The 115,343-nt window shown below is 58.0% G+C and carries 100 protein-coding genes and 5 tRNA genes (2 of these 105 running past the window's edge); 47 read left to right on the forward strand and 58 right to left on the reverse strand.

Features of this window, described 5'->3' with window-relative positions:
* The 3 genes from D1223_RS12395 to D1223_RS12405 all read right to left on the reverse strand — a co-directional run.
* Positions 1 to 956 carry the 5' portion of an MBL fold metallo-hydrolase RNA specificity domain-containing protein gene (locus D1223_RS12395; protein ID WP_119376737.1) on the reverse strand. The gene continues 409 nt to the left of window position 1, outside the view, so 956 of the gene's 1,365 nt are visible here — the first part of the coding sequence; its start codon is at positions 954 to 956; its stop codon lies off the left edge, out of view.
* A gap of 93 nt (positions 957 to 1,049) precedes the next feature.
* Positions 1,050 to 1,421, reverse strand: a complete 372-nt coding sequence (locus tag D1223_RS12400; RefSeq protein ID WP_119376738.1) for a c-type cytochrome — start codon at positions 1,419 to 1,421, stop codon at positions 1,050 to 1,052.
* 126 nt (positions 1,422 to 1,547) lie between these two features.
* Positions 1,548 to 1,637 (reverse strand) — tRNA-Ser (locus D1223_RS12405).
* A 233-nt stretch (positions 1,638 to 1,870) separates the two neighbouring features.
* Between D1223_RS12405 and D1223_RS19225 the strand changes: the two genes are divergently transcribed.
* From D1223_RS19225 to mazG, 7 genes are all read left to right on the forward strand, one after another.
* Positions 1,871 to 3,253 carry a septal ring lytic transglycosylase RlpA family protein gene (locus D1223_RS19225; protein WP_119376739.1) on the forward strand — a complete coding sequence of 461 codons (1,383 nt, stop codon included), beginning with the start codon at positions 1,871 to 1,873 and terminating at the stop codon, positions 3,251 to 3,253.
* A gap of 94 nt (positions 3,254 to 3,347) precedes the next feature.
* Positions 3,348 to 4,508 (forward strand): D-alanyl-D-alanine carboxypeptidase family protein, encoded by a 1,161-nt coding sequence (locus D1223_RS12415; RefSeq protein ID WP_233353149.1) that lies wholly within the window; start codon positions 3,348 to 3,350, stop codon positions 4,506 to 4,508.
* Positions 4,505 to 5,140 (forward strand): dTMP kinase, encoded by a 636-nt coding sequence (gene tmk / locus D1223_RS12420; protein WP_119376740.1) that lies wholly within the window; start codon positions 4,505 to 4,507, stop codon positions 5,138 to 5,140. The genes D1223_RS12415 and tmk overlap by 4 nt, the downstream gene beginning before the upstream one ends.
* Positions 5,137 to 6,084 (forward strand): DNA polymerase III subunit delta', encoded by a 948-nt coding sequence (locus D1223_RS12425; RefSeq protein ID WP_158588467.1) that lies wholly within the window; start codon positions 5,137 to 5,139, stop codon positions 6,082 to 6,084. Before tmk ends, D1223_RS12425 begins: the two co-directional genes overlap by 4 nt.
* An 11-nt stretch (positions 6,085 to 6,095) precedes the next feature.
* Complete coding sequence (locus tag D1223_RS12430; RefSeq protein WP_119376742.1) at positions 6,096 to 6,872, forward strand: TatD family hydrolase; 777 nt, start codon at positions 6,096 to 6,098, stop codon at positions 6,870 to 6,872.
* Positions 6,869 to 7,681, forward strand: coding sequence for an MBL fold metallo-hydrolase (locus tag D1223_RS12435; RefSeq protein ID WP_119376743.1), 813 nt, complete (start codon positions 6,869 to 6,871; stop codon positions 7,679 to 7,681). The genes D1223_RS12430 and D1223_RS12435 overlap by 4 nt, the downstream gene beginning before the upstream one ends.
* A 184-nt stretch (positions 7,682 to 7,865) precedes the next feature.
* Positions 7,866 to 8,669: a nucleoside triphosphate pyrophosphohydrolase gene (gene mazG / locus D1223_RS12440; protein WP_119376744.1), complete on the forward strand. Its 804-nt coding sequence runs from the start codon at positions 7,866 to 7,868 to the stop codon at positions 8,667 to 8,669.
* Between the two features lie 15 nt (positions 8,670 to 8,684).
* Here mazG and D1223_RS12445 read toward each other — a convergent pair whose 3' ends face one another.
* Positions 8,685 to 12,110, reverse strand: a complete 3,426-nt coding sequence (locus D1223_RS12445) for a YhdP family protein (protein WP_119376745.1) — start codon at positions 12,108 to 12,110, stop codon at positions 8,685 to 8,687.
* Between the two features lie 76 nt (positions 12,111 to 12,186).
* Between D1223_RS12445 and D1223_RS12450 the strand changes: the two genes are divergently transcribed.
* The 3 genes from D1223_RS12450 (at position 12,187) to D1223_RS12460 (ending at position 14,603) form a co-directional block, all read left to right on the forward strand.
* Positions 12,187 to 12,654, forward strand: coding sequence for a peroxiredoxin (locus D1223_RS12450; protein WP_119376746.1), 468 nt, complete (start codon positions 12,187 to 12,189; stop codon positions 12,652 to 12,654).
* Positions 12,655 to 12,844: 190 nt separating this feature from the next.
* Complete coding sequence (locus D1223_RS12455; RefSeq protein ID WP_119376747.1) at positions 12,845 to 14,068, forward strand: M23 family metallopeptidase; 1,224 nt, start codon at positions 12,845 to 12,847, stop codon at positions 14,066 to 14,068.
* The gene (locus D1223_RS12460) at positions 14,043 to 14,603 is read left to right on the forward strand and encodes a bactofilin family protein (RefSeq protein WP_119376748.1); all 561 of its coding nucleotides are present in this window, start codon (positions 14,043 to 14,045) and stop codon (positions 14,601 to 14,603) included. The genes D1223_RS12455 and D1223_RS12460 overlap by 26 nt, the downstream gene beginning before the upstream one ends.
* A 94-nt stretch (positions 14,604 to 14,697) precedes the next feature.
* Here the strand turns inward: D1223_RS12460 and prfB are convergent.
* The 3 genes from prfB to D1223_RS12475 all read right to left on the reverse strand — a co-directional run bounded on the left by prfB (position 14,698) and on the right by D1223_RS12475 (position 19,727).
* A protein-coding gene (gene prfB / locus D1223_RS12465; protein WP_119376749.1) for a peptide chain release factor 2 occupies positions 14,698 to 15,811 on the reverse strand; the annotation gives its coding sequence in 2 pieces (ribosomal slippage) (positions 14,698 to 15,741 and positions 15,743 to 15,811; 1,113 coding nt in all).
* A gap of 61 nt (positions 15,812 to 15,872) precedes the next feature.
* Positions 15,873 to 18,344, reverse strand: a complete 2,472-nt coding sequence (locus D1223_RS12470; protein ID WP_233353151.1) for a penicillin-binding protein 1A — start codon at positions 18,342 to 18,344, stop codon at positions 15,873 to 15,875.
* 198 nt (positions 18,345 to 18,542) lie between these two features.
* Positions 18,543 to 19,727, reverse strand: coding sequence for an N-acetylmuramoyl-L-alanine amidase family protein (locus D1223_RS12475; RefSeq protein ID WP_158588468.1), 1,185 nt, complete (start codon positions 19,725 to 19,727; stop codon positions 18,543 to 18,545).
* A gap of 404 nt (positions 19,728 to 20,131) precedes the next feature.
* Here D1223_RS12475 and D1223_RS12480 point away from each other — a divergent pair, with 404 nt between their 5' ends.
* Positions 20,132 to 22,684 carry an Rne/Rng family ribonuclease gene (locus D1223_RS12480; RefSeq protein WP_119376752.1) on the forward strand — a complete coding sequence of 851 codons (2,553 nt, stop codon included), beginning with the start codon at positions 20,132 to 20,134 and terminating at the stop codon, positions 22,682 to 22,684.
* 22 nt (positions 22,685 to 22,706) lie between these two features.
* Here D1223_RS12480 and D1223_RS12485 read toward each other — a convergent pair whose 3' ends face one another.
* The 3 genes from D1223_RS12485 to D1223_RS12495 all read right to left on the reverse strand — a co-directional run bounded on the left by D1223_RS12485 (position 22,707) and on the right by D1223_RS12495 (position 25,325).
* On the reverse strand, positions 22,707 to 23,753 hold the full coding sequence (locus D1223_RS12485) for a Glu/Leu/Phe/Val family dehydrogenase (protein WP_119376753.1): 1,047 nt from the start codon (positions 23,751 to 23,753) through the stop codon (positions 22,707 to 22,709).
* A 64-nt stretch (positions 23,754 to 23,817) separates the two neighbouring features.
* Positions 23,818 to 24,801, reverse strand: a complete 984-nt coding sequence (locus D1223_RS12490) for an alpha/beta hydrolase (protein ID WP_119376754.1) — start codon at positions 24,799 to 24,801, stop codon at positions 23,818 to 23,820.
* Positions 24,798 to 25,325, reverse strand: a complete 528-nt coding sequence (locus tag D1223_RS12495; RefSeq protein WP_233353152.1) for a uracil-DNA glycosylase family protein — start codon at positions 25,323 to 25,325, stop codon at positions 24,798 to 24,800. Before D1223_RS12495 ends, D1223_RS12490 begins: the two co-directional genes overlap by 4 nt.
* A 116-nt stretch (positions 25,326 to 25,441) precedes the next feature.
* Between D1223_RS12495 and D1223_RS12500 the strand changes: the two genes are divergently transcribed.
* The 3 genes from D1223_RS12500 to rlmJ all read left to right on the forward strand — a co-directional run bounded on the left by D1223_RS12500 (position 25,442) and on the right by rlmJ (position 29,029).
* Positions 25,442 to 26,344, forward strand: a complete 903-nt coding sequence (locus tag D1223_RS12500; protein ID WP_119376755.1) for a pirin family protein — start codon at positions 25,442 to 25,444, stop codon at positions 26,342 to 26,344.
* 97 nt (positions 26,345 to 26,441) lie between these two features.
* Positions 26,442 to 28,232, forward strand: a complete 1,791-nt coding sequence (locus tag D1223_RS12505) for a M28 family metallopeptidase (RefSeq protein WP_119376756.1) — start codon at positions 26,442 to 26,444, stop codon at positions 28,230 to 28,232.
* A gap of 11 nt (positions 28,233 to 28,243) precedes the next feature.
* The gene (gene rlmJ, locus D1223_RS12510) at positions 28,244 to 29,029 is read left to right on the forward strand and encodes a 23S rRNA (adenine(2030)-N(6))-methyltransferase RlmJ (RefSeq protein ID WP_158588469.1); all 786 of its coding nucleotides are present in this window, start codon (positions 28,244 to 28,246) and stop codon (positions 29,027 to 29,029) included.
* Here the strand turns inward: rlmJ and D1223_RS12515 are convergent, their stop codons facing one another.
* Positions 29,030 to 30,703 carry a sensor histidine kinase gene (locus D1223_RS12515; RefSeq protein WP_158586713.1) on the reverse strand — a complete coding sequence of 558 codons (1,674 nt, stop codon included), beginning with the start codon at positions 30,701 to 30,703 and terminating at the stop codon, positions 29,030 to 29,032. It lies immediately after the preceding gene.
* 208 nt (positions 30,704 to 30,911) lie between these two features.
* On the opposite strand from D1223_RS12515, the gene D1223_RS12520 reads away from it, so the two are divergent.
* Positions 30,912 to 32,165: an FAD-dependent oxidoreductase gene (locus D1223_RS12520; RefSeq protein ID WP_119376759.1), complete on the forward strand. Its 1,254-nt coding sequence runs from the start codon at positions 30,912 to 30,914 to the stop codon at positions 32,163 to 32,165.
* 25 nt (positions 32,166 to 32,190) lie between these two features.
* Positions 32,191 to 32,742, forward strand: a complete 552-nt coding sequence (locus D1223_RS12525; protein WP_119376760.1) for a thioesterase family protein — start codon at positions 32,191 to 32,193, stop codon at positions 32,740 to 32,742.
* A 52-nt stretch (positions 32,743 to 32,794) separates the two neighbouring features.
* Here the strand turns inward: D1223_RS12525 and D1223_RS12530 are convergent.
* The 6 genes from D1223_RS12530 to D1223_RS12555 all read right to left on the reverse strand — a co-directional run bounded on the left by D1223_RS12530 (position 32,795) and on the right by D1223_RS12555 (position 39,515).
* Positions 32,795 to 32,870, reverse strand: a tRNA-Val gene (locus D1223_RS12530).
* 97 nt (positions 32,871 to 32,967) lie between these two features.
* Positions 32,968 to 35,376, reverse strand: a complete 2,409-nt coding sequence (gene lon, locus D1223_RS12535) for an endopeptidase La (RefSeq protein WP_119376761.1) — start codon at positions 35,374 to 35,376, stop codon at positions 32,968 to 32,970.
* A gap of 141 nt (positions 35,377 to 35,517) precedes the next feature.
* The gene (clpX, locus tag D1223_RS12540) at positions 35,518 to 36,783 is read right to left on the reverse strand and encodes an ATP-dependent Clp protease ATP-binding subunit ClpX (RefSeq protein ID WP_119376762.1); all 1,266 of its coding nucleotides are present in this window, start codon (positions 36,781 to 36,783) and stop codon (positions 35,518 to 35,520) included.
* Between the two features lie 120 nt (positions 36,784 to 36,903).
* Entirely contained in the window at positions 36,904 to 37,527 is a 624-nt protein-coding gene (locus tag D1223_RS12545; RefSeq protein WP_119376763.1) for an ATP-dependent Clp protease proteolytic subunit, read from the reverse strand.
* Between the two features lie 183 nt (positions 37,528 to 37,710).
* On the reverse strand, positions 37,711 to 39,114 hold the full coding sequence (gene glnA / locus D1223_RS12550; RefSeq protein ID WP_119376764.1) for a type I glutamate--ammonia ligase: 1,404 nt from the start codon (positions 39,112 to 39,114) through the stop codon (positions 37,711 to 37,713).
* 62 nt (positions 39,115 to 39,176) lie between these two features.
* Positions 39,177 to 39,515, reverse strand: coding sequence for a P-II family nitrogen regulator (locus D1223_RS12555; protein ID WP_119376765.1), 339 nt, complete (start codon positions 39,513 to 39,515; stop codon positions 39,177 to 39,179).
* Between the two features lie 312 nt (positions 39,516 to 39,827).
* Between D1223_RS12555 and D1223_RS12560 the strand changes: the two genes are divergently transcribed.
* The 5 genes from D1223_RS12560 (at position 39,828) to tig (ending at position 43,682) form a co-directional block, all read left to right on the forward strand.
* Complete coding sequence (locus tag D1223_RS12560) at positions 39,828 to 40,526, forward strand: Coq4 family protein (protein ID WP_119377136.1); 699 nt, start codon at positions 39,828 to 39,830, stop codon at positions 40,524 to 40,526.
* Positions 40,523 to 41,062, forward strand: a complete 540-nt coding sequence (locus tag D1223_RS12565) for a histidine phosphatase family protein (RefSeq protein WP_119376766.1) — start codon at positions 40,523 to 40,525, stop codon at positions 41,060 to 41,062. The genes D1223_RS12560 and D1223_RS12565 overlap by 4 nt, the downstream gene beginning before the upstream one ends.
* Positions 41,063 to 41,293: 231 nt before the next feature.
* Complete coding sequence (locus tag D1223_RS12570; RefSeq protein ID WP_233353188.1) at positions 41,294 to 42,097, forward strand: NAD(P)H-hydrate dehydratase; 804 nt, start codon at positions 41,294 to 41,296, stop codon at positions 42,095 to 42,097.
* 42 nt (positions 42,098 to 42,139) lie between these two features.
* Positions 42,140 to 42,224, forward strand: a tRNA-Leu gene (locus D1223_RS12575).
* 123 nt (positions 42,225 to 42,347) lie between these two features.
* Positions 42,348 to 43,682 carry a trigger factor gene (gene tig / locus D1223_RS12580; protein ID WP_119376768.1) on the forward strand — a complete coding sequence of 445 codons (1,335 nt, stop codon included), beginning with the start codon at positions 42,348 to 42,350 and terminating at the stop codon, positions 43,680 to 43,682.
* Between the two features lie 16 nt (positions 43,683 to 43,698).
* Here tig and D1223_RS12585 read toward each other — a convergent pair whose 3' ends face one another.
* On the reverse strand, positions 43,699 to 45,180 hold the full coding sequence (locus D1223_RS12585; protein ID WP_147372806.1) for a carboxypeptidase-like regulatory domain-containing protein: 1,482 nt from the start codon (positions 45,178 to 45,180) through the stop codon (positions 43,699 to 43,701).
* A 35-nt stretch (positions 45,181 to 45,215) separates the two neighbouring features.
* Between D1223_RS12585 and D1223_RS12590 the strand changes: the two genes are divergently transcribed.
* Positions 45,216 to 45,893, forward strand: coding sequence for a c-type cytochrome (locus D1223_RS12590; protein ID WP_233353153.1), 678 nt, complete (start codon positions 45,216 to 45,218; stop codon positions 45,891 to 45,893).
* Here D1223_RS12590 and D1223_RS12595 read toward each other — a convergent pair.
* Complete coding sequence (locus D1223_RS12595) at positions 45,890 to 46,618, reverse strand: hypothetical protein (protein ID WP_147372808.1); 729 nt, start codon at positions 46,616 to 46,618, stop codon at positions 45,890 to 45,892. The two genes, D1223_RS12590 and D1223_RS12595, sit on opposite strands and share 4 nt — an antisense overlap.
* A 21-nt stretch (positions 46,619 to 46,639) precedes the next feature.
* A complete protein-coding gene (locus D1223_RS12600) occupies positions 46,640 to 47,134 on the reverse strand; it encodes a MarR family winged helix-turn-helix transcriptional regulator (protein ID WP_233349855.1) in 495 nt (164 codons plus the stop codon).
* Positions 47,135 to 47,466: 332 nt separating this feature from the next.
* Here D1223_RS12600 and D1223_RS12605 point away from each other — a divergent pair, with 332 nt between their 5' ends.
* Genes D1223_RS12605 through dacB form a run of 4 tightly spaced genes read left to right on the forward strand, consistent with a single transcriptional unit; the run spans position 47,467 to position 50,837 of the window.
* On the forward strand, positions 47,467 to 47,742 hold the full coding sequence (locus tag D1223_RS12605; protein WP_158588470.1) for a PilZ domain-containing protein: 276 nt from the start codon (positions 47,467 to 47,469) through the stop codon (positions 47,740 to 47,742).
* Positions 47,743 to 47,797: 55 nt separating this feature from the next.
* Complete coding sequence (locus tag D1223_RS12610) at positions 47,798 to 48,382, forward strand: GNAT family N-acetyltransferase (RefSeq protein WP_119376773.1); 585 nt, start codon at positions 47,798 to 47,800, stop codon at positions 48,380 to 48,382.
* Positions 48,379 to 49,383, forward strand: a complete 1,005-nt coding sequence (hemB, locus tag D1223_RS12615; protein WP_119376774.1) for a porphobilinogen synthase — start codon at positions 48,379 to 48,381, stop codon at positions 49,381 to 49,383. Before D1223_RS12610 ends, hemB begins: the two co-directional genes overlap by 4 nt.
* The gene (dacB, locus tag D1223_RS12620) at positions 49,383 to 50,837 is read left to right on the forward strand and encodes a D-alanyl-D-alanine carboxypeptidase/D-alanyl-D-alanine endopeptidase (RefSeq protein ID WP_119376775.1); all 1,455 of its coding nucleotides are present in this window, start codon (positions 49,383 to 49,385) and stop codon (positions 50,835 to 50,837) included. Before hemB ends, dacB begins: the two co-directional genes overlap by 1 nt.
* Positions 50,838 to 50,848: 11 nt before the next feature.
* On the opposite strand, the gene D1223_RS12625 is transcribed toward dacB, so the two are convergent.
* Entirely contained in the window at positions 50,849 to 51,283 is a 435-nt protein-coding gene (locus D1223_RS12625) for a DUF1801 domain-containing protein (RefSeq protein ID WP_119376776.1), read from the reverse strand.
* An 83-nt stretch (positions 51,284 to 51,366) separates the two neighbouring features.
* Here D1223_RS12625 and D1223_RS19075 point away from each other — a divergent pair, with 83 nt between their 5' ends.
* On the forward strand, positions 51,367 to 52,008 hold the full coding sequence (locus D1223_RS19075) for a phage tail protein (protein WP_233353154.1): 642 nt from the start codon (positions 51,367 to 51,369) through the stop codon (positions 52,006 to 52,008).
* Between the two features lie 15 nt (positions 52,009 to 52,023).
* Here D1223_RS19075 and D1223_RS12635 read toward each other — a convergent pair whose 3' ends face one another.
* Together D1223_RS12635 and D1223_RS12640 are read right to left on the reverse strand one after the other, a co-directional pair.
* Positions 52,024 to 53,001 (reverse strand): TIGR00341 family protein, encoded by a 978-nt coding sequence (locus tag D1223_RS12635; RefSeq protein ID WP_233353155.1) that lies wholly within the window; start codon positions 52,999 to 53,001, stop codon positions 52,024 to 52,026.
* Positions 53,002 to 53,023: 22 nt separating this feature from the next.
* Positions 53,024 to 53,893, reverse strand: coding sequence for an NAD(P)-dependent oxidoreductase (locus D1223_RS12640; protein WP_119376778.1), 870 nt, complete (start codon positions 53,891 to 53,893; stop codon positions 53,024 to 53,026).
* A gap of 194 nt (positions 53,894 to 54,087) precedes the next feature.
* Between D1223_RS12640 and D1223_RS12645 the strand changes: the two genes are divergently transcribed.
* The 7 genes from D1223_RS12645 to D1223_RS12675 are packed head-to-tail and all read left to right on the forward strand — an operon-like array spanning position 54,088 to position 62,001.
* Positions 54,088 to 54,774 carry an OmpA family protein gene (locus tag D1223_RS12645; protein WP_119376779.1) on the forward strand — a complete coding sequence of 229 codons (687 nt, stop codon included), beginning with the start codon at positions 54,088 to 54,090 and terminating at the stop codon, positions 54,772 to 54,774.
* Between the two features lie 32 nt (positions 54,775 to 54,806).
* Positions 54,807 to 56,645: an SLC13 family permease gene (locus tag D1223_RS12650; RefSeq protein ID WP_119376780.1), complete on the forward strand. Its 1,839-nt coding sequence runs from the start codon at positions 54,807 to 54,809 to the stop codon at positions 56,643 to 56,645.
* An 18-nt stretch (positions 56,646 to 56,663) separates the two neighbouring features.
* Entirely contained in the window at positions 56,664 to 57,422 is a 759-nt protein-coding gene (locus D1223_RS12655; RefSeq protein WP_119376781.1) for an arginyltransferase, read from the forward strand.
* A 56-nt stretch (positions 57,423 to 57,478) separates the two neighbouring features.
* On the forward strand, positions 57,479 to 58,591 hold the full coding sequence (locus D1223_RS12660) for a TRAP transporter substrate-binding protein (RefSeq protein WP_119376782.1): 1,113 nt from the start codon (positions 57,479 to 57,481) through the stop codon (positions 58,589 to 58,591).
* Between the two features lie 8 nt (positions 58,592 to 58,599).
* Positions 58,600 to 59,271 carry a TRAP transporter small permease subunit gene (locus tag D1223_RS12665; RefSeq protein WP_119376783.1) on the forward strand — a complete coding sequence of 224 codons (672 nt, stop codon included), beginning with the start codon at positions 58,600 to 58,602 and terminating at the stop codon, positions 59,269 to 59,271.
* Positions 59,261 to 60,841: a TRAP transporter large permease gene (locus D1223_RS12670; protein ID WP_119376784.1), complete on the forward strand. Its 1,581-nt coding sequence runs from the start codon at positions 59,261 to 59,263 to the stop codon at positions 60,839 to 60,841. The genes D1223_RS12665 and D1223_RS12670 overlap by 11 nt, the downstream gene beginning before the upstream one ends.
* A 23-nt stretch (positions 60,842 to 60,864) precedes the next feature.
* A complete protein-coding gene (locus D1223_RS12675; protein WP_119376785.1) occupies positions 60,865 to 62,001 on the forward strand; it encodes a pyridoxal phosphate-dependent aminotransferase in 1,137 nt (378 codons plus the stop codon).
* Here the strand turns inward: D1223_RS12675 and D1223_RS12680 are convergent.
* Both D1223_RS12680 and parC read right to left on the reverse strand, forming a co-directional pair.
* Positions 61,991 to 62,551 carry a LemA family protein gene (locus tag D1223_RS12680; protein ID WP_119376786.1) on the reverse strand — a complete coding sequence of 187 codons (561 nt, stop codon included), beginning with the start codon at positions 62,549 to 62,551 and terminating at the stop codon, positions 61,991 to 61,993. The genes D1223_RS12675 and D1223_RS12680 overlap by 11 nt on opposite strands.
* A 67-nt stretch (positions 62,552 to 62,618) precedes the next feature.
* Positions 62,619 to 64,853: a DNA topoisomerase IV subunit A gene (parC, locus tag D1223_RS12685; protein WP_119376787.1), complete on the reverse strand. Its 2,235-nt coding sequence runs from the start codon at positions 64,851 to 64,853 to the stop codon at positions 62,619 to 62,621.
* An 85-nt stretch (positions 64,854 to 64,938) separates the two neighbouring features.
* On the opposite strand from parC, the gene D1223_RS12690 reads away from it, so the two are divergent.
* The gene (locus D1223_RS12690) at positions 64,939 to 65,637 is read left to right on the forward strand and encodes an extensin-like domain-containing protein (protein WP_119376788.1); all 699 of its coding nucleotides are present in this window, start codon (positions 64,939 to 64,941) and stop codon (positions 65,635 to 65,637) included.
* Here the strand turns inward: D1223_RS12690 and recO are convergent.
* Genes recO through rpoZ form a run of 7 tightly spaced genes read right to left on the reverse strand, consistent with a single transcriptional unit; the run spans position 65,634 to position 71,691 of the window.
* Complete coding sequence (recO, locus tag D1223_RS12695; protein ID WP_119376789.1) at positions 65,634 to 66,362, reverse strand: DNA repair protein RecO; 729 nt, start codon at positions 66,360 to 66,362, stop codon at positions 65,634 to 65,636. The genes D1223_RS12690 and recO overlap by 4 nt on opposite strands.
* Positions 66,362 to 67,315, reverse strand: coding sequence for a GTPase Era (gene era, locus D1223_RS12700; RefSeq protein ID WP_119376790.1), 954 nt, complete (start codon positions 67,313 to 67,315; stop codon positions 66,362 to 66,364). Before era ends, recO begins: the two co-directional genes overlap by 1 nt.
* Positions 67,308 to 68,075 (reverse strand): ribonuclease III, encoded by a 768-nt coding sequence (gene rnc, locus D1223_RS12705; RefSeq protein WP_119376791.1) that lies wholly within the window; start codon positions 68,073 to 68,075, stop codon positions 67,308 to 67,310. The genes era and rnc overlap by 8 nt, the downstream gene beginning before the upstream one ends.
* Positions 68,072 to 68,485: a holo-ACP synthase gene (acpS, locus tag D1223_RS12710; RefSeq protein ID WP_119376792.1), complete on the reverse strand. Its 414-nt coding sequence runs from the start codon at positions 68,483 to 68,485 to the stop codon at positions 68,072 to 68,074. Before acpS ends, rnc begins: the two co-directional genes overlap by 4 nt.
* Positions 68,486 to 68,511: 26 nt before the next feature.
* The gene (pyrE, locus tag D1223_RS12715) at positions 68,512 to 69,093 is read right to left on the reverse strand and encodes an orotate phosphoribosyltransferase (RefSeq protein WP_119376793.1); all 582 of its coding nucleotides are present in this window, start codon (positions 69,091 to 69,093) and stop codon (positions 68,512 to 68,514) included.
* Positions 69,090 to 71,333, reverse strand: a complete 2,244-nt coding sequence (locus D1223_RS12720; protein ID WP_233353156.1) for a RelA/SpoT family protein — start codon at positions 71,331 to 71,333, stop codon at positions 69,090 to 69,092. The genes pyrE and D1223_RS12720 overlap by 4 nt, the downstream gene beginning before the upstream one ends.
* A gap of 7 nt (positions 71,334 to 71,340) precedes the next feature.
* Entirely contained in the window at positions 71,341 to 71,691 is a 351-nt protein-coding gene (gene rpoZ, locus D1223_RS12725) for a DNA-directed RNA polymerase subunit omega (protein ID WP_119376795.1), read from the reverse strand.
* 136 nt (positions 71,692 to 71,827) lie between these two features.
* Here rpoZ and D1223_RS12730 point away from each other — a divergent pair, with 136 nt between their 5' ends.
* From D1223_RS12730 to D1223_RS12760, 7 genes are all read left to right on the forward strand, one after another.
* The gene (locus tag D1223_RS12730; protein WP_119376796.1) at positions 71,828 to 72,406 is read left to right on the forward strand and encodes a LabA-like NYN domain-containing protein; all 579 of its coding nucleotides are present in this window, start codon (positions 71,828 to 71,830) and stop codon (positions 72,404 to 72,406) included.
* Positions 72,399 to 73,049, forward strand: a complete 651-nt coding sequence (locus D1223_RS12735) for a uracil-DNA glycosylase (RefSeq protein WP_119376797.1) — start codon at positions 72,399 to 72,401, stop codon at positions 73,047 to 73,049. Before D1223_RS12730 ends, D1223_RS12735 begins: the two co-directional genes overlap by 8 nt.
* A 109-nt stretch (positions 73,050 to 73,158) precedes the next feature.
* The gene (gene parE / locus D1223_RS12740; RefSeq protein ID WP_119376798.1) at positions 73,159 to 75,159 is read left to right on the forward strand and encodes a DNA topoisomerase IV subunit B; all 2,001 of its coding nucleotides are present in this window, start codon (positions 73,159 to 73,161) and stop codon (positions 75,157 to 75,159) included.
* 116 nt (positions 75,160 to 75,275) lie between these two features.
* Complete coding sequence (locus D1223_RS12745; protein ID WP_119376799.1) at positions 75,276 to 76,202, forward strand: hypothetical protein; 927 nt, start codon at positions 75,276 to 75,278, stop codon at positions 76,200 to 76,202.
* Positions 76,199 to 77,368, forward strand: a complete 1,170-nt coding sequence (locus D1223_RS12750) for a GNAT family N-acetyltransferase (protein WP_158588471.1) — start codon at positions 76,199 to 76,201, stop codon at positions 77,366 to 77,368. The genes D1223_RS12745 and D1223_RS12750 overlap by 4 nt, the downstream gene beginning before the upstream one ends.
* Positions 77,369 to 77,459: 91 nt before the next feature.
* Positions 77,460 to 78,875 (forward strand): amidohydrolase, encoded by a 1,416-nt coding sequence (locus D1223_RS12755; RefSeq protein ID WP_119376801.1) that lies wholly within the window; start codon positions 77,460 to 77,462, stop codon positions 78,873 to 78,875.
* Positions 78,872 to 80,137 (forward strand): amidohydrolase family protein, encoded by a 1,266-nt coding sequence (locus D1223_RS12760; RefSeq protein WP_119376802.1) that lies wholly within the window; start codon positions 78,872 to 78,874, stop codon positions 80,135 to 80,137. Before D1223_RS12755 ends, D1223_RS12760 begins: the two co-directional genes overlap by 4 nt.
* Before the next feature lie 11 nt (positions 80,138 to 80,148).
* Here the strand turns inward: D1223_RS12760 and D1223_RS12765 are convergent, their stop codons facing one another.
* Positions 80,149 to 80,961: an NUDIX hydrolase gene (locus D1223_RS12765; RefSeq protein WP_119376803.1), complete on the reverse strand. Its 813-nt coding sequence runs from the start codon at positions 80,959 to 80,961 to the stop codon at positions 80,149 to 80,151.
* Between the two features lie 133 nt (positions 80,962 to 81,094).
* On the opposite strand from D1223_RS12765, the gene D1223_RS12770 reads away from it, so the two are divergent.
* Positions 81,095 to 81,766 (forward strand): EAL domain-containing protein, encoded by a 672-nt coding sequence (locus D1223_RS12770; protein WP_267896315.1) that lies wholly within the window; start codon positions 81,095 to 81,097, stop codon positions 81,764 to 81,766.
* Here D1223_RS12770 and D1223_RS12775 read toward each other — a convergent pair.
* Positions 81,763 to 82,938, reverse strand: coding sequence for a DUF2336 domain-containing protein (locus D1223_RS12775; RefSeq protein WP_119376805.1), 1,176 nt, complete (start codon positions 82,936 to 82,938; stop codon positions 81,763 to 81,765). The two genes, D1223_RS12770 and D1223_RS12775, sit on opposite strands and share 4 nt — an antisense overlap.
* A 119-nt stretch (positions 82,939 to 83,057) precedes the next feature.
* Between D1223_RS12775 and D1223_RS12780 the strand changes: the two genes are divergently transcribed.
* Complete coding sequence (locus D1223_RS12780) at positions 83,058 to 84,275, forward strand: CaiB/BaiF CoA transferase family protein (protein WP_119376806.1); 1,218 nt, start codon at positions 83,058 to 83,060, stop codon at positions 84,273 to 84,275.
* Here D1223_RS12780 and D1223_RS12785 read toward each other — a convergent pair.
* Complete coding sequence (locus D1223_RS12785; RefSeq protein WP_119376807.1) at positions 84,227 to 87,001, reverse strand: M1 family metallopeptidase; 2,775 nt, start codon at positions 86,999 to 87,001, stop codon at positions 84,227 to 84,229. The genes D1223_RS12780 and D1223_RS12785 overlap by 49 nt on opposite strands.
* Positions 87,002 to 87,145: 144 nt before the next feature.
* On the opposite strand from D1223_RS12785, the gene xth reads away from it, so the two are divergent.
* Entirely contained in the window at positions 87,146 to 87,925 is a 780-nt protein-coding gene (xth, locus tag D1223_RS12790; protein ID WP_119377138.1) for an exodeoxyribonuclease III, read from the forward strand.
* Between the two features lie 2 nt (positions 87,926 to 87,927).
* On the opposite strand, the gene D1223_RS12795 is transcribed toward xth, so the two are convergent.
* From D1223_RS12795 to D1223_RS12830, 8 genes are all read right to left on the reverse strand, one after another.
* Positions 87,928 to 88,320 (reverse strand): hypothetical protein, encoded by a 393-nt coding sequence (locus D1223_RS12795; RefSeq protein ID WP_119376808.1) that lies wholly within the window; start codon positions 88,318 to 88,320, stop codon positions 87,928 to 87,930.
* Positions 88,321 to 88,416: 96 nt separating this feature from the next.
* Complete coding sequence (gene ilvD, locus D1223_RS12800) at positions 88,417 to 90,144, reverse strand: dihydroxy-acid dehydratase (RefSeq protein ID WP_119376809.1); 1,728 nt, start codon at positions 90,142 to 90,144, stop codon at positions 88,417 to 88,419.
* Between the two features lie 175 nt (positions 90,145 to 90,319).
* Complete coding sequence (locus D1223_RS12805) at positions 90,320 to 90,877, reverse strand: GNAT family N-acetyltransferase (protein WP_119376810.1); 558 nt, start codon at positions 90,875 to 90,877, stop codon at positions 90,320 to 90,322.
* A 9-nt stretch (positions 90,878 to 90,886) separates the two neighbouring features.
* Complete coding sequence (locus D1223_RS12810) at positions 90,887 to 91,900, reverse strand: isoaspartyl peptidase/L-asparaginase family protein (protein ID WP_119376811.1); 1,014 nt, start codon at positions 91,898 to 91,900, stop codon at positions 90,887 to 90,889.
* Between the two features lie 146 nt (positions 91,901 to 92,046).
* The gene (locus D1223_RS12815) at positions 92,047 to 95,019 is read right to left on the reverse strand and encodes a valine--tRNA ligase (protein WP_119376812.1); all 2,973 of its coding nucleotides are present in this window, start codon (positions 95,017 to 95,019) and stop codon (positions 92,047 to 92,049) included.
* A 93-nt stretch (positions 95,020 to 95,112) separates the two neighbouring features.
* The gene (locus D1223_RS19230) at positions 95,113 to 95,958 is read right to left on the reverse strand and encodes a DUF2497 domain-containing protein (protein WP_325051225.1); all 846 of its coding nucleotides are present in this window, start codon (positions 95,956 to 95,958) and stop codon (positions 95,113 to 95,115) included.
* Between the two features lie 108 nt (positions 95,959 to 96,066).
* Entirely contained in the window at positions 96,067 to 97,365 is a 1,299-nt protein-coding gene (locus D1223_RS12825) for a TolC family outer membrane protein (protein ID WP_158588473.1), read from the reverse strand.
* A gap of 104 nt (positions 97,366 to 97,469) precedes the next feature.
* Entirely contained in the window at positions 97,470 to 98,123 is a 654-nt protein-coding gene (locus D1223_RS12830) for a protein-L-isoaspartate O-methyltransferase family protein (RefSeq protein WP_119376814.1), read from the reverse strand.
* Between the two features lie 155 nt (positions 98,124 to 98,278).
* Between D1223_RS12830 and D1223_RS12835 the strand changes: the two genes are divergently transcribed.
* Together D1223_RS12835 and D1223_RS12840 are read left to right on the forward strand one after the other, a co-directional pair.
* A tRNA-Cys gene (locus D1223_RS12835) sits at positions 98,279 to 98,352 on the forward strand.
* A 284-nt stretch (positions 98,353 to 98,636) separates the two neighbouring features.
* Positions 98,637 to 98,712 (forward strand) — tRNA-Asn (locus D1223_RS12840).
* 41 nt (positions 98,713 to 98,753) lie between these two features.
* Here the strand turns inward: D1223_RS12840 and D1223_RS12845 are convergent.
* The 15 genes from D1223_RS12845 to D1223_RS12915 all read right to left on the reverse strand — a co-directional run.
* Entirely contained in the window at positions 98,754 to 99,254 is a 501-nt protein-coding gene (locus tag D1223_RS12845; RefSeq protein ID WP_119376815.1) for a hypothetical protein, read from the reverse strand.
* Positions 99,251 to 100,009, reverse strand: a complete 759-nt coding sequence (gene gspN / locus D1223_RS12850; RefSeq protein WP_119376816.1) for a type II secretion system protein N — start codon at positions 100,007 to 100,009, stop codon at positions 99,251 to 99,253. The genes D1223_RS12845 and gspN overlap by 4 nt, the downstream gene beginning before the upstream one ends.
* Complete coding sequence (locus tag D1223_RS12855; RefSeq protein WP_119376817.1) at positions 100,006 to 100,500, reverse strand: type II secretion system protein M; 495 nt, start codon at positions 100,498 to 100,500, stop codon at positions 100,006 to 100,008. The genes gspN and D1223_RS12855 overlap by 4 nt, the downstream gene beginning before the upstream one ends.
* Positions 100,497 to 101,612, reverse strand: a complete 1,116-nt coding sequence (gene gspL / locus D1223_RS12860; RefSeq protein WP_119376818.1) for a type II secretion system protein GspL — start codon at positions 101,610 to 101,612, stop codon at positions 100,497 to 100,499. Before gspL ends, D1223_RS12855 begins: the two co-directional genes overlap by 4 nt.
* A 3-nt stretch (positions 101,613 to 101,615) precedes the next feature.
* Positions 101,616 to 102,614 (reverse strand): type II secretion system minor pseudopilin GspK, encoded by a 999-nt coding sequence (gene gspK / locus D1223_RS12865; protein ID WP_119376819.1) that lies wholly within the window; start codon positions 102,612 to 102,614, stop codon positions 101,616 to 101,618.
* Positions 102,611 to 103,243: a type II secretion system minor pseudopilin GspJ gene (gene gspJ, locus D1223_RS12870; protein ID WP_119376820.1), complete on the reverse strand. Its 633-nt coding sequence runs from the start codon at positions 103,241 to 103,243 to the stop codon at positions 102,611 to 102,613. The genes gspK and gspJ overlap by 4 nt, the downstream gene beginning before the upstream one ends.
* Positions 103,240 to 103,629 (reverse strand): type II secretion system minor pseudopilin GspI, encoded by a 390-nt coding sequence (gspI, locus tag D1223_RS12875; protein WP_158588474.1) that lies wholly within the window; start codon positions 103,627 to 103,629, stop codon positions 103,240 to 103,242. The genes gspJ and gspI overlap by 4 nt, the downstream gene beginning before the upstream one ends.
* A complete protein-coding gene (locus D1223_RS12880) occupies positions 103,613 to 104,095 on the reverse strand; it encodes a prepilin-type N-terminal cleavage/methylation domain-containing protein (RefSeq protein WP_119376822.1) in 483 nt (160 codons plus the stop codon). The genes gspI and D1223_RS12880 overlap by 17 nt, the downstream gene beginning before the upstream one ends.
* 6 nt (positions 104,096 to 104,101) lie before the next feature.
* Complete coding sequence (gspG, locus tag D1223_RS12885) at positions 104,102 to 104,554, reverse strand: type II secretion system major pseudopilin GspG (protein ID WP_119376823.1); 453 nt, start codon at positions 104,552 to 104,554, stop codon at positions 104,102 to 104,104.
* Positions 104,555 to 104,566: 12 nt separating this feature from the next.
* Complete coding sequence (gspF, locus tag D1223_RS12890; protein WP_119376824.1) at positions 104,567 to 105,781, reverse strand: type II secretion system inner membrane protein GspF; 1,215 nt, start codon at positions 105,779 to 105,781, stop codon at positions 104,567 to 104,569.
* A gap of 2 nt (positions 105,782 to 105,783) precedes the next feature.
* A complete protein-coding gene (gspE, locus tag D1223_RS12895) occupies positions 105,784 to 107,274 on the reverse strand; it encodes a type II secretion system ATPase GspE (protein WP_119376825.1) in 1,491 nt (496 codons plus the stop codon).
* 38 nt (positions 107,275 to 107,312) lie between these two features.
* Positions 107,313 to 109,253 carry a type II secretion system secretin GspD gene (gspD, locus tag D1223_RS12900; RefSeq protein WP_119376826.1) on the reverse strand — a complete coding sequence of 647 codons (1,941 nt, stop codon included), beginning with the start codon at positions 109,251 to 109,253 and terminating at the stop codon, positions 107,313 to 107,315.
* An 8-nt stretch (positions 109,254 to 109,261) separates the two neighbouring features.
* Positions 109,262 to 110,113: a type II secretion system protein N gene (locus D1223_RS12905; RefSeq protein WP_158588475.1), complete on the reverse strand. Its 852-nt coding sequence runs from the start codon at positions 110,111 to 110,113 to the stop codon at positions 109,262 to 109,264.
* Positions 110,114 to 110,227: 114 nt separating this feature from the next.
* Positions 110,228 to 112,900, reverse strand: coding sequence for a TonB-dependent receptor domain-containing protein (locus tag D1223_RS12910; RefSeq protein ID WP_119376828.1), 2,673 nt, complete (start codon positions 112,898 to 112,900; stop codon positions 110,228 to 110,230).
* A gap of 108 nt (positions 112,901 to 113,008) precedes the next feature.
* Positions 113,009 to 115,343 carry the 3' portion of a beta strand repeat-containing protein gene (locus D1223_RS12915; RefSeq protein ID WP_119376829.1) on the reverse strand. The gene runs 581 nt beyond the window's last position, so 2,335 of the gene's 2,916 nt are visible here — the last part of the coding sequence; the start codon falls outside the window, past its right edge; its stop codon occupies positions 113,009 to 113,011.

Below are 115,343 nucleotides of genomic sequence, written 5' to 3' on the forward strand. Positions count from 1 at the left end.
TGGTCCAATTTCTGGGAATCTTTGCCTTCACGAACATATTCAGCAACGCCGCAGGCTTCTTCAGCTTCTGCACGCGTCAATTTATGCGTCTTGGCAAACCGAACGAACAACTCGGACGCGTTAATCGCCATTGGACTGTCGAGATAAACTGGCACCTGCGGAATACGCCCAGAATGTATCAGTCGACTGATATGGAACAGCAGCGTCTGTGCCCGGCCAACCGCAAAGGATGGAATCACGACCGTTCCACCGCGCGAAAAAGTCCGGTTCAGGATCGCCTCGAGCACGTCCTCGGGATCTGTTTCAGCATGCGTGGTATCGCCGTATGTCGACTCGACGAGTAGGTAGTCGGCCTGCTTGATTTCCGCAGGATCATGCATGATCGGCGTTCCGTATCTTCCAAGGTCCCCGGAAAAGACGATCAGATTGTCGCTCGTCTGCATTTCAATGGATGCTGCTCCAAGTATGTGTCCGGCTTCGCGAAATACTGCTTCAACGCCTTCGATGATTTCGATGGCTTCGGAGAACGGATGCGTTCGAAAATGCTGGAGGCAGCGATAGGAATCGTCCTGTGTGTACAGGGGCAGGGCAGGTTTGTGACGGCTGAACCCTTTGCGGTTTGCAAACTCCGCCTCTCGTTCTTGCAGGTGGCCACTATCAGGTAGCAATATCTCGCAAAGCGCCCTGGTCGGCTCGGTACAATGAATGTCTCCCCTGAATCCGTTTTTCACCAGAAGCGGTAGGTAACCTGAATGATCGATGTGCGCATGCGTCAGCAGAACGGCATCGATGTCGGATGGCGAAACGGGCAAGGGCTTCCAGTTCCGCAAACGAAGCTGCTTGAAACCCTGGAACAAGCCGCAATCGATCAAAACTCGCTTGTTACCGGACTCGACCAGGTACTTCGACCCTGTGACCGTGCCTGCCCCGCCAAGAAATGTAATCTTGTCAGCCATCTGTTATCTTCCATCGGTTTTTCACAGCTGGTCCGACCGAAGGCCAAGCCCGTTCCGGTCGCAATCAGTGTATGTACGGACACGCGCCCGTTGTCAGATAGTCTGCGGTTCCTGGATGCTCTCGATATAGGCAAGGAGTGCATCGACATCTTGCTGTGTAAATTGCCATTCCGGCATGTCCGGGTGGCCCACGACGATGCCCTGCAAAAAAGGCTGCTTAAGCTCATCAACTGGATACTTCCAGGACAGTTGCCGCAATGGTACCGCATCAGGATGCGGGCTTTCTCCGGTAATGCCGATCGCATGACATTTGGCGCATAGATTTTCAGCGATCGCTTCGCCGCGCCCCAACAGCTCAACATGATCGGGCGGGGCCGCCTCCGGAAGGTCTTGCGCGGCCCGCGGTTCGCTACACGCAGTCAAAATCAACAAGAAAAGGCTTGTGCCCAGAATTACTCGCAACATCGTCTTCCACCTCCCTCCAGGGAGATTGAAGGCGCTTTTCGAACTTCGCAACAGCCAGCATCCTGCGAATGAAGCGGATTTCGACGCCGAAGAGCTCCACACCGGCGTCGCGCCGAGAAAAAAGGCTGGCGGAGGAGGAGGGATTCGAACCCCCGGAACGTTTGCACGCTCAACGGTTTTCAAGACCGCCGCATTCAACCACTCTGCCACTCCTCCGTGGCCGGGCGCCTGTTTCCGACATGGTAGCGCGAAAAGCAATAGGGCGGCTGAACCACATTTCCGCCTCATTTCGCCAGATAGTTAATATTGTGTTTTGGTCGCGCTTGAATCTCGATGCAGCCATTCATGCTATGTCCATTGTGACATGGTAAACGGCCTTTATCAGGAATTCGTTCCTGGGCTGCCGACAGAAAAGTCGCGCATGCAAGAGACCACAGAATGAGGTTCAAATGGCACGCCGTTTCAAGTCTGGATTCTCACCAATAGCCATCGCAGCGCTCGCCGTGACAATGGCCCCGGCCGCGACCGCCGACCGCAAGCATCCTGCGCCCATCGAGTATGTCAGCGTGGGGCAGGGCGGCGCTCGGATACAGGCCGATCAAACTCGCCAGACAAGTAGTGTACCGAAACCCAACTCAGGCGCCACATACGATGAGTGGCGCGGTCCGGTTACCCAGACGCGCGCCGTGCAATTGCCGGAGAGCCGCGAAAAAGTGCGGTTTTCTTATCCTGGCTCAGGTTCACAATCGGTCGCCCAGCAACGCCAGTATGCTAGCGTTGACTCAAGTCCTTTGGCTTCCCAGCCACAAATACCGACCAGACTCTGGCCCGCTGAAGCGTCCGCTTCACCTCTTGAGGCCTCGAAATCTCCGTCTGTCAGCACGCTCACGCTTGGTGAAGGCGCCGTCTCTTCGTCGCAACCCGCTGTCTCTCAGACCGTGACGCCGAAAGCATCCGGCGTGCCTCATGAAGAGCATGGTCTGGCGTCATGGTATGGTGAGGATTTTCACGGCCAGCCGACCGCAAATGGCGAAATATTCGACATGTATGCAATGACTGCGGCCCACAGGACACTGCCGCTTCCCAGCCTCGTCCAAGTCGTAAATGAGCGTAATGGCAAGGAAATTGTCGTTCGCGTCAATGACCGTGGTCCATTTGAAGACGGACGCATTATTGATCTCTCGAAGAGAGCCGCTGATGCTCTCGGCTTCGCTGAACAACAAGACGCCCCGTTGATCGTGCGCTACCTGGGACCGGCTCCAGCACTTGGTTCTACGCAGTTTGCCAATGCAGAGACGAGCTTGCCGGACGTGCGGAATACAGAAATGGCAAACGAAGCATCCAGCCGAATGAGCCGGCCTGACCTTTACGAGGATATGCTGCTCGGCGCCTATGAGCCATCGCTGGGCGTTCCGGACCCTGGCAATTCTATTGCAACGCCGGCTCGGCTCGCTTCTCCGTCGCAAACGCGTACGGACATCGTTCCGGCCGACATCAATGAAGAGTCGCTTCCGCCACTCCAGCCTTATTCAGCGCCAGCACCTGCTGTCAGGACCGTCAGTGCATCGCCACGCACCATGAACGTCCGCCAAACAACGTTCAGCCCGGAAATATACGTCCAGATCGGTGCCTTTGCGGATATTGGAAATGCACAAGGCAGACACGCACAGGTTGGCGGCATGTTTCCGGTCAAAGTCGAGGATGTTCAGATGCATGGCGCGGACTATTTTCGTGTCATGGTCGGTCCGTTTCCAACGCGCGACGCAGCTGAGCGGGCCCGGGTCCAGCTTCGCACACGCGGGATCAATGACAGCTTTGTCGCTCTGCGCTGATATCTGTCATCAACATTGACCTTCGTCTCAAAGCAGCCCTTTTCTTGAGTCAGGTTTTGCCAACAGGCAAACCGTGATCAGGAGGAGTGCTGCTTTGCTGCTCAAGCCCAAACACCTCATCATTCTGGCGGCCGCTTTGTCGGCGTGCTTTTCCGCGCACGCCCAGCTGATAGATACGCAAGCCAGCAATGCGGTCATCATGGATTATGAGACTGAAGAGATTCTGTTCTCCAAGAATGGCGAAGAGGCCATGATCCCCGCGTCCATGACGAAGATCATGACGGCGCACGTCATATACGAAGCGATCGAGAATGGGGAACTGACCCTCGAAACACGGCTGCCCGTCAGCGAACGGGCATGGCGTGAAGGCGGCTGGGCGACCGGTGGCTCTACAATGGGACTGTCCATTGGTGAAACGCCCACGGTCGAGGAGCTGCTCCGAGGCGTTATTATTCTGTCTGGCAATGATGCCTGCATCGTACTGGCCGAGGGGCTATCGGGCACTGAAGAGGCTTTCGCTCGGCGCATGACGGAACTCGCCCATCAAATGGGACTCGATTCAGCGCAGTTTGAAAATGCCAGCGGCCTCTACGCTGAAGGACATGTCATTTCGGCTGCCGATCTCGCCAGGCTGGCGCGGATGGAGATCGACAAGTTCCCCCAATATTACAAGTTTTACTCCGAGCGCGAGATGACGTGGAATGGAATCACACAACAGAACCGTAACCCGCTGCTCGGGTCGCTCGACGGCGCCGATGGCCTGAAGACGGGGCACCTTGAGATTTCCGGGTACGGGCTGACCGCATCAGCGGAGCGTGATGGTCAGCGCCGGATATTGGTCATTAACGGCCTTCCTTCCTCTCAGGCCCGCGCAGACGAAGCAGCACGTCTCATGCGTCTGGCTTTCACCGCTTTCGACACGCGAACAATTGAACCAGGCGAAAAAGCGTTGGCTGTTTTGCCGGTATGGAATGGTGAAGCGCGAGAAGTTGGCGTCAAACTGGCAGAACCGCTAAGTGTAACCGCTCACAAGAGTGCATTTTCACAGGCCGAGGTGGCTATTGTTTTTGACGGACCGATCAAGGCGCCTGTTCAGGCGGGTGATCGCATAGCAACTCTGGAGATAACCGTTGCTGGCAAAAAAGATCCGGTTGAAGCGCCGCTTATCGCAACTGAAAATGTCGAAAAGCTGGGCTTTATCGGGCGCGCAATTGAAGGTTTGAGCCTCAAGATCGGTAACGAGACAGCTTCATGAGCGTAACGCGAGGCTTCTTGGTGACTGTGGAGGGTGGCGAAGGCTGCGGAAAATCTACGCTACTTCAGGGACTCGCGAAGAAACTGTCTGATGAAGGCAGGACCGTTCTGCTGACACGCGAACCGGGTGGAACGCCACTGGCGGAAAGCGTTCGCAAGCTCGTTCTTGACCCGCCCGAGGGTGACGTATGGAGCCCTCTGGCGGAGGCATTGCTCATGAATGCCGCCCGCAGCGACCATGTACAAAAGAAAATCCTTCCCGCCCTTCAGCGAGGGGAATGGGTGCTTTGCGACCGGTATTCCGATTCAACCCTGGTCTACCAGGGTGTAGGCGGTGTCAGCCCGAATGTGTTGAAGGCCATGCAGGCTGAAGTCACGCGTGAGGCGCGCCCCGACTTGACGCTGATCCTCGATGCCTCTCCGGAGGACTTGCTGCAGCGCCGCATCAATCGGGCCACCAGCGACGTGTTTGAGAACCGGCCCCGAGAATTCCATGATGCGGTGAGGAACGCATTCCTTAAAATCGCTAAAACGAATCCTGAGCGATGTGTGGTCCTCGACGCGATGCTGTCGCCCAAAGCGCTCGTCGAAGCCGCCTTCGTTACAATAGAGGAGCGTCTGGCGGTCTCATGACGGTTGCGCCAGCCCTTCCATTGTTTGGACACACAAATGCGCAGAGCGCTTTTCTCGCCGCGAGAGACAGTGGACGTCTGCACCACGCCTGGATCATCCAGGGTCTTTCAGGCATCGGAAAATCACGTTTTGCGTTGCGGCTTGCCGCGCTTCAGCTTGGCGCCAAACCAATTTCTGAAGATCCGGCCGGGGCTCCGGCTAGCGACCCTGTCATGCAAAAGATTCTGTCCAACGGTCACCCGGATCTGAAACTCATTCAGCGCCAGCTGAACGACAAGGGAAATCTCAAGCAGGATATTTCCGTCGATCAGATCCGCGAACTAAATGCGTTCTTTAGTCTGAAGCCCGCGTTAGGTGGGTGGCGGGTTGGCATTATCGATGCTCTCGATGAACTGAACACAAGCAGCGTGAATGCGCTCCTGAAGACGCTGGAAGAACCGCCGGCCAATTGTCTGCTTTTCCTGATTTCCCATGCTACAGCGCCAATCCTTCCGACCATTCGTTCTCGGTGCCAAACACTTCGCCTTCGTCCTTTGGCTCTGGAAGACACACAATCCGTGCTCGAAACTACAGAAATGGAAAACCCAGTCGAACTGGCAAGCTTGGTGCGCGGTAGACCCGGTCGGGCAGAGGAGCTGGCGGGAGGCAAGGTGATGGTTGCCTCCAGTGCCGCCCAATCACTTGTAAAAAGCCTGCCATCGGCCAATGAGGCTCAACTATCCCATGCGATCCTTTGTGCCGGGGAAGACGACCAGACATTCAGCGCATTTGCGGACACGATACTGAATTGGGTGAGCGAAAAGGCCGTCGAAGAGCCAGTTTGGTCTGAAGTCTGGTTTGAGGGGCAGAAGATCGTGTCTGCGCAAAAATCGCTACATATCCCGGCAGACCAGGCTGCGGCTAAACTGGTAACACAGCTTCAATCCGCCTTCGCTAACCGCTAGACGCTTGGTTCATGTTTGATACGCATGTAAATCTGCACGCAGAGGCATTTGCCGACGATCTGGAGGCTGTGCTTGCCCGCGCCCGCGACGCTGGCGTCACCCGATTTCTCGCAATTTGTGACCGCTTCGACAACTATCACCGGGTCGCTGAGATTGCGGTTGGAAATGCAGACATCTGGAACAGTGTCGGCGTTCACCCTCATTACGCGAAGGACTTTACGGGACTCTCGGTTGAAGCGCTCGTAGAAGCCGCGGAAGACGCGAAGACAGTCGCAATTGGTGAAACGGGCCTGGATTTCCATTACGGCTACTCTGCAGAAGCCGCGCAGGTCGATAATTTTCGGCGGCATATTGAGGCGTCGCGTAAGACTGGCCTGCCACTCATTGTCCACACGCGTGAAGCCGACGATCTGACAGCCGACATTCTGGAAGACGAGTTCCGCCGAGGTCCATTTCCAATTCTGTTACATTGCTATACAGGCGGACAGGCGCTGGCAGATCGGGCGCTGGATCTTGGCGCGTACTTCTCCGTTTCCGGGATTCTGTCCTTCAAGAACGCCAAAGATGTGCGCGCGGTTATCGCCACAATTCCACTCGATCGCGTCATTCTGGAAACGGATTGCCCATACCTGGCTCCAGTGCCATTCAGGGGCAGACGGAACGAACCGGCCTTTCTGATACACGTCGCAGAAGCATTGGCGGCAATACATGGGGAGGAAGACGCTTTGCACGTTGCATCAGTGTGCGAAGAAAACGCACTGACACTATTTAAGAAAATCTCTTCATGAGTGTGCAGGCCAGATTTACTTTGTTGGGGACAGGGTCTTCCGGGGGCGTTCCGCGGATCGGTAACGATTGGGGGGCATGCGACCCGAAAGAGCCGAGAAACCGTCGTTTACGTTGCAGCGCATTGCTTGATGTTGGGCCTGCAGACATGCCGGAACGATCCACTCGGATCCTCATCGATACCGCACCGGACCTGCGCGAGCAGCTGCTCCGGCAGGAAGTGCAGCACCTCGATGCACTGGTGTACACGCATGCGCATGCCGATCAGGCCCATGGGATAGACGATGTACGGGCGCTCGTCCTGCGGATGCAGAAAACGATTCCAACCTTCATGGATGCGCCTACGGCTGACGCGCTATTGAACCGATTTGAGTACTGCTTTCAGGGGAAGGGGGGCTATCCACCAATCCTTGACCGGCAACCGCTGCTGATGCCAGGGCAGCCGTTCTCCGTCAAAGGGCCGGGCGGACCGGTGTCGATCCTGCCATTTGACCAATATCACGGTCGCATCAAGAGTCTGGGTTTTCGCATTGGCAACCTCGCTTACTGCAATGACTTGCATGACTTTCCCAGCGAGAGTTTCGATGCCTTGAAAGGCGTAGAAATCCTAATTCTCGACGCATTGCGGTATAAACCGCATCCTTCGCACGCCCATCTTGACCGGGCGCTGGCCTGGATAGAAGACATTGAGCCCGGCACTGCGTGGTTGACGAACCTCCACGTCGATATGGACTATCATACGCTGTGCAACGAATTGCCGTCCCACGTCAGGCCTGCCTATGACGGCCTCTGCCTCGATTTCACGGTTTAGGCTCGAACATCCCATTTCCCATAATATTGATTATGCAATCTTCTTATGAAGTCCGGATAAGCTGGCGACGGCACCGCACTGGCGGATATCTGGACTTCGCAAGCATGCTGTGCTCGCAGTGATTGCCGCGTGGATAATTAGATTGCAGTTTAGGCCCCGCGTTGGCTGCTGAAAGGAACGCTGAATGGTGCCCTCCCCCTCCTCCGAGTTCGATCGCCTTAAGGAGATCATGGCTGCCCTGCGGGATCCTGATAGCGGTTGTCCTTGGGATATCGAGCAGGATTTCGCATCGATAGCCCCCTACACGATCGAGGAAGCATATGAGGTTGCTGATGCGATAGATCGCGGCGATTTTTCCGATCTGCGCGATGAACTTGGCGATTTGCTGTTGCAGGTCGTCTTTCATAGCCAGATGGCTGCTGAGGCGGGCCTGTTTACAGTTGATGACGTGGCGCAAGCCATCAACAACAAGATGGTCCGCCGGCACCCCCACGTTTTCAGGGCACCCGATGGCCGGGATGCCGATGGTCAGACGGAAGCGTGGGAAGCGATCAAGGCGCAGGAACGCGCTGACAAGGCCGCTACCGGACAGACCGCGTCCGCTTTGGATGGGGTCGCCCGCGCGCTTCCGGCCTTGATGCGTGCCGAGAAGCTGCAGAAGCGTGCCGCGCGAACGGGTTTCGACTGGAAAGAGCCAAAGCAGATCCTCGACAAGCTCGCCGAGGAGTCGGATGAAGTCGCCCAAGCCATTGAGGGTGGAGTTGTCGCTGAAATCGAAGATGAAATTGGCGACCTGCTCTTTGTTGCGGCTAATCTCGCCCGGCGATTTCGGCTCGATCCAGAAATCGCACTTCGCAAGGCAAATGCAAAATTCGAACGGCGTTTTCGCGCCATGGAATCTTTGGCCGCAAGCCGGGGCCAAGCTTTCGATTCATTGACGCCTGAAGAGCAGGATCGACTCTGGAAAGCTGTTAAAGCGAAGGAATAGCCAAGCTGCGGACATTCAGTTGTTTGGCGTTGAGCCTGGTGCTGAAGGAATGAATTCGGCATCTGGCATGGGCGGCGCGGGCGGTGTCCTGTTTGGATCAATCGGGAGGCTGTCCGGAATGGTCGTGTCGGCCGGGTTTTCGAATATGCGGCGAAGAATGCCAGGCGTGACGGCCGACAACGGATTGACAACGACCTGTGCCCTGTCGAGCGTTCCTCTGATCGAATAGGTCAGCGAGAAGATACCTTCCCCGTCCCGACCAACAAATAGATCGCCAATAATGGGGACGGCATTCAGCATCGAGTTCATGCCAAAGCTGGGCACCAGAACGCCGCTGACGCGGATTTCGTCATTTGTCTGCCCGATCCATCCATTTAGCGTTAGCCCAAGCGCTGGGCCATTCGCGGTAGCGCCATCAAAGATCAGGCGATCTCCAGCCAGCGTCACCGGGACTGTGACGTCTGTGAACAGGATCCCTTCGCCCGAAAGCGTATCAGAAAGACCTCGCAGTGATGCAAGCGAAAGAATTTGGGTCAGCAGCGGCGCATTCTGCATCCTGACATTTTCCAGTTCTAGCCGCAGGGTTGCGGGAACCTCTCCTCTCGCCATCTGACCATTCAGCGTCATTGACCCGCCAGACATGAATTGATCGCCAAGCAGTGCGCTCATGAGGAACCCAGCATCATCACTCTGCAGCCGCAAGCGCGCCGCGCTGCTTGCCGTCGGACCGACATAGGCAGCGACCACGGAAGAGTCTGTGCTTGATCCAATGTTCCCGCGCGCGACGACTTCCTTCACACCTGCTCGCGTGCTCTCGAATGCGAGAGTTGCATCGTTCAGTTCCAGCATGTTGCGCAAACGGAGTGTCTCAATCGAGGCATCAAGCTTTACGGGAATGCTGAAGCCCGAGCCTCCAACTGCACCGAAATCGCCGAAGAAGGCGCTGGCGTCCAGGAAGGCGCCGCTGAGCTTACTTGAGAAGGAATCGTCGGCCTCACGTGTGATCTCACCGCTTACGTCGATGAAGTCTTTCAAATAAGCCTCCCGGACATTGAGGTTCTGTAGTTGGCCGCCGGACGATAGACGCAGATCACCGTCAAAGCGCGCATCGGCGCTTCGAAACTGCAGCGTCGAATCGGTTATTTGCGCCCCTTCGCCATAAGAAAGCGTCGCGCGTGCGGGCTCGCCCGACGACTTGATCCATCCAAGCTCGGAGACATCTACTCTGGCCGACTGCAAATCAAAACTGATATCCAGTTTTCGAACGCCTGATGCGGTGACCAAAGCCTGTAATTCGACCGGAATGTCACCGCTGATATAGGCCCGCCCAACGATACCAAACCTGTTCAGAAAGTCTGGTGAAATGAACGAACTCGCGGAAAGATTGGCCGGCGCGCCATCGTCGTCGAGGTCGTCGCGCCAGGTAAACTGCACCGGCGCAGGCCCGAGGTCTCCAAATCCGGTCAGGACGAGCCTATTCTCTGAAAGCAGCACGTCGACCTGCCCGCCCACCAAATCGAGCCCCGGCAGCGCATCGGTCAAGCCGCCATCGGTGACTGTGCCAGTTAGTTTGATATTGATATCTTCGCTTTTAACGCGGTTTCGCAAGGGCATGAAGAGCTCGAACGTCATGGACGCGTCGCCTGAAAACCGTTCAGGATCGAAGTCGTTTCCATCCTCGCCCATAATTCCCGAATTCACCAGGTTGCGCATCGCATCGACGACTGGGCCAGCACCTTTTGCATACACGCGTAGCCGATCTTCCCTGCTATCAAAGCGAGGAATCGTGACACTTCCTTCGCTCAACGGCCATCCGCCATACTCGCCGCTATTGAGCTGCACGGAAAAGCCATTTCCGGTCAGGCGCGCCGATCCGATGCCCTTGGTTACGGGCGGAAACGCATCAAGAAATCGGACCGTTGCGTCTTCGACGAAGAAGCGGACTTCAATGTCTTCATCCCGCAGTCGGCCGTCCGTGATGCTGTCAGGCTTAAGGTCAAGATCGACGCTGGCAGCCGTCGCCCTGACCGACTCGATCTTGTCGCGTGTAAACTTGCGCGCACTCGGACTGAGTGTTTCGGGCCAGAAGCGGAGAGCTTCCGATTTGTCCAGCATGCCAGTCATTTCGGCATTCAGTTGTATGGCGAACGGAAGTTGGCCTTCATCTGAAGAAGCCCGCGACTGGAAATCAGCTACACCTTCAACCGTCGCGTCCTGTGACGTGAAGGAAAAACGCTCGAATGTCGCGGTGTGATCAACGAAGTTTATGTCGCCTTCAACGGTAATGTCGCTCAAATCCCACGCATCGGGAAAGTAGGGGACGAGGTCGACTTTCGTCTCGTCCGATTGAAGATTGAAACTCGAAATCGAGCTCTCGGATGTGGGCTGCCCAATAGTTCCAGACCAGGTCCCAGTTAGCCGTTTCGATTGGATGTCCAATTCCGAAATCGTGAGTTCATCGCTGTCAGGCCTATACACTGTTTCAAAAGACAATGCGTCGACCGACTGAGGTCGCCCCGTCACCACGATCTCCCCAGCTTCTGCGCTGGCGTTGAGCTGCACTTCTGATATGCCATCGCTGGCCTGGTAATTGACCACCAAACCGATATCCGCAGGAAAACCGCTTATGCGGTCACCCAATATGCCCAATCGGACGGCCAGATCGCCGACGCTCCAGTCGAAAACCTCGACCTCCAATGAAAGAGAGCTGTAGTCTACTGGTACATTGAGTGTCGCATCGAGATCCCCAGGCAAACCGAGCCCCGTACCGCTGCCGGCTAGAGCAACGCGTAAGCCGTCTTGATTGCGTTCGAGCGCGCCAGTCGCATCACTCATTTCACCGATCAGCGAGTTATCAGCTGCGTGGAAGCGGAGATCCATCGTCTCAAAAGACGCTGCCTCCAGTGTGCCCTCCCTGCGCGTCAGTTCGACACCGACCAGGACGTCTCCCAGAACTCTGTTGAGGAGTTCAAGCCAACCATCCGCAGTTTGTGGTAGCTGCCTGGCTTCGAATTCTGGAAGCGGTTCTCCCGCAAATGTCCACAGAGTTGGTGTGACGTTCCTGACATCCACCCAGCCATCGCGCAGTTCTACTCTCAACACTTCAGTGCGGCCAAAAAACAATGACCCCGCATCTAGCGTAATAAGCGCTTGTGATGCTTTAGCGGCTATGTTGCCGTCGTCGTCCGCAAGCGACAGATTGTTCGCTGATACGATCACCCTGCGGTCCGTTGGTGACCATTGCAGTGTCAGGTTCTCAATCTCGACATCCCTGCCATCGCGCGCTTCTTCCAGAGCCCGCTCGACATCACCCTTGAAGATGTTGAGCTCGACCGGCCCTTGCGCGAGCATGAAAGCCAGGATGACAATAGCCGACACTGCAAGCAGCAGAATGCCACCAAGCAGTTCAAACGTTATAACTGTGGCCGTCTGTCTGACCAATGCCTGTTGCCCTCTATGACTGTCTGACCGTAAAAACTACAGACGTAATGAAGCAGAATTAGGACGATTGAACAGCATGAGTGCACCTATCAAGCCCGGAGATGCTTGCCCTTCCCTCACACTTTTGATGTCAGACGAAACCTCAATGCGGATTCCGGCGTCTAACGGAAGAGGCATCGTGCTGTTTTTCTATCCGAAGGACAATACGCCGGGCTGCACGACCGAATCCAAGGCATTCAGTGCCCTGCTCGGAGACTTTCAGGAAAAAGGATATGACGTCGTTGGCATTTCGCGTGACAGCATCGCGTCCCATAGAAAATTCATCGAGAAGCAGGACCTCCGGATTCCGCTCGCAAGCGACGAGGACGGCTCGGTTTGCGAGGCCTTTGGTGTGTGGGTTGAAAAGAAAATGTACGGCAAGACCTTCATGGGAATCGAGCGTTCCACTTTCCTTGTCGATCCTGAGGGCATCGTCACGGACGTTTGGCGCAAGGTGCGCGTCAAAGGCCACGCCGAAGCGGTTCTTGAGCGGCTGAACGCGTAATATTTAGGCATGTTTGAATAACGAGCTCGCCTATTAAGCGAGAATTTACGCACCTGTGTAAAAAATAAGGGGAATTGTGGGATCGCACCCTTTCCGCGCCGGACCGAATTGGGTTACTACATAAGGCATGCTGGGGAGCTAGTCGCTGGGAGTGCGACGCGTTAGAGTAACGAGGGTAGGCGCAGTCGAAATGAAGAAAAAGACGATGAAGGTTCGTGAACTTTTCAGTCGCCTGTTTCCAGAGCGCCAGATTTACCACCGCAGCGGCGGTACCGTTCGCTATTTCACGATCTCTCCCTCACAACAAGCAGTAATAGCTATCGCTGTAGCTGCTGCTGTTGGCTGGTCGTTGTTCGCAACGGCAAATATGATTTTCCTGCCGAAGCAGACCGCCATGGCGGGCGGTCAGTATGAAATCGACAAGTATGAACGATGGGTACAGGAGTTGCGCGCACGTGACGCCCTTTCGCGTTCGCAGCTTGTCGAACGCACCGAGGCCTTCCAGCAGGCCACAGTAGATTTCGAACGCCGGCATCAGACATTGGAAGTCCTGCTGAACACACTTAAGAATGGTGGAGAGCTGGAAGCAGCAGCGCTACGCGGCAATGATGCGCCCCTGCTCGTCAATGCCTCAATTGATGAGGCTGATCGGCGCCAGTCCCGCCCCTCTTCTCTCCCAAACGGTGATACAACGAATGTCGGCCTACGCGGACAGATCGGCGCTATTCGGGAAGAGCAACAGGCTTTCCTTGACGAAGTCGAGGAGATCGCAGTCGAGCGCGCCGAAGCAGCGCGAGGTGTTCTTCGCCTGACGGCGGTGGGGGCAAATCGCATTGAAAATAATCGCGAAATGGGCGGTCCGCTGATTGAGTTTGCAAGTCTGGCTAGTGGAGAGTTCGACACGCCGGAAGAAGCAGCATTCGCTGAGCGCGTCGCCCAGGTGGCCGCTCGCATGGAAGAAGCGCGCTACTATCAGGAAGTTGTCGACAACCTCCCGCTTGCCGGCCCCGTCGGCGTGCCATGGCGCGTGACTTCAAATTACGGTTTGCGCGTTGATCCGTTCAACAAACGTCCAGGCTGGCACAATGGCGTTGATATCGGCGCCTACTGGAACGCCCCGATTACAGCGACCGGCCCAGGAACGGTCAGCTTTGCTGGCACGAAATCCGGATATGGCAGGACTGTGGAGATTGATCACGGTCACGGATTCAAATCCCGCTACGGTCATATGAAGCGGATTAATGTTAAAAAAGGTGATACTGTTGCCATTGGTGATGTCGTAGGCGCCATGGGATCGACAGGTCGCAGTACCGGACCACACCTCCATTATGAAGTGTGGTTCAACGGTAAACCCTACGACCCAGTAGAATTTTTGAAGGCGGGTAAACATGTTCACGAAGACGAAAGACAGTGACACACAGATGTCCAGCATAAATCCGGCACAAGACGCTGTAAAAAGCGCGGCCAGCAAACCAACTGCCCGTTCGGCAGCATCGATCATCTGTGGCGACATGGAAATTCATGGCTCCATCACATCGGAAGGTGCACTTCAGATTGATGGACTCGTCGATGGCGACGTTTCCGCCGCTGACATTACGATTGGTGCCGGCGGTACCGTGATTGGTGAAGTGAAAGCTGAAGCCGTCAAGGTCAAAGGCGAAGTACGCGGCTCGATTCGTGCCCGCAAAGTCGAGCTGGAAACCGGCGCCAAGGTGCACGGCGACATTCTCCATTCGTCGCTCAGCATCCAGCCGAACGCGATGTTCGAAGGCCAGGTCAAACACGATCAAGACCCTTTGAAAGACTCTGCGCCGAAACCCGCCAACAGCGACCGCCCGGCATCCAAGGCTTCCGATTCAACGAGCACCGCTTCGGGTAGTGCTTCTTCCCAGCAGTCCTCGACCAGCGCATCCTCGACGTTTTCGACCGGTCCTTCAGCTCTTTCGTAAGAACTTCGACGAACGTCCAGTCTAGTTATTTTTAAAGGGCTGCACCCGTCTAAAGGTGCAGCCCTTTTTAATGCGTATGAACGCATAAATGATTTTACGCTGCCGACTCTTCGTTTCCAACAACAGAGTGCGCAAGAGCAGCGCTCAGGAACGCATCGAGATCGCCGTTCAATACACCGGACGTGTCTGACGTTTCGTAATTCGTCCGCAAGTCTTTCACGAGCTGATAGGGCTGCAAGACATAAGATCTGATTTGGTGCCCCCAACCGATATCGGATTTGGAATCGTGGCTATCCTGAGCCGCCTCCCGCCGTTTCTGGAGTTCCAGCTCATACAATTTCGAGCGCAGCATTTCCCATGCCTTCGCCCTGTTCTGATGTTGGGATCTGCCCGCTTGGCAAGCGACGACAATGCCGGTCGGGTCATGGGTCAAGCGGACCGCTGAATCCGTCTTGTTCACATGCTGCCCCCCTGCCCCGGAGGATCTATAAGTATCCGTTCGCACATCAGAAGGATCGATCTCAACCTCGATCGATTCGTCGATTACAGGCGAGACGCTAACTGATGCAAACGACGTGTGCCGGCGCGCCGAGGAATCAAATGGCGAAATCCGGACAAGCCGATGGACGCCGTTCTCGGATTTCAGCCAGCCATAGGCATTGTGCCCCGAGATCAACAGCGTCGCAGATTTGATGCCCGCCTCGTCGCCGTCATGCGCGTCTTCTTCTTCGACCTTATAGCCATTCGACTCTGCCCAACGAACGTACATCCGCCTTAGCATCGACGCCCAGTCCTGGCTTTCCGTCCCGCCAGCGCCTGCATTGATCTGCAAATAGCAGTCATTGGCGTCGGCTTCGCCTGACAAAAGTGCCTGCAGTTCGGCTTTGGCTGCTTTTTCCCGGGCCGATTGTAGAGATGCCCGCACATCGGCAATCATGTCTTCGTCGCCATCGGCTAGCTCATACAACTCCAGACCGTCCGCCGCTTCCTTTTCGAGCTCTCTCACCATGCGGATGCCATCTTCCAGTCGCTGGCGCTCGGCCATCAACTTGCGGGCTTCCTCAGGATCGTTCCAGAACTCTGGCTGCTCGGAGAGAGCGTTCAGTTCGTCGAGACGTTTTTCGGCAACGTCCCAGTCAAAGACGCCTCCTCAGCAGTTCGGCCGACTGCTTGATTTCTTCAACAAGGGTCTTGATGTCCGTTGACATGGTGATGGCTCTATTCCTGTGGTTTGCTTGAAGCCTGCGATGCATAAAACCTCATCTGGCGTCAATAAATGCCGCTGAGGTTTTCATCGGCGACGTCGTCACCGCCTTGATCACCGAATCCAGGCGGCTGAAAACCCTCCGAGAAGGGATCCGCGATATCGTCTCGTTGTTCGCCATTACCCGAACGGCTTCCTGAAATCGAGAAGTCCGTATCCTCGTCGAAAACGGCGCCTGGCTCCGTCCCCGGACGGAACGCTTCAACAATGACTTCTCCCGAAGCGGCCGTTGGAAGTCCTCCGGTATCGTGATCGACCTGGACGAGTCGAACGCCGGGCGGAATTCGGAATGGCAGTGCAGGTTCATCCTGCAAGGCGACTTCCATGAAGTCGGTGAAAATCGGTGCACCGATCGATCCACCGGCCTCACCTTCCCCGAGTGACTTGGGTGTATCAAACCCTACCCAGATTCCCACGACCAGGTCTGGAGAGAAGCCGTAGAACAGGGCGTCTACATAATCGTTAGTAGTACCGGTTTTGCCGGCCAGTGGCTTTCCAACACGTTTTGCCCGGCGCGCCGTGCCGCGCTCCACAACCCCCTCAAGCATGTGCACGATCTGATAGGCAATGACGGGGTCCACGAGTTGTTTGCGCTCGTCAGGGAGCACCGGTGGTTTGCCACCGTCCCACTCCAGTGCGTCACAACTTTCGCATGGGCGCGTGTCGTGCTTGTAGAGCGTATTGCCGTGGCGGTCCTGAACGCGGTCGAGCAGCGTCGGCGTGACTTCTTTGCCGCCATTCACGAAAGCGGCGTAGCCACGTGCCATTCGCCAAGGCGTCGTCTCACCTGAACCCAATGCCATGGCCGGATAAGGCGGGAGATTGTCGTACAAGCCGAAGCGCTCGGCGAACTCAGACACGGCCGGCATACCGATATCCACAGCGACGCGCGCAGTCACCTGGTTGAACGAGCGCTCCAGTGCCGTGCGCATCGTGACTTCGCCGTAGGAACGCCCTTCTGAATAGTTCTGCGGCTTCCACATCTCCTCGGTATGTTCGTCATAATAGACAAACGGCGCATCGAGGATGCGGGTTGAAGGCGTGTAGCCGTTTTCAAGAGCCGCCCCGTATACGAACGGCTTGAAGGAAGAGCCCGGCTGGCGAACAGCCTGGGTTACCCGATTGAACGGGCTTTTAAAGAAAGAGTACCCACCAACCATTGCCAGTACGCGTCCGGTGTGCGGATCAAGCGCAACAATACCGCCCTCAACCTCCGGCACCTGCCTGAGAATTGCGGTCTCTGCGGGAACGTAAATCCACTCGTCCTCAGACGCTTCACCGTCTCGAGTTTCTGCGCCGGGCTTCTTCTCTTCCGTGCGTGCAACTTCGACGAGCACGACATCGCCAGACGCCAGGCCAGCCCCGCCACCATCGCGTGTCCAAGTGCGCGCCCATTCGACATCTTCCTTGGGAATTGACGTTTCGCGTCCATCCTTGAGCACCAGCCTAGCCCCCTCAGAACCCACACGCGAGACCATGCCAGCCTCCCAGGTCCCGTAACCTGGCGGCAAGGTCAGCTTTTCAAGCTGTTCGGGCACATTGCCATCAGCATCGATGGTAGCAAATGGCCCTCGATAGTTGTGGCGACGGTCATAGCTCTCAAGGCCGGCCTGCAAGGCGTCCTGCGCCGCCAGTTGAAGGCGTGTGTCAATCGTTGTTCGAATTGACAAGCCGCCACGCTGAAGCGCTTCCTCGCCATACTGCTCGATAAGCTGTTTGCGCAACTCCTGAACGAAATATGTCGCGGCCGCATATTCGGGTCCGCGCAGACGTTCGGTTACTTCAAGACCCTTCTCCATGGCCCTGTCTGCTTCGTCCTGCGTGATGTAGCCATCTTCTACCATGCGGCCGAGGACATAGTTGCGACGGGCCAGCAGGCGTTCCGGCCGGCGATACGGGTTGACGGTCGACGGGGCCTTGGCAAGCGATGCCAAAATTGCCGCCTCTGACAGGTTCAACTCGGGAAGCGACTTATCGAAATAAATCAGAGCCGCAGACCCGACGCCATATGCGCGCACTCCCAAATAGATTTCGTTTAGGTAGAGCTCAAGGATCTCGTCCTTTGTAAACGCATCCTCCATGCGTCGGGCGATAATCGCTTCCTTGATTTTCCGGTCAATTGTCTGGTCCCGGGTCAGAAGCATGTTCTTGGCGACCTGCTGGGTAATCGTTGAACCACCCTGCAGATTGCCGCCACCAGTGAGTTTGATCTTGGCTGAATTGATAGCGCCCCGAAGAATGCCGACATAATCCAGACCGTGGTGCGTGAAGAACTTCTTGTCCTCTGCGGCGACGAACGCCTGGATCACGTGTTCAGGCACCGATTCAATCGGCACGAACACTCGGTGTTCCTCAGCGAACTCAGCGATCAGCGTCCCGTCGCCCGCGTGAACGCGTGAGGTGATCGGCGGCTCATAACTCGCAAGCCGCTTGTGGGAAGGAAGGTCGCGAGCCAGCACCGCTACGTAAACTGCCAAAGCGATGAATGCGATGACCCCCAGAATTACGAGGCCCAAAAAAACACGCCGGAAGAGCTTCCACGTCAGAAATCGCTTTCTGGTCGCTTGTTCAGTCATCTTTGTACAGCCTGGAATTGTAATTGCGGATAATGCTGTCTGACAACACAGTCTGGCTAGAGTAAGGCGTTCGCCAATCAGCCGAAAGGCAAAAAGCAGTTAGTTCGCTGCGTAGAGCACATCGCGCCTGTCAAAATAGGCATCGATGGCCCGCCCGACTGCTTCCGCAGTCTTTCTGCGCCCGCTTTCTGAACTCAATCGTGCAACATCCGAACGATTGGTAAGAAATCCGATTTCCAGCAGAACCGCGGGCACATCCGGTGCCAGCAAGACGAAAAAATTAGCTCGCCGATGGCTATTGCGCACAATCGGACCCGCCTTTTCAAGTTCCGGCGTGAGCAGCTCGGCGAACACGGTTGAATTGGATTTGGTTTCCCGAAGGATCAGGTCTTCCAAGATACCGGATACTTCCTGCGAAGTTCCGTCTTCGATTGGCAGATGCCAGCCATTGGTTTTCGCCGTGCCATCGATCCGGCGTTCGCCACGAGCTGATAAGGTGTATACAGTCGCGCCTGCGACATCTGGGTTGCCCGCAGCATCCGCGTGTACGGAAATAAAGAGGTCCGCCCCCCAGCTTCGAGCCATGGACACACGGTCTTCATGATCAACGTAGGTATCGTCCGAACGCGTAAGGTGAACACGATAGCGGCCAGACCGTTCAAGGACCTGTTTTATCGCGAGCGATGTCTGCAGGACGATTGTTTTTTCCTTTTGATTCGTCGCCGCCAACGCTCCCGGATCCTTGCCACCATGTCCGGGATCGATGACCACCGTATACTGGTCCGGCTTCGAACCAAGTGGCTGGGCTTTTCTATACGAGTCTGGAGTGTAAGCAGCGAGGTATTGCTGCCGCAGCACAGCATCCTCCATGGATGCCCTGTCAAATCTGATCGGCGCAACGCGTACCAGGTCGATGAGAAGTCGGTGCCTCGGATCTGCACGCGTCGGGGCCATATTAAGCGTGCGTGATACCATCATGGGTGTCGTCAGATTAAAAACGACTTCTCCCTGACGGATTTCATAAGCATCGATGGCCCCATTGGGGGGCGGCGTATGAGCACCAAGCGATACGGTGGCGCCTGGCAGCCTGACATCGACCCGCCGGCCATTCGCGTCGCTGATCAGAAAGGTTTCCTGTTCGATTGGCTCGTCAGCCGCAAACAATATCCGCGTATACTCATTGTCTCCGGACACAATGATCTCGCTGACTACTGCGGCAGTCGCGGCAGAAGCGCTCAGACAAAAAATCGTCCAAAGTAGCAAAATTCGAATCAGCGCGGTCACCATTTCTCCCGCGTAACACTGTGCATAACCCTGTGCCTGATGCCACAGTGAAGATTAATCCAACATTTACTGTCAGCGTTGCCACTGCGTTTTTCGCGTTTGTGTCATTTTACGCTTTTCATTCCCTTCGGCTTTGGGCATGTTCAGACCACCTCGCAGCGTGCGGGGAAAAGATAATCCCAGACAGGTGCATAGCCGGGACGACTGTCCCGCAGCGGGCGCCGGTCGGCCACGGATGAACAACTTCATGTTGCCTGATCACCAGCAGAGACTGTCACGTATTGCGCCCCAAGGCGCGCGGACGAGCTGGCGCTTGGGCTCTTCACAAAACAACACTGGCGATAGCCGCAGAGCCTGCGAACAATCTCGCAGGACCGCGCCGCCAGCCAACAAGGCGATCCTAAATGAGCAAACTAATGCTGATCGATGCCGTCCACCCGGAAGAAACCCGGGTGGCGCTCGTTTCGAATGGGCAAGTTGATGACTTTGATTTCGAAACGACTGGCAAGGAACAACTAAGAGGTAACATCTATCTCGCGAAAGTAACGCGAGTAGAGCCTTCCCTTCAGGCATGCTTCGTGGATTATGGTGGCAACCGCCACGGTTTTCTCGCTTTCAGCGAAATACATCCAGACTATTACCAGCTGCCACAAGAAGATCGTGAAGCGCTTCTTCAAGACGCTGCGCGCGCCGCGGCAGAGAATGAAGACCTTGATGTTGATGACCCCGATGAGGAAATCGATTCACCGGCAGACCTGATCGATGACGACGACAATTCTGATGAGGACGCTTCGGACGGTGAGCCGGAAACCCGGAAGAAGTCTTCGCAATCACTTTCGAAGCGATACAAGATTCAGGAAGTCATCCGGCGGCGGCAAGTCATGCTGGTTCAGGTTGTAAAGGAAGAACGCGGCAATAAAGGTGCCGCGCTGACGACCTTCCTGTCTCTGGCTGGCCGCTACAGCGTGTTGATGCCGAATACACCGCGTGGCGGGGGCATTTCACGCAAGATCTCCAATGGTTCGGATCGCAAGCGCCTGAAGGACATCATGGGAAGCCTCGATGTCCCGCAGGGTATGGGCCTTATTGTACGGACGGCCGGCGCCAAACGCACGAAGACCGAAATAAAGCGGGACTACGAATACCTGCAAAAGCTATGGGATAATATCCGTTCCAAGACGCTCGAATCCATCGCGCCTTGCCTGATCCATGAGGAAGGCGGACTGGTTCATCGGGCCATGCGCGACATGTTCGACAAGGACATCGAAGAGGTGATCATTCAAGGCCAGACGGCCTACAGAGAGGCCAAGGACCTTTCCAAGATGATCATGCCAACGCAGGCTCGAAAGGTGAAGCAGTGGAAATCCCAGGCGCCGCTTTTCGTTTCAGAGAATGTCGAAGAACAACTCGATTCAATATTCTCTCCCGTCGTTCAGATGAAGTCAGGCGGCTATCTCGTCATCAATCAAACCGAAGCGCTTGTCGCCATCGACGTGAACTCCGGCAAGGCAACACGAGAGCGCAATATCGAGCAGACCGCACTTAGAACGAATCTCGAGGCCGCCGAGGAAGCCTGCCGTCAGATGCGTTTGCGCGACCTCGCTGGCCTTGTTGTGATCGACTTCATTGATATGGAGGAGAACAAGAACAACCGGGCCGTCGAAAAGAAGCTGAAAGACTGCCTCAAGATTGACCGTGCGCGGGTCCAGTGCGGAAAAATCTCCCAGTTCGGACTGATGGAGATCTCACGTCAGCGCCGTAGAGCTGGCGTCCTGCAGGCTACGTCTGATCCCTGTGATGCCTGCAATGGCACCGGCAGGCGTCGCTCTGTTCCTTCTGCTGCGCTTCAGTTATTGCGCACGCTCGAAGCACGGGCGGCTGGTGGCGGGCTGGCTTCGATCACCGTGCATGCGCCGACCGAAGTGGCACTCTACCTCCTGAATAACAAGCGCGAAGCGATTACAGAAATCGAAGACGAAGCAGGTTTCGCTATATCGGTTCGCTCATCCGACGACCTCTTGCCAGGCGACTTCAAGATCGATGCCGAGAAGGACCCCAGTCGCAAATCAAGGCGTAAATCCAAGAGTTCAGACCGCAGCAAGCACATTAGCGGCGACGACGATGATGACCTGCTTCCGCAGGAAAATGACGATTCCGAAGACTCCGCGGAAGACGAAATCGATGAGGACGCAAAAGTCGACAGTGAGGCAACCGACGCCACGACAGAAGATGACAAGTCTTCGCAGGGGCGTAAGCGCCGTCGCCGTGGTCGCCGTGGTGGCCGCCGCAGACGTCGTGAGAGCGGGCCAATTGTGCCGGCTGATGGTGGCGCGCTACTGGATGGGCTTTCTGTAAGCGCCCCTGCCCTTCTAGACGACGAGCCGCCCGCCCTGCCCGATCCTCAAGCTGCAAACCGCGCCACGTCATCACAGCCTCAGCTGGCGAAGACCGTCGCTCTAGATGCGGAAAAAGCTGACGATCAGGAGATTGAAAAGAAGCCTACCCGTCGCCGGCGGTCACGGGGCGGTCGCCGAAACAAATCTACAGGGACCGATCAAGTCTCAGAAACGGCGGCGACCGAACCAGGACAAGCGGGATCTGAAAATGTATCCGCGCCGTCCGAAGGTTCTATCAACGAAAAGACGGACAATGACGTGCCGGACGCAGAGCTGAAGAGCGAGCCTGATATCAGCGAGCCGAGTTCACCGGCTCCCCCTGTCGACGAAACGGCCATTGCTTCGGAAGTTGTTGCCAGCGATGCTGGAGAAACTCCACAGCCAGCAAACGATGCGGACCAGACCTCTAAAGACAAGGACGAGGGACAAACTGCAACCACTGCGGTGGTGTTTGATGCCGACAAACCGCTTGCGAGCGAGCCTGTGCTGGTTAGCGATGAAAACGGCGACGAAAAAGAAGCGAAGCCTAAGCGTCGCGGCTGGTGGTCACGCGGTAAATAATCGACAATCGCCTCGGAGGGTTTCAGCCGCGCTTCGCGGCTGCGATCCTCTGACGTGCAATACGCTCAGCAACGAGATTTGTAGGTAGAGAGGCTTTAAGGGCTTCATCCAGCACCTCGCCCAATGTCTCGATAAGAACATCGAGCTTATCCATAACCCAGCTACGAGAGTATTCGCCGGAAATCTCCGCGGCCACGTTTATGATCCCGCCGCCGTTGATGACATAATCGGGTGCATAAAGGATACCGGCTTCGCGAAGAGCGCTATCCATGTCAGGACTAGCAAGCTGATTGTTCGCACCACCTGCGACGACCTTTACTTTCAGACGGCCAAGCGTCGCCTTGTTGATGACGGCGCCCAGTGCGTTCGGGGAAAAGATGTCCGCGTCGACGTCATAAATATCGTCGGTATTGACCCGGGAAGCGCCTGTCCGTTCGCAAACACGGGTCACGGTTTCCTGGTCGATGTCGCAAACGAATAGTCTGGCTCCTTCTTGAGCCAGGTGATCACACAGATAGCCGCCAACGGAGCCAACACCTTGAACGGCGATCGTTCTTCCGGAAAGGTCTGCCGAGCCAAAAGCGCGCTCGGCGCACGTCTTGATGCCACGATAGACGCCGCCGGCCGTGATAGGTGATGGATCTCCGCTCGCTGCTGCGCCCGTATCCAGCCCTGCAACATATTTCGTCTGCGACGCGACCAATGCCATGTCCGACGTCGTCACACCGACATCTTCTGCGGTATAGTATCGACCATTCAGGGACTCGATAGCGCGCCCGAACGCCTCAAACAGCGCAGGCGACTTGTCAGTTTTTGCGTTACCCCAGATAACCGACTTTCCGCCGCCGAGCGGCAAACTAGCCATCGCATTCTTGAAGCTCATGCCCTGAGACAGGCGCAGCGCATCCCTTAAAGCCTGCTCTCCGGTGGCATATGGCCACATCCTGCAACCACCCGCCGCCGGCCCAAGCGCAGACGAATGAATGGCTATGATCGCTTTGAGACCACTGGCCGCATCCTCGAAAAAGTGGACGCCTTCATGATGGTCATAAGAAGGATGGTCAAACATCTACGGCCTCCCGCACTGCCTCATGGCGGCTTAGCGATCACAAAGGCATGGTCAACCCGCCGGCTCAGTCTCGAGGAATATTCGGTGCTCCAGAAGGAAATTCGCTGGCATCATTTTTCAGGAAAGCCATAAGGTCGGCAAAAACTGTTTCCGCCTGCAAGTCACGCAGCAGCATGTGATAACCGCCTTCGTAATAGGCCGTGCGCACATGATCGGGTAATACACGTATGGTCCGCTTGATGGCGGACGGTGGAATGACGATGTCCTTGGCGCCGTACGTGATCAGGGTTGGAACGTTTGGCGTAAGCGCAGGTGCGGCTCCATGCGCTTCTTCCATAAGGCCTACGAGGCCAAAGACTTGGTCTATACGATTTTCTTTCAAGCCAAGGGGATCGCGCCAGAGGTCCTGGAGCATCTCGACATTATCCGAAGGCTCGATCTTGACGCCTCTTGGAGGGCGGACCACCCAGCCTGGTCTCACATGCGTCGATAGCCAGAGGCTTGCCTTGTACAGCGGGTTCAATGTTCCCCAGCCACGCAGACCTGGTCCGGACAATATCAGCCTATCCACGCCAACTGGCGGATTGTCTGACCCGAATACTGTCATGGCGACGGCGCCGCCCATTGAGATTCCGACGACCGCAACAGGTATGTCCGGGTGACGTTGCCGTGCAAGCTCGATCGCAGTTCTCAGATCCTCCCGCATGAGATCGGGTTTCGGCCATATTCCGCGATTGTCCGATCGCCCAAAACCGCGTTGATCATAGGCATATGTCGTAACACCTTGCTTAGCCATCCAGGGCGCCAGCATATGAAACGCGTTGGCATAATCATTCATGCCGTGGAGACCGACGACGACATATTCGGGCGTTGGCAGATCGGCCTCCCAGACGCTCAGTCCCAACTTGGCCCCGTCGAATGACGTGAATTCATTCTGCTCGGGCGTAAAACTGGGGTGCACGGTACTTTCCAGATCAAGGCGCGACTGTAACTTGGGCGTCGCACACGCTGAAGTCACAAACAGTATAAGGACGGCGAGCCATCTCATAAAAGTGATCTCACCTTTTCGCGGAGCACCGGAAGAAGCTCCTCCTCAAACCATGAATTCTTCTTTAGCCATGCATTGTTTCGCCAGCTTGGATGTGGGGTCGGGATCGTGTTGCTGTTTTCAAGATGGTGACGCCAGTTTTGCACGACTTCAGTCAGGCGGGCCGAACCCGGCAAGTTCAGGTGCCAGCTTTGCGAATAGCCACCAACTGCAAGTATGAGTTCGAGTCTTGGCAATCGAGCCAGTAGCCCCAGATGCCAGGTACGCGCGCAGACTTTCATCGGCGGGCGATCTCCACCTTTTGAATCATAACCAGGAAAGCAAAACCCCATCGGAACAATTGCAATACGCTGGTGATCGTAGAACTCGTCCTCAGAAACCCCCATCCACTCACGCAGCCGAACGCCAGAAGGATCAGTAAACGGCCGTCCAGAACGGTCGGCCAGATTGCCGGGTGCCTGCCCCGCTACGAGTATTCTGGCGCTGTCCGAAGCTTGAAGAATTGGATTAGGTGGGCGTTCCATGTCTGCCTCGCAAAGCCGACACGACCGTATTGCTTCCAAATATTCACTGAGAGAGCTGGTCACATGCCAATGATGCGCCATCATGACAGCACTGGGCAACAGCGAGGATACATGGGATGACAGATTCAATCGACTTGCTTATCGAGTCCCGCGTTCATGAACTTGGGGGCGGCTTCAAAGTTCGACGCGTGCTTCCGTTTCATAAACGCCGCATGGTGGGACCGTTCATCTTTTTCGATCATTTCGGTCCGGTCGATTACCAGCCCGGCGATGGCATGGATGTTCGACCTCATCCCCATATTGGCCTTGCAACCGTCACATACCTGTTTGAAGGCGCCATTGGACACAAGGATACGGTAGGCTCCGACATCGTAATACGCCCCGGAGCTGTTAACTGGATGGTGGCCGGCAAAGGTATTGTGCACTCGGAACGAACTCCTGAACCCGAGCGCCGAAGTGGCCAACGCCTTCATGGGATCCAGACATGGGTGGCCCTTCCCCAAACGCACGAACAAATCGAGCCTTCATTTACCCACCACCCAAAGCAAACGCTGCCTCAATTCAACCTCGGCGGCGCAACCGCGCAGGTGCTCGCGGGCAATGCCTGGGGGCATGCTTCACCTGTCGAGTTTCCCTGGGGTATCTGGTACGTTGGCATCAATGCGACGAACGGCGCGCAATTCAACGTTCCAGATGATGCCGCTGAAGAACGCGCGATCTATGTTGCCGGTGGAGAAGCCCGTATTGACGGTCAAAAGATCGAGGCCGGTTCGATGGCTATCCTGTCTCGCGGCGCCTCGGTACGCGTCGAAGCGACTCCAGAAAGCTATCTGATGCTGGCGGGAGGAAAAGCGATGGATAGCCCACGTAAAATCAACTGGAATTTCGTCGCGAGCGATTCTCAATTGATAGACACAGCCCGGGATGACTGGCGAACCTCAATTGAAAACGGCTTTTCCGGCTCGCCATTCCAGCTTCCCATGGGCGAAAGTGAATTCATTCCCCTGCCGGACGACTGATGTAATCGTTCATTCAATTGCCGCGGCAGCGCGTTGCTTGTTCGTACATGAGCCCTATGCGAGAAGCGGTTTCGAAACCTCTTCGGGAGAAATCTACATGAAACACGTGCTCTGGTCTTCTGTCGCCCTACTCGCGCTAGCCGCTTGCTCTCAAGCGTCTGTGGAAGAAGACGCGCCAGGTAGCGGCGCAGAAACGGGCGCAACCGAAACGCCAGCCAACGCAAATGAGCAGGCTTCATCCAGTGACCTGCTAATGCCCCTGCCCGATAACACTGTCGCAGCCATCACTGCCGAGGACCTCGACGCGCGGATCAAGACGCTTGCAGACGACAAATTCGAGGGCCGCGGTCCGGGTTCGGAGAATGGCGAAAAAGCCGCGGACTGGATCGCTGCGGAGATGGAAAGAATAGGCCTGCAACCAGGCGGCGATGACGGAACCTGGTTCCAGAACGTAGGCATGGTCGAACAAACGCTCGACGAAAGTCAATCGAGTCTGACCTTCAATGGCGGGCGCTCTGGCGAAGCTTATCCCATGCAACTCAAAACGGATGCGGTACTCTGGACCAAGCATCAGGCCAGTAATGAACTGTCATTCCAGGAATCCGAGCTTGTGTTCGTTGGTTACGGCGTAGTCGCACCAGAATATGGCTGGAACGATTACGCCGGCGTCGATGTCGAGGGAAAGACGGTGGTCATGCTGGTCAACGATCCAGGCTTCGCTCGCGGCACCGACGACCTCTTCAATGGCAAGGCGATGACCTATTACGGCCGCTGGACCTACAAGTTCGAAGAAGCGGCCCGCCAAGGGGCCTCAGGGGCTATCATTGTCCATGAAACTGCGCCAGCCTCTTATGGCTGGGACGTGGTGGCAAATTCATGGTCCGGCGCGCAGGCCGACCTGGTCCGATCAGATGACGGCGCAAGCCGGACGGTTTTCGAATCCTGGATCACTTCCGACATTGCGCGCCGCCTGTTTGCCGAAGCCGGACTAGATTTCGATGAACAAAAATCAACCGCCAAGGAACCTGGCTTCGTGGCTGTCGATATGGGAGATCTCACCGCCTCTGGCAAAATTGTGCAGACCGTATCCCGAATGGAATCCCGCAATGTAGTCGGCGTTCTGCCCGGTACGGTTGCGCCAGATGAGTATATGCTCTTCACAGCCCATTGGGATCATCTCGGCAAGAAATCCGAAGAACGCGCCGGCGAACCCGGACAAGACTTTTATCGCGACGACATCTTCAATGGCGCTGTCGACAATGCGACCGGTTCTGCTGCCCTTCTCGAAATAGCGGAAGCCATGGCGCAAGACGAGCATCCACGCTCAGGTCTGTTCCTGGCCGTTACGCTTGAGGAGTCAGGCCTGCTCGGTTCAGCCTACTACGCCGAAAATCCGACTGTGCCAATGAACCGGATTGTTGCCGGTATCAACATGGACGGCATGCTGCCAATCGGCCGCACAAAGGATATGGTCGTTGTCGGATATGGTGCGTCCGAACTTGAAGACCTTCTGACGGCGGAGCTGCAATCACAGGATCGCGTCGTCAAGCCTGACCCAAAGCCCGAGGCCGGTTATTTCTATCGCTCGGATCATATTTCATTTGCGAAGAAGGGCGTGCCGATGCTGTACGCCGACGGTGGAGTCGACAAGCGCGACGGTGGCGAAGCGGCGGGCATGGCGGCATCGGAAGCCTACACCGTTCAGCGTTATCACAAGCCGATGGACGAGTATAATGAGAACTGGGACCTCTCGGGCATGGTGGAGGATATCACAGCGCTCTACGAAGTGGGTCTGGAAGTCATCAATTCCGACACCTGGCCGACCTGGTACGAAGGAAATGAGTTTGAAGCCATTCGCCAGGACTCATTGGCCGGTCGCGGCGACTAGGGCGCACAGTCTTGCTTTCCTATCAGCATGGGTTTCACGCCGGAAACAGGGCGGATGTGTTCAAGCATGCCGTCCTCTTTTCCATATTGGAAATAGCCGCGCGTGCCGATCACCCGTGGCTGTATATCGAAACGCACTCGGCTGCAGGCAATTACGACCTGACCAGCAGCCAATCGCGCAAGACTGGTGAAGCCGATCAAGGCGTGACGCGCCTTCTGGATATGGGGCAGGCACCTGAACCGCTTGGCCCATGGCTGGATTTTGTTCGCAGCTGCACTGTCAGGAATTATCCAGGCTCCCCTGCCCTCGCCCGTCATTGCTTGCGTGATCAGGACCGTATGGTCTTTTTCGAGAAGCATCCTGCTGAATATGAAAAGCTGTCGCGCTCACTCGCAAGCGACAAGAGGACACGAGCCTTAAAGGAAGACGGCTATAAAGGCGCGCTCACCCTCCAGCCGCGCAGCAAGGAGCGGCTCATTGCATTCCTCGATCCGAGCTACGAAACTGATCGGGATATGGAGGCACTGGCCGACTGGATTCCGCGAGCCCTGAAACGCTGGCCAAAGGCCATGTTTCTGGTCTGGATGCCACTTTTCAAGGACGAGCGTGAACTTGAGTTCGGCCAATTCCTGGCCAGCCTCGACTATGGCTTTGTTGCAGGCACTCACTGGCCGCCCGAGAGCGACAAGGACACCGCACTCACAGGCTCTGCCATGATCGGTCTGCGTACGACACCGGCCATGGCCCGTCCGGCCTATGCAATTGGGGAAGCGTTAGACAATTTGTGGAGCCGCTAACTACGCAACGTCCCGGTCTTCGCTCTCAGTATTGGCTTCGGCGACAGTGATTTGTTCTTCATGAACCAGTACAGATTTTGGAAGCGTGAGGATGGCTGTCGTGCCAACGCCCACACGCGACTTCAGGATCACATCGCCAGCCAAAAGACGCGCCAAGTGCCGACATAGCGTGAGACCGAGCCCGGTCCCACCATATTGACGGTCAAGATTCGAGTCGCCTTGATAGAATGCTTCGAAAACACGCTCGAGCTTGTTCTCAGGAATACCTGGCCCGAAATCGCGCACTGCAATGAATGGTACGCCCTCGCCATTGAGCCCCGCCCGGATCACAACTTTGCAGCCCTCACGATTAAAACGGATGGCATTGGTCAGCAGGTTGATGAGAATTCGCTTCATCGCGGTTTCGTCGACCATCATCATCGACAGCTTCGGTGATACCGAAACATCAAACGAGTCCACTGATGGCTTACTCTCAAATCCGGCCGCCAGCGTAATCGCTTCGGTCAGTAACGCCTGTGTCTCCACTGCCGTCGGATTGATTGCAATGCGATCCAGGCCGACCTTTGAATAATCAATGATGTCATTGATTAGCTTCAAAAGGTGCGTGCCGCTTGTGTGAATATTGTCTGCATACTCGCGGATTTCCTCGTCTGAAAGACGGATCTTCGAATCGCCGTTCATGAGCTTCGAGAAACCGAGAATGATGTTCATGGGCGTGCGAAGCTCATGGCTCATTGTCGAAAGGAAACGACTTTTCGCCGCATCTGCTTCTACGGCCTCGCGTTGAGCTTCGATCAGCTCACGTTCCCGCGTCTTGAGCGCTGTAATATCCGTATGAACAACAACGGCGCCGCCCTTCCCCGTCTCCCGGGTTGAACGCATTAGCCAACGTCCGTTCTTGAGAAGGACGGGCACCCGGTCTTCACCGACATGAAACTCCGGCTTTTCAGTTCCAATCCAGTCGCGGTGTCGCGCATTAGCGACCATGAGGTCGCCGTTCGCTTCATAAAAGGCAAATGCGTCATTGGACGATTCAATAGCGTCAGCGAGCAACTCTTTAGCCGTCTCACTTTGCATACCCTGGACGATCATGTCGTAGATGTGACGGTAGTTGCGAGCGCCGCCAATCAGCAATGCTGCCGTGAAGGACAGCGCCAGAAGGGTCACCTCGACCGCAAATGGCGAATTCTTAAGGATATTCGTCGCCAGCATGATCGTGACGCTGCCGATCAGAAATCGGCTACCGACCCGGGCAACAGGCCCAAGAATCGACATTGTGCCCGCACCCATGCCTGCAATAACGATACAGATAAAGAGGTTCGCGAGTTGATTGTCGGAATGGAAGAGATAGGTAGAAACGCCCCATATCACGCCAAGCACAAGAGACGATAGCTCAGCCTTGCGCAGGAACCGTCCAGATACGTGAGTCGGCGTCTTCTTTTTGGAAAGCCGCATGTAGGCCAGGGTCTGCATGAGCGAATACAGCGCAACAGGCACAAACCAGATGGCAACCTTCCAGACTTCAACCACCTGCAGGAAGGCAGCAGAATAGATAAGGCCGTTTACGATGTTGATGACAGCCATTGGCACGAGCAATCGCACCAGAAGCGACTGCATCTCGCCGTATACGCGTCCCTCCACTGCCGTGCGCGGTGCGGGCAGTCGATCAAACAAAAGTCTGATCCATGACGGAGTAGTCGAGGGCGCAGCCATTAAGAGACGCTGGTACAAGAACAATCTTAACTTCCTGCAAAACAAAGCAGTCCAAATGTCTAAATTGCATTGAGACCTGCAGAAGATCCTCGCTTGTAAAAGCCGCTATTGCGAGAAATCACTTGAACCATCGTCGGCCCGAAACTGCCCCTAGGACTAAACTCTACTCATGAAGCGTAGCGTAGGAATAATCGGAGGCGGCCCTGCCGGCCTCAGCCTGGCGCGGCTGCTACAAGAGACAGGACGATTCCACCCAACGGTCTTTGAGGCCAATCCCTATCTGGGCGGCAAGTCGTTTTCCTTTGTCAGAGGCGACGCTGTCGTCGAAATGGGCACTTGTTACACTACCCGGGCACACAGACGTGTTCTGGATTGGATGAAGAAAGCCAGAATTGATCTGCGGCCCCTTGGCGAACAGCTTTTCGATGGCGAAGACTTTCTGGATTACGTAAAGCGAGGAGACGGAGCACCGCTCGCTGTCCAGGTCGCACAGTTTCTTTATGCACGCCAACGGCTGATGTCCGCCTTGGGGCGTGCTCGAATACCCGATTGGGCCCAGAAACAGGCGGCTCAACCAATTGCAGAATGGTTGCGCGAACGAAAGCTGCACAAGATCGAACGGTTCATGTACAGGTCCATGACCAATCTCGGCTATGGTTTTGTCGATGAGACACCGACAGTGCAAGCCATGCGTTGGAACGATCTGGATCTTATTCTGACGGGATTACTCAAACAGCTTAAGATGCCAGCGCAGGGATGGAGCGCATTCTGGGAGCGGGCGGCGGCCGGTCTGGATGTAAATCTCGCAAGCCGCGTCACTAAAGTCGATCGGACAGGTGCGCTGCCGTCGATAACAACTGAAACTGGCGTCGCTCAGGAGTTCGACCTGATCGTCTGTACGATTGCCATGGATGATTTCAATGCTATCGCCGATCCGACAGAGAATGAAAAAGCCGTCGTCGAGGCTGTAAAGTGGAACGGTTATACAACCACGCTCGTCGCTGTTCAGGACTGGTTTGACGACGTGACCGTTCAGGCATACAGCGCAGCAGTCGTTCCAGGCGCACCATATGGCCGAATGATGTCTGCTCGGCTAGATGGCAAGGAACCCGAACTCGGCGGACAGTTGTATCTGACCGGCCAATTGACAGGCAGCTACTCTGACGCAGAACTCCAGGAAATCTTGCTCTCCGAAATCACGGCCCAAGGCGGTCGTCCAGTGAACGTTATCCTTCAGAAGAGCTGGAAGTATTTCGCTCAGTATGACTGCGAGGCGATCCGGAATGGATTACTTCAAAGGTTCCGGGACATGCAAGGAGAGGCGGCGACTTGGTACGCAGGCGCGACTTTCTCGCATGAGGCCGTATCCAACATCGTCAACTTCAATGCAGACCTCGTCAGAAGGCTAAAGCGCGAAGCTTGAGTGGCCGGGAGAGATTGACCAGCCGATGAACCTTTTCCTGAGACTTGTTCTAACATTCCTGCGCGCCAGCTTTTCGACAAAACGAGCCAGCCTGTTTGATACAACTGAAATTCGCTCAAGGGTCATGCTGACGGATCAGGATATGTTTTCGCACATGACAAACAGCCGGTACTTCTCCTTCAGTGATCTCGGCATCATCAATTATGTGGTTCGCACAGGCGCCTGGAAACAGTTCAGAAAAAGGGGCTGGTTTCCCGTTGTGTGTGCTGAGTCCGTAACGTTCGCAGGAATGCTGCGCGCCCATCAAACATTTTCCGTGGAAACCCGGCTCGTCGGCTGGAGTGAAACTTACCTCTGCTTGGAGCATCGGTTTCTGCACAAGGCTTCCGAAACCGCTCGGGTCTGCATTGTCGCCCGGATCGCCAGCCGGTCGAAGGAAAAGGTCACGATAGATGACCTGGTCAAGCTGCTGGGCGTATCCGAGTCCTCGCCTCCACTCGGAGATACCTACCTAGGTCTGATTTCGGATGTTGAAGCCGCAAGAGCACGCAAGCGCGAAATGACGGAAGCCAGATAAAGCTTCCCGTACCACGCTACTTTGTCTTTCTTTGGAGTTCCCGTTCGGAAAATGGTGGGCGGTAACGGGTTCGAACCGCTGACCCTCTCGGTGTAAACGAGATGCTCTACCAGCTGAGCTAACCGCCCTACTCTATCCGCTTTGTGCGTGAGGTTGTCCTGAAATGCAAGACGGCCCCTGCCGCATAAGCGCAGGGGCCGTTCAGTTTGCAATTAAAGAGGCTGACTAGTGGCGGATAGTGTCACCGACATCGGGATCGGATGACTTTCCTGCGAGGCTGGCCTGCAAGGCTGCCTCGTCTTCATCCGACCACTCGATGGGCGTCAGCGGGCGCGTCAGGGCGCGGGCAAACACCTCATTGATGTCCGTAACGGGCACGATCTTCAGCCCTTCCTTGACCTGATCAGGAATCTCATCGAGATCCTTCTCATTCTCCTCAGGGATCAGCACCGTCTTGATGCCGCCTCGCAGCGCAGCCAGGAGCTTCTCCTTGAGCCCCCCAATCGGTAGGACCCGTCCGCGCAGCGACACCTCACCTGTCATGGCGACATCCCGTCGGACCGGATTACCCGTCAGTAGCGATACAATCGCTGTGGTCATTGCAATACCGGCCGATGGGCCATCCTTGGGCGTTGCACCATCTGGCACGTGCACGTGGATATCCGTCGTGTTGAATTGGCTGGGCTTGATGCCGAGCATGATCGACCGGGACCGAACAAGCGAGCTGGCCGCCTGGATCGACTCCTTCATCACGTCACGCAGGTTGCCCGTAACCTTCATCATGCCCCGGCCGGGCATCTGGACCGCTTCGATGGTCAGCAGGTCGCCGCCCGTTTCGGTCCAGGCAAGTCCGGTTACCGCCCCGATCTGATCTTCCTCATCGGCAAGACCGAAACGGAACTTCCGCACGCCGGCAAAGTCAGAAAGGTTTTCCGCCGTAACCTCGATGACCGACTCATCGCTCTGTGCAATACGACGAACGGCCTTGCGAGCAAGCCTCGCGAGTTCACGCTCCAGGCTGCGCACCCCGGCCTCACGCGTATAGTACCGCACGAGATCCCGTATTGCGTCATCGCTTACGATCCACTCGCTTTCCGCCAAACCATGGTCCTTGCGGATTTTCGGCAGCAAGTGACGCTTCGCAATCTCCATCTTCTCCGGCTCTGTATAACCGGCGATGCGAATGATCTCCATCCGATCAAGAAGCGGCTGTGGCATGTTGAGCGAATTCGCAGTCGTCACGAACATAACGTCAGAAAGATCGTAATCAACTTCCAGGTAGTGGTCGTTGAACGTCGAGTTCTGGGCTGGGTCCAGCACTTCGAGAAGCGCAGAGGCCGGATCGCCGCGATGGTCCATACCCATCTTGTCGATCTCATCAAGCAGGAACAACGGATTGCCGGACTTGGCCTTTTTCAAGGACTGGATGATGCGACCAGGCATGGAACCAATGTAGGTCCGGCGGTGACCGCGAATCTCGCTTTCGTCACGAACACCACCAAGCGAAACGCGAACGAAGTCACGTCCAGTCGCTTCGGCAATCGAGCGGCCAAGTGACGTCTTACCTACGCCGGGAGGACCGACAAGACACAGGATCGGTCCCTTCATCTTCTTGGTGCGTTTCTGCACAGCAAGATATTCGATGATCCGCTCCTTGACCTTCTCCAGACCATAGTGGTCATGGTCGAGCTGCTGCTCGGCCTTGTCGAGATCGGTCGAGATCTCCTTGCGGTTACCCCATGGAAGCGCAAGCAGCCAGTCGAGATAATTCCGGACAACGGTCGATTCCGCTGACATCGGGCTCATCTGACGAAGCTTTTTTACTTCTTGGTCCGCTTTCGCACGAGCTTCTTCACTGAGCGGCGTTTCGCGGATTTTCTCCTCAAGCTCAGCAACCTCGTCGCGTTCGCCATCACCAGCATCGCCCAACTCACGCTGAATAGCCTTCATCTGCTCATTCAGGTAATACTCGCGCTGGGTCTTCTCCATCTGACGCTTGACGCGGTTCTTTATCTTCCGCTCCATCTGCATCATGCCCATTTCGCCCTCCATGAGAGCGAATACCTTTTCAAGGCGTTCACGAGCATTCGACATCTCAAGCAGCTCCTGTTTGTCGGAGAGCTTGACCTGGAGCTGCGACGCAACCGCATCCGCGAGTTTTCCAGGTTCGGTGATTTGCGACACCGTCGCGACGGATTCCGGGGGGATCTTCCGGTTTAGTTTGGCATAGTTTTCAAACTGGTCGATGACGGCGCGTGCGAGCGCTTGCACTTCACCCGTATCACCAGCCTCAGCTTCAATCAGCTCAACTTCGGCATCAAAATAGCTGTCGCGATCGTTAAACTGAACGATACGTGCACGGCTCGAGCCTTCTACCAGCACTTTGACGGTCCCGTCGGGCAGCTTCAGCAGCTGCAATATGGTTGCAACGGTACCGAGCTGGTGAATGTCATCAGCTGTTGGCTCGTCTGTCGACGGATCTTTCTGAGCAACGAGCATTATCTCGTTCTCGCCTTCATCGACCATTTCGAGCGCCCGGACAGACTTGTCACGGCCCACAAAAAGCGGCGCGACCATGTCAGGGAAGACAACAATGTCCCTCAAAGGAAGGACTGGGAGGGTTTGCTTGGGCATTCATGCCTCCTTAGTTCCTGGATCCTGCTCAGCAGCGATCCTGCCGGCGCCCCTTTAGTCTGGACGATTCCGGCTTCTACAGGAAGATGTGGAGGTTAATACGCGCCATTCAAGCTGGCTTGCGCAGACCTTTTTTGTGGATCAGGAAGCTTCGCTCGGCTTTGCCGCCTTGGCGTGCACATGCAGTGGTGCTGCGTGCCCTTCGACCACTTCACCATTGACCACAATTTCCTCGACGCCGCGCAGGTTCGGCAGTTCGAACATGGTATCAAGAAGGATGCCTTCCATGATCGAACGCAGGCCGCGCGCACCTGTCTTGCGAGCGATAGCCTTACGGGCAACAGCAGTCAGAGCCTCGTCCGTAAAGGTAAGTGTCACTTCTTCCATGTCGAAGAGGCGTTGGTACTGCTTGAGCAGCGCATTCTTCGGCTGGGTCAGAATCTCGATCAGGGCTTCTTCATCCAGATCCTCAAGCGTCGCAATGACCGGCAGGCGCCCGATAAATTCCGGGATCAGGCCATACCGCTGGAGGTCTTCCGGCTCGACATCACGCAGGACTTCCCCAACGCCGCGCGCATCCGGGTCTTTAACATCTGCACCGAATCCCATGCGCGTACCTTCACCGCGCGAACTGATGATCTTGTCGAGGCCAGCGAAGGCCCCGCCGCAGATAAACAGTATGTTCGTCGTGTCGACCTGCAGGAATTCCTGCTGCGGATGTTTGCGCCCGCCTTGTGGAGGTACCGAAGCAACCGTGCCTTCCATGATCTTTAGCAGCGCCTGTTGCACGCCTTCGCCCGAAACGTCGCGGGTTATGGACGGGTTGTCTGACTTGCGGGAAATCTTGTCGATCTCATCGATATAGACGATGCCACGTTGGGCCCGCTCGACATTGTAGTCGGCCGACTGCAAAAGCTTGAGCACGATGTTCTCGACATCCTCGCCGACATAACCGGCTTCCGTGAGCGTGGTCGCATCAGCCATCGTGAACGGCACATCAAGAATGCGCGCCAGCGTTTGGGCGAGCAGCGTCTTGCCGCAACCCGTAGGGCCGACCAGCAGAATGTTGGATTTCGCCAGCTCCACGCCATCAGACGTTGATGCATGGGAAAGGCGTTTATAGTGATTGTGAACGGCCACCGACAGAATGCGCTTTGCATAGGACTGCCCGATCACATAATCGTCCAGGACATCACAAATTTCGCGAGGCGCAGGCACGCCTTCCTTCGACTTGAAGCCCGACGCCTTGCTCTCTTCACGGATGATATCCATGCAGAGCTCGACACATTCATCGCAAATGAACACCGTCGGACCGGCAATCAACTTTTTCACTTCATGCTGGCTTTTGCCGCAGAAGGAGCAATACAGCGTGTTCTTCGAATCGCCGGAGCCGTTTTGTTTGGTCATGGCCACCTCAATGCTTGCGATCGATTAACGCACGATTTATGCCGCGCGCAAAAAAATCGCTTGCCTTCGATCTTATTTTTTAAGTCCGGACACGCAAGAGGACCTGCGCATCCGCCCGGACTAATTGTCGTCGTCGCCTTGGCGGCGCTCATAAACCTGGTCGATCAGACCAAATTCTTTCGCCTCTTCAGCCGTCATGAACGTGTCTCGGTCAAGCTTACGCTCGATTGTGTCATAATCCTGACCGGTGTGTTTTACGTAAATATTGTTGAGACGGCGTTTCAATTCGAGAATTTCTTCTGCGTGCCGCTCAATATCGGTCGCAACGCCCCGATAACCGCCTGAGGGTTGGTGCACCATCACGCGAGCGTTCGGAAGTGCGATACGCATTCCCTTTTGCCCGGCCGCCAGTAGCAGCGAGCCCATACTTGCTGCCTGGCCGATGCAGACTGTGGAGACGGGGCATCGAATATATTGCATCGTGTCGTAAATCGCCAAGCCGGACGATACGTACCCGCCCGGACTGTTGATATACATGGAGATCTCTTTTTTCGGACTCTCAGATTCAAGGAAGAGCAGCTGCGAGGTAATCAGCGCTGCCATCCCGTCATCAATTCCGCCCGTAACAAAAATGATCCGTTCCTTGAGCAGGCGGGAAAAGATATCGAAGGCCCGCTCGCCACGGCTGGTCTGTTCGACAACCATTGGGACGAGGTTGAGCGCGGTTTCGTGGGGGTCGTACATTCGATCGCTTCCAGCCATTAATTGAATGAATCTTATCTGCGTCGTCGCAGAGCTTTGAATATTTGTCCAGCATGCGGCTCACGCAAGACCGGGAGTGTTTACAGCGGTGGATATCCTGTTCACCCAAAAAAATTGCGCCAGGCTTTTCCAGCCCGGCGCAACATTCTTACAGAGATTCGGCGCTTAGACCTTGTAGTACATGTCGAATTCGACGGGGTGCGGGTGAAGCTGCAAACGCTCCACTTCTTCCATCTTCAGTTCGATATAGGCATCGATCTGGTCGTCATCGAACACATTTCCCTTGGTCAGGAAGCCGCTGTCTGCCTTCAGGCTTTCAAGCGCCTCACGGAGCGAGCCGCAAACTTGCGGAATCGAGGCGGCCTCTTCCGGCGGCAGGTCGTACAGGTCCTTGTCCATGGCATCGCCTGGATGGATCTTGTTCTCGATACCATCGAGACCAGCCATCAGAAGCGCTGCGAAAGCCAGGTACGGGTTTGCCGTCGGGTCCGGGAAACGGGTTTCGATCCGCTTCGCTTTCGGGCTCGAGCCGAACGGGATGCGAACGGACGCCGAACGGTTGCGCGCCGAGTAGGCCAGCATGACCGGTGCTTCGTAGCCCGGTACCAGGCGCTTGTATGAGTTCGTCGACGGGTTCGTCAGCGCGTTCAGTGCCTTGGCGTGCTTGATGATGCCGCCAATGTAATAGAGGCAGGTCTCTGAAAGGCCTGCATACTGGTCGCCTGCAAAAGTCGGCGTGGAGCCGTCCCAGATGGACTGGTGAACGTGCATGCCCGAACCATTGTCCTTGAAGTATGGCTTCGGCATGAAGGTCGCCGACTTGCCGTACTGGGCAGCCACATTGTGAACCACATACTTATAAAGCTGCAGGCGATCGGCCATCTTGGTCAGTGTCGAGAACTTCAAGCCAAGCTCATGTTGGGCCGGAGCAACCTCATGGTGGTGCTTTTCAGGCTCAAGCCCAATCTCGCCCATGATTGCGAGCATCTCGGACCGCATGTCCTGTTCGGAGTCGATCGGCGGAACCGGAAAATAACCGCCTTTGGAGTGCGGGCGATGCCCCATGTTTCCAGTCGGATACTCCTTATCCGTGTTGAACGGAAGCTCTGTGGAGTCGAAGGAGTAGCCTGTTTTATTGGGCTCTGTTGACCAGCGAACATCGTCAAAAACGAAGAACTCGGCTTCCGGGCCAAAATAGGCTGTCGTGCCGACACCAGCCTGCTTGAGATAGGCTTCTGCTTTCTTCGCTGTCGTACGCGGGTCACGACCATAGGCCTGTCCCGTGATCGGATCGAGAATGTCGCAGAATACGGCAAGCGTCGTCTGCTGGAAGAAAGGATCGATGATCGCCGCGCTCGTATCAGGCTTGAGCAGCATGTCGGATTCGTTGATAGCCTTCCAGCCGGCGACGGAAGAGCCGTCGAACATCTGGCCTTCTACGAAAAAGTCATCGTCGACCATGCCCTTGTCAAAGGTAACGTGCTGCATCTTGCCGCGCGGGTCAGTAAAGCGAAGGTCGACGAACTCAACGTCCTTTTCCTTCATCAGCTTCATTAGGTTTTCGGCCATTTAGCCCTCCAGTTAGTAATGTTGGAACCACCGCCTGGCAGCGATGTCATTTGTTGTTCAGTTTAAAGCGCGCCTTCGCCGGTCTCGCCGGTGCGGATGCGAACAGCCTCAGTAATTTCGGAAACGAAAATTTTGCCATCACCGATCTTACCTGTGTGCGCGGCTTTTGAGATCGCATCAATAGCCCCTGCGACGCTGTCGTCCGCTATCACGAGTTCGACCTTCAGTTTCGGGAGAAAGTCGACAACGTACTCTGCGCCGCGATACAATTCCGTATGACCTCTCTGCCGGCCAAAGCCCTTGGCCTCCGTTACCGTCATACCCTGCATTCCAACCGCATGGAGCGCCTCTTTCACGTCATCCAGCTTGAAGGGTTTTATGATCGCTTCAATCTTTTTCATTGGCGCCTGAACCTTTCCCTCAATAATGTTCGGTGACGTAGCAGCATGCTCGAAGGGCGCGATAATCCCTTTGAAAAAATCGGAAAATCAGAACGGCATTTGCACAAGGTTTTGGCGCGAATGATGCAAAATTGAGCAGCGCCACTTACCCGAAAATGACGCCTCCGTCATTGTTTTGCGAAACCGAAAATGATAGATGAGAAAGCATCGCATCATTTCAACGCAGATGGATGACGAATGAATCGCTCGAACGTGTACATCAGCCCCGCTCGCGAACGACCAAAACTAAAGCCGATCACGGCATGGCGACACATGCAGCAGCTAATAGCTAACAAGGAAGACACCGAGCAGGTGTTCCACATTATTGAAGCGCTGAATGGCGATTCAGCGCTCAAGGATTTCGATCGGTTTTTGTCGACGCCCGAAGGTCGGTCCCGGTTAAAGAAGCGCGACTACCTGCCGCCTATCCTGGACAATCATGAACCGCTTCTTGCCCTGCCCAAAGGCAGCGTTGGGCGAACCTATGTAGAATTCATGGAGCGCGAAGGGCTGTCGGCTGCGGGGTTGGTAGCCGAAAGCGAGCGGCGGTCCGCAGCCTGGCGCGAAATCGACGACGACCTCCTCTGGTATGGAAACCTTTTACGCGATACTCACGACATGATGCACATCCTGACCGGTTACGGGCGAGACGCTCTTGGCGAAGCCGCCCTTCTCGGTTTCACGCACAGCCAGCATGGCGGACTCGGAATCAGTTTCATAGCATTCATGGGGGGACGTCAGCTCGCAAAAGCCGCCCCGCGCGATGCACGGATACAAGACGTTATCCGGGAAGGCCGGCGCAATGGCAAACTGGCGCGGCGGATTATTGAGCAGGATATCGAGGCCCTCCTTCCTCGCCAACTGGAGGAAGTGCGCAGGGAGCTGAACATCAACGAACCTGTAGCCTACAGGCGCGCACACGATGTTATACGCGCGCACGGCTTGGACCCTTATGAAGCGATGGCCGCATGATCTACATGGTTCGGCATGGCGAAGCCGCAGCCGGCTGGGGCCACGCGAAGGATCCGGGCCTGTCCTCCCTCGGGCGACAGCAGGCCGAAGCCGTCGGTGAACAGCTTTCCACAATGGGTTTCGAGCATGGCTTTGCCAGCCCGATGACCAGATGTCAGGAGACCTCACAGCCCTTCTCACTCAAGTCCGGCATTGAGATTGCTACAGAGCCGAATGTTAGTGAAATTCCGACGGTACAGGGGCTCGATGACCGCATTAGCTGGTTGCAGAATTTCATGTCGGGCACTTGGGATAACGCCGAGCCTATTCTGCAAGACTGGCGAAACGCCTTGATTTCGACCGTGGAAGCGCTTCCTGATCACAGCGTTGTCTTCACCCATTTTGTAGCGATCAATACCATTGTCGGGCATCTGGAAGGTTCACAACTCGTTACCAGTTTCAGGCCTGGCTATTGCTCCATGACCATGCTGGTGCGTGGCCCTTCAGGTCTTGCTGTTCGGGAACTTGGGAGCGAATCCGCCACACGCGTTCTTTGAAATCCTCAAAGAATTGCGATCCAAGAAAATCTTGCCCTATTGAATGCCCGTAGCATCCGCTGCTCGCTTCGCGTTTGGAACCTTCGCGGGCAAGTAATCCATCATTGCAAAAGACTATTGTATCCACTTTGATTTTCAGCAGAGCGCAATTTTCGCCCACAAGGGCCGACTCTGAATTGAGACGCGAGTATGACCAATCAGGCCGCAGTTCCTAACTCACCCTCATTGTGGATGAACTCATGGCCGTGGCCGGATCGAGACAGCCACAAACATGTTCGCGGACATCTTGGCTGCGTATCGGGGCCAGCATCGTCGACGGGAGCCGTCCGCCTCTCGGCAAGGGCGGGCCTGCGCGTAGGCGCGGGTCTCGTAACCTTGTTCTCACCACCTGGGGCCGTCCTCGTGAACGCCAGTCACGAGACGGCCGTCATGGTGAAGTCGTTCTCTGATGTGGAATCCCTCAAGGCTCTTGCCTGCCGCACGCAATGCACGCTCATCGGACCGGGAGCCGGCCTTACGCGGGACACGATAGATAACACGTTAGCCGTTCTCGAAGGTGCTGCGTCGGCAGTTTTGGACGCGGATGCGCTGACGATGTTCAAGGAGCAACCGCAAAGGCTCTTTTCGGCAATAAAAGGTCCAGCGCTATTCACACCGCATGAGGGCGAATTTCGGCGCATTTTCCCGGACCTTCCGGTGTCCGGCGACCGCGTGGATGCTGTATCGAAGGCCTCAAAGCAGTCCGGCGCCGTAATCATTCTTAAAGGCGCATCCAGCCTTGTCGCCTCGCCCGATGGTCGCCTCGTCGAAAACACCCATGCGTCACCTTTTCTTGCGACGGCCGGTAGTGGTGATGTCCTTGCGGGCATAGCGGGTGGGCTCATGGCTCAGGGAATGGACGCCTTCGATGCAGCATGCGCAGCCTGCTGGGTCCACGGCGAGCTTGGCTTGCGGCTCGGCCCTGGCCTCATTGCGGAAGACTTGCCTGAGGCGCTGCCAGCGCTGCTTCACGAACTCTATGCCGCGAGGACTTGATCCCCAGCAAGGCTGCAATTACGAGAACGGCTCTCTACTGATGCGGATGTGGCGAAATTGGTAGACGCACCAGATTTAGGTTCTGGCGCCGCGAGGCGTGGGGGTTCAAGTCCCTCCATCCGCACCACATGACATTGGCTTACTGCGCCGCATAGACAGTGAAGCAGGCCTATGACATACACGCCCGCTTCAAGACTGAACAACGCCAATCCCCTGACGAAAGCGCCCGAGCGCACAAGGAATTAGAACGATGGAATGCACCGAAACCACCGATGGCCTGAGCCGCATGTACAAGGTCAAGGTGCCGGCGAGCGAACTGAAATCCCGGCTGGACCAGCGCATTGAAGAAATCCGTCCGCAAATGAAGCTGAAAGGCTTCCGGCCGGGCAAAGTGCCAGCTGCGCATGTGCACAAAATGTTCGGCAAATCGATCATGGGCGAGGTTGTCGAAGCCGTCATGAAGGAATCGAGCGAAAAGGCCATTGCCGACGCTGATGTCCGTCCCGCTTCCCAGCCTGACATGCACATGGAAAGTGACATGGAGGCCGTGCTTGAGGGCAAGGAAGATCTCGCCTATCACATGCACGTCGATGTGATGCCGGACTTCGAGCCCGTCGATGCCGCCACCTTGAAGGTTACGCGTCCCGTTGCAGAAGTTGATGACGAAGCTCTGAATGAAGCCCTCGAGCGCGTTGCGGAAAACAATCTCAAATACGAAGCACGCGGCAAGACGGCAAAAGCTCGTGAAGGCGATGCTGTGGTTATCGATTTTGTCGGCAAGCTGGACGGAGAACCTTTCGAGGGCGGCGCCGCAGAGGGCCACACGCTGGTTCTGGGCTCCAATAGCTTCATTCCAGGATTCGAAGACCAGCTTATCGGCGTCAAGGCTGGCGACGAAAAAGCCGTCGAAGTGACATTTCCTGAGCAGTATCAGGCAGAACATCTTGCCGGCAAAGCTGCCGTTTTCGACGTAACTGTCCACGAAGTTCGCGCTCCCAAGACGCCCGATATTGATGAGGAATTCGCCAAGGGCCTCGGCATCGAGTCTCTCGACGAACTGAAGAACCTCGTGAAACAACAGCTCCAACAAGAGCTGGACAATGCGTCACGCGCGAAGGCCAAGCGCAGCTTGCTCGACGCCCTGGACGAGAAGCATGATTTTGAACTTCCGCCGAAGATGGTCGATATGGAGTTCGACCAGATATGGCAGCAGCTTCAAGCCGAAATGGACGCTGGTCGTGTGTCGGACGAAGATAAAGACAAGTCCGAAGACGAACTGAAGGACGAGTATCGCAAGATCGCTGAACGTCGTGTTCGCCTCGGTCTGGTCCTCGCCGAAATGGGCCGTCTGGCGGAAATCACGATTTCCGAACAGGAAGTGCAGCAGGCCATGATCCGAGAAGCGCAACGCTTCCCCGGCCAGGAACGCCAGGTCATTGAGTTTTTCCAGAAGAATCCAAATGCGATGGCTCAGCTCCGTGCGCCGATCTACGAGGACAAGGTCGTCGACCACCTACTTGAAAAAGTTGATGTGAAGGAAAAGAAGGTCTCGCGAGAAGAGCTTCTCGCAGAAGAAGAAGAGTAGGCAGCAGCCAAGGCCATCACGCCTCGATCAGCCCGGCAGGTTCATCCCGCCGGGCTTTTTGATGCGTCATTGGCGGCGCGGTCCTGATTTGTCGCCCAGCGCTTGCCGGCGGTCCCGTAGCGATGGCCAGCGGCACGTCGCTCGCTATGTCACCCGATCTGATATTCAGTTCAGCGACATGCTCCTGCCATCCCGCCAGAACTCGCAGCCTGTACCGGCCAGGCTGCAAGTCGGCGAACCCGAACCGACCAAACGCTGCGCTTCGCCTTTCTATCATCTGCCCCGTCTCGATGTTGATCAGTGTGAGCAGTTCGCCCTCAAGCCGCTGATCAATCGGATCAACCCGACCGTTGCCATCTAGGTCAATAAACACAGTACCTCTGATGGCCGGACCAGGCTGCTCATATGTCGTCTTGGCATTTTTCTCATCCGAACCGACAGATAGCGCTGAAAGACTGACTTCTGTTGCTGATGTTTCCGGAACGGCTTTCTGCTCTGAAATGCCGCGACCGGTTTTCCGAAAATTGAGCGCCTTCAAACTAGGCACAGGCACGCGACTATTCGCTACAGTTTCGGAGAAGCTTCGAGAAAACGACACCGCTACGATGCGCGAATGAGTCCGCCCAAACTCGTTGACATGTTCACTCGACATCTTTGCTGACTTCGCCGGAGACCTCGGATGAGCCTTTTCACCATCATCACTGGAACGGGACGTCACAGACGCCAGAACCAGCCTTGCCTCCGGCGTTTTTCGAATTTCCGTTTCAATTTGCCAGGACTTTCTCTTTCGCCAGTCGCCCGCGATCGCCGACGAGCTTCGCTTCCGAACCGAACCACCAAAGGCGCCCTCGAAAGAGGCCAGATCAGGAACGGATAAACGGTAAGGTGACTTCCCTGCCCTCTTTTCCGGCGAATGTGCCGCCAATAGCAGACGAGCTTGCGAGGAGCCTTCGAGAGTTGTGGGTTCCGGAAACAACAGATTAGCTTTCGCGATGGTCGTCCTCGCGGATCGATCCCGCCTCTCCGGCTCGGACCGGCCTGATACGGAAACCGGGAGACCGACTAGCGAGGAAAGCGCATCCGGGCTCAGCCAGAGACGGCTGTCTGTTTCAATGCCCGCCGTGTCGACCGGCGCGCCCGGCTTCCCATCGATCCACAACTGGCCCGTATGAAGGCTCATTTCTGCTCGCTCGCCGGACTGAGGCCGATCGACAATCAACAATTGCCGACTTCTGCGAAAAACTGCGCCACTCAACGCCGCAACGCTGGTTGCATCGATCCGGTCGGGCTGCCCATAGCGAACCTTTACTGCCAGCGTCTGCTCACCAATTTGAACGTTGTGAACGGCCTCAGTTTGCCGCACAGACGCTTTGTCTGGCGACAACAATGCATTGGCGGGTTGCGACACTGCCAGCGGCCGGTCTGACGGCATGGCATCAGCGACGGCGGCTGAAGGCGCAGTCAGCAAGGAAAGCCCCGCCAACAGGAAGGTGATCAACTGTCGACGCATCTCGCTACGATAGTTGCCGACCGATGTTAATTCCGCACTTCCCTGAAACGGAAAATTTCAAAGGAGGACGATCACCCGAGCTGCTTGCGACAACGCGCCGTACGAGCCAACCTCCACTGAAAGGTCTAAAAATCCAATTGCAGGACAACTTCAAACCTCATTCACGAGATTATATAATGCCCTTAAGCTCCCGATTTTTAATAATTTTACTGATTTCCGGGCTGGCCGCATGCGACTCAGGCAAAGAAGTGCGCGCAGTTGGGCCCGCGGCGCCCGCTCAGGAACTGACGAATAACGGAGCAGAAACGTCAACAGAGTCGTCTCGAGATTTTTCTTCGCTTCCTTCTCCCTACAACGAAGCCGACTATGCCCTAGGTCGGCGCACGTTCAAATTCTGCGGCTCCTGTCATACGCTCAAGGAAGGCGGACCAGATCTGGTCGGCCCAAATCTCTTTGGCATAATTGGTCGCGAAGCTGGATCCCGGCCCGGCTTCAACTATTCGACCGCGCTTCAAGAGGCCAGCTTTCGCTGGACGCCTGAAAAACTTGAGGAGTGGCTAAACAATCCCCGAACATTCCTGCCTGGCAACAACATGACATTTTCAGGCGTCCACCGTCAGGATGCCCGTCACGCAGTTATCGCTTATGTCATGCATGAGACCGGATACGGCCCCGAATCCGAGACAACAGCGACGCCCTAAAAGGTTCGGGCCACTGCAAAGAAAACGGCAGATTCGTCGAATTCTCCGCCAAACTCGATCAGTGTGCCGGCCGAGATATCAAAACCATCCGCCTTCCAGAGATATTCGAACTGGTACTTGCTCGAAGAAGCGTTGCTGTCGCCGGAGTCGAACCAGGCTTGGGAAACCAGCCAGACATCCTTGTAGAGCCGCTGCCCCAGGCCGATTTCCGCGCGTTCGCGCTGGCACCCGTCTTCGTGCGCCCGAACGGCCCCTTCCGCGAACCAGAAAATGTCCTGCCCAACCGTGTCTCCACCCACTCTGGTGGATTGACCGATAGAAACCCGTGCCTCGGCGCCCAAAGTCTCACAACCGGCCGCACCGCCGATTGCGTCGCCAGACAAGGCGCCTCCTTCCAGCGCAAAAACGAGACCTTTGGGCAGTGTGAAACCGCGACGAGCGGTCACGCGCCAGCCGTCACGATCAAACTCGCCAAAGCGGTCAAACTCAAGACGCTCGTATTTAAGAGAAACGGTCCAGTCATCGGATAGGCCGTATTCGGAATAGGAATCCCATCGGATTCCATCGAGCCCATCGACCGTATGTCTGGAGATGGCAAGACGGGCATAAAGCTCGCTGTCCCCGCGCGACCACGGCGATGCAAGCGCAGGCGACGCAACAAACGTCGCCGAAAGACCTATCGAAACCCACCTCAACATAGATGGAACCCAGTTTAAGGGCTCCATCTGATGTTGAGAAGCATTAATTTAGAGGCGGAAACGGATCTGATCCGACCAAAAGCGTTCAAGGCGGGATACTGTCTTGTTCAGCTGCGCAAGATCCGTAGGGCGCACGCTCGCCGTCGGCTCGAGAGCGGACGCCTGCTTGGAAAACAAGCCTTCAACCCTTTCACGGACCTTATGGCCACGCTCAGTCAGCCGCAGATGGACAGTCCGTTTGTCGGCTTCCGATCGCGACTGCTCCAGATAGCCGCCTTCCTGCAGTTTCTTGATATTGTAGGAAAGGCTGGTGCCAGCAAATGCGCCACGAGCTCGCAGTACGGACGCTGGGGTCTCTCCTTCGCCGATCTCATAGATCAGCAGGGCCTGAACGCCTGTCAGGTGACGTTCGCCGCCACGCTCCAGGTCATCCTTGACCACGTCGTGAAGTCGACGATGCGCCTGCTCAAGAAGAGAAAGCGACTTCAGAAAGGATTCAGCAACCGGCTCTTCTCCGGTCACTGCTTGCGCAGTGTTGTTCATTGTTACCACCATCATCACTCAACTTTTGTTGTAGTTTGATCTGATTTAAACTGCTCTTCCTGATATTTCGTTAAACACACCCCTTCCCCGGCGCGCGAATGTTAACAATCCCCGGGCTAAACGTTAATTTTTACGCGCTAAGGACCACTTGAAAGAGCTGGCAAAGCACTTCATCAATCATGATCTTAGATTTCTTCAACGGGCAGGATCGGGTTTAGTGAAGCTCTCGGAGCCTGAATATTCTACGGACGAAGACTATGGCGTCGGCAACGAACAAGAAATTTGGAACTAATGCCGCGAAACCCGCAGTGGATAATGCAGGACAAGACGACATGTCCGAGAACCGCGAACATCCAAGATTTGACGTCAACACGAACGGCACTCTGGTGCTGGAGACTGGCTTCAAGATTCCTTTCGTCGTCAAGGACATGTCTCAACGGGGCGCGAAACTGCTGCTTCAGCACAGCGTCGTCTTGCCCCCCCGGTTCACGGTAGAAATCGTTAGTCCGGACAATCGCAAGATCAAACGGTGCAAGGCTTCACGACAATGGCAGCGGGGACCGCTTGTCGGCGTAAGGCTTCTCAGCTCGCAGACAATCAATCTGTGAGTCTGACGATTTAGATCCGCCCAACCTGTTCGAGTGACTACCGAGGCAGAAGACGTTGCGATCCCGATCGTTCCAGAATGGCGCCGGTCATAAGGCCGCTTTTTCAATTCGACCTGCCATACGCGCAGATTTCTCCGAGATCATTGAAGTGGACAAGTCGGCCTCATTGTTATTCGGGCCTACCGGTCTGCTCAGCGAAGAAGCACTGGCAGATCATGTCCCTGCGCAAGCCCTGCAGGACGCGCTGAACCAGGACTGGCTGCTGGTTGCAGAAATGCCTGACAAGGCCGTTGTCGGATTTGTCATGGCAACGGTACGGGATGGCGGGCTTTATGTGGACCAGCTCAGCGTTTCGCCCGATTATGGCCGACAAGGTATCGGTACCGCGCTCATGAGAAACCTTGAAGGCAAAGCGCACAACCGGGATATTTTGGAACTGACCCTGTCAACATTCCGCGACCTTCCGTGGAATGCCCCCTTTTATGCAACGCTTGGCTTTCGACATATCAAGCGGTCGCATCTGAGGCCCTTCATGCTGGAAATCGAGACAGCTCAGGCCGAATTCATGGATGTTTCCAAACGAACCTTCATGAGAAAGCGCCTTCGCAAGACACTCTTTCGGAGTAAAAAAGCTCAATGACCACACCGTTTCCTCAATCGTTCCCGCGCACTCGTCTGCGCCGGCTAAGACAAGCCCCCTGGATCCGATCTCTTACAGGAGAGCACGTCCTTACGCCGTCCGACCTGATCTGGTCGATGGTTGTGCATGATGGCAGCGACCCGAAGATACCAGTCGGCTCCATGCCGGGCTTGTTTCGGCTGAATGTCGAGGAAGCTGCCAAGGCAGCGCGCAGGGCTCGAGAGCTTTCAATACCCGCAATAGCGATTTTTCCGCATATCGATCCTGCGCACAAGGATGAGATGGGAAGTGAAGCCCTCAACGGGGAGGGTTTAATACCGCGCGTCATCAAATCCATGAAAGATGCAGCGCCCGAGGTCGGGATCATCTGCGATGTGGCGCTGGATCCTTTCACAAGCCACGGGCACGACGGCGTGATAGACGCGAATGGCTACGTTCTGAACGACAAAACCTCCGACCTGCTCGTCAGGCAGGCTCTCGTCCAGGCTGAGGCTGGTGCGGACGTGGTTGCACCATCTGACATGATGGATGGCAGGATCGGCGCAATCCGCGATGCCCTGGAGGACGGGGGATACGCCAACACGATGATCCTGTCTTATGCGGCGAAGTATGCGAGCGGATTTTATGGTCCCTATCGTGATGCAATCGGATCAGCGACCGCCCTGAAGGGCGACAAGAAAACGTATCAGCAAAACCCTGCCAACTCCGACGAAGCGCTTCGCGAAGTTGCGATGGATATAGCTGAAGGCGCCGATATGGTGATGGTCAAGCCAGGCCTGCCCTATCTCGATATTGTTCGGCGTGTTTCCGAAACCTTTGCCGTCCCCACGATCGCATTTCAGGTCTCTGGCGAGTACGCCCAAATCAAGGCCGCCAGCCAGAATGGCTGGATCGATGGAGACCGTGTCATGATGGAAACGCTTCTGTCCTTCAAACGCGCCGGCGCCGCAGGAATAATCACTTATTTTGCCGAAGAGGCTGCAGCCGCACTGGGGGCTTGATGGTTTCGCAAATCATGCAGGCCGCTGCGCTTGCTGTTCGAAGCTGGCTTATCATAAGCACGCTCGCGACGTGTGCCGCAGCAAACGCTCAAACAGCGGTAGATGACAGGCTCCTGATCGATGTCGACGGAGGCCGATGGGGTATCAGCGTCCGCGCCGTGGACGGCTCCGCCGAACTGACAGCGAATGGCAACCAGCGCTTTATGCCTGCATCCACTTTGAAACTGGTCACAACGGCTGCGGCGCTTCATTTCTTAGGTGATTTTGAGAACGGCGGCTGGCCGCGCGGCACGGCCCTCTTAATCAAACAGGGGCCTGATGCACCACTGCCTTCCCTCATACTGAGGGGAAGTGGTGATGCCACCCTGTCCGATGACGAGGCTTGCGAGACGTCCTGTCTTAGCCAGTTCGTCGATGCTGTGCAGGCGCAGGGCATTGCCCGCGTCCAGGACATCATCATCGATGATAGCCTGTTCCAAAAGTCGTACTGGCCGAGTGGGTGGGCCCAGGATGATCTGCGGTTTGCTTTTGGCGCGGCCGTTTCGGCCCTGACGGTCGATGACGCGACAGCCCACGCGACGATTGCTCCGGGGACACAGATCGATACGCCGCCCATCCTTACATGGCTGGATTTGCCTGCTTTCGATGTCGATGTTTCTCAGGCGCACACTGTGTTGCACGGCTTCGATCTCGACTTCCTCAAAAGGCCGGGCTCACGCTGGGCTGAGATTAAAGGAACTATCGGGCTGCACACCGGTCGGGTTCCGCTACGCTTCGGACTGGACGATCCTTCAATTTACGCTGGCGAACTGTTCCGAAAACGTCTCGCTGAATCTGGAGTACTGGTCGAGGGGAAGATCCTTCGCTCCGAAGAGGCTCCGGTTAGAACTGACAGCAGTCTCCCGCCTAGGCTGCTTTTTCAGCATCCTGCGCCGGACCCAATAAAGACGATGGGAGAAATCTTGCATGAAAGTAACAACCTTCATTCTGAAGTCCTCCTTCACCACGTTTCATTAACACTCCGCGACCGGACATCAGAGTCTGGCCTTCGCCTGCTTGAGCATCTGCTGATCGAGTCGGGCGCCGATCAGCATGATTTCAATATTGCGGACGGTTCCGGCCTTTCTTCCTACAACCGCATTACGCCGGATGCGATGACGGAGCTTCTGGTGTGGGCTACCCGCCAACCTTGGTATGAAAGCTGGTCTGGCCTACTCGCCGCAAATGGAAAAGATGGAACACTCGAATACCGGCTTCCGCGCGGCGTCCAGGAAGGCGCTGTGCGTGCAAAAAGCGGGACAATGTTTGGCGTGGATGGCCTGGCCGGCTACTTTCGTTCCGAAAGTGGACGCGATTACGCGTTCACAATCTTTCTCAATGACAGCGCGATGTCCCACGCTGAAGCGCGAGAAAGAATCGACGCCCTACTCCGCTCGCTTATTGAAACGCTCTGACCATCAAACGGCTAGTTGTCCCACGTTGCGTATTTCGCACGCATGTATTGCAAGCCATCATGAATGATTTCAGCGAGCACACTTTCGTCCACGTCAGCCAGCTTGTTGATGTAGAGACAGGATTTTCCAATTTTGTGCTTTCCCAAGCGGTCCAGCTTGTCCGACATCGCAGAGTATCCGGGCATGACATAAATGGCGAGATTGGCCCTTCTGGGCGAAAACCCCGTCAGCATGAATTCGCCCTCCCGCCCACTTTCATATTTGTATTGATAGCGGCCGTATCCAATGATGCTCGGACCCCACATCTTCGGCACCATGCCGGTCGTTTCGGCGAATAGAACGAGCAGTCTTTCCGCATCACGTCTGCGGGTCTCGTTTTCGACACTTGCCACAAACGCTTCTGGAGATCGCCCGGTCGGTTTTGTCTTGTTATCTGATTTCGCCAAAGATTCTCATCCCTGAAGTCACCCGGAAACCTCTTGCGATCCAACTGCACTCGGCCATAGTGGCCCGATCAAGGGAGGACGCAATGAAAAACAAGCTGACAACAGGACTGGCCACGGCATTCGCCGCCCTTGTGGCGCTGGCACCAGGCGCTCATGCTCAGGACACCTATCTCGGAACAATCCAAGAGTTTCCGTACCAATTTTGCCCGCGAGGTTGGGCGGCGGCCGAAGGACAACTCCTGCCGATCAATCAAAACACAGCACTATTCAGCCTTCTCGGCACTCAATTCGGTGGCGATGGGCGCACCACCTTTGCTCTGCCTGATCTTCGTCCAACGAGGTCGTCGCCGCCTCCGGCGTCAAGCCTGAAGGCAGAGGTCTATCAGCACTGCCAGTTTTCGGGTTGGTCTGTTTCGCTCGCGCCGGGCGATTACCCGCTATCCGCACTCTTGGGTTTTACGGACAATGACATGTCTTCAATCCGTTTGCCGGACGGATGGACGGCGACGCTTTATGACGGCACGGCGCTGGACGGAGCAAGCATGACGGCGAGCAGTACTGATGCGTGTCTCGTTAATGAGGGCTTCAACGACCGAGTATCCAGCATCGTTATCCGCAACAACGGCGAGACAAATCCGTCACAGCCGGCCTCTCCAGGTGCAAATGATGCTGCGAAGCTCAAAACCTGCATCGCTTTGCAGGGCATTTACCCGTCACGAAACTAGAGCGTTCACACCCTGTTAGGTCAGGTCGACTGACGACCCAAGATCGAGAACAACAATCAGCACAATCAGCAGAATCAACAATCCTGCGGACAGCCCGGCATTTATCCTGGTTGCGCGGCTGGCGTTTCGTTGATCGATCCAGCCACGCGGTCGAATCTTCTTGAAACGAAAAACGATTAGCGCAGAGAGAAACAGACAGACGATATTCAGCAACAGCAGCATCGCTGCGCGCGTGGCCAAGGTCCATTCGCCCGATCCAATAAACAAGCCGAGGGCTGCGCCGGGCGGCAAAAGCGCCGCGGCAACCATCACGCCAACAAGAACGGCGGACCGCCCTCGCGCCATAGACAACGCGGCCGCGCCACCAGCGGCAAGAGCCAAAGCAACGCCGTCCAGCCGCACTTCCGCGCGCGACATCAGTTCATGGCTTTCCTTGTTTATTGGAAGCAGGAACGACAATAGAAAAGCCGTCAGAAGCGCGACCCCAATGCCCGCTGCGAGCGTGCGAGTCGATTTGCCTATGAGATTGAAATTGCCGAGCCCGGCTCCCAAAGCAAAACCAAGAATTGGCCCAAGCAGAGGCGCAATGACCATGGCCCCGATCACGGCTGCGACTCCATCTGAATTCAGACCGATCGCCGCAACCACTGTGGACAGACCGGACAAGATCAGGAAATCGCGGTTCAAGGCCGCGTCGCGAGTCACATCGTCCAGCAACTCTTCTCGCAGGACCTGCAGGTTTGCCTTCGCTTCCTCGTCTTCGAGCGGCTCAGGCACAGGCAAAGTCGCTTCGATCGGAATCATTGTGATGCGCCAGTCCCGGCTGTCACGTAAGGCGTCCTGCAAACCGTCGCTCAACGACTGACTGCGACCGTCGTGCATGATGATGCGCACAAGTGCACGATCATGTTGCTCGACTGGAAAGATCATCCAGTCCACCGGTTTGAACGCCTTAACCACCCGGATCACCGCGTCCTTGTCGCGCGTCTTCACGTGTACATCTATCTGGCGCACGTCAGTCGGCTTTTTTGCTGTTCAGTCGGTTGAGCAGGCTCGAAGTATCCCAGCGCCGCCCGCCCATGGCCTGAACATCTGCATAAAACTGATCGACCAGCGCGGTGACTGGGAGGCTTGCGCCGGACGCACGGGCGGCGTCGAGGGCTATTCGGAGATCCTTTCGCATCCAGTCAACGGCGAAACCATGGTCGAACTCGCGCTCGCTCATCGTCTTCCAGCGATTGTCCATCTGCCAGCTCTGGGCCGCACCTCCGGAAATTGCCTCGATCACCTTTTCAACGGAAAGGCCGTTGCGCTCCGCAAAGTGGATGCCTTCCGACAGCCCCTGCACGATGCCTGCAATGCATATCTGATTGACGGATTTGGCCAGCTGTCCGGCCCCGCTTTCACCAATGTGTGTGATGCGATGGCCATAGGCTTTCATGACCGGAATGGCCTTTTCCATGCCAGCCGCATCACCACCGCACATGATCGTGAGCTTGCCGTTCTCGGCGCCAGCCTGACCCCCGGAAATCGGGGCATCGATAAAACTGGCCCCTCGCGCCTCGCAGCGGGCATGAAGCCTTCGGGCCAGTTCGGCGCTTGCCGTTGTGTGATCGACAACGATCATTCCCGCAGCGAGGTTTGGCTCGATCGCGTCAAAAACTTCCTCTACATCCGGGTCATCGCCGAGGCACATGAACACGTACTCGCTACCGAATACGGCATCAGCCGCATCCTTGGCAGGTTCACCGCGATACGACTTGGACCAGTCCAAAGCCTTTTTAGCCGTACGATTCCACACCTTCACGTCATGTCCGTGCCTGGCAAGATGACCAGCCATGGGGGCGCCCATAACGCCAAGGCCAAGGAATGCACATTTGCTCATGATCTCACCTTTTCATTGCAACAATTGCCTACCGCGAAAGGTGAGCCAGTAACACCCGCCGGATGGACGCACGTTCCTGTTACGCAATTAAAATATGCCGGTCTCTCAGATTTCGTTCAAATTGAAACGTTTGACGAGACCGGCCCTCAAGAATGGCATGGTAAACAAGCACCAGATCAGAAAGATCGGAGCCAATGGCTGGACACTATTCATCACAGGCGCTGGAAGGCAGAACGCCCCAAGCGCCGATTAGGCGACTGGGAGCCTGGAAGCTTGCTTACGCAGACTTCCTCACCGCCCTCTGCGCCCTTTTTATCGTGATGTGGATGGTGTCTGGCGCCAGCTCTGAGGAACGTGCTGACCTCGCCCGGCAATTTGGGGCCGGTAAAATGGAAGCCGTCTCCGTAGAGCCAGACCAAGAATCGACAGTTTCCGATGTGGAAGCTTTGCTCACGAAGTCCGCTCTCTTCTCTGACAATTCCACAAATGTGACCCTGACGCGCTTTAAGGATGGTCTTCGGATCGAACTTATCGATCTTGACCAGGCACCGCTGTTCGAAAACGGTATGGAAAACCTCAACGAAAGAGGCGAATCGCTGATCGCCCTCGCATCCGACATACTCAAAACGATTGGGCGCCCCATCTCCCTGGAAGGTCATACGGACAGTCAACCGGTCAATCGCCAAGACTATTCCAATTGGGAGCTGTCCTCCGGTCGGGCCAATGCGGCGCGGCGCGGCCTGATCGCAAACGGCTTTCCGGAGTATCTAATAGCCAGCGTTTCCGGCCTTTCGGACACCAAACCACTGCGTCCCGACGCACCTTACTTGCCACAAAACCGTCGCTTGAGCATAGTCGTCCATATAGACGAGCGTCCCTGAGCCAAGGTCGCTCTCGTGGGCGAGGAGGCCGGATGACCGCTGAATTGATGTCGAATTGGCCCATGTGGGCCAGCTTGCTGGCGGTCTCCGTTACCATCGTTTTTTACATGCTGGACCGGTGGTCGATGGAGACCGTCTCCATTTGTGTGATTGCCGGGTTCCTAATTCTGTTCTCACTGCCTGGCGCCACGGGGACCGGCGGGACTCCTATCTCGTCTGCTGACCTGTTGGCCGGTTTCGGCAATCCCGCATTGATTACAATCATGGCGCTGCTTGTGGTCGGACAGGGCCTGTTCCAGACGGGCGCGATCGAAGGGCCGACAAAAGTCCTCGTCAGTCAGTACGGGAAACGGCCGGTATCGACACTGCTCGCGACCTTCTTCGCCGTGTTCGGCATCAGCGCATTCACGAACAATACGCCCGTCGTGGTGATGTTCCTTCCTGTCATGAGCGCCATCGCGATGAGGATGAAGACGAGCGCATCGCGTTTGATGATGCCTCTCAGTTTCGTTTCAATCCTGGCCGGCATGACCACGCTGATTGGCACATCAACGAACCTTCTTGCGGCTGACGCGCTTCGTCGTATCGACGGGGTAAGACTGGGGTTTTTCGAGCAGACATCCATGGGTCTGATGCTTGCTGGCGTCGGCCTCGCCTATATTGCTTTGATGTCCAGGGTGCTTCTACCAAACCGGGACACATTCGCTGACGAATTGGTGCCGTCCGGCAAACAGTTTCTTGCTCAGATCGACATCACCCACGACCACTTTCTCAACGGGCAAGAGCCAGTCGCAGGCATGTTCCCCGACCTCAGGGACATGACCGTGAGAATGATTCAGAGAGGCGAACGAGCAATCTTGCCGCCTTTTGAGGATATCCGGCTTCAACCCGGAGACCTTGTAATTATTGCTGCCACGCGAAAAGCCCTAACTGATCTGCTTGCGTCCCGACCGGGCATGCTCCAGCAGCTCTGGCGCGGCGGAGGCGACGCCGAATCAGTAGATGACAACGTGCCGCCACTCAGCCTTATGGAAGCGGTGGTTGCGCCAGGCTCTCGCATGGCAGGCCGCACGGTTGAACTTATCGGCTTTCGCCGTCTCACATCGGCTGTTGTTCTGGGCATACAGCGAAGATCGCGGATGATCAGAGCCAAACTCGGTGAAATCCGGCTTGAAGCCGGTGACACGCTGTTGCTTTGCGGACCAATCGATGCCTTTCAGAGCCTTCGTTCGAGCCGCGACCTGATCTTGCTGGAATGGTCTCAGAGCGAGCTTCCCATGACGGCGCGGGGCTATGCCGCACGGCTTATCGCTGTAGGCATGGTTTTACTCGCGGCGCTGGGACTGACATCCATTCTCATCGCTTCCGTTTTAGCCGCTACGGCGATGATCCTGTTCCGGTGCCTGAACGTGCGGCAGGCAGGCCGCGCTCTGGATTTGCGTATTTTTCTGGTCATCGGCGCAGCTTTGGCAATGGGAACAGCCCTCGAACGAACTGGCGCCGCTTCATTGATCGCTGATCTCGTTGTTGATGCATCTGAGCCGTTTGGCCCACTCGCGGTGTTGTCTGCAGTCTTCCTCTGCGTCGCGTTTCTGACCAATATTTTGAGCAACGCGGCTGCAGCCGTGCTGTTCGCGCCCATTGCCCTGGAAGCGGCTCACGCAACCGGTTCTGACCCCCTGCCGTTCATTCTGGCGGTCATTTATGCAGCCAACTGCAGTTTCGCGTCTCCAGTCGCCTATCAGACGAATATGCTTGTAATGGCCCCCGGACATTACAAATTTTCGGATTTCGTAAAGTTCGGTGGTCCATTAGTATTGGTGATCTGGGTGGCATTTACGCTGCTGGCCCCTTGGCGTTTTGACCTTTGAGTGTGTTAATCGGTAACGATGAAGCTTGATGAATCTCTCTTTACTGTTCCGGGCGTTCGCCGTGGATTGCGGTTTTACGTGACGGGGCCGACGCCCTGCCCGTATCTGCCGGACCAGTTCGAGCGCAAAGCCTTCACACATCTCAGCCAGGCAGCGCCCGACGCTTTGCACCACCAGCTCAGCGAAGCTGGGTTCCGTCGCAGCCAGTCAGTCGCCTATCGACCTGCGTGCCCGAATTGCAATGCCTGCCGGAGCGTCCGCGTCGATGCACAAAGCTTCTCGCCAAGCCGAAATCAGCTGCGGGTTCTCAGCCGGAACAGCGACTTGATTCGTCGACCGGTAGAGCCACGCGCCACGCGAGAGCAGTACCGTTTGCTGAAGCATTATCTCGTCAACCGTCACGAGGGCGGTGGTATGTCCGATATGGGCTTCCGCGAATATGCCGGCATGGTGAATGAAACCCCGGTGCAAACGGCTCTTTTTGAGTACAGGCAAGGCCCAGAGGAGGATTCACCGCTGGTCGCTGTTTCCCTGACCGACATCCTGCGCGACGGATTTTCGATGGTGTACACTTTTTTCGATACCCGTCAGCCAAAGCGCAGCCTCGGCACGTACATGATCCTCGATCATATCCGGAACGCGGAATCCTACGGGTTGCCTCACGTTTATCTGGGCTACTGGATCAAGCAGAGTCCCAAAATGGCCTACAAGAAACGCTTCCAGCCTCTTGAGGTGCTTGACGGGCCCGTCTGGCGTCGGCTTGAAGAAGACGAATAGACAACGAGACCTGCCTGAAGCAGGTGCAGCCAATTTGAGTTCCGGGGGAGGAAAAGATGCGCAGACGCAATCTGCTGGGCGCAGGCCTGTTGGGGCTTGGCGGCGCCGCTGCCTCTTTCAGCAACCCTGGCACTCAGTCTAGTGTATCCGCGCCGTCGATCAGCCGAAACCGCCGACAGCTGAATATGGTCACGACTTGGCCAAAGGGACTACCGGGTCTGGGTGAAGCGGCAGAACGTGTGGCCGCGCGCATCAGCGCGATGTCAGAAGGCTTTATTGAGGTCAAAGTCTTCGCGGCAGGCGAACTTGTCCCCGCCTTTGAAAGCTTCGACGCCGTGGCAAACGGCTCCGCGGACATTTATCACGGGGCTGACTATTACTGGACAGCGAAATCACCTGCCTACCCTTTTTTCACGGCTGTGCCCTTCGGCATGACGGCACAGGAAATCATGGGATGGATCGATTTTGGCGGGGGACAGGCGCTCTGGGATGAGCTATCTGGCGACTTCGGCATTAAACCAATTCAGGGCGCAAATACCGGCCACCAGATGGGCGGCTGGTTTCGAAAGGAAATCAACAGCCTTGATGACCTGGTCGGCCTTCAGATGCGGATACCCGGCCAAGGCGGTGATGTCCTGCGAGCGCTTGGTGGAGCGGCCAAATCGTTGCCGGGCGGGGAAATTTACCAGGCCCTTCAGACGGGCAATATCGACGCGACCGAATGGGTGGGCCCCTGGAACGACTATTCGCTCGGCTTCTACCGAGAAGCGCCATATTATTATGGACCAGGCTTCCATGAACCAGGTGCCAGCCTCGCCGTCGGCATCAATCGGAAACTGTGGGATAGCATGTCGGCGAGCGAGCAGGCAGTCGTGAAGGCCGCTTGCGAAAGTACAAATCATACCTCGCTTGGCGAATTCACCTACCAGAATGCGGTCTATCTCGACATCCTGACGAAAGAACATGGTGTTCAGCTCAGGTCTTTTCCCGAAGACGTCGTGAAGGCAATGGCAGAAGCCTCACGGGACGTTCGCGCGGCGGCAGGAAAAGATGGAATCGAGAAGCGCATTTACGAAAGCTTTGAGACCGCGCTGGCAAGCATGTCTAATTGGGCGAACGTATCTGATGGTCCTTACTACGCCGCTCGCGAACTCGGCCGGAAGCGCTAGAGGCTGAAATGCTAGAGCCTGAGGTATTCTTGCGGATCGGCGCTTTCCTGAACTGGATCGGCTTTTTTCTGGTGCCTATCCTGTTGCTGCCCCTGCTGACACTGACATTCCCCAGGCTTTTCTCCGAACCGGCTCGACGTCTCAGGAATTATCTTGACCGCTCAATAAGATGGGCACTTAACGCCGCTATCTTCTTTGCCATTGCTCTGGTGATGGCTCAACTGGCCGTCGTAATTGCGAGTTATGCTTTCGCCCTGTCGTGGACCTGGTTGTCAGAAGCTGTGATCTACGCGTTCGCGGCGGTGTTCATGCTGGGCTCGGCCTCCGCTCTGACCAATGATGCACATGTGCGGGTCGACATTTTGAGACCCAAATTTGGAGAACGCGGACGCTACTGGATCGAGCTCGGTGGTACTTACTTGTTCCTGTTTCCCATCATGATCCGCCTGATCACATTGGGTGAACAGGGATTGAGTCGCTCCTGGTTGCTGTTCGAAGGATCGCGGGAAAGCGACGGTCTTCCAATTCTATTTCTGTTCAAGACGCTCGTGCCGGTTTTTGCTGTGTTGATGATAGCGGCGGGCCTTACCGTTGCCCTCCGGGCCGCGTTGAAGCTAACGGGCGGCTTGCCTGCCGACGCCCAAGACGACCCTGAAACGGAATCTCACTATGGAGCTTGAGATCTTTCTGGCTCTGGGCATGTTTGCCACAGCCATCGCTGCCCTGCTTGCAGGGTACTCGGTTGCGCTGACCCTTGGCGGCGTCGCTCTTATTTTTGCATTGATTGGGATGGCGCTCGGCGTATTCCCACAATCCCTGCTCGGCTCCCTACCAAGCCGCATTCAAGGCGGCGCCATCATGCAGAACGAAACACTGGTTGCCGTACCGCTTTTCGTCCTGATGGGTGTCATCCTCGAACGATCGAAAGTCGCCGAGGACCTGCTACACATTGCCAGCCGCCTGCTCGGGCGCATCAATGGGGGGCTTGGCTTCGCGGTCATACTGGTGGGGGCGCTTTTGGCCGCGTCTACAGGCATTGTAGGGGCCACCGTGATCACGATGACACTCATTGCGCTCCCCTCCATGCTAAAGCAAAACTATGATCCGCGCTTGGCAACTGGAACGATCGCCGCATCCGGAACGCTCGGCCAAATCATCCCTCCGAGCATTGTACTGATCCTGCTCGCTGATGCGGTGTCGAACGCCGCAAGCCAGGCTTCTTCGCAAATGAATGTTGGCGCTTTTGTTGTGTCTGTTGGTGACCTGTTTGCTGGCGCTCTGCTTCCGGGCCTAATTCTGGTCGGCTTTTACCTCTTATGGATCGCCCTCAATGCGTGGCTCAGGCCTGAGCGGTGTCCGGCTGCAACCACGTCCAGCAGCGATCCGCTCACCCGCAAGGAGATACTGTTCGGGCTAGGAGCCCCCCTGCTTCTTATTTTTGCGGTTCTCGGCGCGATCCTCTCAGGTGTGGCAACGCCTACTGAAGCAGCCGCCATCGGTGTGGCCGGCGCACTCCTTCTTGCCGGGCTTCGACTTTCAGAAGCTGAAGACCGAAGATTGGTGCCCTTGATATATGCGGCCTTTGCCAGCGCAGCGCTCATTTTGATGATCACCAATCTCGTGGATCTCCGGCTTGGCGTGGCTGATGCTGGCGCGCTCGCCTATGCTGGCGTGGCAGTATCCCTCGTCGCGACGGCTGTTTTCTTTGCCGGTGTATTCGCCAGCATGCTGGTTCTGTATCGCAAGTCGCAACTGTCCCCAGCGCTACAAAGCGGCGTGCATATCACCTCCATGGTGTTTCTGATCCTGATTGGCGCATCTCTCTTCTCGCTTGTTTTCCGGGGGTTTGGCGGGGATGAAATCGTCGCCGACCTTCTCCATTCGCTTCCCGGCGGCAAATGGGGCGCTCTGATCGGCGCCATGCTTGTCATGTTCGTCCTCGGTTTCTTCCTGGACTTCATCGAGATTGTGTTTGTGGTGGTGCCGTTGGTGACACCACCGCTGATCATCATGGGTTTTGATCCGGTCTGGCTGGCGATCCTCATGGCGCTCAACCTGCAGACTAGCTTTCTCACCCCGCCATTCGGATTTGCGCTGTTCTATCTGCGGGGCGCCGCACCAGAGGAAATCAAGACATCTCAGATCTGGCATGGCGCCATTCCGTTCATTGGCCTCCAGCTGATGATTATCCTCCTGGTCGCACTGGTGCCGGAATTGGCGACCTGGCTGCCATCCATCGCTGCGAAATAAGAAGAGACGCAAAGAAGGTAAGCATGGGTGTTGATATCGATCCGTTTCACGCGATCTCGGTAAGCAAGATCGCACATGACCTGAAGGCCCAGGGCCGTTCGATCATCCATATGGAGTTCGGCCAGCCGTCCACGGGAGCCCCTGCCCGAGCGATTGAAGAAGCCAAGAAGATTCTCTCCGCAGAGAGTCTCGGCTACTGGGAAAGCGCCCCACTGAAGAAGCGGCTATGCCAGTACTACGTCGACACCTATGGCGTTTCGGTTCGTCCGGGACAGATAGCCATCACAGCCGGAGCATCGGCGGCCCTCGTTTCGGCGCTTGCCTGCAGATTTTCCGCCGGCGACACCATTGCCATGGCACGGCCCGGTTACGTCTCCTATCGCAACACCGTCAAGGCGTTGGGAATGAAGGCTCTGGAGCTGGATTGCGGGCCGGAAAACAGGTTCTCGCTCACAGCTGAGCGGATCGCTACGCTCGATCCGGCCCCGGACGGGCTCATCATCGCAAGCCCAGCGAATCCAACCGGAACCATCATGTCGGGCGAAGAACTCAGCGCGTTAGCCAGTGTTTGTAGGGAACGCGGGATCGCCATTATTTCCGACGAGATCTATCACGGGCTGAGCTATACGCGCCGGACTCACAGCATGCTTGAATTCGAGCCGGACGCCTTTGTGATCAACAGTTTCTCGAAGTATTTCAGCATGGCCGGCTGGCGGCTCGGCTGGTTGCTCGCGCCCGATGCTTATGCCGACAAGGCAGCAGCCTATACTGGTATCTTGTTCCTGACCGCGCCTTCGCTGGCCCAGCATGCCGCGCTTGTTGCGCTGGACGAAACTGTTGAACTTCAGGGACATCTGGAAACTTACCGGGCAAACCGGTCGCTTCTACTGAAAGCGTTGCCGCAGATGGGTCTGGACGAGATCGCACCGCCGGACGGCGCCTTCTATGTTTACGCCAATATTGAACGTTTCAGCGATGACAGTATGGCAATGTGCAAGGAAATTCTAACAGACACCGGGGTCGTCCTCGCCCCAGGCATTGATTTCGATCCTGAGAACGGACACCGCTATATTCGCTTCAGTTTCGCTGTTTCGACGGCTGAAACGCGTGAGGCGATCGCGCGGCTGGCGCCATGGTTCAAAGCGCGCGCTAGAACTTGACTTCCGGGACTGTCGAAAGCGCTGTGCGGTCTCCGCCGAGATCGAAGAACTCGCGCTCAGGGAAGTTGAACATGCCGGCCACAATCGAGTTCGGGAACTGCTCGCGGGAGGTGTTGTAGTCCTGGACAGCAGCGTTATAGAAGCGCCGCGCAGCAGCGAGCTTGTCTTCGATCACCGACAGCTCGTCCTGAAGATCCTTGAAATTCTCATTGGCCTTAAGGTCCGGATAGGCTTCTGACAGCGCAAAAAGCTTGCCCAGCGCGCTGGTCAGCACGCCTTCCGCTTGCGCCATTTCGCCGGGCGTCCCAGCCGCAACAGCCGAATTGCGTGCCTGAATGACCTCCTCAAGCGTCTCCCGCTCATGCGATGCGTAGCCCTTCACCGTCTCGACGAGGTTCGGGATGAGATTCTGGCGCTGCTTCAGCTGAACATCGATATCCGCAAACGCCTGATTGCAACGCTGCTTCTTCGAAACCAGCGAGTTGTAAATGCCGATCAGGAAGACCGCGACGATGGCCAGAGCCCCGAGCAGAACATAAAGTGCGGTCATTCAAGGATCTCCAGCATCATTTGAAACCTTGTTTTCCTGACTAAACGCAGGCTCCCGTCGTGGCAAGCTATCCGTTGAAACGCCCCGATTTCGGGAATCCTTTTGGCGCAACCTTGCCGGCCTGCGCACGTTTGCCGAGCCATTCCTGCCATTCTGGAAAGCCGCGTGAGCGGCCTGCGGCGTCTCGAACGAACAAGCCGTCTTCGCTGAAGAATGTCATGGCATCTGCCAGTGCGTCCTTGCCACGATAGGTCTGCAGCTTGACGCCCTTGCCGCGCGGCATTTCCGGCAACTCATCAAGGGCGAAGACGAGCATTTTCTTGTTCGTGCCGATCACAGCGATATGGTCGCCCTGCACAATCTCGCAAACGACAAGCTTTCCAGCGCCTGTATTCACAGCCGATTTCCCGGCCTTGCGGTTCGATTCAAGTTCGCTTTCCGGCACGATAAATCCGTAGCCAATGTCCGACGCAACGAGACGCTTGCGCTCCGGCTCAAGTTTGAACATGGCGACGATGTCGACATTGTCTTCTAGATCGATAGACAGCCGGATCGGTTCGCCATGACCTCGTCCGCCAGGGAGCTTGTCGCAATTCAGCGTAAAGGCTCGGCCATCGCTCGACAGAAGAACGACCTTGTCAGTGGTGTAGACTTCCTCACTCTTGAACAACGAGTCGCCATCCTTGAACTTGGTCGAGTCCATATCGAGACCGTGACCTTTCATGCCGCGGATCCAACCCATGGAAGAGAGGACAACGGTAACCGGCTCCTTCGGTGTAGAGGCCTCGAGAGCGGCGCTGAGATCGATCTCCGGCGCATCCTCGAAAGCTGCGCGGCGGCGGCCAAGCTCAGTGTCGGGGTCAAAGGCCTTGCGCGCTTCTTTCAGCTCCTTGCCAACGCGCGTCCACTGACGCCGCGTCGATCCGATTAACGACTGGATGTCTTCGCGTTCCTTTGAAAGCGCCTCATGCTCCCGCTTGATCTCCATCTCCTCGAGTTTGCGAAGGGCGCGCAGACGGAGATTGAGAATGGCTTCGGCCTGGATGTCCGTAATCCCAAAGCGTTCCATCATGATCTGCTTGGGTTCATCCTCTTCACGGATGATCCGGATCACCTCATCAATGTTCAGATAAGCAACGAGATAGCCATCGAGCAGGTGAAGCCGCTTGTCGATCTTGTCGAGCCGGAACTGCGCGCGGCGCACCACCACCTCGCGGCGATGGTCGAGATAGGCCTGCAGAACTTCGCGAAGCCCCATAACGCGCGGCGCACCCTTGTGAATCACGTTCATGTTCATCGGGAAACGCGATTCCAGGTCGCAGAGCTTGAACAGGCTCTCCATCAGGACATCGGGTTCCACTGTCTTGGCACGTGGTTCGAGAACGATCCGGATATCGTCCGCGCTTTCATCCTTCACATCGCTTAGGAGCGGCGCTTTCTTAGTCTCGATGAGCTCGGCAAGCTTCTCGATGAGACGCGACTTTTGCACCTGGAACGGGATCTCCGTGACCACAATCTGCCACGTACCCCGGCCCAGGTCTTCGGTATGCCAGCGCGCACGCACGCGGAATCCGCCGCGCCCGGTCTCATATGCCTCTCGGATTGCACTGCGCGGCTCAACGATGACGCCGCCAGTCGGAAAGTCCGGTCCTGGCATGACGTTCATCAGTTCGGCAATCGGCGTGTCCTGATTCTCGATCAGCAGGAGCGCTGCATCAATCACTTCGGCAACATTGTGCGGCGGAATTGATGTGGCCATTCCGACCGCAATGCCCGTTGCCCCATTCGCCAGCAGGTTTGGATACCCGGCCGGCAAAACAACCGGCTCGGTGTCGGTCTCCGAATAGTTGTCCTTGAAGTCGACCGCATCCTCGCTGAGGCCTTCGAGCATCAGCTTGGCGGCTTCGGTCATGCGAGCTTCGGTATACCGATAAGCAGCGGCGCTATCGCCGTCGATATTGCCGAAATTGCCTTGGCCATCAACGAGCGGATATCGAACGGAGAAGTTCTGGGCGAGACGGACAAGCGTGTCATAAATCGCGCTATCACCATGGGGGTGATAGTTACCCATGACATCACCAACGATCTTGGCACACTTGCGATAGCCAGCATCCGGGTCGAGCTTCAACTCACGCATGCCGTAGAGAATACGCCGCTGGACCGGCTTCAGGCCGTCCCGAACATCTGGCAGGGCGCGAGACGTGATGGTCGAAAGCGCATAGGCAAGGTATCGCTTGGTAAGCGCCTCGCTCAGCGGTTCATTGATAATGTTGCCATCTTCATGGTCCAGGATATCGGACATGTCGGCTCCTTAGGATCGATTCGACCGCTGAACAGAATCAGCGCCGCAGAATTTACGTTAACAGAAAGGCCGCATTGGTTAAGGAATGAACAACACGCTGAGGCGCACAATCAAGCAGCTGGGGATCGCTGCCGCCGTTATCCTGGCGATCCTAACCTTGAACCGCTTTCTGCCGCCTCAACACAATCCTCTTCGCCCGATTGATCTCAACGATCCGATTGGCGTTGCAACGCACTATAAACTGGCCCGGATCAAGAGCGATACCAGCCTCTGCTACACTCTCCTGGACAAGGCTGGCATAGGCTACTCGCCCGTCGGCGAAAATGCCGGCAACCCTACATGTCCGCTTGAGCGCGCGCTTGTACTCGATCGTTCAAACTTCCCCTACTCTGTCACCCCGCTTCGCATGACCTGCTCGACTATGGCCGCCCTTTACATCTGGGAACACGATGTCGTCCGACCGCAAGCCCAAACTCTGCTCGGCAGCCGTATCGAAGAAGTGCTGACCTACGGAAGCTATTCATGCAGGAACATCGCCGGCACAAACCGTCTGAGTGAGCATGGTCGGGCGAACGCAATCGACATCATCGGCTTTCGCCTTGAAGACGGCCGAGAAATTCAGGTTCGCGAACAGTGGCGTGAAGACAGCGCAGAAGGTGCGTTTCTCGATGAGATTCATACCGGCGCCTGCAGAGTATTTTCGGTTGTCCTCGGCCCGGACTATAATGCCGACCACGCGGACCATTTTCACTTTGACATGGGGAACGGCGCCCTCTGCAGCTAACGGTCCTTTTGCAAACGCAATGCAAGGCGACGGCGCGCTTCTGGCAAATCCTTGTTCACAGCATGAAACAATCGCCGTTCGATAAAAAAACCAGTTAACTCAATACCATGCAAAACATCTTCGCGCGTAGCTCCAGCATTCGGCTGGATCAGAAAGCGGGGAAGTACGAACAACCGGTCCACATATTCTTCCGCTTCAGACCCGCGCACTGCCCTTCCGGTCTTTGGCGACACGTGTGTCAGTCCATCATTTGCCCCACTAATGGCGCACGCTTCCAGATCGAGGCCGAAACCAAGCGCAGAAAGCAAACCGAGCTCCCAGCGTACATAAAGCGCTCGCCAGACGTCATCTTCCATGGCGTCCAGAAGCATCTGTGTCGCCTCGAATACGGCCGAACCCGCTTCGTCGCCCTCATTTAGCACCCCGCGCAGGATCGCGCACACGGACGCAACGGCCGCAAGTGCGTCAGGTCGGTCCAACAGCCTGGAGGCCCGCAACTTTGTCGCTTCGGCGACGTCAAATCGCCCGAGCTGCTCTTCAAGCCGCCCAGTCCAGGACAGTTCAACCTGGTTTCCAGGTTCATACTGTCCTCGTTTCTTTCGGGAGGCGCCGCCATAAACCAGGCCGGACCGCCGCCCTCGGCTTCGAGTCAGCACATCCAGGACAAGGCCGCTTTCTCCGAATTTGCGCCCGCCGAGGATTAGGCCCTCATCGCGCCAATGCATCAGGCATCAAACTCGAGGCCGAGCGTGGAATAGGATTCACGACGTTCCTGCCATTTCTCATCAACTTTCACGAACAGGAAAAGATGGACGCGCCGGCCAAGCAATTCGCTCAGTTCCTGGCGCGCCGCCTTGCTGACCGCCTTTATCGTCTGGCCGTTCTTTCCGAGCACCATGGATTTGTGGGTTTCGCGTCCCACAATCACGGCCTGCTGTATCTTCACATCACCGTTCTGGAAGTTTTCCCAGGCCTCAGGCTGCACCGTGAGATGGTAAGGCAGCTCTTCATGCAACCGCAGCATGAGCTTTTCGCGCGTGATCTCTGCAGCAAGCAACTGCATTGGAATATCAGCTGACTGCTCCGGCGGATAAAGGGGCCCCCCTTCTGGCATGGAAGCCGCCAGTGCGGACATCAGCTGATCGACACCGTCGCCATTTTCTGCAGAGATCATGAAGATCTGCGCATACACCCCTGCCTCATCGAATTGCGCCATGAGCGGAAGGATCTGGTCATGCGCAAACAGGTCGATCTTGTTCAATGCAAGCATGACCTTCCGACCGGATTTTTTCAGGGTTTCGATAACGGCGCGGTCGTCTTGCACAGACTTTTTCTGAGCGGCTGTCGGTTTACCGCTTTCCACAGCGATCCAGGCGGCGGCGTCGATGAGATGAACGACAGCATCCGCATCCTCAGCTCCCGTCCACGCCGCCCGCACCATGGCCCGGTCGAGACGCTTCTTGGCACCAAAGATGCCGGGCGTATCGACAATAACGATCTGGGCGCCATCGGCATGCGCAATGCCGCGGACCGGAAACCGGGTCGTCTGCACCTTGTGCGTCACGATCGCGACCTTGGTGCCGACCATAGCATTTGTCAGTGTGGATTTGCCCGCGTTCGGCGCACCGATGATGGCAGCGAAGCCTGCTCGCGTGATGTCTGTCGCCGTATCACTCATTGCGCTGAATATCTCTCAATAGCCTGTCTGCGGCTGCCATTTCCGCTTCCTGTCGCGACCGCCCTGTCTCGATCGCCTCTCCAATCCCGTCAACCCGCACGCGCACCGTGAACTCCGGCTCATGGTCCGGCCCCGACCGCTCAATAATATCATACACTGCATAGGGCGCGCGATTGGCCCCGCACCAGTCGCTTAGACGGGTCTTGGGGTTCTGTTGCGAGACCTCGCGTTCAACAAGATCCATGATCCAATGCTTGTCGATTACCTTTCGGGCCGCCTCAAGACCACCGTCCCGGTACACAGCCGCGATAATTGCCTCAACCGCATCCGCAACGCTCTTGTCATAGCTTCCGCGCTTGTTCTTCTCCATGGACGGGTCGAGGAACAGAAACGATCGCAGGCCCATGGCCTCCCCGACTTCGGCACAGGTCTCGCCACTCACAAGATGGTGAAACAGCTTTGTGAGGTAGCCTTCCCGCTCCGCCGGGAATTTTGCGATCAGAACCTCTGCCATGACGAGTCCAAGCACCCGGTCGCCAAGGAACTCGAGACGCTGGTTCGAGAATTGCGCGTCACCAGCGTAGTTATCAATTAGACTCGGATGGGTCAGTGCCCGGTTCAACCAATCAACCCGGCCGAACGTGTAGCCGAGACGCCCTTCGAGGTCGGCGCGTTGGTCATCGTCCAGTTCAGGCCGCTTTCGGCGGACTGATTTTCCGGCCGCGCGCAACCGGGTCCTTTTGGGGCGCACTTTCTTCATGGCGCGGTTCTTATCGGCATCGCCTCTATGATGACAACAGCCGACGCCCACGGATGGTCATCCGTGATGGTTAGGTGAATAAGTGCCTCATGCCCGTCCGGCAGAAGCGCTTCCAGTCTTACAGCCGCTCCGCCCGTCAAGGCGATGGTCGGTTTGCCAGACGGAAGGTTCACAACGCCCATGTGCTTCCAATGTACGCCGCGCCGGGGTACGCCTGTGCCAAGCGCTTTCGCACAAGCTTCTTTCGCTGCAAACCGCTTGGCATAGGTTTCCGCACTCCTGCGCCGGCGCTCGGCCAGAGCAATCTCAACATCCGTGAAACAGCGCTGTTTGAAACGGTCACCGAAGCGCGCAATCGACTGTTCGATCCGCTCGATGTTGCACATGTCATTGCCCATTCCGATGATCATGGACGCTCGGGCCTCTATTGTTCAGTTCAGGCCAGGCCGCGACTACCCGGCTTGACGGCGGGCACGGAAGCCAGTTCTGGCGGGAGATCTTCCGGGTCGTAGTCGGGAAAGTCGACCTGCGCGAGCGAGACAAGTTGACAGCCAACGTCTGCTTTGCCGTTCGACCGATCAATGACGCAGGACCCTCCGACAACTACCCCGGGATGTTTCGCAAGCGCCTCGACAGTTTCCCGGAATGACAAGCCGGTGGTGACGATGTCCTCAGCGATCAGCACGCGTTCGCCGTGGGCGATCGAGAAACCGCGGCGAAACGTGAGCTGGCCGTCCACACGTTCAGCAAAAATGGACCGGCAGCCCAACTGGCGTGCGAGTTCATATCCTGGAATGATCCCACCCACAGCCGGTCCCGCAACAACATCTATCTTGCCGAATGTCTCGCGTACTTTTTCCGCTAGCGCCCCACAGAGGCGTGCTGACAATTCAGGCCGGGAAAAAACCAGTGCCTTTTGCAGGAAGACAGGGCTTCGTCTGCCAGAAGACAGGATGAAATGACCTTCCAGAAGAGCGCCTGCCTCGCGAAATACTTCGAGCACGTCTTCACTGGTCAAGTCGCCGACTCCTCAATCCGCTCGACACTCTCCACGACGGCGAGCGCTCGCAATGCGGCCTTTATCTGCTCCAGATGGCGCAGGTCCTCAACCTCAATATCGAAGACCAGCTGAAGAAAGTCCGGATTCCGTTCGCTCGTCTCGACTCGGGTGATGTTCCCGCCCGCTTGCGCAATCGCAGAGCATTGACTTGCCATGACGCCACGCTTGTTAATGGCCCGGACATTGATCCGCCCAACCGCGACGACACCCTGGCGTGCAAGCTCATTCCAGCGCAGGTCAACCCAGAGGTCGGGACGGTCTTCATATTCAGCGACCCGGCGGCAATAGATCGTGTGAATCACGAGGCCCTTTTCGGGTTCCCGCAATCCGATAATCCGGTCGCCCGGTATGGGGTGGCAGCATTCCCCCAAGTGAAGGGTTACGCCAGGCGTCAGGTCTTCACCTGCCACCATCAGGCTGGCATGACTGTCATCTAGAACGGTTCTATCGGTCGGAATGGACTGGACCGGCTCATATCCGGGGAACACGGTTCGGATGAACTCTGCCGTGTCATACCGTCCGCGCCCGATGGCTTCGGCAAGCGCTTCGGAACTCTCGAAGTCAGCGCGCCGCGCAACGCGAGGCAAATCGACCTCGAACGGGTCTAGACCCGCACGGCGTAAATCCCGGTCGATGAGCGTGCGCCCGAGCTTCACAAACTCAGCCTGCTCGCGGTCGCGTATCAGACGCCGGATCGCAGACCGGGCGCGTCCGGTAATCGTCAGTGCTTCCCAGCCAACGACGGGGCGGGCCTCCGGTCGACGCAGGATCTCGACGACATCACCATTCTTTAGAGGCGTCCGGAGCGTTCGGACCACACCATTGATCTTCACCCCATCGCACGTGTCACCGACTGCGGTGTGGACTGCATAGGCAAAATCGAGCGGCATCGCGCCGCCCGGCAAAATGATAAGACGGCCCTTCGGCGTGAAGGCAAAAACGTGTTCGCGATACATCTCGAGCTTGGCATGCTCAAGAAATTCGTCAGGCTCAGCACCATCCGCGAGAAGCTCACCGAAGGCTCTGAGGTTCGCGCCGGGGTCAAGACCGGCGGCCTTCGAGGATTCGAGGTCGAAGCCGTATTCACTGTTCTTGTAGGTCCAGTGGGCCGCAACGCCGCGCTCGGCCGTTTCGTCCATGGCTTCCGTGCGGATCTGCAGCTCGACCAGGCGATTGCCCGATGCACGGACCGTCGTATGCAATGAAGCGTAGCCATTGGGCTTCGGCACAGAAATGAAATCCCTGAACCGGTCCGGCAAACAGGCCCACACGGTGTGGAACGCACCGAGCAACTGGTAGCATTCCTTCACATCCGAGACGATGATCCGGAAGGCAAATATATCGGCGACGTCGCGGAAGGAAATCGACTTCTTCTCGAGCTTGCGCCAAATAGAATATGGTTGCTTGCGGCGTCCCTTCACCCGTGCCTTGATCCCTTGCTCCGCAACGATCTGCTTTATGGCAAAGCGGATTCTCTCAAGATCGTCGGCGTTTTCCGACGTTAGATCTTCCAGCTTCTGGACGATGCTCGCCCTGGCTGCCGGATTGACATGGTGGAAAGAGAGATCTTCGAGTTCCGATGCGACCGCGTAGAGACCGACCCGTCTCGCGAGTGGCGCATAAATCTCCATGGTTTCGCGCGCGATCCGAAGGCGCGATTCTTCTTTCGGCACAAAATGGAGCGTGCGCATATTGTGCAACCGGTCGGCCAGCTTCACCAGAAGCACCCGCACATCCTGCACAGTTGCGAGGATAAATTTCTGGAAGTTCTCCGCCTGCTTGGACTTCTCAGATTTATAGTCGAGCTTTCCAAGCTTTGTGACGCCGTCCACCAGTTCGGCCACATCGGTTCCAAACCGACGCTCTATCTCGTCTAAGGAGACATCGCAGTCTTCAACCGTATCATGGAGGAGGCCTGCCATGATCGTGTTTTCGTCGAGCCGCGTCTCCGCAAGGAGCATCGCGACCTGCACCGGGTGAGTGTAATATGGGTCGCCAGATTTCCGCAGCTGCTCGCCATGCGTTTCCTTGGCGAAAGTGTACGCTTCAGCCAGACGGACTTTGTCTACTGACGGGTGATACGAAACAACGGCATTTACGAGGTCGTCCGCTGTTGGGACAGCAGGCGGAGCACCGCTCTCGCGCCGCTCCATATTTGCGGGCGACCGATCAGTGGAAGTAACGGTCGCGCTGGCCATGAGTTGTCTAGAACCTGTCGTCACGCCCCGATTCGAGCTCAGCCTGGTAGGCGCGCATCACGTCTTCCTCGCTTGCCGCAGGAGCGGCTTCGAGAGCTGCACGGTCTGCTTCGCGCTCTTCTTCTTCGCCAGGACGAACTTCCTGCAGGTTTGCAATCAGGCCTTCGCGCACAACGTCCAGGGAAACCGAACGATCTGCGATCTCACGCAAAGAAACGACCGGATCCTTGTCGTTGTCGCGGTCCACCGTTAGGGGCGAACCTTCGCGGATCATACGGGCGCGCTGCGCCGCCAGCAGAATGAGATCAAAACGGTTGGGAACCTGCTCGATGCAGTCTTCAACAGTAACGCGTGCCATGGGGGAAATCTCCTGTAACCGTTGTTTATATGCGCTGCACCAATGCAAGACAACCCGGCTTCTTGTCTGAAACGCAGTTGAAACCTACCCTGAATGCCATTGCATCAGAATGTTTCTCCAGAGCGGACTTTTATAGATGGTCTTTTACAAGGACGAGCGACTGGCGCTGTTCATCGACGGCGCCAGTCTGTACTCTTCGGCGCGCGCGCTTAATCTGGAAGTCGATTTCCGGAAATTATTGCGTGAATTCAGGGACAGGGGCCGCCTTCTGCGCGCGAGCTACTACACCACTATTGTTGAGAGCGATGAGTACAGCCCCGTCCGACCGCTTGTCGACTGGCTGGCCTATAACGGTTTTAACGTCGTCACCAAACCTGCCCGGGAGTTCACGGACCGCGAAGGGCGCAGGCGTGTCCGGGGGAACATGAATGTGGAACTGGCTGTGGACGTCACCGAGACAGCCAGCCTGGTCGATCATATTGTGCTGTTCGCCGGTGACGGAGATTTCCGGCGCGCTGTCGAAGCCGCCAAAAGGCGTGGTGCTAGAGTAACCGTGGTGTCCTCAGTCAAGGGGCAGCCCCAGACGATCGCAGACGAACTGCGCCGGGAAGCTGATGTCTTCATTGATCTGAATGATATGGCTGAACTGATTGCCCGCCCTCGCCGTGACAGTGATTCTGAAGAACAATCCCGGACAGACGATGAATATGAATAAAAACACGAGCACGCCTCCTGAAGCGCCTGCGGACTGCAGACTTTGTCCTCGGTTGGTTGAATACAGAGAGGACAACGCCCGCAAACATCCGGAGTGGTTTAACGGTGCGGTGCCTTCTTTTGGCGACGCCGGAGCAGCGCTGCTGGTTATAGGACTTGCGCCAGGTGTTACCGGGGCGAACAAGTCCGGACGACCATTCACGGGCGACTGGGCCGGCGACCTGCTCTATGCGACGCTGGATAAGTTCGCTTTCTCCGAAGGCACCTACCAGGCACGGCCCGACGATGGGCTTCGGCTGAAACAGGCCATGATCACGAATGCGGTGCGTTGCGTCCCGCCCGCGAACAAACCGATTGGCGCGGAGATAAACACTTGCCGCCCCTTCCTGGAAGCACGAATGAGCGCCCTGCCAAATCTCAAGGTCCTTCTGTGCCTCGGCAAGATTGCCCACGACTCCACCGTCCGGACGCTTGGTTTGCGGCTGAAGGAATATCCCTTCGGTCACGCCAGCGAATATCCCCTGCCCGATGGACGCACGCTGCTATCGAGCTACCACTGCTCGCGTTACAACACGAATACGGGCCGACTCACCGCTGAAATGTTCGAAGCTGTTTTTGCCCGGGCACGCGAACTTGTTGACTGAAATCGAGACTCTTGTGGGAATCCGATAGGGTTAACGCGCCATTAACAGCTTCGGCATGTCATTGGGGCTCGTATCCTTTCCATGAGTCGGTCTAGACGGAGTCTTCTCGATGGCAGCCCAGAACCAAGCGCACCTGTTCGACGATATGACACCAGACCAATCCGGATATTCTGCGAAGGACATTGAGGTCCTCGAAGGCCTTGAGCCGGTCCGCAAGCGGCCAGGCATGTATATCGGCGGCACGGACGAACGGGCCTACCATCACCTCTTTGCCGAAATTCTCGACAATGCGATGGATGAAGCGGTGGCCGGTCATGCCAGCCGTATCGAAGTTCATCTTGCCGAGGACGGTTACCTGACAGTCGTGGACAATGGACGCGGCATACCCGTGGACCCACACCCAAAGTTCCCCGACAAGTCGGCACTCGAAGTCATCATGACCACGCTGCACTCGGGCGGAAAGTTCTCAAACAAAGCTTATGCGACAGCCGGCGGCCTGCACGGCGTGGGGATCTCTGTCGTGAACGCCCTGTCAGAGCGGGTGGAAGTGGAGGTCGCCCGCGACAAGAAGCTCTACGTCCAGATGTTCGAGCGCGGAAAAGTGCTAGGTCCGGTGAACCTCGCCGGGGCGGCGCCCAACCGGCGTGGCACAACCGTCCGCTTCAAACCGGACACCGAGATCTTCGGTGAAAAGCTGCGCTTCCGCCCGGCGCGTCTGTTCCAGATGGCACGTTCCAAGGCCTACCTCTACCGAGGGGTCGAAGTCCGCTGGAGCTGCGCCCCTGAACTCCTGCCTGAAGACTCCAAAGTCCCGGCAGAAGCAGTGCTCACCTACCCTAACGGACTCGCCGACCAGCTCGATGAGGTCTTCAAGGGCAAGGATACGATCACCGCGGAGTCCTTCTCCGGCCTGGTCGAAACAGACGACGGCAAGGTCGAATGGGCGATCGCCTGGACCGCATCGGGCTTCGGCGAGGCAGACGGCTTTTCCCGTTCCTATTGCAATACCATTCCGACGCCGGATGGCGGGACGCATGAAGCGGGCCTGCGCTCGGCGATCACAAAGGGTCTTCGAAACTATGGCGAACTGACCGGCCAGAAGAAAGCCTCCAGCATTACCGCGGACGATATCATGTCCTATGCGGGCATCCTCCTTTCGGTTTTCATTCGCAATCCGGAATTCGTTGGCCAGACCAAAGACAAGCTCTCGACAACTGCCGCATTCCGGCTGGTCGAGAATGCCGTACGCGATCGTTTCGATCACTGGCTGGCTGCCAGCCCCAAGGAATCCGACAAACTCCTCAATTGGGCCATGGAGCGCGCGGATGAGCGTGCGCGCCGGCGCAAGGCAAAGGACGTTCAGCGCAAATCCGCTACCAAGAAGCTGCGCCTGCCTGGCAAACTCGCTGACTGCTCGGCCAATGGACCGGAAAGTACCGAGCTGTTCATCGTCGAAGGCGATTCGGCGGGCGGTTCCGCGAAACAGGCCCGCGATCGCAAGACACAGGCTATCCTCCCCCTTCGCGGGAAGATCCTCAACGTCGCTTCGGCGTCAGATGACAAGCTGGAGAAGAACCAGGAATTGGCAGACCTGATGCTCGCCCTGGGAACCGGCCTAAAGACGCGCTTCAATATCGACGATCTTCGTTATGAGCGCGTCATCATCATGACGGATGCCGATGTCGATGGGGCACATATCGCGTCACTGCTTATCACCTTCTTCTACCAAATGACGCCTGGGCTCATCGAGAGTGGTCGGCTGTATCTCGCTATGCCGCCGCTTTACCGGCTGAGCTTCAAGGGCAAGTCGGTCTATGCGATGGATGATGAGCAGAAGGCAGAGCTCATGCAGAAAGAGTTCAAGCCCAACCAGAAAGTCGATGTTGGCCGCTTCAAGGGTCTGGGTGAAATGAACCCGATCCATCTCAAGGAAACGACCATGGATCCGGCCACGAGGACCCTCGCCCGCATCACTCTTCCTGACTCGATGGACGAGTTAACCGAACTGCGCCCGGCAGAACTCATCGATACCTTGATGGGCAAGAAGGCCGAACACCGGTTCCGTTTCATTCAGGAAAATGCGCACTTCGCAGATGACCTAGACGTGTAGCCCCAAGCCTCTTCTCAAGGTTCGGTCCGATATTTGCTCGCCTGTCACGCGACTCTTCTGCTTTACGCCATTCCAACCGGGCGAAAGCGAGAAACTGTTGCAGGACGGGACAGATCATGGCGATCGACTGGCAAAACGAAATCAAGACCTCATTCGGCAAGACGCTGATTAGCGCTTCACACACGCTGGATCGATCGCCCTCCTTTTGCGACGCATCGCTCGCTGCGCTACTAGATGCGTATCCGCGCGATCAGCTCGGCATCTGGACGTTTGCAGCTCACGGTGAAGGGGAAGAAGCGCCCATACGCGGTGTCGCGCCCGACCTGTCTGGCGAGGATCTCCTTAAAGCCGTCCGTGAAGGCCGCATCTGGCTGAACTTGCGCGCAACCAACCAGCTGGTCGAGGACTACGCTCCGATTGCCGATCAGATATTCAACGGGTTGCAAGCCGCAACCGGACGAAAGATCTTCAAGCGCGACATGGGCGTGCTGATTTCCTCACCAGGTATCAATGTGCATTACCACCTCGATATCCCGGTCGTTGCCCTGTTCCAGATACGCGGCGAGAAAACGGTCTGGGTCTACCCCGCGACAGACCGCTATGCACCGAACGAAAAGCTAGAAGCTATTGTCTTGCGTCAGCAGGAGGAGGGACTGGCATTCCGAAGCGAATTTGAAACGGAAGCTAAGAAAGTCCTCCTCAAGCCCGGAATGGCCATCACCTGGCCACAGACAGCACCGCATCGTGTGCAGAACGGCGACATGCTGAATGTATCATTGTCTTGTGAATTCATGACTGTACCGGCCCTGCTGCGCGCAAATGCCTTGTACACCAACGGCCGGCTGCGCCGAGACTTTGGCGCCCATCCCGGACGACCTGATACCGTGTCTCCGAGCGTGATCGGAAAGGCGGCCCTCGCCAGGCTCCTGAAACAATCGGAGCGCAAGCCAGTCGGTCGCACACCAACCCCTGCTTCATTCATAGTCGATCCCGAAGCCCCGGGATGTACGCGACCTCTCGCAGTCGAGGCGAACCTATCATGAAGGTAAAAACCGCCTTCTCTCACCTCCATGCTACCGTCGAGCGCTATGATGCCCTCAGTGCAAACGATGTGGAAGCCTGGAGAAATCTCTGCCGCGCGCACCAGGATTATGACAGCGCGCTGCTGACGCCCGAATTTGCACACGTCATATCTGGCGTGCGTGATGATGTTCGCATCATCCGGATTCATGACAGAGACGACCTGAAAGCGGTGCTTCCTGTCCACCTTCGCCCAAATGGCTATGCTCGTCCGCTCGGCATGCCTTTTTCCGACTATTCGGGGCCTGTCATCGCCGAAGGGTTTCCGCTCACCATCAAGGATACACTCGCACTCGCTGGTATTGCCGCGTTTTCCTCATCAGCGGTTCCGGACCCTTGGCGATGTCTACATACCGGTGCAAAAGCTGCAGCTGAAGGCATCGAAATCGACAGTCATATCATCCGAATTTCAGACCAAAATCCGGATGACCTATACGAGAACCAGCGCTCGGCTCATGCCAAGCGCTTCAAGAACTTCCGGCGGCTTAGAAACCAGCTCGAACGCGAGGCGGGCGTGCCGGTGTTTGACTGGGGTCGCCCCGATGAGCAAACGCTTGAGACACTACTGCAATTCAAGAGCGCCCAATTTCGCCAGAGCGGCTATGTCGATCTCACGAATGCGACCAAAGCGCGTGAAATCCTCGACGCTGTCGCCCGCAGTCCTTACAGCTTCATGACATCCCTGCGCGTCGGCGGAACGCTGATCAGCGGGCATTTCGGTGTCCGGGTTGGTAATGCGTTTCATCCGTGGATCGCTGCCTTCAATCCCGCCTTTGCCCACTTTTCACCCGGCAATGTTCTGCTGATGAGCGTATTGGAGCATATGCGAGATATGGGGTTGCGCGTATACGACCTGGCCAATGGGCACGACCACTACAAGAAGTACTTTTCGAATGATCACCGCACGGCTCGGCCGGTCTTCGAAACGGGGTCAGGCCTTCAAGCCCTCCAGCACCGCGCTAGCCGGATGGCCTGGAAGCTCGCCGGTGCCGACACGCCATCTTCAACGACAGGACGCTTGCAGCGCCGCCTGGACCAGATTGCTGTTTCCGAGTTCGGTGCCTTTTCCCGTTTGAAGGAATTTGCATACGCCCTCAAGACGAGGTCAATTCCGCCGAAGGGCAATTAAGCCACACGATCGCAAATTGCATCCGCAAGCATTGAATCCCGTCGCAATCAGGGCAGTATGACGCCCTTGGGAGCGGCAATAAGGGGCTGAAATGAAATACGCATGGCGAACGGCGAGCGCCGCATTTCTTTTGCTTGGCGCGGCGGCGTGCAGCGAAGGCGGGACAGGCGACGCGCCATCAAAGGCGGCATCGGGAGCGTTCGACAAGGATCCCTTTCCGTCCACTTACGAACCTTACCCTTCCAACCCCGTCCTGCTGCAGAATGCGACGGTCTATGATGGCATTGGCGGCGTATTCGAGAACTACGATGTTCTTTTGCGTGATGGCGACATCATTCAGATCGGCGCCGATTTAGAGCCGGGCGAAGGCATTGAGGTTATCGATGCCAGCGACAAGTTCGTTACGCCCGGCATCATCGACAATCACTCCCATCTGGGCGTCTACCCGTCACCCGGTGTATCGGCGCACAGTGACGGCAATGAGATTTCTGGGCCGGTTACCGCAGAAGTGTGGGCTGAGCATGGTGCATGGCCGCAGGATCCTGGCTTCGTCCGCGCCCTCGCTGGTGGTGTAACTTCGATGCAGATTTTGCCCGGATCGGCCAATCTGTTTGGCGGACGGGGTGTGACGGTAAAGAACGTTCCGTCGCGTACGGTGCAAGGCATGAAATTTCCGGATGCGCCCTACACGCTCAAGATGGCGTGCGGCGAAAATCCGAAACGCGTCTACGGTTATGGCGGCGGCCGGTTTCCAGGCGGCGCCCCCTACTCGCGCATGGGCAACGTTGCCGGTTACCGTTCGTCCTGGATTGAAGCGCAAGAATACAAGCGCAAATGGGAAAAATGGGAAGATGAGGGCGGCGACCCTCCCAGCCGCAACCTAGAGCTGGATACGCTTAAGGGCGTGCTGGACGGTGATATCCTCGTCCATATGCATTGCTACCGAGCCGACGAGATGGCCCAGATCATCGATATGTCGAAAGAGTTCGGCTACAAGGTGACGTCGTTCCACCACGCTGTCGAGAGCTACAAGATTGCCGACAAGCTGGCGGAAGAAGACATTTGTTCCGCAATGTGGGCCGATTGGTGGGGTTTCAAGATGGAAGCCTATGACGGCATCCGGGAGAACATACCCCTTGTCCATAATGCGGGCGCATGTGCGATCGTTCATTCCGACAGCGACATCGGTGTCCAGCGTCTCAACCAGGAAGCCGCCAAGGCGCTCGCTGACGGCAACAGGGCCGGGCTCGATATCTCCAAGGCCGATGCCTGGACGTGGCTGTCGGCCAATCCTGCGAAATCCCTTGGCATCTTCGACCACACCGGATCCCTTGAGGCCGGCAAGGATGCCGACGTTGTTGTCTGGTCCGGCGATCCCTTCAGCGTCTATTCCCAAGCCGAGAAGGTCTACATTGACGGCGTGCTGATGTTCGATCGCAATAATCCCGACCTCAATCCGGTTACAGATTTCGAACTCGGCCAGCCTGGCGAAGGAGACACGAAATGATCCGCAGACTTCTCTCCGCCTGCTCAGCAGCCGCCGCTATCGCCTTTGCCGCGAATGCGCAGTCCGTCGCCATTACGAACGCCAATCTCTGGACTGGCGACGATATGGTCGCAGGGTCGACAATTGTCATCCGTGACGGCCGGGTGACCGCCGTAGCGCCGGACGCCTCCATTCCTGCCGACATGGCTCGCATAGATGCTGAAGGCGCCTGGGTTACACCGGGTATTTTCTCCGCATTCTCGCGCGTGGGCGTCGTGGAAGTGGGCGCTGAAGACTCAACGAATGATACAACTGCTCCATCAGCGACGTTCGGACCTGCCCTTCACCTTTCAGACGCGTTCAACCCATCTGCCACGACCATTCCGGTCACACGGATTGAAGGCGTAACACGAATTGCCGTGGTTCCCGGATTTGGTGCAAACATGTTTGGTGGACAGGGATTTGTCGCCGATACATCCGGCGAAGCTGACTCAATCACGAAAGCCCAGGCATTCAGCTTCATCAACCTTGGCGAAGGCGGTGCTGGCCTGTCTGGTGGCTCGCGTGCGTCTGCGTGGGCGACGCTGCGGGCCGCACTGTCGGACGCCCGGACCTATCCGGCCCGCTACATCGCTTCTGATGAAGGCGATGTGCTCGGCCGGCTCGATGCGCAGGAATTCTCAGCGGCGGCACGGGGTCAGCAGCTGCTTCTGATCTCCGTCGATCGAGCAAGCGACATCCGCAAAGTGATCGCCCTGAAAGATGAGTACAGGCAACTTGATGTCGCCCTAGTCGGCGCGAGCGAAGGCTGGCTTGTCGCCGATGAACTGGGCGAAGCAGGAATTCCGGTTATCCTGAATCAGTATGCAAATCTGCCTGGGCGCTTTGAAAACCTGGCATCCACGCAAAAAAACGCCGGACGCCTTCTGGATGCAGGTGTTGCTGTTGCCTTCGCCTATTTCGATGATGACAGCCATCAGACGCGTCTGGTGCTGCAAAGCGCCGGGAATGCGGTGGCCAATGGCGTCTCACATGAAGATGCTTTGCGCGCGATCACGTCAGCACCAGCTTCAATTTTCGGCCTGGACGATCTCGGTTCGCTCACCCCCGGAAGTGTTGGTGACCTCGTCATATGGGACGGCGATCCTCTCGAAGTGATGAGCGCGCCAACCCACGTGTTTATCAACGGCGTCGAGCAATCCCTGGAAAGCCGCCAAACAAAGCTGCGTGACCGTTACCTAAATCTTGACGAGAGCGAGCGGCCGCTAGCCTACAAGCGCTAGGCCGACCCACACTAGCGTTTTGCTACGTTTGCCACGCGCTCGATAGGTTCGGTGGTTTGCATATACCCGGCCTCCGCTGGGATGTGCAGACACGGATTGCCCATCTCGTCCTTGCCTACCACCGGCAACACAGTCACGACGGATTCGGTCGCAAAACGACTGACCGCAGCGGCTACCTGGGCGCATTCCCCGAGCTTTCCAAGATTCATTCGCGTCGGGAAAATGACCGTGGCACGTCCGTCTTCGGCCATGTCTAGGGCTTCCTGCGGCTCAAGCCAGACGGCTTCGGTTGTCTCTCGGCCATCATGGGTTGCCAACTGTTGCGGCGGGGTTGGCGCCAGATAGAAGTGCGTATCGAAACGCTTGGGCATCATGGTTGGCGTGATCCAGTGTCCAAAATAAACAAGCGTATCCAGCGCCAGAACGAAGCCATTTTTGCGCGCCAGCTCGACAAAGCTTTCCTCCTGTCGATCAACTGGGCCGCGATGAGCCTCAAGCGACGCTGCAAGCTTCGCGTCGACGAGTGGCTTTCCAGGCCCGCGCTCACCTATTTTTCGCGCCAGTAGAATGCCGGACTCTTCAAAGGCTTCTCGAACGGCTCCGACACGCGCGGCAAGTTCCGGACCGTGGAAATCGCCATCCGAGAGTTCGATCCATGCCTCAGAGGCGTCTTCCTCATTTGTTTTCCCACCTGGAAAAACGAGGGCCCCTGCCGCGAAATCAATCTCGTAGTGGCGCTTCACCATCAGGACTTCAAGGCGGGGATTGTCACGTAACAACAGGATCGTCGAAGAAAGCTTCGGCGCGGCTGCGGGTTCGTTCAAGGTCTGTCCTCCCAAACTTTCAAGAAATTTGAAGAAAATCGGCTCTGGGTCGTGCGCCTGATTTCAACTTTGTTTCGCTAGGTTTTTGTTTCCCGACAATCACAGACACAGGTGAGACATGCAACACGCCAGAATGCGCGTTCAATCTACCGGACCCGTAGCAGGCGCAGGACGCCTTCTTCGATTTGAGCCGGTTGTTCACCTCGTGACCGGCGACGTAACCTGCGCCGCCGTCCAGTCGACCCGTCGCTACGAAGAACTCGCAGCGTTCGGGGCGTCGGGCCTGGTTTCAAATGTCGATAGCCCGGCCAACTGGCTGTCTGACATGATCGAAGACGTGGCCCTGCGCGCACGTGTTACAGATATGGACGTGCGTCCGATCCACCTTGAAGCCCCTGTATCAGCCATGATGCATCCCGACACGCCGATAGCTTGCGAAGCTGCAGCTGCCCGTAGCCGCCTGCTTCCTCAAGAAATCTGCATCGAGGTCACCGACGCGTCGCTGTCTCAATCCCGAAAGGATGTCACGCGCAGCATTGAAAATCTTCGCCGGAAGGGTTTTCGAATTGGCGTGATCGCGACGCACTCCTGGAACACGCCGCTCGATACAGGGCTTCGCCTCATGCTGGACACGGTCCGCGTAGATTCGCGCAAGCTTTTCCGCGACGAGGATCTGATGAACCGCGTCGAGGCTGCTGTTGCCTGCGGAATTTCGGTCATCGCAGAAGGCGCCCGTTATCGCGACGGGCATGAACTGGCCTCGATCGGCGTCGAACTTGCCATGCGGCCATCCGCCGACGCCTAGGCGTTCCCGATATACCGCACGTTTTCTTGTTCGGTCTCTTCCTGCACCTCGGCCTGCTCTGAGTAGATATCGAGCTTTTCGAGAAGGTAGTCGAGATCTGCCTTTGGAATCGCCTGGAACTGGGTCAGGACCCGCTCGATCATGCGCGAACGGAACCGGGCCTTGTCATTGGCGCCGCCGTCAAGTTCGGTCTCGTGATAAACAGTGACCGCCGCCTTGAAGGCTGGAAGAAGTTTTCGCGGCAGCCCTGCCCGGTCGAACACCGCCGCCAACCCACTGGGGCCGGCATCGTGGATCATGAGCCACACTCGATTGTGCGGCACGCCCGATAGTTCGGCCAGGGCATACTCCACAAACTTCATATGACCTACGCATAGGGCTCGCATGATAAGCGAATAAGTCAGGCGGCCATTCAAATCTAACTGATGAACAAAATACTCCATATCCTGCGTGCGGTCGGCCTGCTCGACCAGGTCGATCGTGGCGCGCTCGCGTGCGCCCGCAGCCAGGTCGATTGCAATCTGCGCGGGAAGCTCATGCTTGTTGACGAGCAAATCAAAAGCCTGCCCAGACACAAGCGAAACCAGCTTCTCGGCGATGTGGATCGGAATCTGTTCGCGGCTGATGATGCCTTCCTTGATGTCATCATTGTCGTGGAACCGGCGAATCGAATGTTCAAACGCGGAATTCGTCCACGCCGCTCCTTTGTTGCGCGTCAGAACGCTGACCGCTTCCGGAGCGCCATGCTCCGCGATCACATCGGTAAGCTCTTCGTTGACATATCGACGGGAGGCAATGGCGGCCTGCTTTGAAGCGGTAACGGCGAGGACAAGTTCGATCAGGTCTTCGTCTGTGAATGATGGAGAAAATTCCAGGACCGGCACGGCCACTTCTTCGATATCCTGTGCCAGTTGCAAGGCAACATCACGCGGCAGGCGCGGCGAATTTCGAAGCGTAACAGACAGCGTACGCCGGACGAGGTCTGCTGCGTCATCGGCAAGAATCTTGATGATCTCTTCCGCATGCGCCCGTTCTTCGTCAGTAAGCGGGTCAGCCGCAATCCGGCGGCAAAGGCGATGCGCGATGCCCGCCCGCTCTTCAGACGTCTCGCCACGCATCAGCTTTTCGATATCCCCCTGCGACAGGTGAGAACGCATTGTTGCTATACCCATGGGGAAAGGGCCTCTCTAGTACCTGATCCTTATGTGCAGACATTTGGATCGAGCCGGTTAATTTCCGGTTTACCAATAACGGCTGGACCTGCCGGAAAAAACAGGGAGACACACACGCAATGCTCGAAGGCATCAGGGTAATTGAATATGCGACCTACATGGCTGCTCCCGGCGCGGGCAGCATTCTCAGTGACTGGGGCGCGGAGGTCATCAAGGTCGAACCGCCCGGCGGCGATCCGATTCGGAAGTTTTTCGCGACGCTCGGAACAGACTATCAGGACAATCCGGTCTTCGACTTTGACAATCGGGGCAAAAAATCCATCGCCATCGATACGCGCACAGATGAAGGCAATGCACTGCTGCGCGAACTGGCCAAGGATGCGGACGTCTTTCTGACGAACGTGCGTCCGGGCGGGCTGGAACGCTCCGGTCTCGGTTACGAACAGCTCAAGGCCGACAATCCGAAACTCGTCTATTGCACCCTGACCGGCTATGGCCTTGAAGGCCCCGACGCCGACAAACCTGGTTTCGATATTGCGAGTTTCTGGGCGCGGTCGGGTGTTGCGAGCGCAACCGTGCCAAAGGGACAGGATCCATTTCCCTGCCGAACGGCCTTTGGCGACCACACGACCAGTATCGCAACTGCGGCGGGCATCTGTGCAGCGCTCGTTGAAGCCACCAAGACCGGCAAGGGACGCCTGGTCGAGTCTTCGTTGCTGAGAACCGCCCTGTTTGCTGTTGGCTCCGATTTCGCAATCCAGCTCTTCTTTGGGCGCCTCAGCTCGACCAAGTCTCGTCATGAGCAGAATGTTCCCATCACGAACTTCTTCAAGACCAGCGACGACCACTGGATCTGCCTTGTTTCGCGCCAGGGAGAAGCGGACTGGGCGCCCATCTGCCGCGCTATTGGACGCGAAGATCTGATCGACGACGAACGTTTCAACTCAGCCAAGGGGAGACGACGCAACGTAAAGGAATGCGTCGAAATTCTGGACGCCGGATTTGCGAAGTACACGCGCGAAGAAATGGCCAAGCGACTGGACGAACAGTCGCTCGCCTGGTCCCCCGTGCAAACGCTCGCCGAAGCGGCCCTGGACCCGCAGGTGAAGGCCGCTGGAGGTATTGTCGATGTTCCCTCGTCTGCCGGCGATGGAACGACCTTTTCCTCACCTGCATCTCCCGTGCGTTTTCCCGGCGCCGATGATGGCCCGAAGGGCCCGGCACCGCGGCTTGGCGAACATACGCGCGACGTGCTTGCAAGCCTCGGGCGGTCCAGCACCGAGATCGATCAATTGCTCGAAGCCGGTGTTGTCACGGGAGAGCTCTCAACAACCTGACCAGTTACCGGGGCCACAGGCTCGGCTGGTGCAAATCGGGCAAAATGAGCCTGGACCTCGGCCGCTTTCGCATCGTGTAGTGCGATGCAGAGATCGATGCTCTCTAGGGCTTCGGCCAAGGCTCGCTCGTGTCCCTGCGCGAGAGAACCATAGACCTCGAACAAGTTTTCGAGTTCGTCCCGGCCCTGACGCGTGCAGAGGCTCCTCGCGAGCCGAGGCGTGGAACGAGGCCGCTGGCCTGGAATGACCTTGAGGAATTCCGGGAAGTTAATCTGTAGCCAGGACCATGTGTCGTTCATCGTCTCGGGCTGGTCCATCTGTCCGGCAATGATCGTGTAATTCTCTCGGGTCCCCAGAATTCCAGACAAGGTCAGCGATCCGATATCGTCGGCCAGTGCGGGATCAGAGTTCTGTCCGATCGCATATGCGGCCGCTGCTGCGAAAGTAGGATCATCGATCGACTTCAGGCTGCGCAGCAAGGCCTTCAGAAATGGTTCGCCTTCCTCCTGCATTGCAATGGCGAGAGCGGTGGCAAAATCATCGCTGGTGAGTTCACGTGCGCCTCGGCGGGACCGCATGCCGACATAGGCCTTGGCGGCATTGGCATATTCCTCGCGAAGCGCTTCATCGCGCCCCTGGCGGGCCAGAAAGGCTTCTATGCGCTGCTGCAGAATGCGGTCATTCTCATCCTCCGAGGACATGAGACTTGCCAGTCTCGGACGAAAAACACGCATCAGTTCGGACCGGAAGCCTGCCAGCGCCTCTGGTCGTCCCTCGACGAGCGGTATCAGCGACCGGTAAGCGTCCATCGCTTCCGTCACGACCTGCCGTTCCGAGCGCCGCGCCCCCGCTTCCAGGATCGCGGTCAGGGACGACAGCGATATGCTGCCCGCTTCGAAGCTGGCCAGCGCACTATCGACGGCGACCAGAGCTTCGCCGCCGCTCAACAAATGGAAGTTCACCGCCAATGTCGCCCATTGCGGATCTGCCAATTCGAAACGCCAGTAGCCCTTACCGTCCGCGTTTGGCATGACCCAGGCCGGACACGCACCGGCCTCATCCAATCTCAGCGTTGAGGAGCGGCCATTGATCATCTGGCAGGCACGCACAGTCTCTTCACTCGTCCCAGCCGTCATGCAGAACGGTATCGTCCAGGGCTGGGCCTGCTCGATCATGCTCCCTAGCGGTTTGTAGCGCCGTTGGGTCAGGCGAATCTCAGGCACACCATCGTCGGGACAAGAGAGTTCAGTGTTGATGACGGGCAAGCCAGACCGCTCGACAAAGCTCCGGAACGCCTTGGTGAGATCGGGCTCATTTGTTTCCTGGCCTATGACTTCGAAGAAATCCGTGCTGTCGGCGACGGAGTCTTCAAAGCGCTGAATGTATCGGCCCAGCGCCGGTCGGAATGTTTCAGCGCCGAAGTAGGCATCGACCATCGCAATGACAGCGAGCCCCTTGTCATAAGTAATTGAATCATAGGCGTTCCGGATGTCTTCGTTGAGCGTGATTGGTTCGCGTACAGCCCTTGCGCTCGCCAGGCTGTCGAGCCCCATCGCGCTGACTGAATCCGCGATCGCATCCAGTTCATGACCGCCTTCTGGCTCCAGCTCCGCCAGGACGATTCCTGTCGCCCAGCTGGCAAATGCTTCCTTCAGCCAAAGATCGTCCCACCATGGCGGCGTGACGAGGTCACCGAACCACATGTGCGCAATTTCGTGGCTATGGATGCCAAGCAAGGCTCGCCGAGCGGCTGGTCCGCTACTAGGGCCGAACAGGATGCGACTCTCACGGTAGGTAATGGCCGCCGCCAGTTCAGTCGCACCGCTCGGCCATTGCGGCGCGGCGATAATGTCGAGCTTCTCATATGGATAGGGCACTTGCAGCGACCGCTCGAAGAAGTCGATCATCGGTTCGGTCATCATCAGCGCGTAGGATATCTCCTTGCCCTTACCAGCGCGCGTATAGCCAGTCAGAGGGATCTCCACATCGCGCACCTCATTCGGTGCAAGGTCGGGCCCCTCGACCGTCTCGAATGATCCAACCGCCAGCGAAAGCAGGTATGTTGGCAATGGCCGCGTGCGTTTGAACTCAACGCGTATCTGCCCGTTCTCAAGAGTTTCCCATGACTTTTCAGGGGTGTTGGTGATCGCCGTGTCACGCTCATTGATGGTCAGTCTGATGTCGAAGGGCGCCTTGAAGGCTGGCTCGTCAAAACCCGGCATGAAGCGGCGGGCCTGGATACTTTCAGACTTGGCGAGCGCATAGGCATTGCCCTGTTCATCGACCCTGAACAGACCGGCGAGATTAGCGTCGAATGGCGCCGTATAGGAAATGTCCACTGTGACGGGTCCCGGGCCCATACGCCTCGGGAATCCCAGCCAGGCAACGCCGGACTGCAGAACATCGCGCCACACACCCTCCGCGCTATTCCGGTTGGGGGACGAAACGACGACATTCCGGATTTCAAGGTCCTGGCCGTGGAGCCAAATACCCGTGGCTGGACGGTCGAGGTCCAGCTCAATCGTTACATGGCCGCCAAATCGCTTTTGCCGAGGATCTATTGCAAGGTCGAGCGTGTACAGTGTCGGACGCACACCGTCCGGTAGCGGCCCTCTCGGCGCGGACGCGTAAAGCTCGGAGAGATCCGGTTGGCGCGGCTGCGGTGTCGGTCCGCATGCGGCAACACTGGAGATGATCAGCAAGACGAGTCCGGCAATCCGCAACATGAGTTCACTTTCCCCTGACACACTGACTCCGATAACTGAGTTCGTATCGCGCCGTCACCCCATGCAGCTGACTCTCGGACCGGATTAAGCAGAACTGCCCGTAGAATGATGGCCTCAGCCGTGAATCACGCCTATACGGATCGCATGAAAATCGCGACGTGGAATGTCAATTCGATCAAGGCCCGGCTTCCTACCGTACTGGAGGTCCTCAAAACCATCGACTGCGATGTGGTTTGCCTGCAGGAAATCAAATGCGAAACGGACGCCTTCCCGTATCTGGAGATCGAGGAATTAGGCTACAACTGCGCCGTTCACGGCCAGAAGACCTATAATGGCGTCGCGCTGCTCTCCAAACATCAGCTAGAGGACGTGGTTAAAGGCCTGCCGGACAACGAAGGTGACGATCAGGCCCGCTACATCGAAGCGCTGGTGATGTGCGAGCATCCCATCCGCGTAGGCGGGCTATATCTGCCCAATGGCAATCCAGCGCCCGGCGACAAATATGACTACAAGCTCAAATGGATGGATTGCCTGCTTAGCCACGCCACCGAGCTCCTCAAGCAGGAAGACGCTTTTGTCCTGGCCGGCGACTACAATGTCATTCCCCGTGATGAAGACTGCTGGGATCCGGCAGTCTGGCGTGATGACGCCCTCGCCCTGCCGTCAACGCGGGCAGCTTTCCAGAAGCTGAAATGGCTTGGCCTGACCGAGGCTTATGAGGCCGCGGATGGCCGGGCCCACGAATACACATTCTGGGACTATCAGGGCGGCGCCTGGCAGAAAGGTCATGGCATCCGCATTGACCACCTGCTCCTGTCGCCGCAAGCGGCTGACCGGCTTGAAAAGGTTGAAATATTCAAGAAAGCGCGTGAGATGGAAAAGCCGTCCGATCACGTCCCGATAATTGCCGAACTGACGGACTGACCCTAGCCCTTCTTTGTCGCGCAGCGATTATTGTAGTCGGTGACAGCAGAATTCAGTTCGGCCACTTGTGCCTGAAGGTCTTCATCGATCTTCATGAGCTCTGCTTTCAGAGCCTCATATTCCTGCTTTGCGGCATCTGCCTTGGCGACCTCTGCGTCACCGAACAGGCGTGTGCTCTCGGCCGCCTCCCATTCGTCACCAGCCGCTTCGACTTCTTCAAGCAGCGCCGAGCGCTCGGCCTGAAGGGCCTTGGCTTCCTTTTGGCCGGCCTTGATCGACTGCGCCTGCGAATGACATGAGGCCCGCGCAACCGTGGACTGGGCTGATGCAGGCATCATCAACGCGGATATGGCCAGCGACGCGAAAAGTGCAGAAGTGATTACAGCTCTCATCATGCGCTTAATCTATCTAGACACAGGTGAAGCCTTGCTGAACAAGGTGACCACAGTCTGGCCTTGATCGGGCCATTCTGCGATCACCTCAAGTCAGATTCAGATGTCTGCATAGACGTGGCGCTCGGCTGCATAACCTTCGTGCGTCACTGCTCCCTTGTGCGCCGGGCCAACCAGCTTGGCGAACTTGGCAAGGGCGCCTGAACCATAACGGGTTTCCTTGGGCGACCACGCCTTGCGGCGCTGCTCCAGCTCAGCTTCGGAGACCTCGAGATCGATCGTACCGTTTTCAGCATCGATCGAGATCATATCGCCGTCCTTCACCAGGCCAATCGGGCCACCTTCCTGCGCTTCCGGGCCGACGTGACCAATGCAGAAACCGCGGGTCGCACCGGAAAAACGACCGTCAGTGATCAGCGCGACCTTGTCGCCCATCCCCTGTCCATAGAGGGCAGCGGTAGTTGAAAGCATTTCGCGCATGCCAGGCCCGCCCTTGGACCCTTCGTAGCGGATGACCAGCACGTCGCCTTCCTTGTACTGCCGCTTTTCGACCGCCTCGAAACAGGCAGCTTCACCGTCAAACACCCGCGCGGGACCGCGGAATTTGAGATTATGCAGGCCCGCCACTTTCACAATGGCGCCATCTGGCGCGAGTGAGCCCCAGAGCCCAACGACACCTCCTGTTTTGGTAATCGGTTTGCTGGCTGGATAGATGACCTTCTGCTCCGGATTCCAGGTCACATCCTTTAGGTTTTCCGCCCAGGTCTTGCCGGTCACCGTGATGCAGTCACCATGGATAAGGCCTTCTTCGTGAAGGGTTTTCATCAGCATGGGGACACCGCCCGCTTCGCCGAAATCCTTGGCGACATACTCTCCGCCGGGCTTGAGCGATGCAATATATGGCGTCTTCTGGAATATCTCGGCGACGTCTTTCAGTTCGAATTTCACGCCGCACTCATTCGCCATCGCTGGCAGGTGCAGCGCTGCATTGGTCGAGCCACCCGTGGCGGCAACAACAATGGCTGCGTTTTCAAACGCTTCGCGCGTGCAGATATCGCGTGGACGCAAGCCCGACTCTATCAGCCGCATGACCGCCTTGCCGGACTCGACGGCATACTCGTCGCGATTGGCATAGGGCGCAGGAAGCGCCGAGGAAAGCGGCAGCGCAAGGCCGATCGCTTCGGAGACGCAAGCCATTGTATTTGCGGTGAATTGGCCCCCGCAGGCGCCGTCGCCCGGACAGGCCAGCTTTTCCAGGGCATGCAGCTTCTCGTCGGACATCTGGTTGTCACCGGCGGCATGCGCGCCAACCGCCTCGAACACGTCCATGACGGTCACGTCCCGGCCCTCGAACCGGCCCGGCAGGATGGAGCCGCCATAGAGGAAAACGGAGGGGACGTTCAGGCGCAGCATGGCCATCATCATGCCCGGCAGCGACTTGTCGCAACCTGCAATACCCACAAGCGCATCATAGGAATGGCCACGCATGGTGAGCTCGACGGAATCGGCGATCACCTCGCGGGAAACCAGCGAGGAGCGCATGCCCTCATGGCCCATGGCGATGCCGTCGGTAACGGTGATCGTGCAGAACTCCCGCGGCGTGCCGTCGCCTTCCTTGACGCCCTCGGAGACGGCGTGCGCCTGACGCATCAGCGCGGTGTTGCAGGGGGCTGCCTCGTTCCAGCATGAAGCAACGCCGACAAATGGCTTCTGAATGTCCTTTGTCGACAGGCCCATTGCGTAATAATAGCTACGCTGCGGGGCGCGCGAGGGCCCTTCGGTTACATGGCGCGACGGCAGGCGTGACTTGTCCCAGGTCTTGCTCATTTCACGGCTCTTTCAACTATGCTTTCTTTGGATTGTTTCCATAAGGCTGGGAGCCCGGCGGCGCTACCCGTTTTCCGCAATTTTCCAGCGGAAAGCCTGAGAAATATCCTGCCCCTATCCACCGTTCCGGGAGTCTTAAAACAGTACATTTTCGGTATGATTCCAGATTCGCGGTCTATTTCTTGGAATAATCTTCCAAATTCAGACGCATCAGGAATTCGAGGTCGCGATGCTCGCCGACCGGAAACCAGAATTCGTCAATCTTCTCAAAACCGAACCGCTCATAGAGGCGCTGCGCACCGTAGTTTTCCGAAAAGACGCTGAGATAGATCGCCGGCGCGCCCTGCTTGCGGGCCCAGTCCAGCGCCTCTTCTACGAAGCGCGTGCCGAGCCCCCTACCCTGGAGCGGGACATCCACATAAAGACGTTTCAGTTCCACGCATCCGGGCGGCGCATCGCTTGCCGGAAGGGTCAGCTTGCCACAGGCGAGGTAGGCCCCCAGAGCGCCAGCGCCGGTCTCTGCAACGCGCAGAAGGCTGCCGGGCGTCGCGAGGGCTGTCTCGTAGACCTCGCGCCCATGCTCCGCCTCCAGAAAGCTGGCGAGGTCCTCGGCGCGATAGAGGTGGTCGAACTTGTCGGTGAAGGTCTTGCGCGAAAGGGCCACAAGCGCGTCCAGGTCAGACGTACCGGCGTCTCGAACGGTGAGGCCCAAGGTCGAGGTCTCATTCGCCATGGCTGCCTTTCACTCTGCCACCTCGAAGATCGCCGTCTCCAGCGCGCCGGTGGAATCGGCCATGCCGCGATACATGCCTTGTGAGTTGAAGACATAGGCATACTGCCCATCGGCGCCCATGACGATCACGCCGCCATCACCGCCGAGGTCTGCGACCTGGCCGAGCGCATTCTGTGCGGCCGCATCGATGCTGTCGCCGGCGAGCTCGACCCGGGTGCAGATCGTCTTGGCGACACCGACGCGGATGAAATACTCACCATGGCCGGTCGCGGAGACAGCGCAGACGCCGTTCTGGGCATAGGTTGCCGCGCCGATCAGGGGCGAGTCGCCGATCCGGCCGGGTGCCTTGGCTGTCATGCCACCGGTCGTTGTAGCGGCGGCGATGTTGCCATCCTTGTCGATCGCGACCGCGCCGACGGTACCATGCCGGTCTGCATCTGCGCGGCTTTGCGTCTCCAGCACCCGCTCCAGCGCCTTCAGGCGGCGCTCGGTGGTGAAGTATGAATTCTCGACCATGTCGAGGCCGACCGACTCGGCGAACGCATCGGCGCCCTCGCCTGCGAACATGACATGTTCGGACTGGTCCATGACGGCACGCGCGGCGAGGATCGGATTCTTCACGCGCTTCACACCCGCCACAGCACCGGCATTGCGGTCACGGCCATCCATGATGGAAGCGTCGAGTTCATGCTCATAGGCCGCTGTCATCACCGCACCCTTGCCCGCATTGAACAGCTCGTCATCCTCCATGACGATGACAGCCGCCTGGACCGCATCCACCGCGCTGCCGCCAGCACTCAGGACGTCCGCACCCGCGGCCAGCGAAGCTTCAAGCCCGGCGCGATACGCCGCTTCCTTGTCGGCGGACATGTTCTGGCGAAGCAGCACCCCTGCCCCGCCGTGAATAACGATGCGCCAGTCCGGACGCGTGCTTTCAGCCATCCCAGTCTCCCCGGCCGACCGGGCTGTCGTGGTGCATGCAACAGCAGCCAGCGCGGCGATGGTGATCAACAGTCTGCGCATTCTCATCCTTCCTTGTCTGGCCACCCACGCTTCCCGCGGCGCCCGATCCGGCCTGTTCGCCACAGCCAGTAGAGGAGGACAGCATCTCCAAGCAGAAAGATGGTGAGGGCAAGGAACAACCAGACCGCCAGCGCAGCCTCCTCGATTTAGCTGATATCCTTCAACTGTTCGCGTGCCGAGGACAGCTTTGCAAGCGTGGCCGTCCATTCGCGGATACGCTCGCGATTCTCCTCGACGATCTCGGGCGGGGCCTTGGCGACGAAATTCTCGTTTGAGAGCTTCTTTTCAGTCCCCATGATGTCCTTTTCGAGCTTCGCGATTTCCTTGTCGAGGCGAGCGATCTCGTCAGCCGGGGTGATGAATTCCTCGACTTCCAGCGCGATGGAATCCTCGCCCGACGCGATGGTGACGGAGCGGGCGGGCTTTACGTCGGCGATGGCAAAGCTGCCAAGGCGCGCAAGCTGCCTGATGGGCACTTCATTGGCCGCGGCCCAGCCCTTCACCTTGTCGGACGCATCGATCAGCGAGGCAGAAATCTGCGCGCCGGCCGGAACGTTAAGCACCGACCGCGTAGAGCGGATCTCCGAGACGGTGTCGAGCACCCAGGCCATCTCGGCTTCGGCCTCTGCATCAGCCCAGGCATTTCCATAGCGCGGCCAGTCCTGCAGCATCAGGAAGCCGGGACGCTTGCGCTCAGCGTCCTCGGTCTGCTCCCACAGGGCTTCGGTCACGAAGGGCGTGAAGGGGTGAAGCAGTTTCAGCGTCTGGTCGATCACCCAGCCGCAAGCCTTGCGCGTCTCGGCCTTGGCGGCTTCGTCCTCTCCGTTCATGACCGGCTTGATCAGCTCGATATACCAGTCGCAGAGCACGTTCCAGATAAACTGGTAGAGCGCATCGGCGGCCTCGTTGAACTTGTAGGCTTCGAGGCTCGCGGTGACGGCGCGTTCGGCCTTGGCGAGCTCGGCGGCGATCCAGCGATTGAGCGGCAGCTTCAGGTCGCCCGGCTTGAGGTCGTGACCGAACTCGCAGCTGTTCATCTCTGCAAAACGCGTCGCGTTCCAGAGCTTGGTGGTGAAGTTGCGGAAGCCCTCGACCGACTGCCTGGCGAGACGGATATTGCGGCCCTGCGCGGCGAGGCGTGCAAAGGTGAAGCGCAGCGCGTCGGCGCCGTATTCGTCGACCAGTTCCAGCGGGTCCATGGCATTACCCTTGGACTTCGACATCTTCTGGCCCTTCTCGTCGAGGACGAGGGCGTGGATGTAGACGTCATGGAACGGGATCTCGCCCATGAAATGGATGCCCATCATCATCATCCGGGCGACCCAGAAGAAGATGATGTCATGCGCGGTGATCAGCACGCTGGTCGGGTAGTATTGCTTCAGGGCCTCGGTCTCTTCCGGCCAGCCTTGTGTCGAGAACGGCCAGAGGGCGGATGAGAACCAGGTGTCGAGGACGTCTTCGTCTTGCCAAAGCACAACCGCGCGAGGCGCCAGCGACACCGCCTGTTTACCTTCTGAGGCAGATTCCGCCTCAAAAACGTCTTCCGGCTGCAAGCCAAAAGAGTCGTAATATTGACGAGCCTGCTGCTCAGCTTCCGAAAAGCTGTTTGCGCAAAATGTCCGAGGCACGTCGATATCGTATCTCAAATGTCGCTCGCCGCCTTTCTCCTCGACAATCAGCGTTGGGCCGTACCAAACCGGAATCCGATGTCCCCACCAGAGCTGACGCGAGACGCACCAGGGCTGGATGTTGTCCATCCAGTTGTAATAGGTCTTGGTCCAGTTCTCCGGCACGAACTTCGTCTTGCCGGTGCGCACCGCCTCGATGGCCGGCCTGGCAAGCTCGGCTGCGTTCACGAACCACTGGTCGGTCAGCATTGGCTCGATGACGACGCCGGACCGGTCGCCGAAGGGCTGGGTGATCAGCTTGTCCTCAACCTCGATCATCAGGCCGTCGGCATCGATATCGGCGATGACCTGCTGGCGGGCCTCATAGCGGTCGAGCCCGCGATAGGCTTCCGGTACGAGGTTCAGCGCGTCGACTTCAGCTGCCGTCGCCACCTTGCCGCCTGCGATTGCCTGCGCCGCTTTTGCGCTCTCTTCGTAGGATGCGCCGTCCGTGCGCATGCGGGCCTGGTCATCCATAAGACGGTACATCGGGATGTTGTTGCGCTGGGCAACGCCATAGTCGTTCTCATCATGCGCCCCGGTGATCTTCACCGCGCCAGAACCGAACTCCGGATCCGGATACTCATCGGTGATGATCGGGATCAGGCGGCGATGGTCTTTCGGGCCGACCGGGATTTCGCAGAGCTTGCCAACGATCGGGGCATAGCGTTCATCGTCCGGGTGCACGGCCACCGCGCCATCGCCGAGCATGGTCTCGGGCCGGGTCGTGGCGATGGAGATATAGTCGCGCTCTTCCTCGAGCGTGACGTTCCCGTCCTCGTCCTTCTCGACATAGGTGTAGGTCTCGCCGCCCGCGAGCGGGTATTTGAAGTGCCACATATGGCCTTTGACATCGCGGCTCTCGACTTCGAGGTCGGAAATGGCGGTCTGGAAATGCGGATCCCAGTTCACCAGCCGCTTGTCGCGATAGATCAGCCCCTCATTGTAGAGGTCGACGAAGACCTTGCGGACCGCTTCCTGCATCTGGTCGTCCGGATCGTGCCGGTCGCCCATGGTGAAACGCTCATTCTCCCAGTCGCAGGACGCGCCGAGGCGCTTGAGCTGGTTGATGATCTGGCCGCCGGACTGCTCTTTCCAGTCCCAGACGCGATCAACGAACTTTTCGCGGCCCAGCGAGGCGCGGCTCTCATTTCCCCCATCCTGGGCGAGCTGGCGTTCGACGACCATCTGCGTGGCAATGCCCGCATGGTCGGTACCCGGCTGCCAGCGGACATTCTTGCCGCGCATGCGCTCGAAGCGGACGAGGATGTCCTGCAGCGTATTGTTGAGCGCATGGCCCATGTGCAGCACGCCGGTGACGTTCGGCGGCGGGATGACGATGGAATAGGCCTCGGCGCTCGTATCGCCTGAAGGACGGAAGCAGCCTTCCTCCTCCCAGCGCTGGTAGATGCGCTGTTCTGCGCCTTGCGGATCGAAGCGTTGGTCGAGCATGTCGGGGTCAGTCCATCATCACGTCAAAAACACAAACAAAAGGCGCGCCGTTTCGGGCGCGCCTCGTCTCTATATCAATGTCTGAACGAGGGTCTAGCGCGCCATGCGGGCGATGCGCTGTACTTCCTCTTCGACCTTGCGCTCGACAATCGCCGGAAGGTTGGCATCGAGCCATTCCTTGATCATCGGACGCAGCAACTCCATCATCAGGCCTTCAAGCGTATTCGGGTTCGGATTGCCGGCTTCCTGCGACTGTTTGACCATCAGCTTGCCAAGCGCGCTTGCCGCTGCACCCGCAATCCGCTCATCGGTCAGACCGGCGCCAGCCGTTGCCGAAGGCGCCTCAACTTCAGTCTTGCCTCTCAGCATGGTTGTTTCCTCGCGAACGGGCTCCTGCGACACCGCAGGCTCTACCGCCGGTGCCTCGTCGGTTGCCGGTATATCACGGCCCCACTCGTCTTCCCATTCCTCATCCGACTGGTCTTCGTCCCCGCCGAAGGCTTCGGCGGGTTCGTCAGCGCGTGCGAAGACCGGCTCTTCATCGTCGAGGGTGACATCTTCGAGCGACAGGTCGTCGACGCCTTCAAGCGGGTCGGAAGGCGTGTCCGACGGCGTCGCCGCCTCATCAAGCGACAGGTCGTCGAACATGGATTCGTCGACATCGTTCAGAAGATCGTCGTCAGCATCGTCGGCAATCGCATCGAGAGAGGTGTCACCAGCGGTATCGTCTTGCGAAACGCCGGCCTGCTCGATGACATCGTCGAGCGACAATTCCTCGAAGTCCTCGTCATCGGAAACATTGACCGAGACTTTCGGTTCTTCCTTTTTTGCAGATGCCGGACTGGATGGCCGCGGGCCTTCACCTTCGTCCGAAATTATCTTTCGAATGGAGGCAAGGATTTCCTCCATCGTCGGCTCTGCTTGTGCTTTCTCGGCCATTCCCAGCTCCAGAACGTGTCCATTCAAGTGTCCCTGAAAAGGGCTACACCGCGTCGGTTAATGAGGTGTTATGACGGATTCGAACCGCGAATGCACCTTCGCAGGCAGCTAGTACACAGAAAGTCCCAGCCGTTCGGGTGTCAGCTTGCCCATCGCCGCGAGCAGTTGATGAGCCGCAACGTACCGGTCGCGTTCCGATGTCGCCAGGGACAGGCGTGCTTCGAGAAGCTGCTGTTCCTGGTCGAGAACGTCGAGCGTTGTGCGGGTCCCGACAGACAATTCCTGCTGGGCCCCTTCATAGGCAATTTCTGCCGCATCGACCTGGCGCTTCGAGGCTTCCACAGCGCGTTCTGCTGCGAGATGGGCATACCAGGCCCGCGCGACCTGCGTGCGCACGGCCCGCTGCAGCTGGCTGAGCTGCGACTGGGCCTGGCTACGTTCCAGACGCGCCTGACGAAGCGCCGAACTATTGGCCCCGCCCGCATAGAGCGGAATGCGCGCCTGCGCCCCGGCAACGACGCTCGTGTCCGTGAAGCCTTCGGTGTGATACTCCTCGACCCCGGCCTGCGCGATGATCGAGACCTCTGGCCGCAGCGCGCCCCGTGCGACCTCCACCCCCTCGGCAGCGGCCTTTTCGGCATGGCGCGCCGACGTGATGTCCGGATTGGACTGAAGCGCAATCTCCAGCGCCTCCTCGAAACTTGCCGGAAGCGCGGGTGTCGGCGGCACCGGCGAGAGCTCTCCGGCCTCTAGTCCCGTCAGAAATCCATAAACGGCAAGACTGCCTTCAAGCTGTGCCTCGGCGGCGGCGAGCTGTGCCCGCCCGCCTTCAAGCCGCGCCTCCGAGAGGGCGACATCGGTGCGCGTCACGTCACCAACCTCGAACCGGTCCTGCGACTGGGTCAGCTGGCCGGTCAGAAGTTCGATGCTCGACTGGCGGATCAGGATCACTTCGCGGTCTCGGAGAATATCTACATAGGCCGTCAGCGTATCAAGCAGCAGCGCCTGCCCTGCACTGTCGAGCTGCGCATCCGCGGCCATCGCACCGGCCCTGGCCTGCCGCACCCCGGCGACAATCCGCCCGCCTGTGTAAAGTGGCAGGCGCGTTTCCAGCTGCGCCGATGCAACCGGGAAGTCACCTGTATTGAAGGCGAATGGCCGGTTGGTATCGATCGACTGGTAGACATAGCCCGAATAGAGATCGACGGTCGGCCGGCGCTGCGCGCGCGCTTCGGTAATCCGTTCCTGTGCGATTCGCGCTGCATCACGCTGCTGGTCGAGGCCCGGATTGTTGAGCCAGGCCGCCGTCAGCGCTTCCTGCAGGGTTTCCGCGCTAGCCGGGACCGACAGGCCAGCAAGGCAGGCGGCCGAAAGAGCGGCCATCCGAATTGAACAGCGAAGCTTCATGTCACTCGCCCTCTCCTCACGCCCCACCCTTAGCACAGGGATTATCATTGTGAACAGTGTTCACTTTATGAATCGCGTTCAGAGAGAATGAGCCTTGCAGGCTATCAGAAAGTGAAGCTTGGCTTCTTTTCGAAACCGGGCATGCGCGGCGGACAGGCATCGAACGCATCACGATATGCGGTGATCTCACCTGAGTGCGTGAAGATGCGGGCGCGTCCGAGATCGCGGCCAACCGGCACGGCCAGGCCAAGCCGACCGCCCTCGGCGAGCTGGTTGAACCAGGCTTCCGGCGCTTCCTCGATCATTCCCGGCACGAGAATGATATCGAAAGGCCCCTGATCCGGCAGTCCCTTCTTGAGGTCGCCATGGACCGCAACGGCACGATCGACACCGAGTGACGCGAATCGTTGTGTCATCTCGTCGACCAGTGCTTCGTCATCCTCCAGCGCAATGACGGTTTCGACAAGCCGGGCCAGCAAGGCGGTTTCATAGCCAGCACCGGCACCAATCACGAGGGCGAAGTCGTTCGGCTGGGGATCGAGCGCCTTGATCATCTTGGCGGTGTCGCGCGGCGTCCAGAGCGCACGCCCGTCACTGGTCTGGATCTCGTATTCGGAATAGGCCACCGGCTGTTCTGGCTTGGGCACGAACGCCTCGCGCGGCGTGTGCAGGAACGCGCTGACAATCTCGGGATCGGTAACGTCATCCGGGCGGATCTGGGAATCCACCATAATCTGCCGCATCTTCGCGAAATCCATTGGCCTTCCCCTATTGCCGGCTGGTTTGGGCATCCAGAGCCTGCCCATATCCCAGCCTATGCCAACTGGCAATGTGGCCAGATGTGCGAAACGCCGCTTTATGCGATTGCAAGCTGAAAGAGCGGCTGCTATCTGTCCGCCTCGCTTCTGACACGGGCCCTGTGGCGGAGTGGTGACGCAGCGGATTGCAAATCCGTGTACGCCGGTTCGATTCCGGCCGGGGCCTCCAGAGCAAGCCATGTCCTGGATCCCGCTACGCAGCGCCTACTTCCAGCCAGAATGATTTTTTCCAGACAATTCAACAAGCTTGCATACGGTACGCGAAGTTCACCAAACCGGTTTACTCCGCATTAACCATTCCGCCCGATAAATTGCATTGTCTTCTTTGGAGACACCCACCATCACCCAACGCCTCGGCGGGAGTTTCACCTCCCGCCGTTTTTTTGTCAGCTGCATGCACACGGGCGTTTGACACCGGCGCTTCGTTTGCTATTGGAGCCGTCTCGCAGGTGATCCGCGATAGCTCAGTTGGTAGAGCAGGCGACTGTTAATCGCCCGGTCGTAGGTTCGAGTCCTACTCGCGGAGCCAGCGAACTCCCACACAACCGACTTTCAGGAATCAGCCCGTGTTCAGGGCTGGCAGGCCCGCACGCCAAGCACCGGTATCAGCGTGCGCCAGCCCTCTGGGGTAATGATTTCCAGCTTGCCCTGCTCGACACGCTGGCCGCCCTGCAGCGGCTCGCCCGGCACGACAGTCAGCATGACCTGCTCTCCCCCCGGCGCGGCGAATCCCTGCTCTGTCATGAACTCGCCGAAGATCTCGCCGCGATTGATGGTCTGCGTGACCTCGACAGCCTCTGCGCCGATCTGCATCGTCGCGCGGCCGGACTGCGCTTTTTCGAAGAAAATGAACTGGGTCGGCTCTGTCCGGTTCCAGAGGAACAGGCCGCATTCATTGCGCTCAAGCTGTTGCGGGCCGAGGCCTGATTCGGGAACGACATTCACGGCTGGTACCAGCGTTTGCGGGTCGACCGTCTGGCGCGCCTGTTCTACGGGCGCCGGGTCAGGGCGCGACGAACAGGCGGTTGCGAGGGCCGACGCTAGGAGAATCGCGCTGATGTGTCTGATCATGGCGTACCGGCTCCTCCTGCCACAGCATCCCGGCGATAGGTCCAGCTCCCCTCCTCCCGGGAAAAGCCCGCATTGGCAAGCAACATCTCGATGTCGCGGTCTGCGGTATTGACCACGACATTGATCGTCGCAGCGCCCTGAAGCGTCGCAGCGGCATCGATATTGACCGAATCACCGGATGGGCCGTCACCTGAAAGCGCGATGTCGAAAGCGCCGTTCTCACAGCCGAGGGCGCCTGTCAGGTCGGAGAATTCGCGCCCGAATTGCTCGGCAGCGATGGATAGCGTGTCGGAATGCAGGGCCCCGCTCGCCTCGCTGCACCGCTGGCCGTCAATGCGGACATGACCGTCAGTGAGCCGGAACGTGCCGCCAATTGACCGCAGGTCGCTCGACAGGCTTTCGAGCGCGGAAATGTTTTGCTGCAAACGAATGTCGCTGGCCTCGATGGAGTCCTGGTCGATCAGCGTCAGAGAGCCGGCCCCGCGCCCGCCGGCGCCGCCCCACTGCACATCGAGCGTCGGCTTGAAGGACAGCAGCGAGAGCGGCTTCAGTGCGACGTCGACATCGCCAACCGGCTGGCCGTTCAGATAGACCCCCATGACCCGGCCGTTCCAGATCGTGCCTTCAGACTGGGTCCACTGCACGCCCATGCCATTGAGCGGCAGCTTGCGCATGACGTAACCGAGCGGAATTTTCGCTGCGGCAAACCAGACGAGCGCCACAACAGCTATCACCGCTAGCAGGAAACGAATCATGCCTCGCCTCCGGAAATCTCGACAGTAGCGCGGACGCGGCCTGCACCGGCCTGGTCGATGCTGAAGCGCTCCACCCGGCCGCCCAGCCGGGTTTCAACCTCGTTCAGCCAGTAGAAAAGCTGCCGGGAATCGGCCTGCTCAAACACGAGCGAAAATCGCCCCTGCGCCCCGCCCTGCAGACGCGAAATCGAAAGCCCGGACTGCTGGGCTGCGCGGGTGACGGCCGTCTTGAACGCATCCGCATCGAGGCTCGAGCCGGTCGAGACCGCGATGCCTGTACTGACTGGCGACCGGGCCCGGCTGGCCGCAGACAGGTGTTCCAGCTGCGCCAGTTCATCGGCCGCCTGCTGGCGTGCCTGAAGCGCATCGGACCGCCCCGACAGGAGCGGCGCGACCATGCCGTACCAGATAATGACCAGCGCAAGCAGGCCGCCAGCGCTTGCGATCAGGGCTTTCTCACGGGCCGAGAGACCTTGCCACCAGCTGCTCATGACGCCGCCTCGATCGCGAACTCGCCCATGACCCGTTGACCGTTCTGGCGCGCTTCGCCAAGCCGGACCGACAGGCCCTTTTCTTCCAGCCGTGCGCCGATGGCATCAGCGTCAGCATAGCTGCCGAAGACGACCATGGCGTTCAGCCGGCCCGCCGACGCATCGTAGCGCAGCGAGCGGATTTCGGCGCCCTCGACAGGTTCGATCGCTTCATAGAGCGCTGCGGTGGCCATTGTGGGCCGCAGGCTGGACGATCCGGCTGCACGTCCCTGGCGCAGGGTTTGAAGGGCGACCGCGAGCCGGCCATTCGCATCCGGCGCCACCGCCATGATGAGGTCACGCGTCTGGGCTTCCAGCAGTCCGGCCTGCTTTTCGAGTGCGCGGGTCTCGAGCCAGACCGAGCCAAGCCAGAGAATGGCCGCTGCCGCAGCGATTCCGGCAACGGGGCGCCAGGCGGCAAGCCCATCCAGCTGCAACGGGCGGCGGACGCTATAGTCTCCCTGGCGCAGCGACGTGACGCTGCTGGCGGCCTCATACCAGGCGGCGAGCTGGACAAGCCAACTGTTGCGGTCTTCGATTGCCTCGCCGGTGGGTTGTGCGTCCGGCGCGAGCGAACGAACAAGGTCATCCGGCACATCGCGATCAAGCGCGAAAACCGATTGAGCGGTGCGGACCAGGATTTCGCCCGGCCCGGTTATCATTCCCGGCACGTCAGGCAGGCAGGCTTGCGGCGCGACGAGATCGGCGTCCGGCACCCCGGCGGCCTGCAGCGCCGCGATCCAGGCCTGCATGTCTGCTACGCTCGCGACCTGGACCTCCCGGTCGGGACCATCGCCTGGGGCGCCAAGAGCGGCGTGCAAGGCCTCGACCGGCTGGGCGAGGTCATCCTCAAGCGCGAACAAGGCGACCCGGCGCGCCTCTGCAGGCTTCTTCACGGAAATATCGGCGCGGTGAACCGTAACGCGGGTCCCGGGGACGAAAACAACGGCGCGCTCGCCCTGGCCGTGCCCGCGCGGCGGGGCCGTATCCACAGCCCAGTCACTCGCCGAACGCCAGGCGAAAAGCGTGTCGTCGCCGTGGTTTTCCGGTAAGAGGATGAACAGTTCTGCCAATCCCTATCCTTTTCGTTCCCGGCGAATGGCCGTCACTGAGCCATTCTCTTCGACGCTGAAGAGCACGTCGTAGATCCTGCGCAGCCCGCGATACTCGATCACCGTTCGCACGCCAATATGGCTGGCCTCTACAGAAAGCATATCAGCGCGACGCAGCTCAGGCGATATTTGTGCCAATTCCGGCAATTCCATCATGGTGCTGACACTTTCCCAGCCACCGGGCGGACGCTGGAACAGAACATCGCGCGCGGCTTCAACCGTCAGTGCACCCGACATGGCCAGGGACAGGAGCGGCGCCTCCTGCTCGGTCAGCGTATTGATATTGAAGACCTGGTTTTCTTCCGACGGGTACGCGCAGAGTAGCGGGTCCAGCGCATCGATCAGATCCGGCTCGAAATAGCGGATCGCCCGAAGCTCGCTCAGGCTGGCGAGGGGCTGACCAGACGTCCGGTAAGGCAAAGGCAGGCCGGCATAATAACTGTCTTCCGCGCCGCCGAGGCCGGGCGACTGGTCGGGATCCATCCAGTCGATGACGGCCGATGTCATCGTCTCCGGATTGAGGCCCTCAAGACCTGCGAGGTCGAGCAGCATTTCGAAATCATCACGAACAGACGTGGCCACTTCCGAGGCGTCACCCGCCGCTGCACGGCCCGCATCCCTCAGCCGGTTCACGTTGAAACAATTGGTCGCGTCAGTGCCCGTGATCGAAATCACGCCGCCTTCAAGGTCGAAATTCATCGCCTGAGACAGCCCCGGCATGCCATCGAAGAGCCTGGCACCGGAGGTGGCGACAAGGTCTTCAATCGCAAGGGCTGCGAACTGGTCAGCCCCGGCGACAAACCAGTCGGCCTGGGCGCTGGCATCGAGGGTCTTGGCCCGGTTCGTGCTGGCCAGAACCGCGGAAGAGATCATCACCGCAACGATCGTCATCGAGGCGACGATCATCAGCACAGTGACGAGCGCCACCCCTGCCTCCTTGTGATGCTCATTGGAAGCGCTCATCCACCGCCTCCCACGCCAGACGCGATCGTCAGTGTGCGGCCATCGTCAAAACGGATACGGATATCCACCAGATCAGGCAGGTCATTGGCAGGCTGCTCCGGCGTGCCTTCCCAGTAAGCCGACATTTGGTCACCCTTCCAGAAGGCCAGTTCGACCTCCGCGACATCGCGCAACAAGACGCGCTTGGCAATCGGGGTCGAGGCCGTTGCGTCCGGCCGCAGCCAGGCCGTCCGGACAAGCTCCCCGTCGGCAGAAAGATCGTAGAGAACCGTCTGAAGATCGCTACGCGGCGCCGTCCCGTCAGGGTTCATCCAGCCATTTCGCACGAGATGAAGCAGGCCATCGACGCGATTGGTTTCACCACCGGCCAGCGTCATTGGGCCGTCATAGGCGTCCACCGGCTCTGTGCCCCGTTTGACAACCGCTTCGAGATCGCCGCGGATCAGGGCCTGCGCAATATCCAGCTCACGCACCATCGCTTCGCGGTCCCGCAACTGTTCGCCGGACGCGGTGGCCCGGAGCAGAAGGTTGCCGCCCGCGACCGCCAGGATGGACAGGATAAACAGCGCCACAAGCATCTCGGCCAGGGTAAAACCGGCCTGCCGGGCAGATGATTGCGGGCGGATCATCTGGGCTGGGCTTTCAAAGTGATGAGGCGGGCCAGATCCTGCTCGGTCTCGGCTTGCTGCACACGGACCTCGAGCCGGAACAGGTCCGCCTGCCCCGTCGGCACGACACTCAGCGTCCAGGTGAACCGGCGGCCCATCTGTTCCTCGGCGCCGGAGGTCTGCCCGACTTCAACCGGCTGGCGGTCAGCCATGGCGCGGGACAGGACATTCTCGGCCGTCGTGCGCGCCAGCAGTCGCGCTTCGAGGCGCCCGGAATTGCGCAGCGCGTCCGATGACAGCTGCATGAGCGGAACCGCTGCCAGCGCCAGGATGCCTAGCGCCGCCACGGTTTCGACCAGGCTGAAGCCGCCTTCGCGACGGGTTTTCTTGCTATCCCGATTGGCCATCACGCACCTCGCCATCCGGTGTAATGTGAAGGGTGCGCTCGAACGCCCCGGCCGATACGATGATGTCCGCCGGTTCGCTGACGCCCAACGGATCGAAAACCAGCAGTCTTTCACCCCGCTCATTATCGCGTCCTGTTTCTCCCGGACGCACCAGCCTCACGGAGACACCCTGCGGCAGGCTGGCCAGGTCACGCCCGGCCGGCTGCCAGTCAAATCCGTCCCAGCGGACAAGGCTGACCTTGCCATCCACCGCGCTGATCGCCAGCGCATCACCGGTCAGAACCGCCATGTCCTGGACCTCGCGAACCGCCTGTCCGAGATCGCGCAGGGCACGTTCATGCGGAGCCGGACGGTCTGGCAGGGTCATCACGGCCACGCCCGCGACCAGCCCGACGATGAAGACGACGAGCATCACCTCGACCAGCGTCATGCCGGCCTGTCTCGAGAGGCGGGCTCGGCGTCTCATGCTGCCTCAGTTCCAGTTGCCGATATCGGCATTCTCTTCCTCGCCGCCGGGTTCGCCATCGGCGCCGAGCGAGTAGAGATCGTATGCCTTGTCGGAACGTTCAGCAGGCCGGCGGTAGACAAAGGGGCGGCCCCAGGGATCGAGCGGCACCTTGTTGATATAACCGCCCTTGCGATAGGAGCCGGCGGTGCTGGCGCCCGGCGGTTCGGTTACGAGCGCTTCAAGCCCCTGCTCCGTCGTCGGATAATCATACATGTCGAGGCTGTACTGCTCGAGTGCGTTTGCCAGCGACGTCACATTGGTGCGGGCCGTCTTGAGCTGCGCATCGGTACGCGCCCCCAGAACATTGATCAGGACCACCGTCGACAGGAGGCCGATGATGAAGACGACCACCATGATCTCGGTCAGCGTGAAACCGGCTTCCTTTGACGGGCGCCGGGCGGGTTTGCGTAGTTTCATCGAGGTCACCTCCTAGCCGATGGCAAATGTGTTGATCTGCAGGATGGGCAGCATGATGGACAGGACGATCAGCGCCACGATGCTGGCCAGGAAGACGATCATGATCGGCTCCAGCAGTCCGAGTGCTACAGTCGACGCATTGTCGAATTCGTCTTCCAGGTATTCCGCGGCCCGCTCCATCATGCCGGCGAGGTCGCCGCCGCGTTCGCCGCTGGCCACCATGTGCAACAGCATGGGCGGGAAGACGGCCTCTGCGCGCATCGCCCGCGCGAGCGTCGAGCCTTCCTCGACCTTGCGCCGGACACTGGCGACGGCCCGGCGAAAGACAGCGTTGCCGTTCGCATTGCGGGCCGCGCCAAGGCATTCAGGCACGGGCGCGCCGCTGCCGGACAAGGTTGCGAAGGTCCGGGCAAAAGAGGCCGCTGCCACGCCGCGTGCGAGCCGGCCGATGACCGGCAGCGAGAGCAGGAAACGGTCGCGCGCTTCCCTTGCGGCTTCTGCCTGCATCAGGCGGCGGAATGCCCAGCCGACTGCAAGCGCTGCGATCAATACCGCGATGCCCCACTGTCGCAGGAAGGTAGACAGGCCGATCACTGCTTCGGTCAGCCATGGCAAGTCCTGGCCGAGCGTGTCGAACTGCTCGACAATGGCGGGCACGACGAAGATCATCAGAAGCGTCACGACAATTAGCGCAATGACGCTGAGCACAATCGGATAGATCAGCGCCGACAGGATCTTGTTTTTCATCTTCCTCGATTTCTCGAGGTGAGTGGCAAGGCGCTCCAGCACCTCATCGAGGCGTCCCGATGCCTGCCCGGCCGATACCACAGCGCGATAGAAAGCCGGAAAGGCGCGCGGCGCGCTGTTGAGCGCTTCCGACACCGAATAGCCGTCAGTGATCGCAGACCGCACCCCCATGAAGACCTTGCGTGTGGCCGTCTTCTCCGCCTCTGCCGCGACAGAACCAATCGCTTCCTCAACGGGCGTACCGGCCTTGACCAGCAGGGCGAGCTGGCGGGTCGCGACGACGAGATCGCCACCGGGCAGTTTCTGGTCATGACCGCTTGCCGTTGCCTGCGAAGCCTTCTTGCGGCTCTCGCTGACATCGAGCGGCGAGAGCTGGCGCAGGCGCAGCTCCTTTCGGGCCGCGCGCGCCGAGTCGGCCGTGATCACGCCCGAGGTCCGCTTTCCGTCCGAACCGATGGCCTGATAGTCGTAGACTGCCATCTCTAGTCCTCATCCTTGCGGCAGACGCGCAGGACTTCCTCGACGCTGGTCTGGCCGGAGACGACGTATCGGCGGGCATTGCGGAACAGTGTGTCGTTGTCCCTGAAGGCGCGCGCTTCCAGTTCATCGTCGGAGACATCGTCCCGGATCAGCTGGCGCACCTCCTGGTCGACGAGGAGCAGTTCGTAGACGCCAAGCCGGCCTTCATAGCCGGTCTGCGCGCAGGACATGCAGCCGCGCGGGCGGTAGAAATCGTAGTGCTGGTCAGCCGGCAGGCCGAACATCTGCTTTTCGTCCCCGCTTGCCTCATGCGGCTCCTTGCAGTGATCGCAAAGCTTTCGAACCAGGCGCTGGGCGAGCACGGCGCGCATCGTGGCGGCGAGCACATAGGGCTCGATACCCATGTCGCGCAGGCGCTGAATGGCGCCCGCGGCGCTGTTGGTGTGAACGGTCGAGAGGACCGGGCGCCCGGTCGAGGCGAATTCGAACGCGACCTTGGCGGTCTCAAGGTCGCGGATCTCGCCGACCATGACGACATCGGGGTCATGGCGCAGGATCGCACGTAGCGTGGCGGCAAAGGTCAGACCGACCTTGTGGTGCATCTGGGTCTGGCTGATCCCCTCCAGGCCATACTCGATCGGGTCTTCCAGCGTCATGACATTGCGCTGGCCATTGTTCAGCACCGACAGCGCCGAATAAAGCGTTGTCGTCTTGCCGGACCCGGTCGGCCCGGTGACGAGGGTAATCCCGTTCGGTTGTGCGAGCACAGAACGGAAGCGAGCCAGCGTGTCCTCATCCATGCCGAGCTCATCAAGGCCGAGCAGTGCATTGCGGGTATCCAGCAGGCGCATCGTGACCCGCTCGCCATAGCGCGAAGGCAGTGTCGAAACCCGTACATCGATGGAGCGCCCGCCGATGGACAGTGATATGCGGCCATCCTGCGGCACACGCTTCTCGGCAATATCCAGGCGCGCCATGACCTTGACCCGACTGGTCAAAGGCGCCGCCAGCCGCCGCGACGGCGTCAGCACTTCCTGCAGAACGCCATCGATCCGGTAACGAACGGACAGATTGTCCTCATGCGGCTCGATATGGATGTCCGAGGCGCGGCGCTTCACAGCCTCGTAAATGAGACCGTTGATCAGGCGGACAACCGGGGCATCATCATCCCCATCAAGAAGGTCAGCCGTCTGCGGGATCTCATCAATGAGCGACATGAGGTCGCCAGCGCCATCCATGGCGGCTTCGGTCTCACCACCGTCAATCGCCGCACGCGCATAGTGTTCGGACAGGGCGCGCTCGAAGCGCGTGGCGTCAAGATGCTGGAACCGCAAAGGCCGGCCGATGGCGCGGCGCGCTTCAAGGATAGCGATCGGGTCGGCGCCTGCCCGCACACCCAGCGCGACAGCACCATCCTCCTGCGACAGGACCACCAGTCCCTTGTCGCGGGCAAAGGCATAGGTCAGCAGCGGTCTGGTCTCGGCCTCACTCATGATTACATCTTACGCCGAAGGCACGTCAGCCTACCAGCTTACTCCTCATCCAGCACGGGCGCACCCAGGACTTCGCCGAGAAACTCGTCGATCGAAACATCGACATCCTCTCCGCGCATGATCTCCTGTGCGCGAATGTAATTGTAGCTGCGCGCCGTTACGCGCGACGCATCCTCACGATCCCGGACGATTGTCGGCTTGATAAATACCATCAGATTTGTCCGTGTGCCGCCCTTTCCTTCCGATTTGAACAGATTACCGGCTACAGGGATGTCACCAAGGATCGGCACCTTCGAATTCTGCGTCGATTCCGTCTGCTCGATCAGGCCGCCCAGCACGATGATTTCACCGTCGTCGGCCAGGACGCTGGTCGAGATGTTCCGCGTGCTCAGAATAAGGTCCGGCGACGTATTGCCCACCGCGCCGAAGACGCTCGACACTTCCTGGAAGATATCCAGCCGGATCGTATTATCGGACGAAATGCGCGGGGTCACTTCCAGTTTGACGCCGACTTCCTCGCGCTGCACGGTTCGGAACGGATTGGTATTGGCCGAGCCCAGCACTTCGCCGGACGTCAGCGGGACATTCTGGCCAACGAGCAGCGATGACGTGCCATTGTCCAGTGTCATGTTGAATGGCTTGGAAAGAACGCGGGAATTCGTGTCCTGCTCCACGGCAGTAATGACGGCGCCGAACAGCGTATCGCCGCTCTGACCGCCCACACCGAGCAGCGCGCCGTTAACGCCGAGCAGCGAACTCAGCGCCGCATCCGTGAACGGACTACCGTTCGAACCGCCCGGCAGGTCTCCGTCCGTGATCAGAGCGCCCGCAAGTGCCAGCAGGTTCGGCGCAGACCGCGAGAAGTTCGTCGTCGCAAACGGCGTGGTTGAATCGCCGGTGCCGGACAGCAGAAACTGCACACCAAGTTCGCGCGCCGTATCGTCGGACATCTCCACGATGATGGCCTCGACAAGGACCTGGGCCCGGCGCTTGTCCAGGGCTTCGACGACACGCTCCATCGACATCAGCGTATCAGGCGTCGCGCTGATGATGAGCGAGTTCGTTTCCGGATGGTGCGCAATCGTCGCCCGCGGTGTGCCTGTGTCCGCCGGTCCCTGCTGGTCGGCCATTGTCGCAGCCAGTTTCTCCAGGATGGGGACGATCTCCTCCGCCTTGGAATTGTTGAGCTGGATGACCCGCAGATTATCCCGCGTCGGCTCGGCACGATCGAGTTCGGAGGCAACACTCAGGGCACGCTCGACAAGCGCACCATCGCCGCGGATGACAACCGAATTGCTGGTTGGGGACGACGTCACTTCAAAATTGTCCACCGGGTTTCCGTTTCGCGTACCCAGCAGGTCGGTCAGCAGCTGCGCCATCTCGCGCGATGGCACGCTCTTCAATGCCAGTGTGCGCACATCGGTACGGTCATCCTGATCGAGCGTCTGGATGACGTCGCGGATACGCGGCATGTTCGAGGCATAGTCGACAACAACGAGCGAATTGGAGCGCGCATTCGCGACAACCTGCCCCTGCGCATCCACCAGTGGCTTTACCATCTGCGCAGCTTCGACCGCCCCGAACGTCTCAAGGCTGAAGACCTGCGTGATGAAGGTGTTCGGCCCGGCATTCGCGACTCCCGCTTCGCCCACGGCCAGCTGTTCAGGCACAACGCGATAAACGCCCTTGCCGGCCGGGATCGCTGCAAAGCCGTGAACGCGAAGAGTCGACAGGAAGACCTGGAAGACCTCGTCGGTCGTCATAGGCGCCTGTGAAAGCACCGTCACACGGGTGCGCGCGACATCCGGGTGCAGGATGAAGGTGTAGCCCGTGATGATCGAGACATCGTCGATGAGCGACGTGATCTCAACATTGTCGAGGCTGAGTACATGGCGCGCCGATTGAGGCGACTGCATTTCTGCCTGGGCGGCCTGTCCGGCCAGCGCAAGCGCCGAGAGCGCGATCACGATTTTCTTCATGAGCTGTATCACTCCTCCTCGAAGCGAATATCAATCGACCGGGACGTACCTGCACGAACCAGACCGACTCTGGCGACACCGCCGCTGGCGAGTTCGTCCGCGAGACTGGCGACATCAATCCTCGCCACCCCGTTTCCATTGACGCTGACCAGGCGGTCGCCGGGCGCCAGACCAGCTGCGCCCATCAGACGACTGTTTCCCTGAGGCCCGACGACGAAGGCGCGAACCTCGCCATTCTCGACCTCAGGCGTAATTTCGAGACCTGCCAGCAGCGTGCGCGCAGACACGCCTGGGGCGAACACTGGAGGGCTTGCCGCTTCGACAATGCCGCCTTCCGTGCGAAGGTCGTCGCGGTCCTCAATCACGCTAAGGCCCGCATCGCGGCCGCTGCGCATGATCGTCTCATCGCGGCCATCGCGCGAAATGATTGCCCGGTCGGCCAGGACACGTTCCAGCACCACGCCCGGCAGGACTTCATCACCGGGCTCATAACGGGTCGTTTTGTTGTCCGGGGTTGTAATTGTGGCAGACGAGATCCCGTCCTCCCCGCTCGACATGAACAGGGCGACCAGCTTCAGATTAAGGTCGGTTTCCGGCGCGTCCTCGATCGCAGGCGCCGCGCTTTCGCTGGCGGAAAACGGGTTGTCCTTCATGAGAAGGCTGAGATCGGCGCGCACGGCCTGCCCGCTGACTTGCGAGACCGGCGTTGGCAGGGCGCGCGGCGTCAGCGTCGATACGGCATCTGTGGGCGCAATCAGCAGCCAGGCGATCCGGGCTACCAACCAGGCAAGCAGAACCAGCAGCACCAGCATTGCGCCGGTCCTGGCGGTTTCGACGAGCCTTGGGTCCATCACCCTCATCTTTATCCTCATGCCCTCTGACGGGACAGAATGAACGAGGGCGGGTCACCCCGCCCTCAACGCTACATACTAGGCCAGAACAGGCGATCCCGCGACCGCCCGCTACAGGCCATCCTAAAAGCGGCGCTTCAGGCCGAACGAGATGGATGTGCCAATGTCATAGACATCCACGTCCACCCGGTCGCCGCCGCGTACCTGGTAGGCTTCGTACTCGTCGCCAAGCAGGTTCTGTACCTTGAAGCTGAACTCATAATCGCCCCCGGCCAGTTCGAAGGCCTGGTTGAGCACGAAATCGAGCGAAATCGGCGGCTCTTCAAGGATGGCGGGGATATTCAGTGCAAGCGCTTCACCCGAACGGATCCGCTCGCTCGCATAGTTTACGAGAAGGTTGGCCTCCGTCCCCTTCATCTCGTCCGTGTAGACAAGCTGAAGATTGAACAGGTGCTCCGATTGGCCCTGCAGGCGGCGCCCCCCTTCGATGAGGCCGGCAGCCGGCAGCAGGAACGGTTCCGGATTGAGCGGCGTCTGGTTCGTAACGACACACTCGTCAGCATACTGAGCACAGAACTGCGCTGTCGTGAGGCCGAGATCTGACGGGCTACGTCCGGCCGTCACTTCGGAGTCGGACCAGGTATAGTTTGCCTTCACCGTCAGGTCCCGATCGCGGAAGAAGTCGAGGCCGAGCACATCGAACAGCGGCAGGATCTGCTCATACTCCACCTCGAGACCATACAATTCGGCGCTCGGCACGTTGATGAAGGTCGTCTTCGGCGTATCGCCGGTGCGCTGGTTGATCTCCTCGATCGGGCGCTCCATGTCCTTGTAGAACAGGCCGAACGTGATGAACTGGTCGCGGCCGAAATAGTACTCGGCCCGCACGTCATAGTTCTTGATCGACGCATTGATCAGGAACGGGTTGCCGAGGAAATTCACGTCCGTCTCGGTGTTGAGGAATTCCGTCGGCGCCAGCTCGCGGAATTGTGGGCGGGTCACGGTTTCGGAATAGCCACCACGCACCTGAAGGTCATCGAACGGGTTCCAGGTGATCGTCGCCGCCGGCAGGATATCGTACTCATAGTCGCAGCTGCCATCCGGCTCACGGTCGACGCAAGCTTCGACATAATTGAGGGCCGGATCTGCGCCGATCGACATGGTGTCGACCGCCTCGATCGCCCGCTCATACCGCGCACCGATCGCACCGCGCAGGAATGGCGTGATCTGGGTGTCGAAGCCGGCATAGAGCGCGTCGACTTCGAGCGTGGCGATATATTTTTCCGGGAAGGTGGCGCCGCCAATCGAACTTGCGCCGAGCTGGTCGGTCGCAAACAGGTTGGCGAACAGATAGTCGATCCGTGTGCTGGAGACCGGGACGCCTTCGATCGCGAAGATACGCGAGGTCGCAGACCGGTCATTCTCGACATAGGCGTAACCGGCTTTCAGGTCCGTTTCGCAGAAGAGATAGCAGTCACTGCCCCGTTCGAGCGGCAGCTCGAGGTCGATGCCGAGATCGGTGGAATCATCATCGATCCGGCTGAAGGTGAAGGTCGTATCGGCTGAGTTCGCGAGCGTCTGCAGGCCATTACCGGAGTCCTGGTAGAGGATCGAGAACTGGTAGGGTGCATCCCGAAGGGCTTCTGAATAGGACGCTCGCCACTCGACCTTCAGGTCCATCAGCGACGGGAAGAAGTGCTCGCCAGAAATCTGGGTCGTCCACAGCTGGCGCTCGAACCATTCAATATTGTCATCGCGCTCGAAGTTGTCGTCAAAGTCGATGCCCTGGACGGTCCGTGCTCTCTTGTCGCTGGAGCGGGCGATCAGCGCCGTGCCGCGGATTTCGTGATTGTCGAACAGGTCGAAACCCACCGTTGCAAAGCCATTCAGGCCGACGGAGTTCTCGGTCGAGTAGAGCTCGTTCTCGAACCGGGCGGACAGGCCATCGCCATTATTGTCGGCAAAACCGCGCGTGCCCTCTTTCGTGGTCCAGTCATTGGAATAGGACACAGCCCCCAGCAGGCCCATCGAAATGTCCTGATTGATGTCATAGCGCTGGCCGCCCGTCGCACTGAGGCCGATATTAGCCGGCACGATGCCTTCCTGGATGATCAGGAGGCCGGAATTGTTGGTCAGTGAACGCGCGAAGTTGGCGTCCACACCCGTCTCCGGAATGTCCGGCATGGTGCGGGTATTGTCGGAGAAGCCGAGGAAATCGAGATCGCCACCGTCATAGAGCAGGCCATCCTGGAAGGTCGTCTGCGTATTGCCGCTGACGGAGGCTGACATTTCGAAGAAGGCTTCGTCAGGCACGGTCTTGGTACGGATGTCGACCAGACCGCCGCCGAATTCGCCCGGAAGGTTGGGCGAGAAGGTCTTCTGCACGAGGATGCTGCGCAGGACAGAGGTCGGGAAGAGATCGAGCGGGGCGACCCGGCGCAGCGGCTCGGGGCTCGGCAGTGGCGATCCGTTCAGCGTCGCGCTGGAATAGCGCTCATTGAGGCCGCGGACATAGACGAAACGATTGTCGGCGGTCGAGATACCCGCCACGCGCGCAAGAGCCGCAGCGGCATCGGTGTCGCCGGAGACCTGGAAGTCGCTCGCGTCGATGAGGCTTGAGACCTCAGAGGTCGAGCGCTTTTCGTCCGGAATGAACTGGCCGCGAACAACGACGCTCTGCTGGCGCAGTTCTTCCTGCGACTCTTCGGTTTCCTGGCTAACGGCCAGGCTGGACATGCAGACAAGTGAAGCACCTGTCAGCAGCGCCAGACGGAAGTAGGTGGAAGGTTTCAACATAGGTTCCCCCTGGGAGGAGAGGAGTTTCCTCCTCTGTGAGATATCCGAGAATGCGATGAGGCAGAGCGACCGTTTCCGGACCGCTCTGCCCCGGTTATTCAACAGGTTTTAGTTGCTCGTAGCATTGCCTGAGAGGTCGACCGTCCAGCCGAGGAACCAGTCGTCATTCGCGTCTTCGACGGCGCCGACATAGGTTGTCGGAACCAGGTTGCCGATACCGGTCACGTCGTAGACCGGAACACCAGCCTCGGCTGTGCCCGGAACAACCCCGGTCGCACCACTGACGAAGCTGAAGCCCGACAGCGACTTCGTGCCGGTGACGATGTTGTCGCCCGCCACAAAGGCCGGAACACCGAGGCTCGCATCCGCCGGATTGTCGCCATCGGTGGCGAAGTTGGCGCTGTTGTCGAGGAAGAGCGAAGCGATCACGAGGTCACCATTGGTGAAGTTCGTGAAGGTCTGCGCGCTGTCGACGTCGAGACCGGTGGACCAGTCAGCAACAATGCTGTTCGCCAGCGTGCCCTGCGTGCCGCGGCGCAGCAGGACGCCCTGCTGGGTTGCCGGATCGCCGGAGTTGATGAGCGTGATGTTCGACAGGTCAGGCGCCGAGAACGGCGTCTTGTCGTTGGCACCATCGCGGTTATCGGCCTCGATGCCGCGGGGGTCGCCAGACATGCCGCCATCGGTTCCAGCGACGCCCGGATAGGCGATCGCATATTGCAGCGAGCCCTGCCAGCCATCCGTCCAGTCGATCGAGTCGTCGCCGACGCCGGTTACGACAATGTTGCTGGCCGAGACCGTGCCGCCGAACCACTCGATGCCATCGTCCAGGTTGTTGGCAACCTGCACATAGCTGACATCCGTGCCCGAACCGACGCCTTGGAAGGCGATGCCGTTAAGCTCGTCCTCATTGGTAAGGCGGACGCCGGCATACTGGACGCGGGTGTAGCGAAGACGGCCGCTATTGTCGTCAGCGGTCGCACCGCCGAAGAGGCCAGAGGCGCCCTCGCCCGACTTTTCACAGCCGACCGTGCCGCCCGTGGCGGACGCGTCGATACAGGCATTGATCGGCGCACGGCCATTGATGACCAGGCCGCCCCAGACGCCTTTCAGGCTGTCGGTTGCGGTGACCGAACCATCGACGACACCCTTCGCCGTGAAGACGACTGGCGCGCTTGCCGTGCCGTTTGCAACGAGTTGCGAGCCGCGAGCAACGATCAGGTAATCGTCATTGCCTTCGGCAACCACGGTGACACCCGGATCGATGGTCAGCGTGACGGAGTTGCCACCGGCCAGCGGCGATGCCGGGTCGGGACCAAGGTCCGCGCCGACGACGACCGTACCGTTCAGCGCGTAGATCAGCTCATCGCCATTGGCGAGCGTCATGTCGCTGGTCAGCGCACCGCCCGGGATCTGGCAGAGACGCTTGCCGTCCAGCGTACCGTTCTCGGTCGTGCCGACCGGGCAGTCAGCTGGCGGGAAGAGCGTTCCCGGCAGTGCGAAGTTCGCCCAGTTGTTGGCTTCGGTTTCGGTGTCGCTGAACGCGCCGATGAAGCTCGTTGCGACGAGGTTTCCGATACCAGCGGTCGCGAAGACCGGTACACCCAGCTCCTCGACGCCCGGGAAGTAGCGATCCGAAAGCGAGTTGTTGCCGCCGACGATATTGTTGGCAGCAGCATAGGTCGCCAGCGTCTGGACACCTGCCGTGGCCGGATCGAAATCCGTGGTGTCGTCTGTGTCGGATGCGAGCGTTGCGTCCGCGTCGATGAACAGCGAGCCAACCACGAGGTCGCCATTGGCGAGGTTCTCGTAGGTGAAGCTGTTGTCGATATCGAGACCCGGCGTGTAGCCACCGGCCACGATGCCGTTGACGACATTGCCGCGGGTGCCGCGGCGCAGCAGGATGCCCTGCTGGTTGCCGGCCGAACCGATCAGCGTGAAGTTCGAGAGGTTCGGGCTCGAGATCGGCGTCTTGGAGTTATCGCCGTCGCGGTTATCAGCTTCGATGCCGCGCGGATCGCCAGAGGACGGAACCGTCGAATTGACGACAGCGTATTGCAGCGAGCCCTGCCAGCCGTCGGTCCAGTCAAGCGAATCGTCGCCCGCGCCAGTGATGACGACGTATTGCGCACTGACCGTGCCGCCGAACCATTCGATACCGTCGTCGAGGTTGTTGTGGACCTGGACGTGGCTGACAGACGTCCCGGAACCGACACCCTGGAAGGCGATGCCGTTGAGTTCGTCTTCATTTGTCAGGCGTGCGCCTGCATACTCGACGATCAGATAGTCGATGGAACCGGAAGAATCGGTCGGATCGTCGCCGCCGAAGAGGCCGGAGGCGCCTTCGCCGGATTTTTCACAACCGGCCGAGCCGCCAGCGGCCGTCGCGTCGATACAGGCGTTGATCGGCGCGAAGCCGTTGATGATCAGACCGCCCCACTGG

This window comes from Henriciella mobilis, from assembly GCF_003576285.1.
Taxonomy (GTDB): domain Bacteria; phylum Pseudomonadota; class Alphaproteobacteria; order Caulobacterales; family Hyphomonadaceae; genus Henriciella; species Henriciella mobilis.

Bases quoted from the DNA above. Each gene is read 5' to 3' on its own strand.
- D1223_RS12495 (WP_233353152.1), bottom strand. From the start codon at position 25,325: ATGGAACGCCCACCTAATCCAATTCTTCAAGCTTCGGACAGCGCCAGA.
- D1223_RS12605 (WP_158588470.1), top strand. From the start codon at position 47,467: ATGTCCGAGAACCGCGAACATCCAAGATTTGACGTCAACACGAACGGC.
- D1223_RS12780 (WP_119376806.1), top strand. From the start codon at position 83,058: ATGCTCGAAGGCATCAGGGTAATTGAATATGCGACCTACATGGCTGCT.
- D1223_RS12430 (WP_119376742.1), top strand. From the start codon at position 6,096: ATGTTTGATACGCATGTAAATCTGCACGCAGAGGCATTTGCCGACGAT.
- D1223_RS12650 (WP_119376780.1), top strand. From the start codon at position 54,807: ATGACCGCTGAATTGATGTCGAATTGGCCCATGTGGGCCAGCTTGCTG.
- D1223_RS12910 (WP_119376828.1), bottom strand. From the start codon at position 112,900: ATGTTGAAACCTTCCACCTACTTCCGTCTGGCGCTGCTGACAGGTGCT.
- D1223_RS12805 (WP_119376810.1), bottom strand. From the start codon at position 90,877: ATGGCGAATGAGACCTCGACCTTGGGCCTCACCGTTCGAGACGCCGGT.
- D1223_RS12460 (WP_119376748.1), top strand. From the start codon at position 14,043: ATGTTCACGAAGACGAAAGACAGTGACACACAGATGTCCAGCATAAAT.
- tig (WP_119376768.1), top strand. From the start codon at position 42,348: ATGGAATGCACCGAAACCACCGATGGCCTGAGCCGCATGTACAAGGTC.
- D1223_RS12830 (WP_119376814.1), bottom strand. From the start codon at position 98,123: ATGGATTTCGCGAAGATGCGGCAGATTATGGTGGATTCCCAGATCCGC.
- D1223_RS12570 (WP_233353188.1), top strand. From the start codon at position 41,294: ATGAACTCATGGCCGTGGCCGGATCGAGACAGCCACAAACATGTTCGC.
- glnA (WP_119376764.1), bottom strand. From the start codon at position 39,114: ATGGCCGAAAACCTAATGAAGCTGATGAAGGAAAAGGACGTTGAGTTC.
- parE (WP_119376798.1), top strand. From the start codon at position 73,159: ATGGCAGCCCAGAACCAAGCGCACCTGTTCGACGATATGACACCAGAC.
- D1223_RS12545 (WP_119376763.1), bottom strand. From the start codon at position 37,527: ATGTACGACCCCCACGAAACCGCGCTCAACCTCGTCCCAATGGTTGTC.
- gspF (WP_119376824.1), bottom strand. From the start codon at position 105,781: ATGGCAGTCTACGACTATCAGGCCATCGGTTCGGACGGAAAGCGGACC.
- clpX (WP_119376762.1), bottom strand. From the start codon at position 36,783: ATGACCAAACAAAACGGCTCCGGCGATTCGAAGAACACGCTGTATTGC.
- D1223_RS12505 (WP_119376756.1), top strand. From the start codon at position 26,442: ATGAAACACGTGCTCTGGTCTTCTGTCGCCCTACTCGCGCTAGCCGCT.
- D1223_RS12455 (WP_119376747.1), top strand. From the start codon at position 12,845: ATGAAGAAAAAGACGATGAAGGTTCGTGAACTTTTCAGTCGCCTGTTT.
- D1223_RS12750 (WP_158588471.1), top strand. From the start codon at position 76,199: ATGAAGGTAAAAACCGCCTTCTCTCACCTCCATGCTACCGTCGAGCGC.
- D1223_RS12880 (WP_119376822.1), bottom strand. From the start codon at position 104,095: ATGAGACGCCGAGCCCGCCTCTCGAGACAGGCCGGCATGACGCTGGTC.
- D1223_RS12690 (WP_119376788.1), top strand. From the start codon at position 64,939: ATGAACAACACGCTGAGGCGCACAATCAAGCAGCTGGGGATCGCTGCC.
- D1223_RS12400 (WP_119376738.1), bottom strand. From the start codon at position 1,421: ATGTTGCGAGTAATTCTGGGCACAAGCCTTTTCTTGTTGATTTTGACT.
- gspJ (WP_119376820.1), bottom strand. From the start codon at position 103,243: ATGATCCGCCCGCAATCATCTGCCCGGCAGGCCGGTTTTACCCTGGCC.
- tmk (WP_119376740.1), top strand. From the start codon at position 4,505: ATGAGCGTAACGCGAGGCTTCTTGGTGACTGTGGAGGGTGGCGAAGGC.
- D1223_RS12500 (WP_119376755.1), top strand. From the start codon at position 25,442: ATGACAGATTCAATCGACTTGCTTATCGAGTCCCGCGTTCATGAACTT.
- D1223_RS12565 (WP_119376766.1), top strand. From the start codon at position 40,523: ATGATCTACATGGTTCGGCATGGCGAAGCCGCAGCCGGCTGGGGCCAC.
- acpS (WP_119376792.1), bottom strand. From the start codon at position 68,485: ATGATCATCGGAATGGGCAATGACATGTGCAACATCGAGCGGATCGAA.
- D1223_RS12745 (WP_119376799.1), top strand. From the start codon at position 75,276: ATGGCGATCGACTGGCAAAACGAAATCAAGACCTCATTCGGCAAGACG.
- D1223_RS12485 (WP_119376753.1), bottom strand. From the start codon at position 23,753: ATGTTTGACCATCCTTCTTATGACCATCATGAAGGCGTCCACTTTTTC.
- D1223_RS12590 (WP_233353153.1), top strand. From the start codon at position 45,216: ATGTTAATTCCGCACTTCCCTGAAACGGAAAATTTCAAAGGAGGACGA.
- D1223_RS12770 (WP_267896315.1), top strand. From the start codon at position 81,095: ATGCGCGTTCAATCTACCGGACCCGTAGCAGGCGCAGGACGCCTTCTT.
- D1223_RS12600 (WP_233349855.1), bottom strand. From the start codon at position 47,134: ATGAACAACACTGCGCAAGCAGTGACCGGAGAAGAGCCGGTTGCTGAA.
- D1223_RS12785 (WP_119376807.1), bottom strand. From the start codon at position 87,001: ATGTTGCGGATTGCCGGACTCGTCTTGCTGATCATCTCCAGTGTTGCC.
- D1223_RS12425 (WP_158588467.1), top strand. From the start codon at position 5,137: ATGACGGTTGCGCCAGCCCTTCCATTGTTTGGACACACAAATGCGCAG.
- lon (WP_119376761.1), bottom strand. From the start codon at position 35,376: ATGCCCAAGCAAACCCTCCCAGTCCTTCCTTTGAGGGACATTGTTGTC.
- dacB (WP_119376775.1), top strand. From the start codon at position 49,383: ATGGTTTCGCAAATCATGCAGGCCGCTGCGCTTGCTGTTCGAAGCTGG.
- D1223_RS12480 (WP_119376752.1), top strand. From the start codon at position 20,132: ATGAGCAAACTAATGCTGATCGATGCCGTCCACCCGGAAGAAACCCGG.
- D1223_RS12730 (WP_119376796.1), top strand. From the start codon at position 71,828: ATGGTCTTTTACAAGGACGAGCGACTGGCGCTGTTCATCGACGGCGCC.
- D1223_RS12490 (WP_119376754.1), bottom strand. From the start codon at position 24,801: ATGAGATGGCTCGCCGTCCTTATACTGTTTGTGACTTCAGCGTGTGCG.
- D1223_RS12810 (WP_119376811.1), bottom strand. From the start codon at position 91,900: ATGCGCAGACTGTTGATCACCATCGCCGCGCTGGCTGCTGTTGCATGC.
- D1223_RS12795 (WP_119376808.1), bottom strand. From the start codon at position 88,320: ATGATGAGAGCTGTAATCACTTCTGCACTTTTCGCGTCGCTGGCCATA.
- xth (WP_119377138.1), top strand. From the start codon at position 87,146: ATGAAAATCGCGACGTGGAATGTCAATTCGATCAAGGCCCGGCTTCCT.
- recO (WP_119376789.1), bottom strand. From the start codon at position 66,362: ATGCATTGGCGCGATGAGGGCCTAATCCTCGGCGGGCGCAAATTCGGA.
- D1223_RS12520 (WP_119376759.1), top strand. From the start codon at position 30,912: ATGAAGCGTAGCGTAGGAATAATCGGAGGCGGCCCTGCCGGCCTCAGC.
- D1223_RS12825 (WP_158588473.1), bottom strand. From the start codon at position 97,365: ATGAAGCTTCGCTGTTCAATTCGGATGGCCGCTCTTTCGGCCGCCTGC.
- gspG (WP_119376823.1), bottom strand. From the start codon at position 104,554: ATGAAACTACGCAAACCCGCCCGGCGCCCGTCAAAGGAAGCCGGTTTC.
- rnc (WP_119376791.1), bottom strand. From the start codon at position 68,075: ATGAAGAAAGTGCGCCCCAAAAGGACCCGGTTGCGCGCGGCCGGAAAA.
- D1223_RS12675 (WP_119376785.1), top strand. From the start codon at position 60,865: ATGGGTGTTGATATCGATCCGTTTCACGCGATCTCGGTAAGCAAGATC.
- D1223_RS12560 (WP_119377136.1), top strand. From the start codon at position 39,828: ATGCAGCAGCTAATAGCTAACAAGGAAGACACCGAGCAGGTGTTCCAC.
- D1223_RS12720 (WP_233353156.1), bottom strand. From the start codon at position 71,333: ATGGCCAGCGCGACCGTTACTTCCACTGATCGGTCGCCCGCAAATATG.
- D1223_RS12735 (WP_119376797.1), top strand. From the start codon at position 72,399: ATGAATAAAAACACGAGCACGCCTCCTGAAGCGCCTGCGGACTGCAGA.
- D1223_RS19075 (WP_233353154.1), top strand. From the start codon at position 51,367: ATGAAAAACAAGCTGACAACAGGACTGGCCACGGCATTCGCCGCCCTT.
- D1223_RS12775 (WP_119376805.1), bottom strand. From the start codon at position 82,938: ATGGGTATAGCAACAATGCGTTCTCACCTGTCGCAGGGGGATATCGAA.
- D1223_RS19230 (WP_325051225.1), bottom strand. From the start codon at position 95,958: ATGGCCGAGAAAGCACAAGCAGAGCCGACGATGGAGGAAATCCTTGCC.
- gspE (WP_119376825.1), bottom strand. From the start codon at position 107,274: ATGAGTGAGGCCGAGACCAGACCGCTGCTGACCTATGCCTTTGCCCGC.
- D1223_RS12670 (WP_119376784.1), top strand. From the start codon at position 59,261: ATGGAGCTTGAGATCTTTCTGGCTCTGGGCATGTTTGCCACAGCCATC.
- parC (WP_119376787.1), bottom strand. From the start codon at position 64,853: ATGTCCGATATCCTGGACCATGAAGATGGCAACATTATCAATGAACCG.
- hemB (WP_119376774.1), top strand. From the start codon at position 48,379: ATGACCACACCGTTTCCTCAATCGTTCCCGCGCACTCGTCTGCGCCGG.
- D1223_RS12760 (WP_119376802.1), top strand. From the start codon at position 78,872: ATGATCCGCAGACTTCTCTCCGCCTGCTCAGCAGCCGCCGCTATCGCC.
- D1223_RS12665 (WP_119376783.1), top strand. From the start codon at position 58,600: ATGCTAGAGCCTGAGGTATTCTTGCGGATCGGCGCTTTCCTGAACTGG.
- gspD (WP_119376826.1), bottom strand. From the start codon at position 109,253: ATGAAGAAAATCGTGATCGCGCTCTCGGCGCTTGCGCTGGCCGGACAG.
- D1223_RS12755 (WP_119376801.1), top strand. From the start codon at position 77,460: ATGAAATACGCATGGCGAACGGCGAGCGCCGCATTTCTTTTGCTTGGC.
- ilvD (WP_119376809.1), bottom strand. From the start codon at position 90,144: ATGAGCAAGACCTGGGACAAGTCACGCCTGCCGTCGCGCCATGTAACC.
- D1223_RS12595 (WP_147372808.1), bottom strand. From the start codon at position 46,618: ATGGAGCCCTTAAACTGGGTTCCATCTATGTTGAGGTGGGTTTCGATA.
- gspI (WP_158588474.1), bottom strand. From the start codon at position 103,629: ATGGCCAATCGGGATAGCAAGAAAACCCGTCGCGAAGGCGGCTTCAGC.
- gspN (WP_119376816.1), bottom strand. From the start codon at position 100,009: ATGATTCGTTTCCTGCTAGCGGTGATAGCTGTTGTGGCGCTCGTCTGG.
- D1223_RS12555 (WP_119376765.1), bottom strand. From the start codon at position 39,515: ATGAAAAAGATTGAAGCGATCATAAAACCCTTCAAGCTGGATGACGTG.
- D1223_RS12655 (WP_119376781.1), top strand. From the start codon at position 56,664: ATGAAGCTTGATGAATCTCTCTTTACTGTTCCGGGCGTTCGCCGTGGA.
- D1223_RS12450 (WP_119376746.1), top strand. From the start codon at position 12,187: ATGAGTGCACCTATCAAGCCCGGAGATGCTTGCCCTTCCCTCACACTT.
- D1223_RS12640 (WP_119376778.1), bottom strand. From the start codon at position 53,893: ATGAGCAAATGTGCATTCCTTGGCCTTGGCGTTATGGGCGCCCCCATG.
- D1223_RS12815 (WP_119376812.1), bottom strand. From the start codon at position 95,019: ATGCTCGACCAACGCTTCGATCCGCAAGGCGCAGAACAGCGCATCTAC.
- D1223_RS12680 (WP_119376786.1), bottom strand. From the start codon at position 62,551: ATGACCGCACTTTATGTTCTGCTCGGGGCTCTGGCCATCGTCGCGGTC.
- D1223_RS12905 (WP_158588475.1), bottom strand. From the start codon at position 110,113: ATGAGGGTGATGGACCCAAGGCTCGTCGAAACCGCCAGGACCGGCGCA.
- D1223_RS12645 (WP_119376779.1), top strand. From the start codon at position 54,088: ATGGCTGGACACTATTCATCACAGGCGCTGGAAGGCAGAACGCCCCAA.
- mazG (WP_119376744.1), top strand. From the start codon at position 7,866: ATGGTGCCCTCCCCCTCCTCCGAGTTCGATCGCCTTAAGGAGATCATG.
- gspK (WP_119376819.1), bottom strand. From the start codon at position 102,614: ATGAGCGCTTCCAATGAGCATCACAAGGAGGCAGGGGTGGCGCTCGTC.
- D1223_RS19225 (WP_119376739.1), top strand. From the start codon at position 1,871: ATGGCACGCCGTTTCAAGTCTGGATTCTCACCAATAGCCATCGCAGCG.
- D1223_RS12660 (WP_119376782.1), top strand. From the start codon at position 57,479: ATGCGCAGACGCAATCTGCTGGGCGCAGGCCTGTTGGGGCTTGGCGGC.
- rpoZ (WP_119376795.1), bottom strand. From the start codon at position 71,691: ATGGCACGCGTTACTGTTGAAGACTGCATCGAGCAGGTTCCCAACCGT.
- D1223_RS12525 (WP_119376760.1), top strand. From the start codon at position 32,191: ATGAACCTTTTCCTGAGACTTGTTCTAACATTCCTGCGCGCCAGCTTT.
- D1223_RS12855 (WP_119376817.1), bottom strand. From the start codon at position 100,500: ATGAGCAGCTGGTGGCAAGGTCTCTCGGCCCGTGAGAAAGCCCTGATC.
- era (WP_119376790.1), bottom strand. From the start codon at position 67,315: ATGAGTGATACGGCGACAGACATCACGCGAGCAGGCTTCGCTGCCATC.
- D1223_RS12845 (WP_119376815.1), bottom strand. From the start codon at position 99,254: ATGATCAGACACATCAGCGCGATTCTCCTAGCGTCGGCCCTCGCAACC.
- D1223_RS12435 (WP_119376743.1), top strand. From the start codon at position 6,869: ATGAGTGTGCAGGCCAGATTTACTTTGTTGGGGACAGGGTCTTCCGGG.